The 105,239-nt window shown below is 64.1% G+C and carries 143 protein-coding genes, 2 tRNA genes and 1 other RNA gene (1 of these 146 running past the window's edge); 92 read left to right on the plus strand and 54 right to left on the minus strand.

Annotated features, from left to right (window positions below; genetic code table 11):
- Nucleotides 1-132: 132 nt before the first annotated feature.
- The 5 genes from OUZ49_RS14020 to OUZ49_RS14040 all read right to left on the minus strand — a co-directional run bounded on the left by OUZ49_RS14020 (nt 133) and on the right by OUZ49_RS14040 (nt 2,913).
- Entirely contained in the window at nt 133-675 is a 543-nt protein-coding gene (locus tag OUZ49_RS14020) for a hypothetical protein (protein ID WP_266151102.1), read from the minus strand.
- Between the two features lie 320 nt (nt 676-995).
- The gene (locus tag OUZ49_RS14025) at nt 996-1,340 is read right to left on the minus strand and encodes a hypothetical protein (protein WP_266151103.1); all 345 of its coding nucleotides are present in this window, start codon (nt 1,338-1,340) and stop codon (nt 996-998) included.
- Nucleotides 1,341-1,394: 54 nt separating this feature from the next.
- On the minus strand, nt 1,395-2,420 hold the full coding sequence (locus tag OUZ49_RS14030) for a tyrosine-type recombinase/integrase (RefSeq protein ID WP_266151104.1): 1,026 nt from the start codon (nt 2,418-2,420) through the stop codon (nt 1,395-1,397).
- 2 nt (nt 2,421-2,422) lie between these two features.
- Complete coding sequence (locus tag OUZ49_RS14035; RefSeq protein ID WP_266151105.1) at nt 2,423-2,635, minus strand: DUF4224 domain-containing protein; 213 nt, start codon at nt 2,633-2,635, stop codon at nt 2,423-2,425.
- On the minus strand, nt 2,632-2,913 hold the full coding sequence (locus OUZ49_RS14040) for a hypothetical protein (protein ID WP_266151106.1): 282 nt from the start codon (nt 2,911-2,913) through the stop codon (nt 2,632-2,634). The genes OUZ49_RS14035 and OUZ49_RS14040 overlap by 4 nt, the downstream gene beginning before the upstream one ends.
- Between OUZ49_RS14040 and OUZ49_RS14045 the strand changes: the two genes are divergently transcribed.
- Entirely contained in the window at nt 2,912-3,127 is a 216-nt protein-coding gene (locus tag OUZ49_RS14045) for a hypothetical protein (protein ID WP_266151107.1), read from the plus strand. The two genes, OUZ49_RS14040 and OUZ49_RS14045, sit on opposite strands and share 2 nt — an antisense overlap.
- A gap of 2 nt (nt 3,128-3,129) precedes the next feature.
- Here the strand turns inward: OUZ49_RS14045 and OUZ49_RS14050 are convergent, their stop codons facing one another.
- The 14 genes from OUZ49_RS14050 to OUZ49_RS14115 form a co-directional block, all read right to left on the minus strand.
- The gene (locus OUZ49_RS14050) at nt 3,130-4,773 is read right to left on the minus strand and encodes a DNA cytosine methyltransferase (protein ID WP_266151108.1); all 1,644 of its coding nucleotides are present in this window, start codon (nt 4,771-4,773) and stop codon (nt 3,130-3,132) included.
- The gene (locus tag OUZ49_RS14055; RefSeq protein WP_266151109.1) at nt 4,766-4,987 is read right to left on the minus strand and encodes a hypothetical protein; all 222 of its coding nucleotides are present in this window, start codon (nt 4,985-4,987) and stop codon (nt 4,766-4,768) included. The genes OUZ49_RS14050 and OUZ49_RS14055 overlap by 8 nt, the downstream gene beginning before the upstream one ends.
- Nucleotides 4,980-5,369, minus strand: coding sequence for a zinc-finger-containing protein (locus OUZ49_RS14060; RefSeq protein WP_266151428.1), 390 nt, complete (start codon nt 5,367-5,369; stop codon nt 4,980-4,982). The genes OUZ49_RS14055 and OUZ49_RS14060 overlap by 8 nt, the downstream gene beginning before the upstream one ends.
- A gap of 5 nt (nt 5,370-5,374) precedes the next feature.
- Nucleotides 5,375-6,034, minus strand: a complete 660-nt coding sequence (locus tag OUZ49_RS14065) for a lambda exonuclease family protein (protein ID WP_266151110.1) — start codon at nt 6,032-6,034, stop codon at nt 5,375-5,377.
- Complete coding sequence (locus OUZ49_RS14070) at nt 6,034-6,888, minus strand: ATP-binding protein (RefSeq protein WP_266151111.1); 855 nt, start codon at nt 6,886-6,888, stop codon at nt 6,034-6,036. Before OUZ49_RS14070 ends, OUZ49_RS14065 begins: the two co-directional genes overlap by 1 nt.
- A 65-nt stretch (nt 6,889-6,953) precedes the next feature.
- On the minus strand, nt 6,954-7,382 hold the full coding sequence (locus tag OUZ49_RS14075; protein WP_266151112.1) for an Lcl C-terminal domain-containing protein: 429 nt from the start codon (nt 7,380-7,382) through the stop codon (nt 6,954-6,956).
- A gap of 152 nt (nt 7,383-7,534) precedes the next feature.
- Nucleotides 7,535-7,738, minus strand: coding sequence for a hypothetical protein (locus OUZ49_RS14080; RefSeq protein WP_266151113.1), 204 nt, complete (start codon nt 7,736-7,738; stop codon nt 7,535-7,537).
- The gene (locus OUZ49_RS14085; RefSeq protein WP_266151114.1) at nt 7,735-8,049 is read right to left on the minus strand and encodes a hypothetical protein; all 315 of its coding nucleotides are present in this window, start codon (nt 8,047-8,049) and stop codon (nt 7,735-7,737) included. The genes OUZ49_RS14080 and OUZ49_RS14085 overlap by 4 nt, the downstream gene beginning before the upstream one ends.
- On the minus strand, nt 8,046-8,222 hold the full coding sequence (locus OUZ49_RS14090) for a hypothetical protein (RefSeq protein WP_266151115.1): 177 nt from the start codon (nt 8,220-8,222) through the stop codon (nt 8,046-8,048). Before OUZ49_RS14090 ends, OUZ49_RS14085 begins: the two co-directional genes overlap by 4 nt.
- Nucleotides 8,219-8,368, minus strand: a complete 150-nt coding sequence (locus tag OUZ49_RS14095; protein ID WP_266151116.1) for a hypothetical protein — start codon at nt 8,366-8,368, stop codon at nt 8,219-8,221. Before OUZ49_RS14095 ends, OUZ49_RS14090 begins: the two co-directional genes overlap by 4 nt.
- A complete protein-coding gene (locus tag OUZ49_RS14100; RefSeq protein WP_266151117.1) occupies nt 8,365-8,772 on the minus strand; it encodes a hypothetical protein in 408 nt (135 codons plus the stop codon). The genes OUZ49_RS14095 and OUZ49_RS14100 overlap by 4 nt, the downstream gene beginning before the upstream one ends.
- A complete protein-coding gene (locus OUZ49_RS14105) occupies nt 8,772-9,035 on the minus strand; it encodes a hypothetical protein (protein WP_266151119.1) in 264 nt (87 codons plus the stop codon). The genes OUZ49_RS14100 and OUZ49_RS14105 overlap by 1 nt, the downstream gene beginning before the upstream one ends.
- 101 nt (nt 9,036-9,136) lie before the next feature.
- Nucleotides 9,137-9,505, minus strand: a complete 369-nt coding sequence (locus OUZ49_RS14110; protein WP_266151120.1) for a hypothetical protein — start codon at nt 9,503-9,505, stop codon at nt 9,137-9,139.
- 373 nt (nt 9,506-9,878) lie between these two features.
- Nucleotides 9,879-10,406, minus strand: a complete 528-nt coding sequence (locus OUZ49_RS14115; protein ID WP_266151121.1) for a helix-turn-helix domain-containing protein — start codon at nt 10,404-10,406, stop codon at nt 9,879-9,881.
- A 73-nt stretch (nt 10,407-10,479) separates the two neighbouring features.
- On the opposite strand from OUZ49_RS14115, the gene OUZ49_RS14120 reads away from it, so the two are divergent.
- The 42 genes from OUZ49_RS14120 (at nt 10,480) to OUZ49_RS14325 (ending at nt 33,151) form a co-directional block, all read left to right on the plus strand.
- The gene (locus tag OUZ49_RS14120; protein WP_266151122.1) at nt 10,480-10,719 is read left to right on the plus strand and encodes a helix-turn-helix domain-containing protein; all 240 of its coding nucleotides are present in this window, start codon (nt 10,480-10,482) and stop codon (nt 10,717-10,719) included.
- 67 nt (nt 10,720-10,786) lie between these two features.
- A complete protein-coding gene (locus OUZ49_RS14125; RefSeq protein ID WP_266151123.1) occupies nt 10,787-10,975 on the plus strand; it encodes a hypothetical protein in 189 nt (62 codons plus the stop codon).
- Nucleotides 10,976-11,005: 30 nt separating this feature from the next.
- On the plus strand, nt 11,006-11,197 hold the full coding sequence (locus OUZ49_RS14130; RefSeq protein WP_266151124.1) for a hypothetical protein: 192 nt from the start codon (nt 11,006-11,008) through the stop codon (nt 11,195-11,197).
- A complete protein-coding gene (locus OUZ49_RS14135) occupies nt 11,197-11,682 on the plus strand; it encodes a hypothetical protein (RefSeq protein WP_266151125.1) in 486 nt (161 codons plus the stop codon). Before OUZ49_RS14130 ends, OUZ49_RS14135 begins: the two co-directional genes overlap by 1 nt.
- On the plus strand, nt 11,679-11,846 hold the full coding sequence (locus OUZ49_RS14140) for a hypothetical protein (RefSeq protein ID WP_266151126.1): 168 nt from the start codon (nt 11,679-11,681) through the stop codon (nt 11,844-11,846). The genes OUZ49_RS14135 and OUZ49_RS14140 overlap by 4 nt, the downstream gene beginning before the upstream one ends.
- Nucleotides 11,846-12,550, plus strand: coding sequence for a hypothetical protein (locus tag OUZ49_RS14145; protein WP_266151127.1), 705 nt, complete (start codon nt 11,846-11,848; stop codon nt 12,548-12,550). The genes OUZ49_RS14140 and OUZ49_RS14145 overlap by 1 nt, the downstream gene beginning before the upstream one ends.
- A complete protein-coding gene (locus OUZ49_RS14150) occupies nt 12,547-13,839 on the plus strand; it encodes a replicative DNA helicase (RefSeq protein WP_266151128.1) in 1,293 nt (430 codons plus the stop codon). The genes OUZ49_RS14145 and OUZ49_RS14150 overlap by 4 nt, the downstream gene beginning before the upstream one ends.
- Nucleotides 13,840-13,841: 2 nt before the next feature.
- The gene (locus OUZ49_RS14155; protein WP_266151129.1) at nt 13,842-14,069 is read left to right on the plus strand and encodes a hypothetical protein; all 228 of its coding nucleotides are present in this window, start codon (nt 13,842-13,844) and stop codon (nt 14,067-14,069) included.
- Complete coding sequence (locus OUZ49_RS14160) at nt 14,066-14,266, plus strand: hypothetical protein (RefSeq protein ID WP_266151130.1); 201 nt, start codon at nt 14,066-14,068, stop codon at nt 14,264-14,266. Before OUZ49_RS14155 ends, OUZ49_RS14160 begins: the two co-directional genes overlap by 4 nt.
- Nucleotides 14,263-14,565 carry a hypothetical protein gene (locus OUZ49_RS14165; RefSeq protein ID WP_266151131.1) on the plus strand — a complete coding sequence of 101 codons (303 nt, stop codon included), beginning with the start codon at nt 14,263-14,265 and terminating at the stop codon, nt 14,563-14,565. The genes OUZ49_RS14160 and OUZ49_RS14165 overlap by 4 nt, the downstream gene beginning before the upstream one ends.
- 46 nt (nt 14,566-14,611) lie before the next feature.
- Nucleotides 14,612-14,989 (plus strand): hypothetical protein, encoded by a 378-nt coding sequence (locus tag OUZ49_RS14170; RefSeq protein WP_266151132.1) that lies wholly within the window; start codon nt 14,612-14,614, stop codon nt 14,987-14,989.
- Nucleotides 14,986-15,393: a recombination protein NinB gene (locus OUZ49_RS14175; protein ID WP_266151133.1), complete on the plus strand. Its 408-nt coding sequence runs from the start codon at nt 14,986-14,988 to the stop codon at nt 15,391-15,393. The genes OUZ49_RS14170 and OUZ49_RS14175 overlap by 4 nt, the downstream gene beginning before the upstream one ends.
- Before the next feature lie 250 nt (nt 15,394-15,643).
- A complete protein-coding gene (locus OUZ49_RS14180) occupies nt 15,644-16,018 on the plus strand; it encodes a nuclease domain-containing protein (protein ID WP_266151134.1) in 375 nt (124 codons plus the stop codon).
- The gene (locus tag OUZ49_RS14185; RefSeq protein WP_266151135.1) at nt 16,015-16,200 is read left to right on the plus strand and encodes a hypothetical protein; all 186 of its coding nucleotides are present in this window, start codon (nt 16,015-16,017) and stop codon (nt 16,198-16,200) included. The genes OUZ49_RS14180 and OUZ49_RS14185 overlap by 4 nt, the downstream gene beginning before the upstream one ends.
- 144 nt (nt 16,201-16,344) lie before the next feature.
- Entirely contained in the window at nt 16,345-16,581 is a 237-nt protein-coding gene (locus tag OUZ49_RS14190) for a hypothetical protein (protein ID WP_266151136.1), read from the plus strand.
- On the plus strand, nt 16,568-17,233 hold the full coding sequence (locus OUZ49_RS14195; RefSeq protein WP_266151137.1) for a hypothetical protein: 666 nt from the start codon (nt 16,568-16,570) through the stop codon (nt 17,231-17,233). The genes OUZ49_RS14190 and OUZ49_RS14195 overlap by 14 nt, the downstream gene beginning before the upstream one ends.
- A 259-nt stretch (nt 17,234-17,492) precedes the next feature.
- Nucleotides 17,493-17,750, plus strand: coding sequence for a hypothetical protein (locus tag OUZ49_RS14200; protein ID WP_266151138.1), 258 nt, complete (start codon nt 17,493-17,495; stop codon nt 17,748-17,750).
- Between the two features lie 3 nt (nt 17,751-17,753).
- Nucleotides 17,754-18,848, plus strand: a complete 1,095-nt coding sequence (locus tag OUZ49_RS14205) for a hypothetical protein (protein WP_266151139.1) — start codon at nt 17,754-17,756, stop codon at nt 18,846-18,848.
- Nucleotides 18,845-19,084: a hypothetical protein gene (locus tag OUZ49_RS14210; protein WP_266151140.1), complete on the plus strand. Its 240-nt coding sequence runs from the start codon at nt 18,845-18,847 to the stop codon at nt 19,082-19,084. Before OUZ49_RS14205 ends, OUZ49_RS14210 begins: the two co-directional genes overlap by 4 nt.
- Nucleotides 19,071-19,286: a hypothetical protein gene (locus OUZ49_RS14215; RefSeq protein ID WP_266151141.1), complete on the plus strand. Its 216-nt coding sequence runs from the start codon at nt 19,071-19,073 to the stop codon at nt 19,284-19,286. Before OUZ49_RS14210 ends, OUZ49_RS14215 begins: the two co-directional genes overlap by 14 nt.
- A 3-nt stretch (nt 19,287-19,289) precedes the next feature.
- Nucleotides 19,290-19,772, plus strand: coding sequence for a glycoside hydrolase family 108 protein (locus OUZ49_RS14220; RefSeq protein ID WP_266151142.1), 483 nt, complete (start codon nt 19,290-19,292; stop codon nt 19,770-19,772).
- Nucleotides 19,769-20,035, plus strand: a complete 267-nt coding sequence (locus OUZ49_RS14225; RefSeq protein WP_266151143.1) for a hypothetical protein — start codon at nt 19,769-19,771, stop codon at nt 20,033-20,035. The genes OUZ49_RS14220 and OUZ49_RS14225 overlap by 4 nt, the downstream gene beginning before the upstream one ends.
- 39 nt (nt 20,036-20,074) lie before the next feature.
- Nucleotides 20,075-20,551 carry a hypothetical protein gene (locus OUZ49_RS14230; protein ID WP_266151144.1) on the plus strand — a complete coding sequence of 159 codons (477 nt, stop codon included), beginning with the start codon at nt 20,075-20,077 and terminating at the stop codon, nt 20,549-20,551.
- An 80-nt stretch (nt 20,552-20,631) separates the two neighbouring features.
- Nucleotides 20,632-21,129, plus strand: coding sequence for a lipase family protein (locus tag OUZ49_RS14235; protein ID WP_266151145.1), 498 nt, complete (start codon nt 20,632-20,634; stop codon nt 21,127-21,129).
- A 90-nt stretch (nt 21,130-21,219) separates the two neighbouring features.
- Nucleotides 21,220-21,699 (plus strand): hypothetical protein, encoded by a 480-nt coding sequence (locus OUZ49_RS14240; RefSeq protein ID WP_266151146.1) that lies wholly within the window; start codon nt 21,220-21,222, stop codon nt 21,697-21,699.
- A gap of 58 nt (nt 21,700-21,757) precedes the next feature.
- The gene (locus tag OUZ49_RS14245; RefSeq protein WP_266151147.1) at nt 21,758-22,174 is read left to right on the plus strand and encodes a terminase small subunit; all 417 of its coding nucleotides are present in this window, start codon (nt 21,758-21,760) and stop codon (nt 22,172-22,174) included.
- Nucleotides 22,143-23,468, plus strand: coding sequence for a terminase large subunit domain-containing protein (locus tag OUZ49_RS14250; RefSeq protein ID WP_266151148.1), 1,326 nt, complete (start codon nt 22,143-22,145; stop codon nt 23,466-23,468). Before OUZ49_RS14245 ends, OUZ49_RS14250 begins: the two co-directional genes overlap by 32 nt.
- A gap of 3 nt (nt 23,469-23,471) precedes the next feature.
- Complete coding sequence (locus OUZ49_RS14255; RefSeq protein WP_266151149.1) at nt 23,472-24,920, plus strand: phage portal protein; 1,449 nt, start codon at nt 23,472-23,474, stop codon at nt 24,918-24,920.
- Nucleotides 24,921-24,974: 54 nt separating this feature from the next.
- Nucleotides 24,975-25,544 (plus strand): phage scaffolding protein, encoded by a 570-nt coding sequence (locus tag OUZ49_RS14260; protein WP_266151150.1) that lies wholly within the window; start codon nt 24,975-24,977, stop codon nt 25,542-25,544.
- Between the two features lie 75 nt (nt 25,545-25,619).
- Nucleotides 25,620-26,948, plus strand: coding sequence for a hypothetical protein (locus OUZ49_RS14265; RefSeq protein ID WP_266151151.1), 1,329 nt, complete (start codon nt 25,620-25,622; stop codon nt 26,946-26,948).
- A 39-nt stretch (nt 26,949-26,987) separates the two neighbouring features.
- Complete coding sequence (locus OUZ49_RS14270; RefSeq protein WP_266151152.1) at nt 26,988-27,209, plus strand: hypothetical protein; 222 nt, start codon at nt 26,988-26,990, stop codon at nt 27,207-27,209.
- Between the two features lie 10 nt (nt 27,210-27,219).
- Entirely contained in the window at nt 27,220-27,459 is a 240-nt protein-coding gene (locus tag OUZ49_RS14275; RefSeq protein WP_266151153.1) for a hypothetical protein, read from the plus strand.
- 1 nt (nt 27,460) lies between these two features.
- Nucleotides 27,461-27,637 carry a hypothetical protein gene (locus OUZ49_RS14280; protein WP_266151154.1) on the plus strand — a complete coding sequence of 59 codons (177 nt, stop codon included), beginning with the start codon at nt 27,461-27,463 and terminating at the stop codon, nt 27,635-27,637.
- Nucleotides 27,634-27,942, plus strand: coding sequence for a hypothetical protein (locus tag OUZ49_RS14285; RefSeq protein WP_266151155.1), 309 nt, complete (start codon nt 27,634-27,636; stop codon nt 27,940-27,942). The genes OUZ49_RS14280 and OUZ49_RS14285 overlap by 4 nt, the downstream gene beginning before the upstream one ends.
- Nucleotides 27,943-27,949: 7 nt before the next feature.
- A complete protein-coding gene (locus OUZ49_RS14290) occupies nt 27,950-28,327 on the plus strand; it encodes a hypothetical protein (RefSeq protein ID WP_266151156.1) in 378 nt (125 codons plus the stop codon).
- Nucleotide 28,328: 1 nt separating this feature from the next.
- Complete coding sequence (locus tag OUZ49_RS14295) at nt 28,329-28,970, plus strand: hypothetical protein (RefSeq protein ID WP_266151157.1); 642 nt, start codon at nt 28,329-28,331, stop codon at nt 28,968-28,970.
- Nucleotides 28,970-29,824: a hypothetical protein gene (locus OUZ49_RS14300; RefSeq protein WP_266151158.1), complete on the plus strand. Its 855-nt coding sequence runs from the start codon at nt 28,970-28,972 to the stop codon at nt 29,822-29,824. Before OUZ49_RS14295 ends, OUZ49_RS14300 begins: the two co-directional genes overlap by 1 nt.
- Nucleotides 29,825-29,831: 7 nt before the next feature.
- Nucleotides 29,832-30,023 (plus strand): hypothetical protein, encoded by a 192-nt coding sequence (locus OUZ49_RS14305; protein ID WP_266151159.1) that lies wholly within the window; start codon nt 29,832-29,834, stop codon nt 30,021-30,023.
- A gap of 64 nt (nt 30,024-30,087) precedes the next feature.
- Complete coding sequence (locus OUZ49_RS14310) at nt 30,088-31,617, plus strand: hypothetical protein (protein ID WP_266151161.1); 1,530 nt, start codon at nt 30,088-30,090, stop codon at nt 31,615-31,617.
- A 67-nt stretch (nt 31,618-31,684) separates the two neighbouring features.
- Nucleotides 31,685-32,119, plus strand: coding sequence for a hypothetical protein (locus tag OUZ49_RS14315; protein WP_266151162.1), 435 nt, complete (start codon nt 31,685-31,687; stop codon nt 32,117-32,119).
- A complete protein-coding gene (locus OUZ49_RS14320) occupies nt 32,119-32,487 on the plus strand; it encodes a hypothetical protein (protein WP_266151163.1) in 369 nt (122 codons plus the stop codon). The genes OUZ49_RS14315 and OUZ49_RS14320 overlap by 1 nt, the downstream gene beginning before the upstream one ends.
- A 166-nt stretch (nt 32,488-32,653) precedes the next feature.
- Complete coding sequence (locus OUZ49_RS14325; RefSeq protein WP_266151164.1) at nt 32,654-33,151, plus strand: phage virion morphogenesis protein; 498 nt, start codon at nt 32,654-32,656, stop codon at nt 33,149-33,151.
- On the opposite strand, the gene OUZ49_RS14330 is transcribed toward OUZ49_RS14325, so the two are convergent.
- Together OUZ49_RS14330 and OUZ49_RS14335 are read right to left on the minus strand one after the other, a co-directional pair.
- Nucleotides 33,127-33,498: a hypothetical protein gene (locus OUZ49_RS14330; RefSeq protein WP_266151165.1), complete on the minus strand. Its 372-nt coding sequence runs from the start codon at nt 33,496-33,498 to the stop codon at nt 33,127-33,129. The genes OUZ49_RS14325 and OUZ49_RS14330 overlap by 25 nt on opposite strands.
- A gap of 11 nt (nt 33,499-33,509) precedes the next feature.
- Entirely contained in the window at nt 33,510-33,749 is a 240-nt protein-coding gene (locus OUZ49_RS14335) for a hypothetical protein (RefSeq protein WP_266151166.1), read from the minus strand.
- A gap of 82 nt (nt 33,750-33,831) precedes the next feature.
- On the opposite strand from OUZ49_RS14335, the gene OUZ49_RS14340 reads away from it, so the two are divergent.
- From OUZ49_RS14340 to OUZ49_RS14380, 9 genes are all read left to right on the plus strand, one after another.
- The gene (locus OUZ49_RS14340; protein WP_266151167.1) at nt 33,832-35,655 is read left to right on the plus strand and encodes a phage tail tape measure protein; all 1,824 of its coding nucleotides are present in this window, start codon (nt 33,832-33,834) and stop codon (nt 35,653-35,655) included.
- On the plus strand, nt 35,655-36,611 hold the full coding sequence (locus OUZ49_RS14345; protein WP_266151168.1) for a LysM peptidoglycan-binding domain-containing protein: 957 nt from the start codon (nt 35,655-35,657) through the stop codon (nt 36,609-36,611). Before OUZ49_RS14340 ends, OUZ49_RS14345 begins: the two co-directional genes overlap by 1 nt.
- A 31-nt stretch (nt 36,612-36,642) precedes the next feature.
- The gene (locus OUZ49_RS14350) at nt 36,643-37,710 is read left to right on the plus strand and encodes a phage late control D family protein (protein WP_266151169.1); all 1,068 of its coding nucleotides are present in this window, start codon (nt 36,643-36,645) and stop codon (nt 37,708-37,710) included.
- On the plus strand, nt 37,707-38,312 hold the full coding sequence (locus OUZ49_RS14355) for a phage baseplate assembly protein V (RefSeq protein ID WP_266151170.1): 606 nt from the start codon (nt 37,707-37,709) through the stop codon (nt 38,310-38,312). Before OUZ49_RS14350 ends, OUZ49_RS14355 begins: the two co-directional genes overlap by 4 nt.
- A gap of 9 nt (nt 38,313-38,321) precedes the next feature.
- Nucleotides 38,322-38,696 carry a hypothetical protein gene (locus OUZ49_RS14360; protein WP_266151171.1) on the plus strand — a complete coding sequence of 125 codons (375 nt, stop codon included), beginning with the start codon at nt 38,322-38,324 and terminating at the stop codon, nt 38,694-38,696.
- Nucleotides 38,697-38,713: 17 nt separating this feature from the next.
- Nucleotides 38,714-39,832: a baseplate J/gp47 family protein gene (locus OUZ49_RS14365; RefSeq protein ID WP_266151172.1), complete on the plus strand. Its 1,119-nt coding sequence runs from the start codon at nt 38,714-38,716 to the stop codon at nt 39,830-39,832.
- Nucleotides 39,829-40,506, plus strand: a complete 678-nt coding sequence (locus tag OUZ49_RS14370) for a hypothetical protein (RefSeq protein WP_266151174.1) — start codon at nt 39,829-39,831, stop codon at nt 40,504-40,506. Before OUZ49_RS14365 ends, OUZ49_RS14370 begins: the two co-directional genes overlap by 4 nt.
- A 70-nt stretch (nt 40,507-40,576) precedes the next feature.
- On the plus strand, nt 40,577-41,890 hold the full coding sequence (locus tag OUZ49_RS14375) for a glycine-rich domain-containing protein (RefSeq protein WP_266151175.1): 1,314 nt from the start codon (nt 40,577-40,579) through the stop codon (nt 41,888-41,890).
- Nucleotides 41,887-42,321, plus strand: a complete 435-nt coding sequence (locus OUZ49_RS14380; RefSeq protein ID WP_323134936.1) for a tail fiber assembly protein — start codon at nt 41,887-41,889, stop codon at nt 42,319-42,321. Before OUZ49_RS14375 ends, OUZ49_RS14380 begins: the two co-directional genes overlap by 4 nt.
- On the opposite strand, the gene OUZ49_RS14385 is transcribed toward OUZ49_RS14380, so the two are convergent.
- The 23 genes from OUZ49_RS14385 to OUZ49_RS14490 form a co-directional block, all read right to left on the minus strand.
- Nucleotides 42,269-43,288 (minus strand): acyltransferase family protein, encoded by a 1,020-nt coding sequence (locus OUZ49_RS14385; RefSeq protein WP_266151177.1) that lies wholly within the window; start codon nt 43,286-43,288, stop codon nt 42,269-42,271. The genes OUZ49_RS14380 and OUZ49_RS14385 overlap by 53 nt on opposite strands.
- A gap of 495 nt (nt 43,289-43,783) precedes the next feature.
- Entirely contained in the window at nt 43,784-44,020 is a 237-nt protein-coding gene (locus OUZ49_RS20975) for a helix-turn-helix transcriptional regulator (protein ID WP_380003916.1), read from the minus strand.
- 224 nt (nt 44,021-44,244) lie between these two features.
- A tRNA-Leu gene (locus OUZ49_RS14390) sits at nt 44,245-44,330 on the minus strand.
- A gap of 25 nt (nt 44,331-44,355) precedes the next feature.
- Nucleotides 44,356-44,937, minus strand: a complete 582-nt coding sequence (locus tag OUZ49_RS14395; RefSeq protein ID WP_266151178.1) for a cysteine dioxygenase family protein — start codon at nt 44,935-44,937, stop codon at nt 44,356-44,358.
- A 67-nt stretch (nt 44,938-45,004) separates the two neighbouring features.
- On the minus strand, nt 45,005-46,108 hold the full coding sequence (gene metX / locus OUZ49_RS14400; RefSeq protein WP_266151179.1) for a homoserine O-acetyltransferase MetX: 1,104 nt from the start codon (nt 46,106-46,108) through the stop codon (nt 45,005-45,007).
- On the minus strand, nt 46,105-47,160 hold the full coding sequence (locus tag OUZ49_RS14405; RefSeq protein ID WP_266151181.1) for a tetratricopeptide repeat protein: 1,056 nt from the start codon (nt 47,158-47,160) through the stop codon (nt 46,105-46,107). Before OUZ49_RS14405 ends, metX begins: the two co-directional genes overlap by 4 nt.
- Nucleotides 47,157-47,615 carry a cytochrome c-type biogenesis protein gene (locus OUZ49_RS14410; RefSeq protein ID WP_266151182.1) on the minus strand — a complete coding sequence of 153 codons (459 nt, stop codon included), beginning with the start codon at nt 47,613-47,615 and terminating at the stop codon, nt 47,157-47,159. The genes OUZ49_RS14405 and OUZ49_RS14410 overlap by 4 nt, the downstream gene beginning before the upstream one ends.
- Complete coding sequence (locus tag OUZ49_RS14415) at nt 47,612-48,157, minus strand: DsbE family thiol:disulfide interchange protein (RefSeq protein ID WP_266151183.1); 546 nt, start codon at nt 48,155-48,157, stop codon at nt 47,612-47,614. Before OUZ49_RS14415 ends, OUZ49_RS14410 begins: the two co-directional genes overlap by 4 nt.
- Nucleotides 48,154-50,127, minus strand: coding sequence for a heme lyase CcmF/NrfE family subunit (locus OUZ49_RS14420; RefSeq protein WP_266151184.1), 1,974 nt, complete (start codon nt 50,125-50,127; stop codon nt 48,154-48,156). The genes OUZ49_RS14415 and OUZ49_RS14420 overlap by 4 nt, the downstream gene beginning before the upstream one ends.
- The gene (gene ccmE / locus OUZ49_RS14425) at nt 50,124-50,591 is read right to left on the minus strand and encodes a cytochrome c maturation protein CcmE (protein WP_266151185.1); all 468 of its coding nucleotides are present in this window, start codon (nt 50,589-50,591) and stop codon (nt 50,124-50,126) included. The genes OUZ49_RS14420 and ccmE overlap by 4 nt, the downstream gene beginning before the upstream one ends.
- A 22-nt stretch (nt 50,592-50,613) precedes the next feature.
- Entirely contained in the window at nt 50,614-50,814 is a 201-nt protein-coding gene (gene ccmD, locus OUZ49_RS14430) for a heme exporter protein CcmD (RefSeq protein WP_266151186.1), read from the minus strand.
- Complete coding sequence (locus tag OUZ49_RS14435; protein WP_266151187.1) at nt 50,811-51,569, minus strand: heme ABC transporter permease; 759 nt, start codon at nt 51,567-51,569, stop codon at nt 50,811-50,813. Before OUZ49_RS14435 ends, ccmD begins: the two co-directional genes overlap by 4 nt.
- Nucleotides 51,570-51,575: 6 nt before the next feature.
- The gene (ccmB, locus tag OUZ49_RS14440; protein WP_266151188.1) at nt 51,576-52,262 is read right to left on the minus strand and encodes a heme exporter protein CcmB; all 687 of its coding nucleotides are present in this window, start codon (nt 52,260-52,262) and stop codon (nt 51,576-51,578) included.
- A complete protein-coding gene (gene ccmA, locus OUZ49_RS14445; protein WP_266151189.1) occupies nt 52,259-52,897 on the minus strand; it encodes a cytochrome c biogenesis heme-transporting ATPase CcmA in 639 nt (212 codons plus the stop codon). Before ccmA ends, ccmB begins: the two co-directional genes overlap by 4 nt.
- A 117-nt stretch (nt 52,898-53,014) precedes the next feature.
- Nucleotides 53,015-53,440, minus strand: a complete 426-nt coding sequence (locus OUZ49_RS14450; protein WP_266151190.1) for a DUF3293 domain-containing protein — start codon at nt 53,438-53,440, stop codon at nt 53,015-53,017.
- Nucleotides 53,433-54,839: an FAD-dependent oxidoreductase gene (locus OUZ49_RS14455; protein ID WP_266151191.1), complete on the minus strand. Its 1,407-nt coding sequence runs from the start codon at nt 54,837-54,839 to the stop codon at nt 53,433-53,435. Before OUZ49_RS14455 ends, OUZ49_RS14450 begins: the two co-directional genes overlap by 8 nt.
- 181 nt (nt 54,840-55,020) lie before the next feature.
- On the minus strand, nt 55,021-55,782 hold the full coding sequence (gene phbB / locus OUZ49_RS14460) for an acetoacetyl-CoA reductase (RefSeq protein WP_266151192.1): 762 nt from the start codon (nt 55,780-55,782) through the stop codon (nt 55,021-55,023).
- 104 nt (nt 55,783-55,886) lie between these two features.
- A complete protein-coding gene (gene phaR, locus OUZ49_RS14465; protein WP_266151193.1) occupies nt 55,887-56,369 on the minus strand; it encodes a polyhydroxyalkanoate synthesis repressor PhaR in 483 nt (160 codons plus the stop codon).
- Between the two features lie 89 nt (nt 56,370-56,458).
- Complete coding sequence (locus OUZ49_RS14470; RefSeq protein WP_266151194.1) at nt 56,459-58,015, minus strand: DHA2 family efflux MFS transporter permease subunit; 1,557 nt, start codon at nt 58,013-58,015, stop codon at nt 56,459-56,461.
- 18 nt (nt 58,016-58,033) lie between these two features.
- Entirely contained in the window at nt 58,034-59,236 is a 1,203-nt protein-coding gene (locus OUZ49_RS14475; RefSeq protein ID WP_266151195.1) for an HlyD/EmrA/EmrK family protein, read from the minus strand.
- The gene (locus OUZ49_RS14480; protein WP_266151196.1) at nt 59,223-60,734 is read right to left on the minus strand and encodes an efflux transporter outer membrane subunit; all 1,512 of its coding nucleotides are present in this window, start codon (nt 60,732-60,734) and stop codon (nt 59,223-59,225) included. The genes OUZ49_RS14475 and OUZ49_RS14480 overlap by 14 nt, the downstream gene beginning before the upstream one ends.
- Nucleotides 60,731-61,249, minus strand: coding sequence for a MarR family winged helix-turn-helix transcriptional regulator (locus tag OUZ49_RS14485; RefSeq protein ID WP_323134937.1), 519 nt, complete (start codon nt 61,247-61,249; stop codon nt 60,731-60,733). Before OUZ49_RS14485 ends, OUZ49_RS14480 begins: the two co-directional genes overlap by 4 nt.
- Nucleotides 61,250-61,323: 74 nt before the next feature.
- Entirely contained in the window at nt 61,324-62,091 is a 768-nt protein-coding gene (locus OUZ49_RS14490) for a TatD family hydrolase (RefSeq protein WP_266151199.1), read from the minus strand.
- Between the two features lie 139 nt (nt 62,092-62,230).
- Here OUZ49_RS14490 and OUZ49_RS14495 point away from each other — a divergent pair, with 139 nt between their 5' ends.
- Nucleotides 62,231-62,815: a glycine zipper 2TM domain-containing protein gene (locus OUZ49_RS14495; RefSeq protein ID WP_266151200.1), complete on the plus strand. Its 585-nt coding sequence runs from the start codon at nt 62,231-62,233 to the stop codon at nt 62,813-62,815.
- An 11-nt stretch (nt 62,816-62,826) separates the two neighbouring features.
- Complete coding sequence (locus OUZ49_RS20920; RefSeq protein WP_323134938.1) at nt 62,827-63,291, plus strand: outer membrane lipoprotein; 465 nt, start codon at nt 62,827-62,829, stop codon at nt 63,289-63,291.
- Nucleotides 63,292-63,362: 71 nt separating this feature from the next.
- Here the strand turns inward: OUZ49_RS20920 and OUZ49_RS14505 are convergent, their stop codons facing one another.
- Together OUZ49_RS14505 and ygfZ are read right to left on the minus strand one after the other, a co-directional pair.
- The gene (locus tag OUZ49_RS14505; protein ID WP_266151202.1) at nt 63,363-63,797 is read right to left on the minus strand and encodes a cell wall hydrolase; all 435 of its coding nucleotides are present in this window, start codon (nt 63,795-63,797) and stop codon (nt 63,363-63,365) included.
- A 462-nt stretch (nt 63,798-64,259) separates the two neighbouring features.
- The gene (gene ygfZ, locus OUZ49_RS14510) at nt 64,260-65,057 is read right to left on the minus strand and encodes a CAF17-like 4Fe-4S cluster assembly/insertion protein YgfZ (RefSeq protein WP_266151203.1); all 798 of its coding nucleotides are present in this window, start codon (nt 65,055-65,057) and stop codon (nt 64,260-64,262) included.
- A 192-nt stretch (nt 65,058-65,249) separates the two neighbouring features.
- On the opposite strand from ygfZ, the gene OUZ49_RS14515 reads away from it, so the two are divergent.
- From OUZ49_RS14515 to lpxK, 14 genes are all read left to right on the plus strand, one after another.
- Nucleotides 65,250-65,354: a DUF1674 domain-containing protein gene (locus tag OUZ49_RS14515; RefSeq protein ID WP_266151204.1), complete on the plus strand. Its 105-nt coding sequence runs from the start codon at nt 65,250-65,252 to the stop codon at nt 65,352-65,354.
- Between the two features lie 85 nt (nt 65,355-65,439).
- A complete protein-coding gene (gene sdhC, locus OUZ49_RS14520; protein ID WP_266151206.1) occupies nt 65,440-65,835 on the plus strand; it encodes a succinate dehydrogenase, cytochrome b556 subunit in 396 nt (131 codons plus the stop codon).
- On the plus strand, nt 65,832-66,224 hold the full coding sequence (sdhD, locus tag OUZ49_RS14525; RefSeq protein ID WP_266151207.1) for a succinate dehydrogenase, hydrophobic membrane anchor protein: 393 nt from the start codon (nt 65,832-65,834) through the stop codon (nt 66,222-66,224). Before sdhC ends, sdhD begins: the two co-directional genes overlap by 4 nt.
- A 5-nt stretch (nt 66,225-66,229) precedes the next feature.
- Entirely contained in the window at nt 66,230-68,017 is a 1,788-nt protein-coding gene (gene sdhA / locus OUZ49_RS14530; RefSeq protein WP_266151208.1) for a succinate dehydrogenase flavoprotein subunit, read from the plus strand.
- A gap of 104 nt (nt 68,018-68,121) precedes the next feature.
- Nucleotides 68,122-68,904, plus strand: coding sequence for a succinate dehydrogenase iron-sulfur subunit (locus OUZ49_RS14535; RefSeq protein WP_266151209.1), 783 nt, complete (start codon nt 68,122-68,124; stop codon nt 68,902-68,904).
- A gap of 172 nt (nt 68,905-69,076) precedes the next feature.
- Nucleotides 69,077-69,325: an FAD assembly factor SdhE gene (locus tag OUZ49_RS14540; protein ID WP_266151210.1), complete on the plus strand. Its 249-nt coding sequence runs from the start codon at nt 69,077-69,079 to the stop codon at nt 69,323-69,325.
- Nucleotides 69,297-69,734 (plus strand): protein YgfX, encoded by a 438-nt coding sequence (locus OUZ49_RS14545; protein ID WP_266151211.1) that lies wholly within the window; start codon nt 69,297-69,299, stop codon nt 69,732-69,734. Before OUZ49_RS14540 ends, OUZ49_RS14545 begins: the two co-directional genes overlap by 29 nt.
- 112 nt (nt 69,735-69,846) lie before the next feature.
- Entirely contained in the window at nt 69,847-71,091 is a 1,245-nt protein-coding gene (locus OUZ49_RS14550) for a lipoprotein-releasing ABC transporter permease subunit (RefSeq protein ID WP_266151212.1), read from the plus strand.
- Between the two features lie 4 nt (nt 71,092-71,095).
- Complete coding sequence (gene lolD / locus OUZ49_RS14555) at nt 71,096-71,794, plus strand: lipoprotein-releasing ABC transporter ATP-binding protein LolD (RefSeq protein WP_266151213.1); 699 nt, start codon at nt 71,096-71,098, stop codon at nt 71,792-71,794.
- A gap of 109 nt (nt 71,795-71,903) precedes the next feature.
- Nucleotides 71,904-74,204: a DNA internalization-related competence protein ComEC/Rec2 gene (locus OUZ49_RS14560; protein WP_266151214.1), complete on the plus strand. Its 2,301-nt coding sequence runs from the start codon at nt 71,904-71,906 to the stop codon at nt 74,202-74,204.
- 160 nt (nt 74,205-74,364) lie between these two features.
- Nucleotides 74,365-75,027 carry a MotA/TolQ/ExbB proton channel family protein gene (locus tag OUZ49_RS14565; protein WP_266151215.1) on the plus strand — a complete coding sequence of 221 codons (663 nt, stop codon included), beginning with the start codon at nt 74,365-74,367 and terminating at the stop codon, nt 75,025-75,027.
- A gap of 3 nt (nt 75,028-75,030) precedes the next feature.
- Nucleotides 75,031-75,462, plus strand: coding sequence for an ExbD/TolR family protein (locus tag OUZ49_RS14570; protein WP_266151216.1), 432 nt, complete (start codon nt 75,031-75,033; stop codon nt 75,460-75,462).
- On the plus strand, nt 75,459-77,231 hold the full coding sequence (gene msbA / locus OUZ49_RS14575) for a lipid A export permease/ATP-binding protein MsbA (protein WP_266151217.1): 1,773 nt from the start codon (nt 75,459-75,461) through the stop codon (nt 77,229-77,231). The genes OUZ49_RS14570 and msbA overlap by 4 nt, the downstream gene beginning before the upstream one ends.
- 9 nt (nt 77,232-77,240) lie before the next feature.
- Nucleotides 77,241-78,224, plus strand: coding sequence for a tetraacyldisaccharide 4'-kinase (lpxK, locus tag OUZ49_RS14580; RefSeq protein ID WP_266151218.1), 984 nt, complete (start codon nt 77,241-77,243; stop codon nt 78,222-78,224).
- A gap of 65 nt (nt 78,225-78,289) precedes the next feature.
- Here lpxK and OUZ49_RS14585 read toward each other — a convergent pair whose 3' ends face one another.
- A complete protein-coding gene (locus OUZ49_RS14585; RefSeq protein WP_266151220.1) occupies nt 78,290-78,757 on the minus strand; it encodes a glycine zipper 2TM domain-containing protein in 468 nt (155 codons plus the stop codon).
- Between the two features lie 151 nt (nt 78,758-78,908).
- Here OUZ49_RS14585 and OUZ49_RS14590 point away from each other — a divergent pair, with 151 nt between their 5' ends.
- A complete protein-coding gene (locus OUZ49_RS14590; protein WP_266151221.1) occupies nt 78,909-79,307 on the plus strand; it encodes a DUF6165 family protein in 399 nt (132 codons plus the stop codon).
- Between the two features lie 39 nt (nt 79,308-79,346).
- Here OUZ49_RS14590 and OUZ49_RS14595 read toward each other — a convergent pair whose 3' ends face one another.
- Nucleotides 79,347-80,390, minus strand: coding sequence for a glycosyltransferase family 9 protein (locus OUZ49_RS14595; RefSeq protein ID WP_266151222.1), 1,044 nt, complete (start codon nt 80,388-80,390; stop codon nt 79,347-79,349).
- Between the two features lie 55 nt (nt 80,391-80,445).
- On the opposite strand from OUZ49_RS14595, the gene OUZ49_RS14600 reads away from it, so the two are divergent.
- From OUZ49_RS14600 to OUZ49_RS14645, 10 genes are all read left to right on the plus strand, one after another.
- Nucleotides 80,446-81,171, plus strand: a complete 726-nt coding sequence (locus tag OUZ49_RS14600) for a 3-deoxy-D-manno-octulosonic acid kinase (RefSeq protein ID WP_266151223.1) — start codon at nt 80,446-80,448, stop codon at nt 81,169-81,171.
- Nucleotides 81,168-81,926 (plus strand): MBL fold metallo-hydrolase, encoded by a 759-nt coding sequence (locus tag OUZ49_RS14605; RefSeq protein WP_266151224.1) that lies wholly within the window; start codon nt 81,168-81,170, stop codon nt 81,924-81,926. The genes OUZ49_RS14600 and OUZ49_RS14605 overlap by 4 nt, the downstream gene beginning before the upstream one ends.
- A gap of 72 nt (nt 81,927-81,998) precedes the next feature.
- A complete protein-coding gene (locus tag OUZ49_RS14610) occupies nt 81,999-82,502 on the plus strand; it encodes a DinB family protein (protein ID WP_266151225.1) in 504 nt (167 codons plus the stop codon).
- A gap of 95 nt (nt 82,503-82,597) precedes the next feature.
- Nucleotides 82,598-82,690, plus strand: a tRNA-Ser gene (locus OUZ49_RS14615).
- A gap of 61 nt (nt 82,691-82,751) precedes the next feature.
- Nucleotides 82,752-82,848: signal recognition particle sRNA small type (gene ffs / locus OUZ49_RS14620), an RNA gene on the plus strand.
- Nucleotides 82,849-82,947: 99 nt separating this feature from the next.
- Nucleotides 82,948-84,633 (plus strand): DNA polymerase III subunit gamma/tau, encoded by a 1,686-nt coding sequence (gene dnaX / locus OUZ49_RS14625; RefSeq protein ID WP_266151226.1) that lies wholly within the window; start codon nt 82,948-82,950, stop codon nt 84,631-84,633.
- A gap of 21 nt (nt 84,634-84,654) precedes the next feature.
- Nucleotides 84,655-84,978: a YbaB/EbfC family nucleoid-associated protein gene (locus OUZ49_RS14630; RefSeq protein ID WP_266151227.1), complete on the plus strand. Its 324-nt coding sequence runs from the start codon at nt 84,655-84,657 to the stop codon at nt 84,976-84,978.
- 100 nt (nt 84,979-85,078) lie between these two features.
- Nucleotides 85,079-85,672, plus strand: coding sequence for a recombination mediator RecR (recR, locus tag OUZ49_RS14635; protein WP_266151228.1), 594 nt, complete (start codon nt 85,079-85,081; stop codon nt 85,670-85,672).
- Nucleotides 85,673-85,677: 5 nt separating this feature from the next.
- Complete coding sequence (locus tag OUZ49_RS14640) at nt 85,678-86,094, plus strand: GNAT family N-acetyltransferase (RefSeq protein ID WP_266151229.1); 417 nt, start codon at nt 85,678-85,680, stop codon at nt 86,092-86,094.
- Nucleotides 86,095-86,110: 16 nt separating this feature from the next.
- Complete coding sequence (locus OUZ49_RS14645; RefSeq protein ID WP_266151230.1) at nt 86,111-86,455, plus strand: histidine triad nucleotide-binding protein; 345 nt, start codon at nt 86,111-86,113, stop codon at nt 86,453-86,455.
- Nucleotides 86,456-86,513: 58 nt separating this feature from the next.
- Here the strand turns inward: OUZ49_RS14645 and OUZ49_RS14650 are convergent, their stop codons facing one another.
- From OUZ49_RS14650 to OUZ49_RS14665, 4 genes are read right to left on the minus strand one after another with little or no spacing between them, the layout of a single operon-like run.
- Nucleotides 86,514-87,110, minus strand: coding sequence for a Slp family lipoprotein (locus OUZ49_RS14650; protein WP_266151232.1), 597 nt, complete (start codon nt 87,108-87,110; stop codon nt 86,514-86,516).
- 48 nt (nt 87,111-87,158) lie between these two features.
- The gene (locus OUZ49_RS14655) at nt 87,159-89,132 is read right to left on the minus strand and encodes a transglutaminase TgpA family protein (protein WP_323134939.1); all 1,974 of its coding nucleotides are present in this window, start codon (nt 89,130-89,132) and stop codon (nt 87,159-87,161) included.
- Nucleotides 89,129-90,085, minus strand: coding sequence for a DUF58 domain-containing protein (locus tag OUZ49_RS14660; RefSeq protein ID WP_266151233.1), 957 nt, complete (start codon nt 90,083-90,085; stop codon nt 89,129-89,131). The genes OUZ49_RS14655 and OUZ49_RS14660 overlap by 4 nt, the downstream gene beginning before the upstream one ends.
- Nucleotides 90,085-91,026, minus strand: a complete 942-nt coding sequence (locus OUZ49_RS14665; RefSeq protein WP_266151234.1) for an AAA family ATPase — start codon at nt 91,024-91,026, stop codon at nt 90,085-90,087. The genes OUZ49_RS14660 and OUZ49_RS14665 overlap by 1 nt, the downstream gene beginning before the upstream one ends.
- Before the next feature lie 41 nt (nt 91,027-91,067).
- Between OUZ49_RS14665 and OUZ49_RS14670 the strand changes: the two genes are divergently transcribed.
- Nucleotides 91,068-92,663, plus strand: a complete 1,596-nt coding sequence (locus OUZ49_RS14670) for an ArnT family glycosyltransferase (RefSeq protein WP_266151235.1) — start codon at nt 91,068-91,070, stop codon at nt 92,661-92,663.
- Between the two features lie 16 nt (nt 92,664-92,679).
- On the opposite strand, the gene OUZ49_RS14675 is transcribed toward OUZ49_RS14670, so the two are convergent.
- The gene (locus tag OUZ49_RS14675; RefSeq protein ID WP_266151236.1) at nt 92,680-93,264 is read right to left on the minus strand and encodes a Maf family protein; all 585 of its coding nucleotides are present in this window, start codon (nt 93,262-93,264) and stop codon (nt 92,680-92,682) included.
- Complete coding sequence (locus tag OUZ49_RS14680; RefSeq protein WP_266151237.1) at nt 93,261-93,716, minus strand: hypothetical protein; 456 nt, start codon at nt 93,714-93,716, stop codon at nt 93,261-93,263. Before OUZ49_RS14680 ends, OUZ49_RS14675 begins: the two co-directional genes overlap by 4 nt.
- Before the next feature lie 176 nt (nt 93,717-93,892).
- On the opposite strand from OUZ49_RS14680, the gene OUZ49_RS14685 reads away from it, so the two are divergent.
- The 12 genes from OUZ49_RS14685 to holB all read left to right on the plus strand — a co-directional run.
- Nucleotides 93,893-94,375: a YceD family protein gene (locus OUZ49_RS14685; protein ID WP_380003993.1), complete on the plus strand. Its 483-nt coding sequence runs from the start codon at nt 93,893-93,895 to the stop codon at nt 94,373-94,375.
- An 18-nt stretch (nt 94,376-94,393) separates the two neighbouring features.
- Nucleotides 94,394-94,588, plus strand: a complete 195-nt coding sequence (rpmF, locus tag OUZ49_RS14690) for a 50S ribosomal protein L32 (protein ID WP_266151239.1) — start codon at nt 94,394-94,396, stop codon at nt 94,586-94,588.
- Nucleotides 94,589-94,744: 156 nt separating this feature from the next.
- Nucleotides 94,745-95,719, plus strand: a complete 975-nt coding sequence (locus OUZ49_RS14695) for a beta-ketoacyl-ACP synthase III (protein ID WP_266151240.1) — start codon at nt 94,745-94,747, stop codon at nt 95,717-95,719.
- Nucleotides 95,720-96,612: 893 nt separating this feature from the next.
- Nucleotides 96,613-97,560, plus strand: a complete 948-nt coding sequence (gene fabD, locus OUZ49_RS14700; RefSeq protein WP_266151241.1) for an ACP S-malonyltransferase — start codon at nt 96,613-96,615, stop codon at nt 97,558-97,560.
- 108 nt (nt 97,561-97,668) lie between these two features.
- The gene (gene fabG, locus OUZ49_RS14705) at nt 97,669-98,412 is read left to right on the plus strand and encodes a 3-oxoacyl-ACP reductase FabG (RefSeq protein ID WP_266151242.1); all 744 of its coding nucleotides are present in this window, start codon (nt 97,669-97,671) and stop codon (nt 98,410-98,412) included.
- Between the two features lie 331 nt (nt 98,413-98,743).
- Nucleotides 98,744-98,983: an acyl carrier protein gene (acpP, locus tag OUZ49_RS14710; protein WP_114823364.1), complete on the plus strand. Its 240-nt coding sequence runs from the start codon at nt 98,744-98,746 to the stop codon at nt 98,981-98,983.
- A 217-nt stretch (nt 98,984-99,200) separates the two neighbouring features.
- A complete protein-coding gene (gene fabF / locus OUZ49_RS14715) occupies nt 99,201-100,439 on the plus strand; it encodes a beta-ketoacyl-ACP synthase II (RefSeq protein WP_266151244.1) in 1,239 nt (412 codons plus the stop codon).
- Between the two features lie 8 nt (nt 100,440-100,447).
- On the plus strand, nt 100,448-101,797 hold the full coding sequence (locus OUZ49_RS14720) for an aminodeoxychorismate synthase component I (RefSeq protein WP_380003937.1): 1,350 nt from the start codon (nt 100,448-100,450) through the stop codon (nt 101,795-101,797).
- Nucleotides 101,797-102,627: an aminodeoxychorismate lyase gene (gene pabC / locus OUZ49_RS14725; protein WP_266151245.1), complete on the plus strand. Its 831-nt coding sequence runs from the start codon at nt 101,797-101,799 to the stop codon at nt 102,625-102,627. Before OUZ49_RS14720 ends, pabC begins: the two co-directional genes overlap by 1 nt.
- Nucleotides 102,624-103,661, plus strand: coding sequence for an endolytic transglycosylase MltG (mltG, locus tag OUZ49_RS14730; protein WP_266151246.1), 1,038 nt, complete (start codon nt 102,624-102,626; stop codon nt 103,659-103,661). The genes pabC and mltG overlap by 4 nt, the downstream gene beginning before the upstream one ends.
- Nucleotides 103,662-103,672: 11 nt before the next feature.
- Entirely contained in the window at nt 103,673-104,338 is a 666-nt protein-coding gene (tmk, locus tag OUZ49_RS14735; RefSeq protein ID WP_266151247.1) for a dTMP kinase, read from the plus strand.
- Nucleotides 104,335-105,239: the 5' portion of a DNA polymerase III subunit delta' gene (gene holB / locus OUZ49_RS14740; RefSeq protein ID WP_266151248.1), read on the plus strand. 31 nt of this gene lie beyond the right edge of the window; only the first 905 of its 936 coding nucleotides appear in the window; its start codon is at nt 104,335-104,337; the stop codon falls past the right edge of the window. The genes tmk and holB overlap by 4 nt, the downstream gene beginning before the upstream one ends.

Raw genomic sequence — 105,239 nt, forward strand, 5'->3', positions numbered from 1 at the left:
TCAACTCCAATGCGCGTAAGCTTCATGAGTGGACTCCTCTTCGCCAACGACTGGTTCTATCGCTTCCAGTCTGGCACTCGATGCCGAAGACGGAGAGGAGTCCATCTCATTGCTGTGGGTCGGAAGCGGACATTAGTAAATGACTACCCGAGTCTGGAGCCTGCCGACAAGGCACCAGCCGCGCAACACGATGTAACCAGCACCACCATCGATGCCGCTGAAAAGATCCGGGCGAGCCTCGTGGCGGATGCTTATGTCGTATGGATAGATTTCGTCGCCGGGTTTCATGCGGCTACTAATGGCGGACCATTCATGGTCGGCACTGAAGCGCCTGTCCATCTCATCCTTGCCCATGAGGTCGGGAGACAGGCGTATATCCTTGGGTAGAGCAACGCAATGAATGCCAGGATCCATTGACAATCCACTCGATGATCCAGAATCAGTGGCCCAAGGCGCCAATACGGTATCTGCTGAGTCGCCCAATAGTCTGACCTTCCGATGGCGCAGCGTCGCCAGGCTTGCAACAAGCAAGACCAAAGCCGCAGCCACCAGCACACACGACGTTAAGCCTACAGATTTCCAGTTCATTGTCATGAAGGTCTGGCGTCCTGATTTGGCAAGGCAGAACTTGTTAGGTGTCGGCAAATGTCCGCAATGGGTCGGAAACAGACACATCCGCTACTCTAACAACCCCCGATTACGGGCACAAAAAAGCCCCGGGGTTTCCCTCAGGGCTCTCTTGATAGTGACCGGGCGGGTGACCTGATGTTCGCCAGGCCACTTCGACAATCACTCGAATTACAGGGTCTTTCTACCATTGGTACCGGTGATAGGACTCGAACCTACACGACATCGCTGCCAGTGGATTTTGAGTCCAAGAGTCTATCGATTAAATATCAAAGGCTTGCGACAAGCATTGGTCCGCAAATATTCCGCCGATAGCCTCTAGAAACCGTTGGTGCAGTTAGAGGCCGCAGGGATTGCGGACCGGATTATCACTTCGTGACGAAGGGCAACTCGCCGAACATCTGATTCACGCCGAGGAACGGGTAGCTCAACGGATGGTCGCGGCAGTATTTGTCCAGATAGATCTTGATCGTTTCACCGTCTGGCAAAGCTCGCATTGGACGGTTCCGGGACTGTTCGGAATCGTTGCGGGCGCTGAGGTAGCCTTGGGACCAAGAAATGAACATATCCGCATAGGTTTTGTCGGGGCTTAAGCTCACATACTTCCCACAAGACAGCGTTCCAACGCCTACGATCACCAGTTCGTCGCTGCTGAAGGCAGCTGTAGATGCTCCGATCAAGACCAGGCCGATCGCGAGTAGCGCACTTCGCATGTTTATCCCCCCAGGTTCGTCCCTCTCAGGGACCTGTTTATGCCCCAAGTGTAACTACTTGGTCGGGGTGACTTTGGCCCCCCGGCGATTGCGAGTGTACTGCTCCGTCATCACAACTGACGAATGGCCCAGCTGCTTTTGAGCCTCGCGGATGTCGCCAGCTGAGTCCGCCTTGTCCGTTGCCGCCTTCGCTCTCAGGTCGCGCAACTGGAACGCCTCCGGCTCAATCCCCACTGATGTGCACGCTGCGCGGAATGCGCGGCGCAACCGGTCATAGCTCCATGGTTGACCGTCTTCGCCAATGACCAGGCGGGTGGCATGCACCTTGTAACCGCCCTTGCGATCGGCGATTCGATCCAGCAGCGCGGCGAGCTCCCCCACGATTTCAATGCGACGCTTCGCGCCAGTCTTGCTTTGCCGCACATGCAGGAAGCCGCCGCGAATGTCGCGCACGTCCATGGCGAGCGTGTCGGAGACGCGCTGCGCCGTCAGGTAGGCGAGGTCCATGGCGTCGCGCAGCGGCGCGCTGGCGAAGTCCCACACCGCCTGGTAGTCGACGTCTTCGATGTACACGTCGCGCCCGGTCTCCTTGAAGCCCTTAACGCCGGCGCAGGGATTGGGGAGGGCCGTGTAACCCTTCTCGCGCGCCCAGTTCCAGATATGGGACAGCAGCGCCTTGTCGCGGTTCGCGCGCACCTTCGCCTTGTCGCCACGCCAGTCCAAAAACGCCTTGACGTGCTGCGGCTCGATCCTCTCCAGAGCGCACGGCGGATCGTCGAAGTAGGCATTGAGCTGCTTGAGCGACTTCTCGTTGTCATCCTGCGTGCCCGGGCGCTTGGTCGGCATGACCACGGCCCGATAGAGGTCCGCCACATACCGGAACGTGACGATGGCCTTGGGCTTCTCTGTGCCGTCGCGCCGGATCTTCGCCCACTTCGTAATGGCCAGGCCGTAGTCGCTGCCCAGCGCTTCCTCTCGACGCGGTTTTCCGCCGTGGTCGTAGTAATAGAAGGTCTTCTTGCCCTTCACGCGCACCCTCAGATTGGGAACGGCATCAGGGCGGGTCGGTCGGCGTCCCATGGTTAGGCTGCGGCCTTGTTCGACTTCCAGGTGCCACTAGCCTGCGCCTGCTCAGGTTGACCTTCAACCGCGGCGCGGGTAACCACCGGCCAGCCGTGGGCGTCCAGGTAGTGCCGGATCCCGTTGAGGCGCAGGAACGCGACCTGGCCGGCCTTGCGGCTTGTCCGGCACAGCTCGGTCAGCTCGTCGCGGGTAAGGCATAGGGTCGTACTCATACCGTCACTCCCAAGAACTTCAGGTCCAGCGCATCGACGCGGTCCCTGAGCTTGTGGCGCAACTGGTTCACCTCGGTCGCCACTTGGCAGCGCTCAAAGTTCGCCGGGTCGAACCGTTTCATTTCAACGTGCAGCGTCCCGTTCAGATCGCGACGGAACAGCCGGTAGGTGACCGACTCGCCCAGTCCCGGCACGCGGGACCAGGTGAAGCCGGCGACCTTGCGAGGAGGGCGGTGCGCTATCCTGCCGCCACTCATCAGGGTGTGGAGTTCACGCATGGCCAGTTTCTCCGTGACTCGCGGCGCTTGGACAGCGACCATTGAGCTGGATGTTGAAGGGCGGTACACGCAGTGGCATGCCGCCTTGATGACAGTCGATGGCGTTCATTTCGGATGGAAGGGTGAAATGAAGACAACGGAACTTCCGGATGGCGTCATACAGGACGCTGTTGGTCGCCTGGTACATGAGCTGATGGGCGCACTGCCTGCCTAACATCACGCCGCCTCCCTGAGCATTTGCACTTCGTCCAGATTCGCGCGGGCGATTGCCACCAGTGGAGGCGGGCTGACGCTGTTGCCGACCATGCGCACGCTGGCGCTGATGCTGAGCTTCCGGCCATCCGCTGTGCGATCGATGATGTAGTCGGCCGGAAACCCCTGGGCCCGATATAGCTCCTCACGGCGGAGCATGCGCAGGCCGATGTCCACGATCACATACGGTGTGCCCTTGATCGTCACCGTGACCAACGCCAGCCGGTCCTTGGTGGTGACCGTGGTCAGTGGCACATTAAGCTGCGCATGCTGTCCGCCGCAGCTGTGGTAGCGCATAAGGAAGGCTGCAACGCGGAGTGCGCCCGCCTCGTAATTGGGGCTCAGCGTGCATTCGACGACGCGCTGCTGGCTGCCGGTGCCGGTGATCGAACTGACCGGCTCGCAAGCGCTTCGAGCGCGCGCCGGGTTCCCGTTCTCGCCGCCACCGTTGGCCTGTTCGAGAAAAGCCGTGATGACGCCCATCGCGTGCGCGGCGCCGGCAGGGCGTGCAGCACCAGCACCGCTGGTGATCGTTGGCATGGGCTTAGCCGCCGGCGCCCCGTCGCTATCACCGCGGAACTTGACCAGGTGCGTAGCCGCCAGGGCAAAGTGGCCGCCCTTCACGCCGGCGCACTGCGTGCGGAGCGGTTCCTTGCCTGACCAGGTGCGCTGGTTGCTGCCGTTGGCATGCTCGGTGATGAAGAACGGCTCCGCTGCGTCCAGGACGTACCGCTTCACCCCTTTGGCGATGCGCCGGCAGGTGGCCTCGGCCAGCGGGCGCTTGCGCTCGAAGATCGACGGGCAGGGCACGGACCAGTCGATGCAGTCGGCGGCTGTCACGTAGGGCTGCGCACGGTCCGGGCCGTGCGTAGGTTCGGGCCATTGCGGCGCCTCGCCATCGCAGCGCGCCAAGAGGAACAGCCGCTCCCTGCTGGTGCCGGCGCCAAAGTCGCTGGCGACCAGTAGACGGTGATCCACCTGGTAGCCAAGCCCGCGCAGCTCGGCGAGGAAGCTGCGCCAGGTCCGGCCGGCGTGCCGCTTGTCAGGAATCAGAAACTGGTTCGCGACCGGCACGCGCTCACCCTTCGCGGCAACGCTTCCATCGAGCTTCATCACGCGGCCGGTTACCTTGTCGCGCTTGGCGACCAGCGGGCCCCATGACCGGATCTGCTTCACATTCTCCAGGCTGACGATGCGCGGTGCGAGGCCGGCCTTCTTCAGGCTGCCGCACCACTTGAGCACGACCCAGCTGAGCGAGCGCGTCGCGCGGTCACGAGGCTGACCGCCTTTGGCCTGGCTGAAGTGGGTGCAATCGGGGCTTGAGTGGAACCAGCCCGGGCGGCGGCCCGCCACCTCGGTCACCGGGTCCGCCTCCCACACGTCCTCGCGCATATGCTTGGTGAATGGATGGTTCGCCGCGTGCATGCCGATGGCTTGCTCATCGTGATTGATCGCGATGTCGGGATCACGGCCGAGAGCCTGGCGAAGAGCCTCACTCGCGCCGCCGCCGCCAGCGAACAGATCGACGATAATCTCGCCCGGCCGCAATGCTGACGCGAAGGCCTTCCGCGGGAAGTTGAATCCATGCTGCTGGTTGCCATCAGCCATTGCCGTGCTCCTTGATGGCGCGCAGGAGGTCAGAGGTGCGGAATGCGAGGTAGCAGCGCTCGTTCCGGTCGGTGAACGCCACTTCGACGAACCCGTTGCCAGCGTCGGTGACTTCGAGCATGGGCGCCTGGGAATCGCACGCCTCATCTCCGTTGCCTTGGTTCTCGAAGCACAAGAGGCGGCCGGGGAAGTAGTTCTGCACCGGGTTATCCACGGATTGCTCCCATCATTCCGGCGCACAAGTCGCGCGCGCGGTGGCATGTGCGAATGTCGAAGAGGCCCCAGTGGCACAGGGCTGGGGTAAGCCCGAGCTTGGATGCAAGCCACGCGTAGGCCTCGGTGCGATCCATCCCGCCCGACTGCCAGAGGCGTTCAAAGTGTGGCTTGCAAATCTTCCTCGCCTCACGCGTCGCTTCGTCGGCCAGCGTCTTGTACGCGACGCCCCAGAGAGCGCGGTTCTGGTCATCGCTGCGCCGCTTCTTCGCGACCTCGACCGTCACCTTCAGGCGCTTGCCGGGAAGGGCGGCAAGGACGAAGGTGCGCAGGCTCTCGGCGATGCGCTCGCGGTCTGCGGTCTCCGGCGGCAGGATGAACATCTGGCTCAAGCTGCGTCCTCCAGGTACTTACTGACGATCGCGCGTACCTCGTCCTCGAGAGTCACGCAGGCCTCCTCCATCGTTGCGATGTATTGGTCATCGCGAGGCACCCGCTGGATGTAGAGCGCGCGCTTCGGAGGGAAGTAGGGGTGGAAGCTCACGAAGTCCCACCACTGGCGTCCGGTCACCCAGAGGCCTCCCTGGATTTGCTCGACGTGCTCTTCGGGCAGACCCAGTTCCAGCGTCGCCAGATGCACTTCCTGATCCTTGGGACACTTGATCTCGCCGCCGCCATCGGCGCCAACCAGGAAGTCAGCCGAAGCACCGATAAAGTCGTGCACGGGGTGGAGAAGGAATCCAACGTCGCGAACCAGCACGCCGGTCTCTGTCTCGTAGGCGTTCTTCGCTACTGGCTCCCACTGCTTGCCCCACTCGAGCGCGTCGGCGCGCACCTGGTTCTTCGCGCGGCCGGTGATGCGTTCCGCGGCGAGCTGGTGGATGTAGTCGATGCGGGCCTTTAGCGGCTTGACCTCTTTCTCCTGTCCCTTCCTCTTGCCCGACAGGTAGACGCCGCCGGGCGAGAACGCCAGGACGTCGCCGATGCGGGATGCGGTAATGCGCCCCGCACGCTGCGCGAACCAATCCTCGGTGCGCTGGAGATCCATCAGGCCGCCTCGCGGAAGAGTTCATCCTTCCGATCGTTCTTGTCCTGTTCCAAGGCCTCGCGCGTATCGCGGTCCATCTGGCCCCAGACCTCGATGAGCTTCTCGAGCGACGGCGCGGTCTTGATCTGCGCGCGCCACTCCGCGAACTGGTCAACCTTCGGCGCCGGCTCGTCGCCCGCCTCCAGCCACTCCAGAAGCTGCTCGCCGGTGCGCTCGGTGATGACGAAGTGCTGGCCGTCGAACATGCCGGTGCGGTCCTTGCTGGCCGAGGCAACGTGCGAATCGACAGCCAGATCAAGCACGCAAGTGAACTCGTACTCCATGCCCTGGCGCTGGATGGGTGCGAGGCCGATGCGCTTCGGCGCCTTCTTGCCGCGCTCGTCCTCGACAACCTCGTAGGCCGTCTTTGTCCGAATGGTCCCGATGACATGCACGGACGCACCAAGAATCGCGTTGATGATCCGCTCGTGCTGCGGCGTGACATCCTTCCACGCCATATAGCCGTTACCACTACGGCTGGCCTTGCTGGCGTTGTCGTGGATGTCGAGGATGCCACCCTCGCCAGCCCACGCATGGGACAGCGAGTCGATGATCACGACCGAATAGCCCTCGTCCTCTGCCGCCTTGATCGCCTGGATGTACTTCTGCGGCGTGAAGGGCGGCTCGAGCTGCAGGGTGTCGTACACGAAGCGGTCGGCGTACAGGTCACCGGAGCCGCGCTCGGTGTCGATCAGGGCAATCTTGCCGCCCAGGCCGGAAGCCAGCTCGAGCGCGGAGAAGGTCTTGCCGGAACCGGAGGGGCCGATCAGCGCCAGGCGCAGCTTTGCCTTTTTGCGCGTCGCTTTCTGGAACATGCTCATGGAATCCTCTTGCCGGAGTCCGCCGGCACGGTGTTAGGAATGGATGGCCAAGAAGCCGATTACTGACCGGCCGGCGACACCGAACGACACGCCCGCACGCGGGCGAGGTCGTTCTGGCCGTTGCAGAAGGCGCCGCCGCCGCCGAAGTAGACGTACCACGCGTAGTCCGAAGGCGACGACGCATCGAGAGTGCTGGTCCAACACCAGTCATTCTTGGCGGACGGGAACGCGTCCGTATCGATTGCCGGGTCGAACTTCGTGCGATCAGCCAGGAGGAACAGCTCCTCGACGGTCGGCGCGCGCCAGTCGTTGAAGCCGGCGAGTTCCAGCGAGGCGCAGGCTTCCTGCGCGTCGGCGAAGGTGTGGCGCTCGCCGACATAATCAGCCGACCAGATCAGGCCCAGCTTCGTGTCGAGCACAGCGACGTGGTCAGTTGCTTCAGCAGCCAGCTGCGCGCCATCGGCGCCGATCTTCGTGAAACGTGACATGTGGATCTCCTTGGGAGGTGTAAGTTGGCGGCAGGCTGTGAAGTCAACCGGATCACCCCGTGCCCACGGGTGCCTGCCGCCGTGAAATCAAATGAGAAGTAGCAGCGCTGCGCCGTCGATCAGCAGCACGGGCCAGAAGGCGCGGAGGAGGGTCATGCGTGCTGCTCATGAAAAAAGGCGCCGGCCTCGGCGGGACCGCAGGGAGGGGATTGCGAACCCGCTCCGGCCGGCAAACTGTTGAGAAACGACGTGACGCGATACAGCGCGAACGACTTGCGCATCTGCGCGATGGTTCGCTCGATTTCCTGGTCGCGGACGTCGGGCGGGAGGTCGGAGGGCGAGAGGCCGGCGTTCATGCGGCACCGACGCGGGCGAGGGCGGCGTTTGCCGTGTCGACAGCTTCAGTCAGCGCGTCGGACAGGCCTTCCAAGTCAACCGGGTCCGGGCCGCCGACACGCAGCGCACGAGACATGGCGCCGATGTTGTCCAGTGTCTCGATCAGTTCGGCCACGGCGGCGCGGGCTGCGTCGAAATTAGCCAGCGCGCTAGTCACGTCCGCGAGAGAACATGCGCGGGCACGAACGGCGATCTCAAAGGATTTGCTCAACCCATCGCGCGTCACGTCCAGCACGTTGAGCACATCCACCTTCTTCGTCTCGCCACTCATGCCGCCAACTCCTGCTTTTCCTGGTACGTCCGCCGAGCTGCCTCTTTCGCGACAGTCGGGTCCGAGTAGTTGTGCGGGGTGATAAACACGGGAAGGCCGGTCGCGGTGTCGATGACCATGCCGCGATATGCGGTGCCCACGCGCTCGGCCTGATAGGTGACTTCGCGGCTCATGCTGCGCGGCCTCCGGTGGTGACCAGCGCGCGGAACTTGATGCTCCAGCCCGCAGGCGTTTGGTCGACGGGACCGATGTAGGTGATCGTCTGCATCACGCCGTCCACGAGGCGGCAGATGCGGCAGCGAAAGGTGCGCTTCTTCACGGCGTGTACTCCCTAGCTTCTTCTGCGGCTTCGCGGTTGAGGTCGTCCTCGGCGGCTTGGCGCACCAGGACGTCGCGCTGGGTGATCAGCGGCTTCAGGGCCCGGAAGAGGGCCGGCAGTGCCATGGCCTCGTCGGGCGTCAGGTCCAGGCCGGCGAGCGACTTCTCGAACACCGGCCATGCGTTCATGGCCAGCACCGACAGCTCGATCAGCTCCAGACCGCCTTCGCCGAGTCCCTGAGCACGGAGGCCGATGGCCTCGTCCATGAACAGTTCGGATACGCGGCTGGTGTCGGCGTTGATCACCTTGCAGCGCTCGTTGAGCTGCCACTCGGCGCGCTGCTCGCGGGTCGTGCGCGGCAGGGGCTGGGCCGGGGCAATGGCGTGGCGGGCGAGGGCGTTCATTACTCGGTCTCCGACTGGGACTGCAGGACCCATGCAGCGCCCTGGCAAAGGGCGGCGGCTATGGCGATGGCGTGAAGCGGCGACATGTGGAGGTCCTCGAGCCAGGCGTCTCCGTGCTGACCGAGCACAACGCGGCGCTCGTCTGCGGTGACATCGACGCCGGTGTCGGCATTGATCTGGATCGTTTGGGAAACCCATGGACTGCCCACGACACTTGCTCCGGTTGCCTTGAGGTTGAAGCGATTATGGAATGCCATAATCATCCTGTCAATGGAATCCCATAAATATTTTTCAGTTGGTGAGATTCGGGCAATAAAAAAGCCCGCTCGAGGCGGGCTTTGGATCGTCGTGCCTAGGTTGCCGGTTACTGGCTGGAGAACATCCCGGCCTTCGCCTGAGAGGTCGACGAGGTCGACTGCACGTACTTTCCGGCTTTGTCGAAGGTGAGGGAGGCGGTCACGGTGTTCGCGTCGGAGTGGCCGACGAAGGGACCGACAAGCGGGATAAAGCTGGAGCCGCTCGCCTGTGCGTGCGAGAAGGCATAGACGATGATGGTCGAGCCGTCCGGCAGCTTGGTCACTGCGTTCGGTGTGCCGAGCTTGGCCTCGGCCTGGTCGATCGTGGTCACTCCAGGCTGAAACGCGTTGACGACATTCGGATCCACCTTGGTGCCGGCAGAGACGCAGCCGGCGAGAAGGGCGGTTGCGACGAGTACTGCGGACGGCTTGAGCATGTCGGCGGTTCCTTAGGAAGCTTGGCGATATAGGTTGAGGAGGCGGTCCAGATGCATGATGAAGTCAGGCGGCAGAGCTTCGGCTAGAGCATCAGCAATGCGCGTGACGTCTTGGAGCGCGGGTGAATTGGGTGGGGGCGAACTTGCCGTGCGCGCTGGCAGTGCATGCACGACACGATTGCGAGCTGCGCGGATCGCTGCGGGCGCTGCCCACGATGTTCCTCGCGTGCCTTCTTCGACAAGTCGGGCGTTGAAGTAGTCCAGAAACGCGCGCGACGCATCTTGACGCCTGCGCCATTCGCGAGTGGTTATCTCGTTGGATCCGGTCGTTTCGCCGGTAGGTTTCTGCTGCTTTCTTCCGACCAACCGGAGCTTAGGCTTTACGGCCAGCTCGGGATAAGCCTTTCTTACTTCCGCCACCATTCGCCGCCGAATCCCCTCGTTCTCCACCCTCGTCCCCTTTCTGAGCCACGCCAGCCGCTTTAAGCACGAGGCGCGCCATATTGTTCGGCGTCCTCTCCTGAGTCATTTGCATACGAGCTACGTACATCTCTACAAAGCGCTCCGGCTCTTCCTCGATGTTGTAGACAAGGCCGGCTTCCTCGTACGCGGTACGAAGTGCCCAGGCAGTGTCAGCAATCATCTGGGGGTCCAATCTCACGGACTGAGAGACGCTGTCCGGTGCGGGTTCCGAGGCTTCCTTCGCGCCCTTGCCGGTCTCAAGCCAATCGGCGCGTAGGCCCAAGGCTTTAGCGATTACGTGCAGGCGCGTGGTCGAATCCTGGTCGCCGTTCTCAATACCGGCCAACGTGGGGTAGGGGATGCCGGTGGCGCGCGCCAGCTCTGACCGGCTCATGTGCCGGTCGGTTCTGGCTTGTTTGATTCGGGCGCCAATCGTCATGTGCGAATGATTATGGAATCGCATTATGGGATGCCGTTGACAGCGCCCTATGGGATGCCATAGAGTAGTAGCTATGGACACTTGGAAAGACAAAATCGTAGCCCTCGAAGCACGCGGCTGGACCCTTACGGGCATCGGCAACGCGGTCGATCTGTCGCCGTCTTCGATCAGTGACATCAAGCAGGGCCGCTGCAAAAACCCCGGCGGCATGGCTGCAGTGAAGATTCACAACCTGTTCTCCACCGGCGCACTCCCTCCAGGGCGTGAAGTCGCCGCGAATGCTCCCCACAGCAAGCGGAAGAGGGCGGCCTAGCCCGTCCGTTGTCGTCCCCAGCACATCAAGACCCACTGCCATAGCAACGCCTCAAAGGAATAGAGCCATGTACGCCGATCCGACCCATCTGCGAAACAAGGTCATCAAGGTCCGCTTGAACGATGACGAGCGCGACCTTGTTGATGCTCTCGCTCGCGTGAACAAAACGCAGCCCGCCGTCCTGCTGCGCGAACTGGTCCTTCAGGGCCTGTCGTTGTTCGAGCAAGAGAGTAACGACACGCGCCATGTCGCATGAAGGTCCCACACCCGGCCCTAGGGAGGCCCTGTGCGCCATGAACCCGATATCGATCTGACGCCAACTGAGCTGGCGCGCATCGCAAGTTTTGCGGAGCAGCGCGGTGTTTCCGTTGAGGAAGCCGCCACGCAGCTCGCTCAGAAGACCATCACGAAGTTCTTCGTGATCCCCCGGAAGGCTTCAGCAGTGGTGCCCTTGAGGGCCCTGAAGAGGGAAAGCTAGTGAACCTGATCATCGACCACGGCCACTCACTGCCGCCGCTTGAGCCTGATCTCAGCGGCTGGCGCCCCGTGGTCGACCACATCCGCACGCATATCGCGCAGCAGCGCGAAGGGGATTCCTCCGTGAATGCCATCCGCCAAGAATCGTTCTGGGATCGCGAGCCGCCGATGCGCCGCATCGAGACGCCGGCTGCGCGCGCCACCGACCCTGACACCTCACACGAGGCAGCCAACGAGGTCACGGCTACCGGTCTGCGTGCCGAGCAGCAGGCCCGGACCCTGGCCGCGGTGCGCGCCTTCCCAGGCCGGACCATGCAGGAGCTGTCGGAGCTGACCGGCCTCGATCGCTACATGCTCGGACGCCGCATCAGCGAGTGTGAAACCTCGGGTGTCGTTTTTCGGGGCCTCAAAAGGCGTTGTTCCGTCACTGGACGCATGGCTGAGCCGTGGTTCGCCGTCTCTGGGCAGGGGAGGGCTGCAGCATGAGCTGGCATCCCGCCTCTTGGCATGACCGTCAGCTTGCGCATGTTCGCGAGTGCATCGCTGAAGCCGACAAGATTCACACTCCCGAGGAGCTGGCAGCTGCACGCGCCTTCCTCGCGGCCACCAACGACGACCAGATGCAGCCTTCGCTGTTCGAGGCTGCGTAATGCCGACCCGCATTCTCCGCGACGGAATCCTCACCAGTGAACGAGTGAACGAACTCGGCGCGCTGGAGGAGGTGTTCTATCGCCGTCTCATGTCCGTGGTCGATGACCATGGGCGGTACTACGGGAATCACTCGCTCATTCGTGCGGCGTGCTTCCCGCTCAAGCTGGACAAGGTATCCGACTCGGACATTGGCAAGTGGCTTCTGGTGACAGAAAAAGCGGGCCTTGTAAGACAGTATCTGGCGACAGACGGAAAACGATACCTCCAGCTGATCGACTTCGGCCAGCGCATCCAGGCGAAGTCGAAATTCCCCGAACCTGATGGTGACTCACTTGATTCCACCGTTATCCACGGTGACTCACCGTGCGATACGGGAAACAACGGTCTAGTCGTAGTCGAAGGCGGAGTCGTAGTCGAAGGCGGGAAAGCGCACACACGCAAACCCCGAGTGACGAAGACTGCTCTCGCCGATGACTTCGGCATCTCCGAACGCGTTCAAGCCTGGGCGAAGGAGAAGGGGCACACCCGTCTACCTGAGCACCTTGAGTCATTCCGCGCGAAGGCAAAAGCCAACGGCTACACCTACGCCGACTGGGATAGCGCCTTCATGGAAGCCATCCGTAACGACTGGGCAAAGCTCGGTAGTTCACAGAAATCCACCGTGAGCAACGGTAATTCCGTCGCCGCTTCGAGGCCCCTATGAGCAAACCGCACGACAGCACCATCCTCGACATCGAGCGCACGCTACTGGCGACGCTCATGCTTCGCCCGGGCGACTGCTTCAGGGTGAACGTCTCGCCCGAGTATTTCGTCAGCGAGCTCCATGCCGACCTGTTCGCCGCCATCCGTTCGCTGAGCTCCGAGGGAAAGCCGGCCGACCCTGTGTCGATCGCCGACCACTTCGAGCAGCAGGGGCGCAGGGAGCTTGGCGCGCTGGCCGTGACCGTCGCCCACGAGGCCCTGCTGACCGCCGTGCCGGACGCCTTCGCGCACCGTGTCACCACAGCATGGCGCCAGCGCCGGGCCCGCGAGATCGGCATGGGCCTGGTGGAATCCACCGACGAGCGCGCCGTCGACCAGGCCATCGCCGCGCTGATGAACCTGCACGCCACCGAGCAGAACCACGAGTGGGATGCGAAGGAGGCGACCCGGGCCGCGTTCCAGGAGCTGACGGTCATCCACGAGAGCGGCGGCAAGCTCCCGGGCGTCACCACGGGCCTGAAGGATCTCGACGACAAGCTGGGCGGCCTGCACAACGGCGACATGATTGTCGTCGGCGCGCGCGCTGCCATGGGCAAGACCGCAATGCTGGGCGGCATGGCGCGCTGCGCTGCCGAGGCTGGTATCCCGGTGGGCGTCATCTCCGGTGAGCAGCCGGTCGAGCAGCTCACCCTGCGCACGTTCTCGGCCCTGTCGAACGTGGACGCCAAGAAGTTCCGCACCGCGCAATTTGACGAGGCCGAATGGACGCGAGTCTACGGCGCCATCGCCAAGGCCGGCGGCCTGCCGATGTGGTTCCTCGATCGCTCGGCGCCGACCCTGGCCGAAGTAGTCCGCGTCGCGCGCCGCTGGAAGCACAAGCACGGCATCAAGGCCCTGTACGTCGACTACCTGCAGCGCATCACTGGCGAAGGTGAGCGCAAGCACGAGCAGGTGGGCTTCGTCGCCCGCGGCCTGAAGAACCTGGCCCGCGACCTGGACATCCCGGTCGTCGTGCTGGCCCAGGTATCCCGCGCCGTCGAGGGCCGCACGAACCAGTCCCCACGCATGGGCGACCTGTCCGACAGCTCCGAGATCGAGAAGGAAGCCGACCAGGTGCTGATGCTCTTCCGCCCTGGCTACTACGACGAGAACGAAGACCAGTCCGTCGCCAAGGTCATCGTCGAGAAGAACCGCCACGGTCCGACCGGTTACGTCGACGTGCGCTGGCACGGCGGAACGATGGTGTTCGGTGACCTGGATCACCGCTACGACGAAGCATTCGGAGGCTAGACATGGCGAACATGAAACCAGACGGAAAGCTGACCAGCGTGCTCAACCTCCTCAAGGAGGGCCCGGGCACCACGCGCGAACTCGCCATCGAGCTTGAAATCCCGTCGCGTTCTGTCGGCGCACTGCTGTGCGACCTCAAGCGCCGGAAGAAGATCACCAGCGAGCCGTTCGTTAGGACCGTGGGCAAGCGTCCGGTCAGCTTGTGGCGCGTCGTGGAGCAGGCCGCATGACCGTCCCCAACACCTACCTACGCCGCAAGATCGTCGACGTCCTCGGCGAGATTGGCCCGGCCACATCCGAAACGGTGGCCCTGAAGGTCAATGGCGAGCATCACTCGGTATTGCCTGCGCTTCGGGCTATGGCCGCTCAAGGCGTGCTGCGCAAGTCCATTCCCCGCAACCAGATTCCGGTTTGGAGGTTGGCGTGATCCTCAAACAACTAGACATTCGCGTCATCGAATGGGGTGACGACAAGGGCAAATACAAGGGAACCGCCAAGTTTGGCGACGACCGCGGCGAAGTTGCCCTCAACCTGTCACCCGATCACATCGATGAGATCTTCAAGGTGTGCGCTGTCGGCATCATCGAGACGGCAAGGCGCGCCGCCAGCGACATGACGTGCGCGATCATCGAGCAGAAAACGACGATTGATCCCCCGTCTCCGGTACAGATCGACAAGTCTGTTGGCGGCCGTCTCAAGCGTCTGCTTAGCGGAGACGCCCAATGACTACCCACATCGCGCGCGCGTCTGAGGGCTGGGTTGGGGGTGAGTTGTGGTGATTGATGACCAGGGTGGAAACGTCACCAAGCTGCCGACAGCAAAGCGGCCCAAGCCTGATGCTGCCTTCGAGATCGTCCACAGCTACAAGTGCCAGCATGGCAAGTTCCTTGTGGACGAGAAGAAGGCCGAGGTCGAGTGTGGCCTTTGTCACGAGAAGCTGAACCCCATATGGGTTCTCCTCGCCTTGGCGCGAGAAGACGCGCGGTTGCGTGACCACTGGTCGCAGATGAAGGCAGAGCTTGCCTTGATGGGTGAGCGCGTCCGGACGAAGTGCGACAACTGCGGAAAGATCACGCGCATCCACAGCAACGTCCGCGCAATGGACCGCGACAGTCTGGCCGCCAAGTTCCGCAACGGTGAAAGCGCATGACCGCCCAGGTGATCAACAGCGCCGACTGGCAGCTGCAGGGTAGGGGGCGCATGACGGATGCGCAGCGGCGGCTGCTCAATGCCGCTTGCGGGGACTTGGCCAAGCACCTGCGATGGCATGGCCGGCGCTGGACGAAAGATTCCTACCGGCATTTCTTCAGCGGCATCGTTCTCGGCGCTGACATGGTGCCCAGCGTCGACATGGGCCACGGTCCCGCCGGCTTCGTGATGATGCACCGCTCCAGCCTGGAGATGAGCATGTCGCAAGCAACCGACGCGATACAGATGGCGTTCTACGTGGGCGACTGTCCCGATCAGCAGGGCCTCAAAAGCGCCCCCGTCCGCTGGTGCGACGTCGTGTGTTTGGCGCGCGGGATCAGTGACAGCGAGAGGTTGGCGGCATGAACCTGGTATCGATCAACAATCGGGTGAGGCTTTTCGTGCATGCAGGACTGTTTCGTGTCGAGCGGCCAGATAACGATCTCTTCCGCTGCTGGCGTGTGCGCCCTAAGGGAAGCCCAACTTCGAAGCGCATGTTTGATCGCTTGCGAGCCGCGCAAGATCCAGACAAGCGGCACCACGCACCGTGCTGCCCAGCCAACCGATGGGCGGGCGCGGAGCTTGTCTTCCAGCACTGCACCTGCGGAGCCCGCGCATGAAGCGCAGCACCCCCATCGCCAGGACCGCCATGAAGCGCAGCTCGCGGCCGAAGATGACGCCGGCTCGGAAGGCTGCGGCTGGCGAGGACTGCACGCTGAATGTCGCGGGCGTGTGCAACTACAACGCCGAGACGGTGATCCTCGCTCACTTCCGCTGGCTCGGTGACTGCGGCGGCAGCATGAAGCCGACCGACCTGCAGGCCGCCTATGGCTGCTCGGAATGCAACCGCTGGACCGACAGCCCGACGCCGGCCGAGCGCAACGCGACATACGAGTCAGACCGGAACTTCTACGCCCTCCGCGCCATGGTTCGCACACAGCTGCGCATGGTGGCCAAGGGAATCATCCAGGTGAAGGGGGTAGCGGCATGAGCGCACCAGACAAGGTCATGTACTGGGGTGGGACGATGATCACTGAGCTTGATCGTGACGGTCTACTCAAGGTGATCGACCACCTCGTTCGAGAGAATGGACAGCTACGTGACGACTGCGCCAGCTACCGGAAGCACGTCGACTGGGAAAGCTTCGTGCGCGATCCGAGGCAGCGCATATGAAAACCACCTGCGCCCTCTGCCGCCACTACCAGCCCGACCCCATCAACCCAGTCGCCGGTCTAGGCCGCTGCATGCACCCAGCTCGCCACGGCTACTTCTACCCGGATCAGCAGCATGCGTGTCGGGATAGGGAGGAGGTGAAGGGTGAGTGACCTCCTGACTGCCCCCGAGCGCGCCACGGAGCGCGACCAGGCTAAGCGCGTTCGCGCGCAGATCTACCGCCTCGGCGGCTGCGGCGCCTGCAAGCACGCCGTCCACGGCTGGGGCAAGTCGGCCTGCAACACCATCGGCCGCACCTTCCCGCGCTGCATGAGCACGCCGGGCATTGGCTTCGAACTCGATCCTGACCAACTCAAGGGGAATACCAATGCATGTCGGTAAATTGATGGCGCGACTGAATCCGAAGAACGTCCGCTTCGATGTCGGCTCCGGCGGCATCCCTGAGTTGACCAGCACCGACATCGCTGCAGCGCTGGCATTCGTGGATCGGGGACTGGGCCGGGAGCTGCTGTGCAAGGTCTGGTGGCCGGACGGCGCGGCGCTCACCGAGCGGCAGCTATTCGACTTCCTTGAGACGATCCAGCGGGACGAATGGAGTCGGCGTGAGTCGGCCATGCTGGACGGTCTGCTGGCTGTGGCGACACGGGGAAGCAGGGGGCAGGGGAGCTACGCCGCGGCACACGAGAACCGCTGGCCGCGCATGGTGCTGGTCGAGCATGGCCTTCCCGTTTTGGCGGATGCCTACGGGCGCGTCCGCAAGGCCGTGGTGGCTGAGGTGTGTAGCACTGGGTTGTGCCCCAAATGCGCAGGCCGCGGCCTCGTCTGCAACAGCATGGGCGTGCACTCGGCCTGCTCGACCTGTGAGGGTAGTGGCCACCACCGCATCAGCGAGCGGGAGCGCGGGGAGGCGTGCGGTATGGCATGGAAAACCTACCGGGAGACGTGGGTTCGCGTCTATGACTGGACCTTCCAGCAATGCATGGACGCGGTGCACCAGGCGACTCGGCAATTCGAGGCAGCAGTGGGTGGGTGATGCCCACCCACTTTCTGCGTAATCTCGCGCCTAGTCATACACGCGACCAACGAAGCCCTGCCATCTGGTGGGGCTTCTTCGTTTTGCGGTGCCGCAGTGAGTAGGCCGCCTCGGCGGTTCTTGACGAAAGCTGCGGAAAGCACGGCATAGAGAGCCCGACGTCGGACTGGCACCCGACCACCGCAAACCATTGAGCCGGCCGCAGCCTCCGCGCTGACGAAGCCCTCGCAAGAGGCGCCGGACCTATCGGGGTATCACCATGCACGGACATTTCCCGCCGTTTACTCGGAAGGATACGGCTGAGCCTGTTGAGCCTGTTGAGCCTGTTGCGGCCGTTTCGAACACCGAGGCACAGCTGCGCACCCTGAAGCACTACCTGTACCACGCTGGCCTGCTGGTCGACGACCTCCTCGCCGCCGAGTGCCACATCCCGCCGCCGAACTGCGACGGATTCGGCAGTCATCACCCGATGCAGGCCGAGGCGCTGCGTCAGGCTGACGAGCTGATTCGGAACTGACGCGTGATCTGTCCGAAATGCGGTGCCGAGGGCGCGAAACGTAACGGCAACGGCCGTGGGTCGTGTATCGCCAATGGCAAGCGGCATACGTTCGAGTGGCCGACCGCATCACTGACCCAGCCTGACAACCTTCCCGAGGGCATCAAGCTGCGTGGCACGTCCACGCTGACCGATCTGCGCACGGGCGAGACGGTGATGCAGTGGGTCAAGACCACGGCCGACGCTGAGGCGCAGCGCCTGGTATTCGAGGCCGCAGTCGCTGCCATGAGCGAGAAGCTGCCGCGCGAGAAGCCGCGCAAGGCTACCGCCAACGTACACGACGAGCTTCTGAACCAGTACACGATCACCGACTACCACCTCGGCATGCTTGCCTGGGGCGAGGAGACGGGCGCGGACTGGGACATCGGCATCGCCGAGCGCATGCTGGTCGACTGGTTCGCTGCGGCAATTGCCCAGGCTCCGGCCGCTGCCATAGCCGTGCTCGCACAGCTTGGTGACTTTCTCCATTGGGATGGCATGGACGCGGTAACGCCGGCCCACAAGCACCTTCTTGACGCTGACACCCGGTTCCAGAAGCTGGTCCGCGTGGCGATCCGAGTGATCCGCCGCGTGATCGGCATGCTGCTGGAAAAGCACGAATCGGTGGTGGTGATCATCGCCGAGGGCAACCACGACCCGGCCAGCTCGATCTGGCTGCGCGAATGGCTGGCCGCGATCTACGAGACCGAACCGCGCGTAACAGTCGACGTCTCGCCGGACCCCTATTACTGCGTGGAGCATGGCGATACGGCCTTGTTCTACCACCACGGACACAAGCGGAAGCTCGGCGACATCGACACGGTGTTCGCCGCCAAGTTCCGCGAGGTGTTCGGTCGTACCAAGCACGCCTACGCCCACATGGGCCACCTGCACCACGTCGACATCAAGGAGACCAACCTGATGATTGTGGAGCAGCACCGCACCCTGGCCGCGCCGGACGCATACGCGAGCCGCGGCGGCTGGATGTCGGGCCGTGACGCCCAGGTGATTACGTACCACAAGCGCCACGGTGAAGTCGGTCGCGTGCGCGTGTCGCCGCAGATGTTGGCAGCGGCATGACGGACGAGACCGAAGACGCACGCGACGCCGAGCCGCTGGTCCTGGGCGACGGCGACTGCATGCTCGCTGACGGTCCGGAGTTCTACGAGCTGACGAAATCCGTGGCCGCCAAGTTCATCGACGGCTGCCTGTATGTACTCGAACGCGACACCCTGAAGTGGGTGGACGTCGAAACAATCATCAAACCAGCCGCCAAGGTGCGTGCAATCAGGGGAAGCACCGATGGAGCAAAGTGATCTGGTCCGGGAATTGACCGTCGCCGGCGCGAAGGCAAGTCCGATCGCCGGTTTCGCGATCGCCCACATTTCCGGATGGGGGCCGCAGGACTGGTCCTACGTGTTCATTGGCATGTATGCCGCCGCCCAGACCGCCTACCTGATCTGGAAGTGGCGCCGCGAGGCCAAGGGCAAGTCTATCCCGAGCCTTCCGAGCGCCTGAGATATGGCCGATTTCGACCACGCCTTCGCTGCCTTGCTGGGCAACGAGGGCGGGTACAGCAATAACCCGGCAGATCCAGGTGGGGAAACGATGTGGGGCGTCACAGCCCGCGTCGCTCGCGCCCACGGGTATGCCGGGCAGATGAAAGACCTGCCGCTGTCGTTCGGCCGCGCGATCGCCAAGGCCGAATACTGGGACGTCATCCACGGCGATGACCTGCCCGAAGAGATCGCGTTCCAAGCCTTTGACGCCGCTTACAACGGCGGCCATCCGGTGCAGTGGCTGCAGCAAGCGGCCAGCGTGACGGTCGATGGCAACTTCGGCCCTGTCACGCTGGCCGCGGTGCTCGCCGCTGACCCGGACAAGATCGTGATGCGCTTCGACGCGTATCGCCTGAAGTACATGAAGGATCTTCCGACGTGGCCGAACTTCTCGCGCGGCTGGGCGGATCGCATCGCAAACAACCTTCTGAGGGCAGCATCATGAAGATGAGTCCGCAGACGCTGGCGTTCCTCCAGCGCGTCCTGACCAAGCTCAACGAGAAGTCCTCGGTCTACGGCTATCTGATGCTGTTCGCCAGCTACCTCGCGGTCCAGCACCGGGGTGATCTGGCGAACATCGCATCGATCGTCTCGGCGACCTCGGGCATCGGCCTGTTCATCCTCAGCGACGCGCAGGTCAGGGCGTGGCTCACCGGTGAGAAGCCGTCCCTGCCGCCGCCCACCGTCCCGGAAGACCAGAAGTCCTAAGCGCGCATGTCGCGCACAACCTCATTCACGGGTAGCCCCATGAAACTCAAACTCATGATCGTGGCTCTGATGGTCGCGTGCGTCGCGCTGTTCGCCGGCTGCGCCACCAATGCGGCCCAACCGTTGAGTCCGGCGCAGGTCGCAGCCGTGGCCTGTCCGCAGCTGAAGCTGGTGGGCACGCAGCTCCAGGCTTTCAACTCAGTACTGATCGGCGACCCCGCCACGCAGGCGCTCGGCACGAAAGCGAATGCAGATCTGGCCGCCATTGCCCCGGCTGTGGATGCGGTGTGTGCCGCCGGCGCCACTGTGACCGCGACGAATCTCCAGGCGCTCGCCCAGCAGGCGCTGCCGGCCCTCGGCGCGATCGTCGGTTCCTTGCCGCTGCCGCCCGCACAAGAGGCCCAGATCCAGGGCGCACTGGTACTGGCTGAAACGGCTGCCGGCCTGGTCGGCGTGGTGGAGTCACAGATCAAGGCCGCGCAGGCAGCCCCGGCGGCGGCTGCCAGTTCTCCGTGAACCCCGTCGATTACGCACTGCTGGCCAAGCGCGCCTACACGGACGCGCCTACGGTAGGGAATCCGGGGAGTGCCTCGCGCATGCATGTGTACGGTGACGTGCACTGCTTCCGCGGTACGGACGGGGTGATGTCGGACATGGCGGATGCCAAGGTGCTGACGACGAACGTGTGGGGTATCGGCTCGGTTCACTCTGGGTTCTACGCTGCACTCGCCGCGATCCTCCCGGCCTGCCTGGCGTTGCCTCGCCCGAAAGCGATTGCTGGGCACAGTCTCGGCGCCGCCATGGCAATTCTGTACGCCGCGGTCCTAGCGCAGCTGGGGTCGATCGTGCCGGTGTTCGCCTTCGAACCGCCGCGGCTTTGCGCCGACGGTGGACTGGAGGCATTACTCCAAGACAAGCAGGTCCCGTTCTTTGCCACGCGCAACGGATGTGACCTAGTGACTCAGGTGCCTCCCGGCATGACATTGCCCGGCCCGCTGACGCTGATCGGCAAGGCAACGGTGCCGTTCGACAACATCGCCGACCACGGCATTGACCGGGTGATCGCGGCACTGGCAGGCGGCCGCCATGTATAGCCTGCTCAGCTGGCTCTATGTGGCGTCCTGGGTCACCGTGGTTGTTTGCGCCTTCGGCCTGATCGGACTTATTGAATGGAGTCGATGGAAATGACCGCGGAACACGTAGAGAGCCGCACGCTGAAGGACTTCGTGGTTGATCCTGACCATGACCAGCGTACTGAGAGCCCTGAGTTCCGCCATACCAAGAAGCGCCTGCACGATGATGGTCACATGCAGTGCTGGGTGTGCGGGTCTCTGGATAAGCTCCAGGTGCACCACCTGTTCTGCGAGTACATGTTTGCCAACGTGGTTGACTACGACAACCTGAAGGCGATGGCAGAAGAGTGGGATGTGTACGGTTACGGTCGCTTGCTCAAGAAGCAGCCCGTGCTCACCCCGGACGACATCCGCAACATGATGGTCCTCTGTCAGACACACCACACCGGGGTCAGTCGTGGTATCCACGACATCACGTTCCCGACCTGGATAAGTCAGAAGATGGCTTTGAAGGGCGCCTGCCCGGTGCCGATGCTAGGCGAGACCTTTGACCAGGCGATGGCTCGGATCAAGAAGCACGAACGCACATAAGACACCCGGCCCCGATGGGTCGATCCAGGAGGGGCGGCCAGGTGCCGACCTGTAACGCATGGGCCTGACGGTAAAGCAGGAAAAGTTCTGCCAGGCATATATCGAGACGGGGAACGCCAGCGAGGCCTACCGTCAGGTGTACAGCGCCAAGGGCAACGCGGCGACTGTTGCTCGCTCTGCCCACGAGGTTCTGGAAAACCCCAAGGTTGCCGCAAGGGTCGCGGAGCTTAAGGAGGACCAGAAGGATCGGCACAACGTCACGGTCGATAGCCTTCTCGGTGAGCTTGAAGAGGCTCGGAAGGTGGGCAAAGAGAAGGGGCAGGCGGCTGCGATGGTCACTGCCACCATGAGTAAAGCAAAGCTGCTCGGCATGGAGGGCAGTTCACCGGATGACGAGACCCCCACTTCGGTGAAGGTTACCGTCCAAGTACAGGACGCGCGCCGTGAGCCAAAGCGAGATCCGGCCACGGCTTAACGTTCCGCAGGCCGATTTCCTGGCGCTGCCGCACAAGTTCAGGGCTTTCGTTGCGGGCTTCGGTTCGGGCAAGACGTTCGTAGGCTGCGCAGGCCAGTGTCAACACTTCTGGGAATTCCCGAAGGTCAACACTGGCTACTTCGCGCCGACGTACGCGATGATCCGGGACATTTTCTACCCGACCATGGATGAGGTCGCCCATGACTGGGGGATGCGCACGGTAGCGCGCGAGGCGAACAAAGAGGTCCACGTCTACGCTGGCCGGCAGTACCGCGGCACGGTGATATGCCGGTCGATGGAAAAGCCCGAGACGATCGTCGGCTTCAAGATCGGACGGGCATTGGTCGACGAGCTCGACGTGCTGAAGAAGGTGAAAGCGCAGGCAGCTTGGCGGAAGATCATCGCCCGCTTGCGTCAGAAGTCGGACGGATTGCTGAATGGCATCGACGTCACCACGACGCCGGAGGGCTTCCAGTTCGTCCACCAGCAATGGGTGAAAGAGGTTCGCGACAAGCCGGCTCTCGCTTCGATGTACGGCATGGTCCAGGCCAGCACGTACGACAACGAGGCGAACCTGCCTGACGACTACATTGGATCGCTGCTCGCCAGCTACCCGCCGCAGCTGATTCAGGCCTATCTCGACGGCCAGTTCGTCAACCTGCTCAGTGGCACGGTGTATCACCAGTACGACCGGAAGTTGAACAACTGTTTCGACGCCATGGCTGACGGCGAAGCCCTACATATCGGCATGGACTTCAACGTCGGCAAGATGGCGGCTATCACCCATGTGCAGCGCGAAAACTCGCCGCGCGCTGTGGATGAGATCATTGGCGCCTACGACACGCCGGACATGATTCGGCAGATCAAAGAGCGGTACTGGCGCCACGACGGCTCGCAGTACCTTAAGACGCGAGAAATCACGATTTACCCAGATGCATCGGGTGGCTCACGCAAGTCGGTCAATGCTTCAGAGACCGATATCGCGCTGCTCAAGGCGGCTGGCTTCAAGGTGTCTGCACCCGAAGCTAACCCGCCGGTGAAAGACCGCATCAACGCCATGAACGCTATGTTCTGTAACGCGATTGGCGAGCGGCGCTACCTGGTCAATGCTTTGCGATGCCCGACCTATGCTGACCATCTGGAGCAGCAGATCTGGGCAGAGAACGGCGAGCCGGACAAGAGTTCGGGCGCCGACCATACGAACGATGCCGGAGGGTATTTCATCCACCGGAAGTACCCGCTGATTAAACCGACCATCGCGCGGACTGTTCCGCTCATCCACATGGCCCGCTGACACATGCTTGAGACACTGCGCAAACAGCTACCGGCAGACAAGGATCTGCCGGCGCGCGCCGCGCGGATCGACCTGCTCATGCGGGTGCTGGATGGAACGATCTATGACGTGCTCCAGTACGAATTCCATCAGGAGCAGAACGGGGCAGGCGAGTACGTGCGGCTGTGCGAGCGCCGGCCCAGCGTACGGACCGGCATCATCCGCACAGTGGTCGACGACAGTGTCTCCCTGCTGTTCAGTGAGGGCCACTTCCCGACCGTCCAGGCGGAGAACGAGAGGGTCGTCGAGGCGCTCAAGGCCGTCACCAAGGACATGCAGCTCAACCTGATCATGGTTGATGCGGCAACCCGCGGGAGTGTCGGCAGCATCTGCATCTGGATCCGCTTTCTATCGAAGCGCGTGTTCGCCACGGTGCTCGACACCGGCATGCTCACGCCGATCTGGAAGAAGGACGAGCCTGATGTGCTCGAGCGGGTCGAGGAGCGCCGAAAGGTCACCGGCAAGCAGTTGACCGCCGCCGGCTACGCCGGCATGGACGACGCAACGACCTATTGGTTCCAGCGGCACTGGGATGCAAGCGCGGAGACGTGGTTCGTTCCGCTGCCGGTTTCCGACGCCGAGGCCCAGCCCGCGGTCGACGAGGGCAAGACGGTAACCCACAACCTCGGCTTCGTGCCGATGGTCTGGATCAAGAATCTTCCTGGCGGCAACGACATCGACGGTCAGGCGACCTTCGACGATGACGCAGTCAATACGGTGATGGAGGCCGACTACCAGCTCTCACAGGCTGGCCGCGGCCTGAAGTACAGCTCGGAACCCACGCTTCTCCTGAAGGAGCCAGCACAGTCCGAGGGCAATTTCGTTCGCTCCGCAACTAACGCGATCGTCGTGGACAAGGATGGCGACGCCAAGTTGCTGGAGATCAACGGCACCGCATCCGAGGCCGTCATCAAGTACGTCGAGAAGCTGCGCGAGCTCGCGATCGAGCATCTGCACGGCAATCGAAGCAATGCTGACAAGCTGAGTGCCGCACAGTCCGGCCGGGCGCTGGAACTGCTGCATCAGCCACTTATCTGGCTGGCTGACCGCCTGCGCGTCACGTATGGCGAGGGCGGACTGCTGAAGCTTTACCGGATGATCGTCGCGGGTAGCCAGAAGTTTCCCCTGACGATCGATGGCGAGAACTTCGGCAAGCTCGACACCTCACCGAAGCTTTCACTGAACTGGCCAGCATGGTTCCCGCCGACTGCGGGAGATCTGCAGACACTTGCCCAGGCCCTGTCGGAGCTGATCGACGGCGGCGTGCTGAGCCGCCAGACCGCAATCAAATCCATCGCCGCGGTCTTCGATATTGAGGACGTGGCAGCTGAGCAGCTACTCATCGACGCCGAGCGCAAGAAGCTCCTGGCTGAATTGCCGACGCCGCAGACAAAAGTTTCAGTCAACGAATAACCGCGTGGGTCGATCCCGCGTGTCCGCCCGCAAGGACATCCCTGGAGATAGCAGATGCTGATCCGCAAATACCGCGGCCGCTTGTTCATGGCCGAAAACGATGGCAATGGCAACGGCGGCGGTGGTGGCAACGCGCCCGCCCCGCATAACCCGCCCGAGCCCGAAACCTTCTCGAAGGAATACGTGCGCGAGCTGCGCAACGAGAACAAGGGTTGGCGCCTGAAGGCTGACGAACAGGCCAAGCGGGCAGACGCCGCAGAGGCCGCATCAAAGAAGGCTGGCGAGGATGCCCAGGCCTCCATCGCCGAGCACACAAGCAAGGCCGACCAGCGAATCATCCGTGCCGAGCTGAAGGCAGTCGCCATCAAGGCCGGCATCGTCGATCTCGACGGCCTGAGGCTGGTCGACCTGAAAGACGTCAAGTTGAATGACGACGGCGAAGTCGAGGGCGCTGATGCGCTGATCGAAGGCCTGAAGAAGGCGAAGCCGTACCTGTTCGGCGCGCCAGCCAGTAGCAGCACGGCCACGCCGCCGAGCAAAGATCCGCTGCCTGCCAAGCCGGCGAAGGATATGACGAAAGAGGAATACGCAGCCGCCAGGAAGAAAGCGACCGGCGGCCGCTAACACATGTACTACCGACCCATCGGGGCCAGACGCCCAGGGGATTGCGCAACTCAATCCACTTGGAGATGACCCCTCATGGGTATCCAGAACTTCCCGGCTGCCCTGCAGCCGATCATCCAGCAAGGCTTCCTGGAGCGCGAGTTCCAGGATCAGATCGAATCCGAGCTTGGCTTCCGCCAGATCGCTCGTCGCGAAGTGTTCCCGAACAAGATCGGTGAAACCGTCACCAAGACCCGCCCGGGTCTGAAGGCGCCGGTCACCACGCCGATCACCCCGTCGAGCAACACGAACCTGGACAACGGCCTCTCGCCGTCGACCTGGACCGTCGAGCAGTACCAGCTGGCGATTGCCATGTACGGCGACACCATCGACCTGAACACGGTCACCAATCGCGTCGGCATCGTGGAACAGTTCCTCCAGAACGCGAAGACGAACGGCATTCAGGCCGCACAGTCGCTCGATCGCCTGGCCCGCAATGCCCTGTTCAACGCGTATCTTGGCGGCAATACCCGCGTGCGCGTCACGCTTGGTGCGACGGGACCCACCATCTCGGTGGACGACGTGCGCGGCTTCCAGCAGGTGTTCGTTAATGGCCAGCTGACGGCCGTGAGCGGCACCAACACCATGGCGGTGCTCGTTAACGGCGACCCGTACACGCTCACTGCGGTGGCCGTGGATGGCTCGAACGTATCGACCGCTCCGGGCGGCGTCTCCGGCACGCTGACCTTCTCGGGCAACGTGACGGTGGCCGATGGCACGGCACTGAACACCGTGACGGCTTACAACGCCGGCGCTGGCGTGGCTCCGTTCATCCTGCGCCCGAACGGCCGCGGCAACACCTCGGCCATTGTCGGCACCGACCTGCTGACCATGGGCAGCGCGCTCGATGGCGTGGCCTACCTGCGCCGCAACGGCGTGCCGACCATCAACGGCATGTACAACTTCTACCTGGACCCGGTGTCGGCCCGTCAGTTCTTCGCGGATCCCGACTTCAAGCAGCTGTTCCAAGGCGCCACTGCGGCGGCCAAGGAATTCCGCATGGGTCGTGTCGTCGAACTGGTCGACATGCGCATCATCCCGACCACCGAGGCCTACGTGCAGAACTTGGGCAGCGTCACCGTGCGCCGTCCGATCCTGTGCGGCGCCGAGGCGCTCGTCGAGGGTGACTTCGAGGGCATCGGTGCGACCGACGTTGCCCCGGCCGACTCGATCATCGACATCGTCGACGGCATCGCCCAGGTGACCCGTGAGCCGCTTGACCGCCTGCAGCAGATCATCGCTCAGTCCTGGTACTGGATCGGCGGATTCACCGCTCCGACCGACCAGACGGTGAACACCAACATCGTGCCGACCGCCTCCGCGAGCTACTACAAGCGCGCGGTGTGCTTCGAGCACGCGGGCTAAGGGGGATAGGGCGGGGGCTCCGGCCTCCGCCCACTACCTATGAGCGATCCCATCGAAGTCGAAGTCGGCGGCGACGTATCCGTCGACACCACGGCGCAATTCGACGCGCAATTCTCCGGTAAGACGGCGACGGCTACTGCGGCCTTCGCCTTCCCATTCAACGGCTCGATTCTCCAGTTTGCGCAGGGCGACTCCTTTGTAGTCACTCCTGACTTGCTGGCTGCGTTGACGTCCGCTGGGGCTCCCTTCTCGCAGCCTTGAGGGTTTCGGCATGTCCGACTACACAGGCGCTCCGACGAGCATCCCGCATGCGGCCGGCCTCGGTCAGCTGCAGGAACTGACGGCCGCGCAGCTCACGACCAAATACGGCGCCGGTAACATCAAGACGCCGACGAAGAACTTCAGCATCAACTACAAAGGCCAGCACTTGGTCGGCTACAAGAACATCCCGATCGTATGCGATGCCCCCTTGCTTGCCGCCCTAGCTGCGGCTGGCGCACCGGTGGTCTGACATGGCGAAACAGAAAGGCGAACAGGCGGCGCTGCCGTCCTCCATCCTGGTCGATGAGTCCATCGGCTGGATGGAGAACGGCATCCTGCGCCAATTCCACGAAGGGCAGCACGTCACCAATGCGGCTGACATCGAGTCCCTGGTCAACCACGGCGCGCAGTATCTGGAGCTGAAATGAGCGATGGCATCTACATCCGACAAGGCAAGAGCCGGTCGCTGAACATCGCTACGGCGACTGTGGTAGCTACGGTGCCCGGTGACTTCTCGCTTGGCCAGTGTCGCCTTGTGCGCGTCCAGGTACTGGTAGCCGGAACCGCCGGTGGCGCGGCCTACGACACGGCGGCCCAGGCCGGCGGGACCGCGGCCAACCAGATCGGCGCATGGCCGAACACCGTCGGCTCGTACTTGATCGACATGCCATGCCTGGCTGGCATCTGCATCGTGCCGGGCGCCGGCCAGACCGTCGCCGTCTCGTACGACTGAGGCCACCATGTTCACCAACGCGCAGAAGGTCGACATTCGCCGCTTCTGCGGCTACCCCGTGTATGGCGGTACTCCATCGTCGTTCCAGTCCTATCGCTTCTTCCAGGAGTACGGAACCCTCGAGTACCGGATGAACAACCTCCTGGCCGAGGAAGAGGCGGTCATCACGGCCACCTATCTGGCCAACCTCTACACGCTGGAGACGGCCATCCCTGCCACCGGTGCCAATCTGGATACCGACCAGGCAGCCGTCTGGACCCACAACAAGAACGAGCAGCGCGACCGCGAGCGACTGTTCGACAGCTGGCGTCGGAAGCTGTGCGGTTTCCTTGGCGTGCCACCCGGCCCGGATCTTGGCCAGCCTGGCCTGCGACTGGTGGTCTGACATGGACGGCAATACGCTCCAGGCCAAAATCTACGGCGGCTATGCCAAGGCCGCTACGCGTATTGGCCTGTCATTCGCCCAATATCGGCCGACCAGCGCAACCAACCCGTTGGCGACCTCACTCGGCTCGCTCCTGGCCAGCTTCAACGCGCAGGACTGGACCTACAAGAAGCCGCAGGGCTACGGCAAAGCTGTCTGGTACTGCGTGGCAGATGGCACGCAGCTCGCGGTAGGCGACTACCTCGTCGGCGCGCCAGGCACGTTCTTCATCGCCTCAATGCAGCCGGCGCTACCGATCCAGGCCGTGCTGTGCAATCGGACGGTCACGCTGTATCGGCCGCAGCAGGAAGCAAGCACCGGCATCGGTGCCTACGGCGGCAACACCGCACAGAACCAAACGGTTCTAGCACAGGGATTCCCCGCTTCGGTGCTGCAAGGCTCGAAGTCTGAGAGCAGTGTCGCCAGGCTTCCCGGCGATCCGCGGCAGGGCTGGTGGAACATGCTTCTGCCACCTCTGCCGGGCGGCGTGCTAATCAATTACGCCGACGTGGTAACTGACGACATCGGGAAGCGCTATCTCGTATCGAGTGCCGAGCAGACAAGCATGGGCTGGCGGATGGCGGTGACGGAGGCTGAGACGTAATGGCTGACGTCATCGACGTGATGAACGCCCTGGTTGCGACCATGGCGCAGGTCATCTATCCGAACGGCACCGCGCAGCCGCCGTCGACGGGGCTTCAGACGGTGATCTATCCCGGGTGGCCGCAAAGTTCACAGCTTGATGCGGACCTGGCCGGCTTCTCGAACGGGAAGGGTGGACGGATCCACGTCACTGTATACGCCTCGGGCAACGAGAAGAACACGACCCGGTATTCGAACGACTGGCAGACGCTGAGCGTGCCTAACCCGACGCTGACGGCCTCCATTGCCGGGCAGACGGTGACCATCGGCGGCACGGTATCGACGCCGCAGAACATGGCTCTGCTGGTCAATGGTGCGGGATATACCTATGCCGTCCAGCCGGCCGATACGCTGACTTCGATCGCCACCGCGCTGGCTGCGCTCGTGCCGGGCGCGAGCAATACGGGACCAGTGATCACCTTCCCGGCGACAGCGCGCATCCAGGCGGCGCGCGTGGGCGGTGTCGGCACGGCATTCCGCGAAGTTCGCCGACAGCAGCGGCTTTTTCAGGTGACCATCTGGGCCGATACGCAGGCGGATCGAGAGACGACCGCGCAGGCAATCGATGTGCCCCTTGCGGCGACCGAGTTTCTGACCATGTCCGATGGCACCGCTGCTCGCATCATCTACCAGTCCTCCCGGCTGGACGACATGACGCAGAAAGCCAACCTCTACCGCCGCGACCTGACGTACTTGGTCGAGTACGCGACGACCCAAACCGCGCAGGCGACGCAGGTCGTGATGACGCAGGAAAACATCCATACCGGCGTGTCGGGTAGCTCCGCCACGACCACGACACAAACCACTTACCAGTGAGATCGCCATGAGCCTTGTCCTGACCGTCGTCAACGCCTTTGGCGACTACCCCCGCGGCGCGCAGATCACCGACGCCGAGAAGGTGGCCGAGGTCCTGGCCTCCGACTTCGCCGCCAATGTCGTGAAAACGAGTGCCACCACCACCGAGGCGCCCGATGCGCCAGCACCGAGCGCTCAGAGCAAGCCCCTCAAGGGCTAAGCCTGCGGCCTCCAACGTCCTTTAGCCCGCCTCGAGCGGGCTTTTTCATTTCTGGAGACACCACATGCCGCAGATCTTTCCCGCCGGCGCGATCAATACGACCGCGCTGATCGTCCCCGATCTCTATGTGCAGATCGTTCCCCCCGCCGTCAGCCAGCTCAATGGCGTGCCGTCCAACGTCCTTGGCGTGGTTGGCACGGCGACCTGGGGCCCGGTCAATGCACCGACCGTCGTCGGCAATATGGCGCAGTACGCGGCGCTGTTTGGCGCCATCCAACCGCGCAAGTACGACATGGGCACGGCGATTGCCGCCGCGGTACTGCAGGGGGCGCAGAACTTCCGCTGTGTGCGCGCCACTGATGGCACGGATACGGCTGCGACCATCGTTGCGCAGTCGACCTGCATCACCTTCACTTCGATCTATACCGGCACGCTGGGCAATAGCCAGACTGTGCAGGTGGCCGCCGGCAGTGCCGCGGGTACGTCCAAGGTCATCGTGGGGATGCCTGGCCAGGCATCGGAAGTGTTCGACAACATCCCGGGCGTAGGCAACGCGCTGTGGGTCAACATGGCCGCAGCGATCAATAACGGCAATACGGCTCTGCGCGGCCCGTCGAAACTGATCGTTGCCACGGCCGGCGCGGGCGTCACAGCTCCCGCCTTGGCTACCTACACGCTAGCCGGCGGTGCGGATGGCGCGACCACGATCACCGGCTCGGTGTTGGTCGGCGTCGACACTGGCACGCGCAAGGGCATGTATAGCCTGCGCGGCACCGGTGCAGCGGTTGCCATGCTGGCTGACTGCGACGACTCGACGACGTGGGCGACCCAGGTCTCCTACGGTCTGTCCGAAGGCACGTACATGATCGCCACGGGTCCAGCTGGCGACAACATCGCCAACGCTGCCACGACCAAGTCCACGGCAGGCATCGATACGTACGCGATGAAGCTACTGTTCGGCGACTGGGTGTACTTCCTGGACACCGTGAACGGCCTGACGCGCCTAATCTCACCGCAGGGCTTCATCGCTGGCCTGCTTTCTAACTTGGCGCCGCAGAACTCGACGCTCAACAAGCCGCTGTACGGCGTCGTCGGCACGCAGCGCAGCTATCAGAACCTGCCGTATTCCAGCGCAGAGCTTCAGCTGCTCGGCGCAGCCGGCATCGATGTCATCGCCAACCCGAGCCCGGGTGGCAGCTACTTCGGTGCACGCTTCGGCCACAACTCCAGTTCTAGCAGCGTGGCGAACGGCGACAACTACACGCGCATGACGAACTACCTTGCCGCTACCTTTGGCGCCGGCATGGGCAAGTTCGTCGGCAAGCTCCAGGGCAGCTCTCCGACCGACCCGACGCGCAGGCAGGTTGCTGGCACCGTGGGTTCGTTCCTCCAGGGCATGGTGGACCAGGCGCAGATCGACAGCTTCACCGTGCAATGCGACCTCAACAACAACTCGCTGGCACGCATCGCTACCGGCTATCTGCAGGCCGACGTCAGCGTGAAGTACCTTGCCGTCGTCGAGAAGTTCCTGCTCAACCTGCAGGGTGGCCAGTCGGTCACCGTCAATAAGGTCTCGTCCACCGGCGTGGCCTGAGTCTCCGCCAATCCCTGACACCTGATGCCCCGCCCTGAGCGGGGCTTTTCATTTTCGGAGAATCCTCATGCCTTTCGGTAATTTCAACACCGGCAAAGACGTAGTCATCGACGTCATTACGCCATCCGGCGTCCTTCAGCTGCCGGCGACCGTGACCAGCTTCGAATCGAAGCCGATCTACAACCGCATCAAGTCCAAGCCTCTCAACGGCATCAACCTTGAGGTAGATATTCCCGAGGGCTGGGAGGGTTCGATCGGCCTTGATCGCCAGAACAGCGCGATCGATGACTTCTTCGCCCAGCAGGAACTGGCGTACTACGCCGGCCAGAACGTCCTGATGGGCACGCTGACCGAGACCATCGCTGAAGCCAGTGGCGCGATCAGCCAGTATCGCTACACCAATGTCTCACTGCGCTTTGATGAGGCTGGCAAAAAGACCGGCGACAATAAGATCACGCAGACGATCGGCTTCTTCGCCTCGCAGCGCGTCAAGGTGTCCTGATGAGCGACGACGTGAAGGTTGAGCTCACCCCGAGCCAGGAGCTTGTCGGCGCAGCCAATGCCGAAGTGACCGTGGCCGACGCCAAGGGCCGGCAGATCCTGCTCAAGAAGCCGGGCACGCTCGCGCAGTTCCGCTTGGTTGAGCTGATGGGTGACTCGGCGAGAAACGTCGTCTACATGAACATGGTGCTTCCGCTGATCTTCGTGGCGAGCATCGATGGCGATCCGGTCGCCAAATCGACCAAGGCGCAGATCGAGGCACTGATTCAGCGTCTCGACGATGAGGGCGTAGAAGCGGTGGCCGAAGGCGTTCAGGCCAACTGGGGCAAGCAAGACCCCGCCGCTGACAAGGCCGCCGTAAAAAACTAGCCACGGCTGCGCCGATCAGAGAATGCCTGTGGCTGGTACGGCACGGGGTTCCCTTCGACGTGGCCTTCGGGCTGGATGACATCAAGCGGACGGCATTTTCGATCATCGTCAGCGAGCAGGGCGGGGCGGTCTTTGACTGGGACCGAATGCAGTTTCAGGAGCCGAAATGAAGCATGAGTTCGGCTCCTTCGGCGAGTTCGCTGGCCACCTTCTGGAGCTTCAAGTCACTGAGGCGCTAGCGCTTCACAAGGCGCTCGACGTGGTCGGGCGCGTTGTCGAGAACACTGCACAGGCTGAAATCGGCTTCTACCAGGAGGCCGTTGGCAGCTTCGAGGCATGGGCCCCGTTGGCGGACAGCACGGAGCAGGAGAAGGCGCGGCTGGGGTTTGAGCCGGACGCGCCACTGCTGCGAACCGGCGAAATGAGGGATTCCATCGGGCATGAGGTCGGCGCGCTCGAGGTCGTCATCGGCAGCACGGCAGACGAGATGGTCTACCAGGAACTGGGAACGGAGACCATCCCGCCGCGCGCAGTGCTCGGGCCGGCGGCCATCCATAACCATGAGCGAATCGAGCGGATTCTCGGTGGCGCAGCGATCGCCGGCCTAATAGGCCGCGACCGAATTCACCAGGCGCTGGGTTATGACTTCGAAACGGGCATCTGAACGGTCACGAATTCCAGCGCGGTCCAGGCGCTGACGCTTGGCGCGTCGACGTTGGGGGCGACTTCGATCCTCCCGTGCTCGACGTGTAGCACGCGCAGGGTGACGTCGTCGGCCATTGGCCAGCACGATCCATCGTCAAACATGGCCTTGAGTTTCGTCTTCTCGCCTGAAACGGAGTGCGTGAAGGCTTCCGTGAGCTGATCGGATGTGCCGCACACGAAGCCCGTTGTCAGCTTGACCAGATCCTCGGCCTTTACTTCCGGCCCTGCGGCAACCGCGGGCACATCGTCGGAGCAGCCGGCCAAAAGCAGGAGGCAGGCTGCGATAGCTGCATGGGAAAGCCGCATATCGGTCCTTGTCAGCGCGGGAAGAAGAGGTAGATACCTAGGGCCAGCAGGCCCAGAACAAAAAAGCCGATCAGCAACGCAAGCACCGAAATCAGCACCAGGCTGATGCGGTTGAGCGGACTCATCACGTTCTCGAACTGCCACGCCGGCGGCCGCGCGCGGCGCGCTACAGACCGCTGCGCCGGGTACTGAGCCCAGCTGTAACGGTCAGCAAACCACTCTTGGATGCGGAAACGCAAAGGTTGCGTCATGTTCGAAGCCTGGAAAATTGGCGTACGCGTCAGTGTCTTAGATTACGCCAGTATTGGGCTTCGCGCGATATCGGGCGCGTTCATGCGTACCGAGGCCGACGCCGCCAAGCTGGAAGGCCGGATCAAATCGATTCATGGCCAGCTCCTGAAGGGCGGGCTGATGGTCGGTGCCGGCGTGGGCATCCTGGCGGCCTTCAAGACCCCACTCGACGAGGCCAAGAAGTTCCAGACCGAGGTGGCAAAGTTCAGCCTGTACGGCATGGGCGACCAGGTCGACGCTCAGGCGGTCAAGTTCGCCAAGGGTATGAACGTCATAGGCACCTCGGCGACGGAAGCCATGCGCTCGCTGACGGAGGCTCAGGGCGTCTTCCGTGAGTCCGGACTGAGCGGCTCTGCCGCGCTCGACGGCGCCAAGCTGGCTGCGCCGGTGTTGGCCAAAATTGCCTTCGCCACGGCCGGCCTGGACGGCGACGCCAAGGAGAAGATGCACACGCAAAGCCTTGCGATGCTGCGCTTCGTGGAAATGCGGGGCGGTCTGAAGGACGCCGCCACCTTCAATGGCATCGCTGATGCCGGCTGGAAGGCCATCCGCAGCTCCGGTGGCAATGTGAACTGGGAGCAGTTGCGCCAGTTCATGGCCCGCGGCGGTGTGGCGGCGCAAGGCCTGACCGATCAGGCGCTGTTCGGCAAGCTCGAGCCAGTCATCGGTGAGCTGAAGGGTAGCGGCGCCGGCACGGCCTGGATGACCTCATACAACCGCCTGATCGGCGGCGTGCGCGTGCCGAACCAGGTGGCGCATCTGCTCGCTGACAACGGTATCTGGGACAAATCAAAGATCGAGTGGAACTCGCAGGGCGGGATCAAGCGCTTCAACGGCAAACCGCTGCGCGACATAAAGACGCTGTCCAGCGACCCGGTCGAGTTCTACGAAAAGAACATCCTTCCGATGTACGCCAAGCTGGGCATCAAGTCGCAGGAGGACAAGGGGCGCGAGAACCTCCTAATCTTCGGTCGCACCGGCGGCGCCATGTTCAGCCTGATCGATCGCCAGCTGGCCACGATCCACCGCTCAGTTGACGCTCAGAGCAAGGCCTTGGGCATTGACGCGTCGGTGAAACAGGTGGGCGGCACGCTCGGCGGGAAGGAGATCGACTTCCACGCCAAGTTCAACAACCTGCTACTGCAGACCGGCGATGTGATCCTGCCCATGGCCGTTCGCGCGCTGGAGATCCTCAACCCGATGCTGCAGCGCATGGCTAACTGGATGCAGGCGCATCCACGCATGTTTGGCCTGGTCATCCAGGGTCTTATCGGACTGGCCGGGGCGCTGATCGGCTTCGGCGCGCTCAACATTATCGCCGGTGGCTTCCGTGGGCTTGGCTTGGCGCTGAAGGGCATTGGCGGGCTGACTCAGCTCGCAACCGGCCTCACGAGCGTGGCTGGGGGACTCAAGGCCCTCGGCGTCGCTGCTGCCGCATTCGCCGCTGCCTACGCTGGCTGGAAGATCGGCACCGTCATCAGCGACAAGATGGACGGCACCAAATTCGGCGATAAGTTCAGCCACTACAACACCAAGTACCTCGGCGCTGCGTTGGATCTCGTCGGGATCAAGAACGACTACTCCCTGGCAGCCAAGTACGACGGCTATGACCAGAAGTACAACGGTGCAGCTCCACTTCCGGGGCAGGCGGGGTATGTGAAGCCGGGCGCCACGAGGAGCCCGTTCATCGCCTCACCAACCCAGCAGACCGTCCAGGTGAATTCAACGATCACCCTGGACGGCAAGGCCATCGCCAAATCGACCACCATGCATCAGGCCCGCGCCGCCGCCGCTCCACAGACCGGCATGTCCGGCCTCGATTCCTCGCAGGGTCCGCTGCCGATCGGCGCGACAGGTAGCTGGTAATGGCGCTCGTCCAAGTCACCCTCGGCGACATCACGTTTGCCGGCACGGAAGTCCCTGATCGGATCTCTTTCGGCGGCGATCAGGCGCTGACCATCCACAAGCTGATCGGCGGACAGCGTGTCATCGACGCGATGGGGCAGGACGACATGCCCATAGAGTGGTCGGGCCTGTTTCTTGGCCCGACTGCCATGGATCGCGCGCTGTACCTCGACACGCAGCGGACGCTAGGCCAGCAGTTGACGCTGACCTGGGACCGTCTGCGCTATCTTGTCGTAATTCGTCACTTCGAGGCCTGTTACGACTTCGCTACGCGCATCTCGTATCGCATCTGTTGCGAGGTCGCGGAAAATCAGGTCCAGCCGGTTACGACCGTGGCGCCAGCCTCGATCGACGACCAAATGGACGGCGACATGAACGCAGCCAACGGCTATGGGTCGCTGATCGGTGACGGGCCGCTGTCCGCGGCGCTGGGGACGCTTGGTACGGCGATCAGTGCCGTATCGACCTTCGCCAACGCCTCACAGGCAACGATCAACAGCGTACTGCAGCCGATCGCCGCAGTGCAGAGTAGGGCGCAAACGCTGCTCAGCTCCGCAATCAATACGACGCAGAACGTCGCCACAGTCGGTGGGGTACTTCCAAATTCGCCGATTGCCCAGTCGGTTGCCTCTCTCAATAGCCAGGCAGTCGCGTTCTCAAGCCAGCCAGCGATCTCCGGACTGCAGAGCGTTATGGGCCGGATGACGGCCAATCTCGGCAGCGTGTCGGGTAACTCCACGACGGTGACCGTGGCCGGCGGCAACCTCTACTCGATAGCCTCACAGCAGTACGGCGACCCGACTTCATGGACCGCCATCGCCAAGGCCAACGGCCTGACCGACCCTGTGCTGAGCGGCGTCCAGAGCGTCGTGGTGCCGAAGCAGCCGGATACGGCCGGAGGCATCCTTGGTCAGTAGCACAGACAACACCGTTCGCCAGCCGCGCGGCATGGTGAAGATCAACGGGACGCCGGTGCAGGGCTGGCTGGACTGGGAGATCGAAAGCAACTCATACCGCGAGGCTGACACCTTTCGCGTGACGTTTGTCCTTTCCGGCCTGGTCGCTCCGTTCGACGAGGCGTGGTTCGTTTCTCAGACTACGATCGGCGTCGAGATCCTCGCAGGCTTCCCAGCGGACCCGGCGAACTACGGTGCGTCCGAACTCGACAGCCTGATCATCGGCAACGTCGACGAGGTGAGTTATGACCCGGCGCAGCGCACGCTGGAGCTGTCGGGGAGGGATCTCACCTCGCTGCTGATCGATGCCAAGACGGCGGAGAAATGGCAGAACCAGACGGCCAGCGAGATTGCTACGACTCTGGCCAAGCGTCACGGGTTGACGCCGGTGGTGACGGCTACGACGGACACCATTGGACGGTTCTATCAGATCGACCATGTGTCGACGACTTGCGTTGAGACCGAGTGGGACTTCCTCTGCTGGATCGCCCAGCAGACGCAGTTCGTCGTTTATGTGAAGGGCAACGAGCTCCACTTCGGGCCGCAGCCTGACCCGGCGAGCGCTCCGCAATACCCGATCACGTGGACGCCCGCCGACGATTCGCAGCCGTTCACCTCGAACACCAAGCAGCTGAGCTTCACGCGCACCCTCACGGTCGGCAACACGATCAGCGTCACGGTGCGCTCTTGGAACGCCAAGCAGCGCGCCGGTTTCAATGCTACCTACCCGCAAGGGCACGCCAAAGGCATCCGCCCAGGCACCGCGACCCAGCCCTCCCAGGCATACTCCTACCAGATCCCGAACCTGACCCAGGACCAAGCAACCAAGCGGGCGCGGGCGATCTACAACGAGCTGATCAAGAACGAGATGCGGATGCGCGCCGAACTTCCGGGCGACAACGAGTTGAGCACGCTTCATGTGATTCCGGTGAGCGGTACAGGGACATCGTTCGATCAGAACTATTTCCCCGAGGCGATCACCCGTCGCATGGACTTCCACGCGGGTTACACAATGGAGGCGCGGTGCCGTAATCACTCGTCTGATGTGGTGCCGGCATGAGCATGGCTCACCTTAAGAATTCGATGCGCGCACAGGCTAACCTGGCCAATCAGTCGCGCACATTTTCACGGCTCGGCGAGGTCAGTGCCTACGATCCGAACACTTACAGCGTCAAGGTAACGTTTCAGCCAGACGGCAACGAGACCGGGTGGATTCCCCTCGGAACGCTCCAGGTCGGCAGCGGCTTCGGCATCTATGCGGCGCCGAACATCGGCGACCAGATCGAGGTGCGATTCCAGGAGGGCGACCGCGATACGGGCGTCGCCGGCCCGGTGGTATTCGACAACCAAAGCCCCCCGGCAAAAGTACCAGCGGGCGAGATCTGGGTACTCCACAAGAGCGGCGCGTTCTTCAAGCTTACCAATGACGGAAAGGCAGCGTTCAACGACGGCAAGGGCGGATCCGTCACACTCAATGGCGATGGCACTGTCACATCGACCGGAGCGTGGACGCATCAAGGTTCCATGCACGTAACGCAGACTCTGCAGGTCGACCAACAGGCGACTCTTGCGGCTGTTTCGTCGAACGGCCACGACGTGGGCAATACGCACAAGCACACCGGCGTCAGCACCGGAAGCGGCGTCTCCGGACAGCCACAGTAAGGAATGACCATGGCGTTGATCAACGACATCTCCCATTTATGGGGGAACGATATCGGCGTGTCCGCCGTAGGCGACCTCGGCCTGGCATCCGACACCCTTCGCGGCCAGCAGCGCGTTTTGAGGCGGCTGTTGACCAACCCGGGCGACAACATCTTTCACCCGACTTATGGGGCAGGTTTGGCGCGATTCGTCGGCAGCACGGCGACCGCGGAGGAGATCAAGGCCTTGATCCGCGGGCAGATGCTTCTCGAGGAAGCGGTCGCCAAGAGTCCCGCCCCGGTCATCGAAGTGCACCGAATCACGAATGGGATCGCGGTCCAGGTCAATTACAACGATGCGCCAACCGGGCAGCCGGTCGTGTTGTCGTTCAACGTCAGCCAGTGAGCAAATAAATGCCCAGCATGTCCTCTAAGAGCTTCACCCAGATCGTCTCCGATATGGTGACGGCGGTGCAGGGTAAGGCGACGGCGCTGATCGACTTTGCCATTGGCTCGGTCTTGCGCAGCGTCATCGAAGCTGTCGCCTCGGTGGTGGTCTGGCTCGAAAGTCTGATTCTTGTCCTGCTGCAGACCACTCGGCTCGCCACCTCGAGTGGAAGCGATGTGGACAGCTTTGTGGCTGACTTCGGGCTCACTCGGCTGCCCGCCCAGGCTGCGACGGGACAGGTCACCTTTGCTCGCTTCACATCCACCCTGCAGGCGGTTATTCCGGTCGGCACGCTGGTGCAGACGGGCGATGGAACCCAGCAGTTCACGGTGATCGCCGACGCGAGCCAGACCGCCTATAACGCAGCACTCAATGCCTACGTCATCGCCGCCGGGGCAAGTAGCGCCACCGCAACGGTGCAGGCGGTGACCGTGGGATCCGGCGGAAATGTCGCTGCCTCGACGATTACCGTCATCGCCCAGGCGCTCACCTACGTCGACACGGTGACGAATGCGCTCGGCTTCACGAACGGCGCAAATGCCGAGACCGACGCGGCGCTGCGCACCCGCTTTGTCGCGTATATCGCTAGCTTGTCAAAGGCCACGAAGGCGGCGATCAACAATGCAGTCCTCAGCCTGAAGACTGGTGCAGCGTGCGCGCTCACCGAGAACTACGCCTACAACGGCACCTATCAGCCAGGCTACTTCTACGCTGTCGTGGACGATGGAACCGGCACCCCCAATTCGACCTTTTTGTCGTCGGCGTCCAACGCGATCGACGCGGTCCGACCCTTCACATCGTCCTTCGGTGTGTTTGCGCCGGTCGTCGAAACAGCTTCGGTAGCCATGACGGCATCCATTGCAGCCGGCTATGACCCGGTGGCTACGAAGGCTGTCGTGCAGTCGGCAGTGCTGGCATATCTCGGGATGCTGACGCTCGGGCAGTCGCTCCCCTATAGCCGCCTTCTCCAGGTCGCCTATGACGCCTCGCCGGGCGTGCTGAACATCACTGGCCTGACGCTCAATGGCGGCACCGCCGATCTCGCAGCTACGGCGCAGCAGCGCATCCTGGCCGGCACGGTGACCGTATCGTGACCGGTGACCAGTCCGATGTCTTCAGCCGCCTGAAGGGCATGCTGCCCTCCAGGTGGTTCGGTACGCCGACGGACCCCGTTCCGCTGGTCGACGCCGTTTTGACAGGCTTGTCGACTTCGCTAGCCTTTATTTATTCGCTGTATCTCTACGCGAAGCAGCAGACGCGGATTAGCACGGCAACCGATGGCTGGCTTGACATGATAGCCGCTGACTTCTTCGGGCCGGCTGGACTTTCGCGTAAGACCGGCCAGTCAGATGCCTCCTATCGCAACGCCATCAAGGTTACGCTGCTGCGAGAGAAGGCCACCCGAAACGCGATCATCAAAACGCTCGTTTCGCTCACGGGTCGGACGCCAACGATCATCGAGCCGCAGCGCCCAGCAGATACGGGGGCCTATGGCGCGCCCAATAGCGGCTATGGAGTAGCAGGGTCCTATGGCTCCCTATCTTTGCCCTATCAGGCATTCGTCATCGCTTACCGACCGCACAGCAGCACAGGGATCGCCAGTGTCGCCGGCTACGGCATTTCGACGGGCGGCTACGGACAAGCATCGCAGGCTGAGTACGCGTCAATGTCGATGGTGACGGGCGGCGTCGCCGACAGCGATATCTACGCTGCTGTCGCCGCAGTTAAGCCAGAAGGCACAACGATCTGGACCACCATCTCCAACTGACCAAACACCGAAAAACAACCATCTACGAAGCCCGCCCTGTGCGGGCTTTTTTATTGCCTAGGAGAACCCCTTGGACCGATTGATTAACTACTCCGGCCAGATCCCGCTTGAGACGGATCTGCTCAACACGAACCGGAGCACAATGATCGCTCTGGGCAAGCTCGCCGGCGCCATCTTTGGTACTGGCAACATCATTGTGAACGGTCTTGGCGTCGTGCCGACCGGCCCAGCGAGCCTCAACGTAAACGTTAATGCCGGCGAGATCTATTCGCTGCAGAACGTCGACAACGCGGCATTCAGTTCGCTGCCGGCGGACACGACAGATACCGTTGTGAAGCAGGGCATTCAGTTGCAGCCCGCTGCGCTGGCTTGCCCCGCGCCTACGACGGCTGGTTTCTCGATCAACTACTTGATCGAGGCCACCTTCGCCGAAGTTGACAGCGTTCCGGTAGTTCTCCCGTACTACAACGCGAGCAACCCGACGCAGGCTTTCAGCGGGCCTAACAATACCGGCGTCGCGCAGAACACCAAGCGCGCTGGCACTGTTTCGCTTCAGGCAAAGGCAGGCGTCGCCGCCACTACGGGTACGCAAACCACGCCAGCGGTCGACGTAGGTTATGTTGCCCTGGCTGTGGTGACCGTTGCCAATGGCCAGGCGACGATCACTGCCGGCAACATCGTGGCAGCGACCAATGGGCAGATCTTGTCCTCCCCAGTTTCAGCCGGCCGCCTGCTAAACATTCAGAAGTTCACGACCGCTGGAACTTATACCTACACGCCGACGCCGGGCACGAATAAGGTTCGCGTAACTGTCGTTGGAGCGGGCGGTGGTGGCGGCGCATGCGCGACAAACTCGGCGAGCCAGTGCTCGGCCGGATCCGGCGGCAGTGGCGGCGGCATGGCAATGAGCCTGCTGACGAGTGGATTCAGCGGCGTGACAATTACCGTTGGCGCAGGTGGTCCCGGTGGTGCTGCCGGCGTCAATGCGGGCTCGCCGGGCGGGTCGAGTTCCTTCGGCGCACTTCTGTCGGCTACGGGCGGCGGAAACGGGACGTCAAACCAAGGAACCACGGCGACCATTACCGGATGCAATGCGCCTGGAAGTGGGTCGTCTGGCAATCTCCTCAACGTGGCAGGTGGTGCCGGATCAGCCTCGACCTCGTCCACCAATTCTTTCATCATTGGCGGAAATGGTGGCGGATCCTATCTTGGTGGCGCGACTCTTTGTGGGTCGGCGGGTGGTGGCGCCATCAGCAATCCTGGCGTGAACGCAACAGGCAGCCCCGGCGTAGGCGGAAGCGGAGCTGCTGGTGCCATTTCCTCGACAGGAAAAGCGGGCGGCAATGGCGCCGATGGAGCGGTCCTCATTGAGGAATTCGCATGAGTATCTATGCGCGCGTGCAGGGAGGCTTTGTTATGGAGATCATCGCCCCGGCGTTCGACTCAGACGGAGTTGAGGTGCAGATTTCAGATCGCTTCACGCCAGATATCGTTGCGATGTTGGCTGATGTAACAAAGGAAAATCCGGCACCTTTGCCTGGCTATGCCGCGGCCGAGGCAAATGGCTCATGGACGTTTGGTGTGTATGTACCGCCAGCACCAACGGCCACGGAGATTGTTGAACAGAATACCGCGACCATGGATTCGCTTTTATCGCAGGCAGCCTTATCGATAGCCCCACTGCAGGACTCAATGGACCTCGGGATTGCAACTTCTGCTGAAACGTCGTTGCTTACTGCCTGGAAGCAATATCGCGTCGCTGTTAATCGGGTCGATCTGACGGCGTGGCCTGCAGCGTGGCCAGTGCACCCGTGACGTCTGGACTGGGTTTGTAACGAATCGACCGACGAAGGGAGATGACTGGCTTCTCGACCAGCGTGAAGGTGATGTAGGACATCACAATGGAAACCGCAATGATCGCGGCGGCGCTCGCTGGCCTCGATATGTCAGATCCAGAGGCCTTGAAGATCGTGACAATCACCGTGTGGTTTAGGAACACGCCATAGCTGAGATTTCCAAGAAGCGCATCGATCGATCCAGATTTTCGCCTCGACAGGGCGAGAACCGCGGGAAGCCCGACGATCATGCCGAGGAGGACCTCACGATTCCACGGAGCTTTCGCGGCATCAATCCGGAGTAAGCCTAGGAGGAGGGCGCTCATGCCGAGCCAGATGGCAAGTAGCGCTATTGCGCGGCGCGTGGATGCCTGCTCATAGATCAGGCTCCCCGTTAGGAAAATGAACAGCACGCCTGGCAGCAAGCGGTAGCCCCAGATGTCCGTATTGATGACGGATAGGTAGGCCAAGAGGAAGACGACCACCGAAATCGCGAATGCTATCGACCTGCACTTGTAGATCAGCAGGAAGGGAATGATGGCGTAGAAGGTGCATTCCAGGCCAAGGGTCCATGCCGGGGGGACGATGAGGCAGTCGGACAGGCCAAACTGATAGAAGGCCAATGGAAGCATCAGAGCATTCATTGCAACTTTGAATGCTGTTATGCCCTGGGTGTAACTGGTGACAGGGCCAAGCCATAGGTCAACGGCTAGCGTCAACGCAAGGTAGAACAGATATTGAGGGAACAGTCTCATTACGCGGTCGGCATAGAACAGTCGAACGCGATCAAGTGATGCGAAGTTTCTGGAGATCAGGGCGGTCATAACGAAGCCGCTCAAAAGCAGAAACGACACCACAGCGACGACGCCCAAGTTCAAGCCGTAGGCCGTGATCCCGAGATGGGATAGAAGGACTAGTCCTGCCAAGAAAAGCCTGTAGGCTCCCACTCGCGACCCCTTTTGTATGGCGCTGCCGTATTCTGAGTGCGGATTCTACAGCTCCATCCCTTCGCGGCATGTGGGGCCCCATTCCCTGAGGCGCCCCATTTCCCCCTCTCCGGCGCGACCTATAGTGCCATCGCCTTATCCGATGGCACGGCCAACGTCCCGCAGCCGCCGCAGGCCTGACACTCGCGATCCCGCGCACAGGTGCACTTCGTCTGCACCCATAGGCTTCGATGGGTGAACTCGGCCTGCCCGCAGTGGTAGCAGCGGATGCCGACCTGGTCCATCGTGCAGCAAGGTTTGCGGCAGGCCGGGCAGATGCCCGGGGCGCCCATGAGGAAAGGATCTACGCGTCTGCCCATGGGGATAGGGTAGGCCGGCGTTGTCTCAGCGGCGTAGACTGGCCGCCATGACGACGCGCGCCGACCTCCAGAAGAAACTGGACCTGCTCGACTCGAGCATGGAGACCCTCAAGGCCGAGAACCCGGACGAGGGTGACTAGTTCGCAGCAGGGGCAATTTTGCGCGCCCGGATGAACGCCATCACCTCGGTGTAGTCCCAGACAGTCACCCCAGGGCTCAGTTTGATCGCAGCCGGGGTCTTCCCGGCGGCAGCCCAGGCCCACCAGGTCGAGACAGAGATGCCCAGCATCGGGGCAATTTCACTAACGCGGACGTAGCGCGTGGTCGAATCGGATGTCACAGGTCCGTCCTCCATTGGTTTGGACGGGACCATATTGCGTTCTAGGGCAGCCTCAAATAAATGCTCGAAGTGGACCTCTTTTGGGGCTCTTCGCGCATCAAATCATTTCGAGGTCGCTGTTCAGCTCCAGATCGGTCCAGTCGGGCATGAAAAAGCCGCCTCGCGGCGGCCTTCATTTTCGTCAATATCTACAGGAATTGCGGACCAAATCCTTTTTTGCGGACCAGATTTGGAACCTCAAAAACCTCGTAAACCATTGGTACCGGTGATAGGACTCGAACCTACACGACATCGCTGCCAGTGGATTTTGAGTCCACCGCGTCTACCATTCCGCCACACCGGCACAACGAACGCTAATTATGCCCAGTTCAGTGGACCGGGTCGAGCCCCAATTTGCGGTCGGTGCGCTGGTAGTGCTCTTTGTCGTCCAGCGGCTGGAAGGTCGCGCAGTGCGTCATCTGGCCCGAGTAGATGTGCAGGCTGACCGCAACGGCGTCGTCGCTGGGGTTGCGGATGGTGTGGTACTCGTGCGGTGGAATCAGGCTGCCGGCGGAGCCGGGGCCGGCCTGGATCGAGCCGACCGGCTGGAAGCGATAGAGGCCGTCCTCGTCTTCCAGGCGCTCGTACTGCACCACTTCCAGCGCGCCGCTCCAGACGCCTTCCACGCACCACATGCCGCAGTGGTCGTGGATGGGCGTACCCTGGCCCGGGCCCCAGGTCATGGCGACCACGCAATAGCCATGGTCCTCGCTGCGGTACAGCTCGCGGCGCGCGTAGCGGCCTTCGGCGGTTTCGAACACGCAGTTGGGCAAGCGCACTTCCTGGCCGCGGATGAGCTTGCACAGGCTGTTGCGCAGGCTGTCGGTGACCTCGCGGGTGCTGTCGTGGGCGACAGCGGCGTCGATGGCATCGATCAGTTGGCGGGAGCCGGGGAAATCGAGGGTGAGCATGATGTTCTCGGGTTGCGGTGCTACCCGGCCATCTTAGCAGCGCGGGGCGGCGACCGCTGTGGGGCGTTCAGAGTCTGGCGAGGAAACCGCCAATGGCGCGGCTGTAATTGGGGATGTCGACGAGGAAGGCGTCATGGCCCTGCGGCGAATTCAGCGCCACGAATTCCACCGCAGCACCGGCCGCGCGAAGGCCCTCGGCGATCTGTTCCTGCTGTTCCAACGGGAACAGGATGTCGGTGCTGACGCCGATCACCATGGCCTGTTCGATGCGGATGCGCTTGAGGCCTTCCATCACGCTGCCGTCACCGTATTCGGCGATGTCGAACCAATCGCTGGCGCGCGAGAGGTAGAGGTAGCTGTTGGGGTCGAACGTGCGCACGAAGCGTTGGGCATGTCCTTCGAGATACGACTCCACCTCGAATTCCAGGCCGAACGGATTGTCGTCGCGTTGTTCCGCATCGAGGCGGATGCGGGCGAAGCGGCCGTTCCATTCCATCGCCGAGCGATAGGTGATGACGCCCAGCTTGCGCGCAATGCTCATGCCGTCTTCGGGATAGCTGTCGGCGCCGTAGTGACCGCGGTTCCAGTGCGGATCGAGCCGGATCGCCTCGCGTTGAAGCGAGCGAATGGCGATGGCAAACGGCTGCGCCTGCGGCGCGGTATCCACGCTGATATGGGCGCGCACGCTACCCGGGTGCAGCACCATATAGGCCAGCGCGCTCATGCCGCCCATCGAGCAGCCGATCAGGCAGGCCAGTTGCGCGATGCCGAGGCCGCTGACGGCCGCGTGCGCGGCATGGGCGACGTCTTCCAGCGACAGTTCCGGAAAGTCGAGGCGATAGGGTTCGCCGGTGGCCGGGTTAATTGATGCGGCGCAGGTCGAACCCTTGTCGCTGCCCAGCGAGTTCACGCAGATCACGAACCAGCGTGCGGTGTCGATGGCCTTGCCGGGGCCGATCATCGCCTCCCACCAGCCGGCCGAGGGATCGTCGGCGTTGGACGCCGCGTGGGCGCTGGGCGACAGGCCGGTGAGGATCAGCACGGCGTTGTCGCGTGCGGGACTCAGCTCGCCCCAGGTTTCGTAGGCAACGCGGGCGCCGTGGAGCTCGCCGCCTCGCTTCATCGCAAAGGGCGAGGGCAGGGCGCAGTACCGGCGGGCGTCGCGATTCATCTATGAACCTTGTCGATGCTGATCTTGATGGGAGTGTGGATGTTGACGTCGACGACACCGGCATCGCCTTCCAGATCGCCCGCCTGGGCGATGCCCTGGCCGCTCCTGCTGATGCGTGCGCCGACGAACACGCGCGGCACGGAGGATAGTTTGAGTTGGGGTGTCATGCCCATCGCGTCAGTCAACGTGACGGTGGCAGGCAGGGCGGTGGCATCGAGGCGCGCCACCGCCAGCGGCATCGGCGGGCCTTGTTCGGCGCGCGCGTAGACGAACAGCGTATCGCCGGGCGCCAGCTGGCTCTTCAGCGCCGGGGCGAGGGCGACTTGCACCTGCAAGGCGGGGCCCTGAGCCTCGCCGGTGGCGGCGGGTGCTTCGGGAGCGAGCTTGCCACCGTCGCGCACGCGGGCGTCGGCCACGGCGATCTGTTCGCTGACGGCCTTGGCGACGGTGGAGTCTGGATCCAGCATCGGCTGCAGCTGGCGCCAGGTGGCGGCGGCTTCGCTGTAGTGATCATGCTGGAACTGGCTGATGCCGAGCAGCCACAGGCCACGCTGGCTTTGTGGGTCCAGCTTGACGGCGCGCTCCAGCAACTCGAGCGAGCGGCCTTCGATGCGATGGTCCTGGCGAGCCAGCGAATCGGCTTCGGCCCAGCCCACCATGGCCACGCTGTTGTTCGGGTCCAGACGCAGCGCCTGATCATAGGCGTCACGGGCATCGGCCGGGCGCCGCATGGCGCCATAGGTCTGCGCCAGCAGCATCCAGCCCTGCTGGTCATCAGGCTTCTGCGCGAGGTGCGCCTTCAGTTCGCTGACGGCCTGGTCGATGCTCATGCCGGCATCGGGGCGTTGCACGCCATCCAGCGCGACCGGCGTGCCGACCAGTCGGTACAGCCCGACGGCTGCCAGCGGCAGCACGAGGGCCACCATCAGGGCGAGCACAAAGATGCTGCGGGGGCGGCCTTGCTGGCGACCGTGACGTATCAACGGCAGCAGCAACAAGGCCAGCGCCACGGCGATCATCGCCGTAGCGATCAGAAAGAAAGCGAGTTTCACCAGTCGTCCCCTTCGTCGGTCGACTTGTCATCCATGCTGGCGACCGGCGCCACGCGACTGCGACGGCGTACCGTCACCACGACCACCACTGCGCCCGCCAGCAAGATGGCGAGCGGACCGAACCACAGCAACAGCGTGCTGGATTGCACCGGCGGGTCGTACAACACGAAGTCCGAATAACGGTCGACCAGGTATTGCTTGATCTCGTCGTCGCTCTTGCCCGACTGCATCAGCTCGAACACTTCATGACGCAGGTCGCGGGCGAGGTCGGCGTTGGAGTCGGCCAAGTTCTCGTTCTGGCAGACCAGGCAACGCAGCTCGCGCGTGAGGTTCTGGAAGCGCACTTCCTCGGCGTGATTCTTGAACGGCAGCGGGTCGATGGCCTGTCCCAATGCAATGCCGGTGAAAAACAGCAGCGCCAGCAGGAGCGCGCCTAGTGCGCGATGTCCCTTCATGGCGAAGCTTCCTTGGCCAACGCCGCAATAGCCGGCTTGAGTTCCGTCTTGATCACGTCCGGCGTCAACGGCCCGATGTGCTTGTAGCGAATGATGCCCTTGCCATCAACCAGGAAACTCTCCGGCGCACCGTATACGCCAAAGTCGATGGCGGTGCGACCTTCCTGGTCAACGATGACCATGTCGTACGGATTGCCGTGTTCGGCCAGCCAGGCCTTGGCGTCGTTCGCGGCGTCTTTGTAGTTGTAGCCGATCAGCGGTACGCCGATGGACTTGCCGTCCGCCATCAGCACCGGATGCTCGTCACCGCAGGCGATGCACCAGCTGGCGAAGACGTTGATCAGATAGGGCTTGCCCAGCAGCGAATCGCGGCTGACGGTCTGCGCCGGCTCATCGAGCTTGGGTAGCACAAAAGCAGGCGCCGGCTTGTTGATCAGCGGCGACGGCACTTCACGCTGATCGTGCTGCGTGTTCCACCAGATGCCGAAGCCGAACAGCGCCACCAGCAGCACGAAACCGAAGAACGGCAGCAGGCGACTCATGCGCGCGACTCCTGCAGCGCGCCTGCCGGCACTTCCGCCGTTTCCGCTACACGTTTGGCACGGAAGCGACGATCGGCGGCGGCGAAGAACCCGCCCAGCATCATCAGTAGGCCACCGGCCCAGATCCAGCGCACGAACGGCTTGTCGTAAAGACGCAAGGCCCAGGCGCCTTCCGGCTGGCTGCGATCCATCGGTTCGCCCAGGGCGACGTACAGGTCGCGGGTCACGCCAGGATCGATGGCCGACTCGGTCTGCACCTGGCCACGCGTATAGGTGCGCTTCTGCGGATGCATCACGGCGATTTGCTTGCCGTTGCGCATCACCGTGACCGTGCCCTGGTCGCCTTGCCAGTTCGGACCGGTGGTTTCCTGCACGCCGTCAAAGCGGAAGTCGTAGCCGCCGATGGATTCGGTCTGTCCCGGCGACAGGCGCACGTCGCGCTCGATGCTCAATGCATTGGTGAGCAGGACGCCGGCGAGGAAGACGCCCACGCCAAAGTGCGCCAGCAGCATGCCCGCCATCTCGGCGGGGTAGCGGCGGCCCGCCGGCATCTCGCGCCAGCGCTTGATCACAAAGAGCAGGGTGCCGAAGCCGCACCACACGGCGGCTGCGGTGCCGGCGATCACCTTGCTGGTGCCGTCGGTCAACACGCCCGCGACGATGGCGCAGGCCACCGCGGCCAGCCCGGCACGCAGCATCACGCCCTTGAGCAGCCAGGTATCGCCCTTGCCCCAGCGCAGATACGGACCGAACGGCAGCAGCGCCACCACCGGCAACATCAGCAGGGTGAACAGGAAGCCGAAGTACGGCGGGCCCACCGAGATCTTGCCCAGGTTCAGCGCGTCGCCAATCAAGGGGAACAGCGTGCCCAGCAGCACCATGGCCGCGGCCACCGTGAGCATCAGGTTGCCAATGAGGATCGCGGTTTCGCGCGAGACCACGCTGAAGGGTTTGCCACCCGCCACCTTGGGTGCGCGCAACGCATACAGCAGCAGGGAGCCGCCGACCACGATGGCGAGGAAGCACAGGATGAACAAGCCGCGCTTCGGATCGGAGGCAAACGCATGCACCGAGGTGAGCACGCCCGAGCGCACCAGGAAGGTGCCCAGCAGGGACAGCGAGAACGCGAAGATCGACAGCAGGATGGTCCATGCGCGCAAGCCACCGCGCTTTTCCGTCACCGCCTGCGCATGGATCAGCGCGGCACCGACCAGCCACGGCATGAAGCTGGCGTTCTCGACCGGATCCCAGAACCACCAGCCGCCCCAGCCCAGCTCGGCATACGCCCACCAGCTGCCGGCGACGATGCCGGCCGACAGGAAGGCCCAGGCCACATTGGTCCACGGGCGCGCCCAGCGCACCCAGGCCTGCTCAAGTTCACCGCCCAACAAGGCGGCGATGGAGAACGCGAACGCCACCGAGAAGCCGACATAGCCCATGTACAGCACGGGCGGATGGAAGGTCATGCCCGGGTCTTGCAGCACTGGATTCAGATCGCCGCCATCGGCGGGCATCGGCAGCAGGCGCTCGAACGGATTGGAGGTGAAGATGATGAAGGCGAGGAAGCCGACCGCCACCAGGCCAAGCACACCCAGCACGCGCGCCACGAACACCTCGGGCAGGTGCCGGCTCAGCGCGGCAAGCGCCAAGGTCCATACGTTGAGGATGAAGATCCACAGCAGCAGCGAACCTTCATGCGCGCCCCACACGGCCGCAATGCGGTAATACCAGGGCAGGGCAAGGTTGGAATTGTCGGCGACATAGCGCACCGAGAAATCGAATTGCATGAAGGCCCACACCAGCAGGCCAAACGCCAGCGCGACGAACACCGCCTGACCAGCAGCAGCAGGGCGGGCGACGGCCATCAGCGCACGGTTGTTGCGCCAGGCGCCAATCAGCGGCAGGAGGCCCTGCGCAAAGGCCAGCAGCAGGGCCAGGATCAGCGCGAGTTGACCGAGTTCGGGCGTCATTGCGGCTTGTCCTGCCCGGCGGCTTCATCCACCTGCTTGCCCGCGTGCGCCTTGGCCATGGCGTCCTTCAGCTCTTTCGGCATGTAGGTCTCGTCATGCTTGGCCAGCACTTCGGTGGCGATAAAGCGGGCGTTGTCCATATGACCGGTGGCGATCACCGACTGATTGTCGCGGAACAGGTCCGGCAGGATGCCGGTGTACTCCACCGGCATCGAACCGCTGGCGTCGATGACGGTGAAGGTGACCTTCAACGAATCGTTGCTGCGCTGGATCGAGCCGGCCTTGACCATGCCGCCGAGACGGAAGTTCTTGTAGCTGGTGGCCTGGCCCGTCTGCACCTGGCTCGGCGTGAACAGGTAGTTCATGTTCTGCTGCAGGGCGAACACGATCAAGCCGATCGCCACGGCGGCGGCCGCGATAACCGAAAGGACAATGGTGAGCCGACGTTTGCGAGTGGGGTTCATGAATGACTCTTGCGGTGATCGCTCAAGGCGATGACGGAGCACGTTGGGCGCGCGCGCTCTGGCGCGCCATGCGGGCGCGCAGCTCGCGCAGGTCGCGGCGCCGGCGCAGGACGGGGCTGAGGTAGTCGGCGATCAGCACGAAGAAGAACACCGCATAGGCCGGCCACACGTAGGCGGCATAGCCACCCATGGCGATAAAGCTGTCCCAGGAAAACGCGCTCATCGCTGGCTCTCCTGCGCTGCTATCTGGCGCACCCAGTCCTTGCCGCTTTCCATCGACAACAGGTCGGTGCGCACGCGGCCGAACAGGCTGGCGATGTAATAAAACTTGGTGGCGACCATCATGGTCAGCAGCGGCCACAACATCTCGCTGCTCATCTTGGATGGGCCCAGGATGCGCACGGTGGAACCCTGGTGCAGGGTGTTCCACCAGTTCACCGAGAAATGCACGATCGGCACGTTGATGATGCCAATGATGGCGAGGAAGGCCGCGGCGCGTGCGCCCTGGCGACGATCCTCGAACGAGTGGTACAGGCCGATCACGCCCAGGTACAGGAAGAGCAGCACCAGCTCGGAGGTGAGCCGCGCGTCCCAGGTCCACCAGGTGCCCCACATCGGCTTGCCCCACAGCGAACCGGTGACCAGGGTGATGAAGGTGAAGGCCGCGCCGATCGGCGCCGATTCCATCGCCACCACTTCAGCCAGCTTGATGCGCCAGACCAGCGAGATGAAGGAGGCGACCGCCATCACGCCGTAGATGAACAGGCCCATCCAGGCGCAGGGCACATGGATGAAGATGATGCGGTAGGCGTCGCCCTGCTGGTAATCGGCCGGCGCCAGCACCAGGCCGCCATACAGCGCCACCGCACCCAGCAGCAGCGCCAACACCAGGGCCCACGGGCGCAGCGTGCCGGCGAAGCGGTAGAAGTTCGGGGGCGAGCTGAGCTTGTGTACCCAGAGCGGGATCCAGTTGGCCATAGCGTCTCAGGCGTCCAAGGCAATTCGTAGGGCGGCGGCGCAGGCCAGCGGCGCCAGCACCAGGGCCATGGCCAGTGCGGCCCCCAGCCAGGCGATGGGCGCGAGCCACGGCAGTCCCTGTTGTGCCGCGGCGACGGCGCCAGCGGCAAAGATCACCACTGGCACGCAAAGCGGCAGCAGCATCAAGGCCAGCAGCATACCAGAGCGACGGCTCCCGGCCGTCAGCGCCACCAGCACCGCACCCAGCAGGCTGAGCAGCGGCGTGGCGAGCAGCAGCGCGTAGATCAGCACCGGCATCACCGCCGCCGGCAGGTGCAGCATCCCGGCGAGCAGCGGCGCAATGATGATCAGCGGCAAGGCGGTGGTGATCCAGTGGGCGAGGATCTTCATGCCCATCATCAGGGCCAGCGGTTGCGGCGACAGCATCAGCTGCTCCAGCGAACCGTCCTCGATATCGCTGCGGAACATCGCGTCCAGCGCCAGCAACATGGCCAGCAGCATGGTCACCAGCACGGCTCCGCCCGCGATACGTTGCAGCAGGGCGTCTTCCGGGCCCAGCGCAAACGGAAACAAGGTGGTGACGATCAAGGCGTAAAGCACCGGCATGGCGATATCGCCACGGCGGCGCCAGGCCAGGGTGAGGTCGCGACGCAGCACGGCGGCGCAGGCGGGGGCAAGCGGAGCGTGACTCATGCGTGCATGCGCACCCGTTTCGGTTCCCCGTGCAGGAAGCTCACGGCGCCGTGACTGGTAACCAGCACCGCGCCGCCGCTGGACGAGTGTTCGGCGAGCAGGCGATTGACCAGGTCGATGCCGGTCCGGTCCAGGTTGGCGTAGGGCTCATCCAGCAGCCACAGCGTGGCAGGCAACAGCAGCAGGCGGGCCAGCGCCGCGCGTTTCTTCTGTCCGGCGGAGAGGCGGCGGACCGGTTCGTCTTCGTAGCCGGCCAGACCGACGTCCGCCAGGGCGCCGTCGACATGGCGACCGCAGCGCGTGCCGTAAAGACCCGCCGCCACCTGGAGGTTCTCGCGTGCGCTGAGATCCGACTTCAGCCCCAGGTGATGGCCCAGAAACACGGTGTCGCCCAGGTGTTCCTCGCGTCGCCAGGGGCGCCCACGCCAGTGCAGTTCACCGTCATCGACGTGCAGCAGGCCAGCCAGGATGCGCAGCAAAGTGGTCTTGCCACTGCCGTTGTCGCCTTCGATCAAGGCGACCTCACCCGCGCGCACGCTGAAATCCAGCGGGCCGAACACGGGTTCGTCCTGGCGATAGTAGGAGAGCGCCCGTGCTTCCAGCAGGATAGGGGCGGCGTCGGGCGTGGCTGTCATCGCGCGATTGTCCGCAATGGCCGGCAAGCTTGTCCATGTGGCGCAGTGCCGCCAGTGAAATTCATCCGGCTCGTTGCCGCTTCGCGCCATCTGAGACGGCTTGGCTAGGTAGGCTGCTCAGGGTCCATCCGGAAGGGCTATCAGCCTCAGCTGCGCTGCGGCATGACCCTGGCCGTGAACATAGGCGTTCTGCCCGAAGCGCTGGGCCAGTCGATCCAGCAGGTCAGGATCGGGCCCGATGACGAACAGGCTGGGCTCTTTCCAGCCGTCGCCGCCAACGCCGATGGCGGCATGCACGGCGATCGTTGCGGCGTGCTCCTGCACGGCGCCCAGCAGTTTTCGTTGTGCGCAGCGGTTGTCCGGCCGTGCCCGTTGTTGCGAACGAGGATTCCAGGCGGTGATAAAGCCCCAGTGGAGATCTCCCACCCAATCCGGCAGGGGATCGGGCAGGGGAAGATCGATGCGGATGGTGGCCCGGCCGCCGCCTGGCAGGCGCACGCGATACGCGGTGGCCCGGTAGGCGGCGAGCAGGGCCTCATCCATGCCGCAGGTCGGGCAGCGGCGGCAAGGTGGCTCGGAGGGCGGCAACCGCCGCGTCCAGGTCGACCGACGTTGCCTGGGTCGAGTCACGCAGCAATTGCTCCAGCAGCTGATCCTGGGCGCGGCCACGCTCGAACGCGTAGGCGTAGGGCAGGTGGGTGAACGTAACCATGCGATAGCGCGCCATGAAATGCTGCGGTGCGCGCTCGGCCAGCAAGGCGCCCAGCTCGCGCTTGGCCAGATAGTGGGGATCGGCGACCGAGTCGCGCATCTCAACGTAGTTTTCCAGCGCCATCGCCGCGATGGCGTCGGCGTTGGGCTGGCGGATGCGCTGGAACTCCGCGAATGCGTCGGCGGTGTCGTTCGGCGATGCGGCCAGCAGCGAGGCCAGCACCACGGTGTCTTCGAAGCCACAGTTCATGCCCTGGCCGTGGAACGGCACGATGGCATGCGCCGCGTCGCCGACCAGGAGGGCGCGTCCATCCAGATGCCAGCGCTGCAGATACAGCGTGGACAGCGTGCCGACCGGATGACCCTCGTAGTCCGCGGCGAAATCGGGAATCAGGGGCAGCAGGTCGGGGAAGTCTTCCTCGAAGAACGCATGCGCCGCCTGCGTATCCGGCAAGGTCGCGAAACTTGGGTGGGCGCCCTGGGCCGGCAGGAACAGGGTCACCGTGAAGCTGCCCTCAGTATTCGGCAGGGCAATGCACATATAGCCGCCGCGCGGCCAGATATGCAGGGCATGCGGTTCCAGTGCGAACTGGTCATGGCCGCCGCTACGGCCGACCAGGTCCGCCGCCAGCACGCCGGCGGAGGGGATCTCCAGTTCCTTGTAGGCATGGCCCAGCGCATCCACCCGCTCGCCCAAGGGGGTGTGGGCATTCATCGCCGCGCGCAGCGCCGAGCCGGCGCCATCCGCGCCGATGATCACGGGCGCGTCGAGGTCCCGCTCCACCCCTCGCTCGTCGGCCAGGCGGATGCGGCGCGCATCGAAATCGGCGTTCACCAGCGACTGGCCAAAATGGAAGCGCACGCCCGCCGCTTCCGCCGCGTCCAGCAGCAACATGTTCAAGGCGCCGCGGGAGACCGACCAGATCACCTCGCTATCGTCCACGCCATAACGCTGCAGGCCGGAACGGCCATCGCGGGTATGCACCATGCGACCGCGCATCATCACGGCACGTTGCAGCACGTCCTGCGCCAGCCCGGCTTCGCGCAGTGCCTGCAAACCACGTTCGGCCAGGGCCAGGTTGATCGAACGGCCGCCGACGAAACCGGCTATGCGGGGGTCGGGGCGTTTCTCGAACACCTCCACCGCAAACCCTCGCCCAGCCAATTGCTGGGCCAGCAAGGCGCCGACCAGGCCGCCGCCAATTAGGGTGATCGTTTGCTGCTGCGCCATGCTGCGTTCCGTCGGGGCAATCGCGGCACTGTTCCCCAAGCTGCGGCGGACTGCAAGGCTCGGGGTGGGGGATAGGAGTGGGTAGTGGGGGCGCGAAGACCGGATGTTGCGGCTTGCGATCAGGAACTAGGCATGGCGCGCGATTTTTGCGTCCCCGCTACCCATCCCCCATCCCCGCCCCTCAGAAGCTCATGAAGTAGCCGCCATTCACCGGCAGGTTCGCGCCGGTGATATAGCCGGCATCGTCCGCGGTGAGAAAGGACACGGCTCGCGCGATATCGGCGGGCGAACCCAGGCGGCCGACCGGAATGTCCGAGATGATCTGGTCGCGGATGTCGGGCGCTACGGCGGCTACCAGGGCGGTGTCGCAATAGCCGGGCGAAACGGTGTTCACCGTGATGCCCTTGCGCGCCGTCTCGCGTGCCAGGGCCATGCCGAAGCCATGCACGCCAGCCTTGGCGGCGGAGTAATTGGTCTGGCCGAACTGGCCGGTCTGGCCGTTGACCGAGCTGAGGTTGACGATGCGGCCAAAGCCCCTCGTGCTCATGTTCTCGACCACATGGCGGCAGGTATTGAAGACGCCGTCCAGGTTGACCCGCATCAGTTCGTGCCACTGCAGCGGCGTCATCTTGCGCAGGCTGGTATCGCGGGTAATGCCGGCGGCGTTGACCAGGATGTCGACGCTGCCGTGGCGGGCTTCGACGCGGCCGATCAATTCGCCGCAGCTGTCGAACTGGCTGACATCGCCGGGCTCGAATACCACCGCGCCATTCAGGTCGGCCAGCTCGTGGCGAAAAGCGTCCAGCCGTTCCGCGCGTCCGGGCAGATCCACGGCGATGACCTGACGGCCTGCCTGGGCCAGTTGACGACAGATCTCGGTACCGAGACCGCCGATGCCGCCGGTCACGATGGCAACGCGTGGGGTACGCACGGAAGGATTCATGGCAGGAACTCGTACACGGTCATGCCGCAGGGCAGCACGTGTTGTGCTGCAGCGGTTGATAGGCGGGGAGGTGGCTGGCGCCCTTGGGCACCAGCCACAAGGAATTAGCCGGACTTCTTGCTGCCGCCTGGCGGCTTGGCCTGGGTGGCCGCATCCAGCAGGCCGCGCTGCATGTTGCGCCAGGCGTCCATATTGCGTTCGGTCAGCTCGTTCAGCATCGACCAGGGCGTCTGCCCGAGCAGGCTGTTGAGCTGGGTACGGAACTGCTGCTGCTGGTCCAGGAACACCTGGAGGCTGCGCTCCAGATACGGTCCCATGAAGCCCTGCAAGGAGTCGCCGTAGAAGCGGATGATCTGGCTAAGCAGTTGGGGCGACAGCATCGGCTGCCCCTTTTCCTCGTGCTCAGAGATGATCTGCAGCAACACGGAGCGGGTCAGGTCCTCCCCGCTCTTGGCGTCGCGGACCTCGAAGGTTTCGCAGTCCAGCACCAGCTGACGGACCTCTTCCAGCGTGATGTAGCTGGAGATCTCCGTGTCATAGAGCCGACGGTTCGGATACTTCTTGATGATGCGGATCGTTTGTGCCATGCGGCACAAACTAGCAGAAGGTATTGCGCCGCACCAGTCGCCCATGACTTCGGCCATGTTGCAACCAGTTGTGCAGCAATCCTTATGGATCAGTGGCCTGCTGCCGGACCACCTGCGCTGCCGAACGGCGGCCGGGCGAACCACAGCACCGGGATCAGCAGTACGAACAGGATGGCGCAGAGCCAGAAAATGTCGTTCACCGCCAGGGTCAGGGCCTCCTTGTTGACCAACTGGTCGGTGATGCCCAGCGCCTGGGTCTGGCTGAATCCGCCCTGGGTCAGCGTCTGCAAGACCTGGCCGGCCGGTTGGCTGGCGGGGGTCACGTTTTCGGTCAGCGTGGCGTGGTGCCAGATGCCCCGGTGCTGCCACAGGGTGACCGAGACGGCGGTGGAAACGCTGGACCCCAGGGTGCGGAAGAAATTGGCCAAGCCGGTGGCGCTGGCGATTTCCTCGGCCGGCAGTCCCGCCAGGTAGATCTGGTTGAGCGGGATGAAGAAGCAGGGGATGGCGATGCCCATCACGAAGCGCGGCAGGATCAGCGAGTTGAACGAGGCCGAGCTGTCGAAGGTGGAAAACCAATAGGAGGTGCCGGCAAACACGATGAAGGCGAACGTGACCACGGCACGCAGCTCCAGCCGGTGCAGGTTGCGTCCAAGCAAGGGTGCGAGCAGGAAGGCCAGGATGCCGACCGGTGCCGTGGCCAGGCCCGCCCAGGTGGCCGTGTAGCCCAGGGTGGTCTGCAGCCACAGCGGGAACACCACGTTGATGCCGAAGAACGCGAACATGCCCAGCGATTGCGCGGAAACGCCCACGGTGAAATTGCGCCGTCGGAACAGGCCCAGGTCGACCACGGGATGCTTGGCGTTCAACTCCCACGCGACCAGGAAGGTGAGGCACACCAGGGCGATGAGGCCGAGCGTGGTGATCATCGGCGAGGAGAACCAGTCGTTGTCATTGCCGTTGTCCAGCATGAACTGCAGGGAGCCCACGCCAGCCACCAGCAGCACCAGGCCAATCACGTCGATCGGTGACTTGAAGACTCTGGTCTCACGCTTGCGCAGCAGCGACCAGGTGATCGCTGCTGCGAGCAAGCCCACCGGCACGTTGATGTAGAAAATCCACGGCCACGAGAAATTGTCGGTCAACCAGCCGCCGAGGATGGGGCCGAAGATCGGCGCCACCACCACGGTCATCGCCCACAAGGCCAGCGCGATGCCTTGTTTCGCCTTGGGATAGCTGGACAGCAGCAGGGTCAGCGACAACGCCACCATCGGACCGGAGCCGGCGCCCTGCATCAGGCGACCGATCACCAGCATCGGCATGGAGGTGGCCAGGCCGCACAGCATCGAGAACACCACGAACAGCATCACCGAGAAGACGAAGGTCTTCACCTCACCGAAGCGCCGCGCGATCCAGCCGGTAAGCGGCTGCATGATGGCGCTGGCCAGCGAATACGAGCTGATCGTCCAGGTGCCCTCGCTCGCACTGACGCCGAGGCTGCCGGCGATATGCGGCACGGCGACGTTGACGATGGTCATGTCCAGCACTTCCATGAAGGTGCTGAATGCGACGGCGATGGTCAGCAGGACCAGCGCGCTGCCGTGCAGTGGCGGTAGCGGCTGCGTGTCGTTGGGGGTGGAGGCCATGGCGGTTGGGGTCGCTTGTCAGTTCGCGCTGCGCTGGCCCAGGTTGGCCTGGATGATCTTCTCGGCCTCCGCATCGGCCTTGCTGGCCATCTGCTCGTAGACGTCGGTCTGTGCGACGGGCTTGCCGTTGTTGACGGGCGCCATTACCGGACCGGAATCATCGGTGATGTCGACCGTGACTTCGGTGGACAGGCCCACGCGCAACGGATGCTTGTCGAGCTCCTTGTCGTCGAGCGCAATGCGCACCGGCACGCGCTGCACGACCTTGATCCAGTTGCCAGTGGCGTTCTGCGCCGGCAGCAGCGAGAACACGCTGCCGGTGCCGGCGCCGAGGCCGATCACCTTGCCGTGGTAGGTGACGCCGCTACCGTACAGGTCGGACACGATCGTGGTCGGCTGGCCGACGCGGATGTGGCGCAACTGGTTTTCCTTGAAGTTCGCATCCACCCACAGGTCGTGTAGCGGCAACACCGTCATCAGCTGCTGGCCGGGCTGCACGCTATGGCCTAGCTGCACGCTGCGCTGCGCGACATAACCGGTGACGGGGGCCAGGATGGCGTTGCGCTGTGACGCCACCCAGGCCGCGCGGAAGTTCGCGCGTGCCTGTTCCACTGCCGGGTTGTTGGTGATCTCGGTGCCTTCGATGGAGGCGTGCGCTGCGGCGGCCTGTGCTTCCGCCGAGTTCAAGGCAGCCTGGGCCTGGTCGACGGCATCACGCAGATGCTGCACGTTCTCAGGCGCTTCCGCCTGTTCGGCAATCAACGGCAGGCGACGCTTCAGATCGGCCTGGGCCTTCTTCAAATCGACGCGAGCATTCGCCACCTGCGCATCGGCGCTGGACGCAGACTCGGTCTGCTGGCGCACCTGGCGCACGGCTTGCGCGAGCGCACTGCTGACCTGGTGCAGGCGCACGTCGGCATCGGTGCTGTCGAGTTTGACCAGTATCTGGCCGGCTTCAACGCGCTGAGTGTCGTCGGCGAGAATCGCCACGACCGTGCCGGAAACCTGGGCGGAAATCGCCACCTGGTTGCCGCCCACATAGGCGTTGTCGGTTTTTTCGCGGGTGGAGAACACGAAGATCCACAGCAGCACCCACGCCGCTCCCGCGGCAATGAACACGGAGGCGACGATCAACAGCGTGCGCCGACGCTTGGCCGGATCTTTCGCGGCCATGCCGCTGTCGTTGTCCTGCTGGTGGGCAGCGGATTCAGTGGCGCTCATGCGAGGCGTCTCCGGCAAAGTTCGAGGTGGAGTCAGAGGGGGAAGATGGGGTGGAGGCCTGCTTTGGCGACTCCGCGCGATAGCCGCCGCCCAGCGCCTTGATCAGCGCGAGATCGGTGGACAGCGCCTGTGCGTGCAGGTTGATGGCGTTGTCGCGTTGTTGCAGCAGCTGCGCTTCGGCGCCCAGCGACTCGCGGATATCGCGCACGCCCTGGCGGGCGCGTGCCTTGGCGCTGGCCAGCAGTCGTTCGTTGGCGTCCACTTCGGCTTGCTGTTCGTGACGTCGTCCGGCCAGCTGCTGGGCCGTGAGGCTTTGCGTCGAGACGTCGCGCGCGGCCGTAAGGACGGTGCTGTTGTATTGCGCGACGGCCGCGTCGAGCTGGGCCTTGCTCACGCCGTAATTGGCCTTGAGCAGTCCGCCGGTGAAGATTGGCAGATGCACGGCCGGCGTCAGCCCGAAAACACGGCTGCCGGAGCTGAAGAACTTGTCCATGTCGATACTGGAAAGTCCTGCCATCGCACTGATGCTGATGTCGGGGAAGAATTCGGCACGCGCGACATCGGTCTGGCGCAGCGCGGATTCCACCTGCCAGCGGCTGGCGGCGATATCCGGGCGGCGGGCGATCAGATCCACGCCCACGTCGTCGGGCAAGCCACTATCGATGTCGGGGAGCGCTCTCGGCTGCAATGGCGGCAGCTCGGCGGGCGCGACGCCCAGCAGGCTGGCCAGCGCGGCCAGGCGGACCTTGGCCGAGCCTTCGAGGGTCACCAGCATCTCGCGTGCCGCGGCGAGCTGGGCCCGTGCCGATTGGGCGGTATCGGGCAGGTCGACGCCCTGGCGTACGCGGAGTTCGGCAAGGTGGGTCAGCTGTTCCTGGGTGCGCACGGCCTGGCGCGCGATATCGATGCGCGCCTCGTCGGCCAGCCAGCCAAAATAGGTGTCCGCCACCATGTTCTGGATGGTGAGCGCGGCTGCGCTGTGCTGAGCCTCGGCGGCATGCGCCTGGTCAGTGGCCGCTTCGATGGCGGCGCGCTTCTTGCCCCACAGGTCGAAGTCGTATTGCGCCTGCACGCCGAGATCGGCCTGGTTGTACCAGGTGAAGCCGAGGAACTTGGGCGGAATCAGGCCGGTTTCGCTCAGGCGCTGGCGTTCGAACTGGCCGCTGCCGCTCACGCTGAGGCCGGCTTGCGCTGCCGTGGCGCGAGTCGACTGCAGGGCCGAGTCCACCCGCGAGCGCGCCTGGGCGAGGTCAGGCGAGCCTTTCATGGCCGTGGCGATCAGTGTGTCGAGCTGCGGGTCGTTGTATTGGCGCCACCATTCCGCGTCGGGCCAGCCGGCGCGCATGGTGGCATCGAGCCCCGCGAGCGGCACGTCATCGCGGATGGCTGGATGGCTCAGCTTGGAGGGAATCGAACAGCCCGCCACAGCGAGGGCGATGGCACCGGCCAGTGCCGCCCGATAGCCGAGTCCGTGGCGAATCGCGGAGTGTGCAGTCATGGACGAGGGTCCGGATGGGTAAGCGAATCGATATTGAGGGCGACCTGGCGCAGCAGGCGATCCAACGTGCGCTTGTCACTCGCGCTCAGCGAAGCGAATGCGCCGAGCACTTGGGGATAAAGCGGAGGGAGGATCTTGCGCACCAGGCGCTTTCCCGCCGGCGTGATGCTCAGCACCACGCGACGACGATCCTCGACACTGGATGCGCGGGTCACCAGGCCGGCCTTCACCAGTACATTCGCGATGCGCGTCATGTTGGTGGCGCCCTGTTGGGCGTACTCGCACAGCTCGCTGGGGCTGGCGCTGCCGGACGGGCTGCTGTGGATCATCATCAGCGTGCGGAAGTCGCTGTCGTTCAAGCCATAAGGCTTGAGGTTGCGCTCCAGCTCTTCCAGCAGGGTGCCACCCACCAGCAGCAACAGCCGCGTGAGCTTCACCTCCTGCAAGGGGATGTCCGGAAGGATTTCGCCCGCGCGGGCGATTCCGGCATCCATGTGCTCGAGGCACTCGTTCATCCGCTTCATTTCATCAGAGGATATTTAGCCAGTGAAGTATTAGGCTAGCACTGTACCGGCGGGTTCAACAAGTCTCAGTCGAGCTTGAACAGGCGCCGTGCGTTCGCGGTGGTGGCAGTGGCCACGGCAGCCTCGTCTTCTCCTCGAAGCTGCGCGACGACACGCAGTATGTCGGCAAGCCGCATCGGCTCATTGCGCTGGCCTCGATGCATGGCATCCGGTTGATCGGGTGCATCGGTCTCGAGCAACAAGCGTTCAATCGGCATCGTGCCGACGATGTGGCGAAGTCGTTGTGCCCGGTCATAGGTGACAGGGCCGCCGATGCCGATGTGAAAGCCGAGCTCCCACAATCGTTCGGCCTGCTGCAGGCTGCCCGAGAAGCTATGCACGACGCCACGCAGGCCGCCGATGCGCTTGATCGTGGAGGTGACTTCATCCATGGCGCGCCGTGCATGGACGATCACCGGCAGGTCGAAATCGCGGGCAATGCGGAGCTGGCGAAGAAAGTACTCGCGCTGCCGCACGGGATCGAGATCGGTCAGGAAAAAGTCGAGCCCGATCTCGCCCACCGCGATGGCGTGATGGTCCTGCAATTGGGTGACGAGTTCGTCGAGGTGCTCCGGACGATGCTGGTCAAGGAACATCGGGTGCAGGCCATAGGCCGGGTGAGCCTGGGCATGCCTGGCGCAGATCGAGGCGATGCGCGGCCACGAGGCCTGGTCGACCGCCGGCACCACGATATGCCGGATGCCTGCTTCGCCAGCCCTCGCGAACATCTGCTCGCGGTCGGCGTCGAAACTCCCGTCATCGATATGGGCGTGGCTGTCAGTGAGTTCGAGCATAGATTGCAAGGTCCTGTCCCGGGAAAATGGCCGATTTCGATCTAAGCGAATATTCAGTGAATGAGAGGTTCAATGGGTGCACGTTCGGATCGAATCTGGCGGAAGCGGGGTGCTCCGCCGATCCAGACAGGAGAGCATTATGAACAGGTTGGTCGTTACAGCGTTGAATCTCGGAATCGGCGCCGTACTGGTTTTTGGTCTATCGGCGTGTAATCGCGACGCCAATGCCGATGGTGGCGTGGATGCTACGACGCAGCAGGCGCCGGCCCAGGATGCTCCCGCTTACGCCCGTGTGGTGAGCGTGACGCCGGTCCATCAGGCGGCGAGTGCTCCACGACAGGAGTGTCATGACGAAGTCGTCACGCAAAAGGCACCCGTCAAGGACACCCATCAGATTGCCGGTACCGCCATCGGTGCTGTCGTGGGTGGCCTGCTCGGCAATCAGGTGGGCGGTGGCAAGGGGCGTACGCTGGCGACGGTGGCCGGTGCCGCCGGCGGCGGCTACGCCGGTCATGAAATCCAGAAGAATCACCAGGAAAACAACACCGTCTCGAGCACGCAAAAGCACTGCACCACGGTGAACGACAACACAGGTGACCGCGTCGTGGCGTACGACGTGAGTTACGAGTACAAGGGCGTGACCCGCACGGTGCGAATGGATCATGACCCGGGCGACAGGTTGCAGGTACAGGAAGGGGTGGTGTCCGTTTCCGACGCTCACTGAGGATTCACGCCATGCAGACACGTCGTAGACAGTTTGCAGTTGCTGGGCTCGTTTCTGTTGCTGCCATCGTTTCCGGATGCACGCCGCCGCCGCAGCGTCCGCCGGTGGCCTTCAACAGCTACCCGGCCTCCAGCGAGCACTGCGAATTGTGCGGCGTGGTGAATGACGTGCGGCAGGTGGCCGTGCCGAAGGGCGTATCGCCTGGGGGCATGGTGATTGGTGCCATCGCTGGTGGCCTGCTAGGCAGCACCATCGGCGGTGGCAGTGGTCGTACGGCTGCCACCGTCGTGGGTGCGGTCGCCGGCGGCGCTGTTGGCAACGAGGTCGGCAAGAACACCGGAAGTCCCGACATGCAATGGCAGGTCACGATTCGTCTCGATGATGGCCGTGATGCGACGGTGACGCAGGCAAGCGATCCGCAGGTCAGGCCTGGTGATTACGTGCAGATTCGTGGCAATCAGGTTTTCAGGATGTGACCTTATAAGCGTCTAGACGTCCATAACAAAAAAGGCCCTCAATGAGGGCCTTTTTTTATTATTTTTCGAGATCAGTTGACGGCGTAGAAGGCGTGTTCGCCGATCGTCTTTACGATGCGTCGCGTTGACCATGTTGGCGCGACTGCGAGCGTGGCGAAATGATCTGCTTGCGGCACATACACCGTGCGCTCACCCTTCGGCAGGCTCCAGTTGCTGATCGAGTCGCCGGCAATCTTCCATGCCTTGGTCCAAGAGTTCAGGTCGGTGACTTCGAAACTGCTTGCGGTTGTGGTCAATGCGAATTGATTTGGCGAGGTGACTACCTTGCAGACGCTGCCGCCCCATGTGCCGCGGTCCCGGCGGCGAAGTGCAACTTCCGCCACCGCGTACTGGCCAATGGTCGACTCACTGCGTGCCTCGAGATACACCGTCGTGGCCAGGCAGGTCTGGTCCGCAAGGGGTTGGGGTAGCACGGACGCTAGCCACAACAGCATGGAAAGTTTCATTAGATCTGCCTCCAACGTGCTGTACGCGTGAGTTCGATGCTGCTGAGCTCATGCGCCGTTGCGGTGGACGGGCGGGCAGGCCGTTCCACCTGGATTAAACGCACCGAACCGAAACTTGTGGTCGGGCGGTTTGCCACGGGATTGTGGCCAGTCGAGCGGCTGATCCGGTGCCACTCTCAACATGTTGTGCTGCAAAGGCATTGCTCGGGTACTAACGACCTCGGTGCCTGCAACTTCGTCCGCGCTATAGGGCGGCATGTACTCCGACATCGCTGTCGGGTCGCGCTGATCCGGACCCTTCCGGTTCGTCGCGTATATGGACGCCCATGGGCTGGGGGCGTCGTTCAATTGGTCGGCGGAGACTAGTAGCGCATTACGAGTATGGCAAGTGCCTGGCCGTTCAGATTCACGTCGCGCTCACATTGGTGTGATGCCTTCGTGAGTCCTTGCGCAAGATCATCGTCACGCAGGCCAGCTGTCTGTCACTCGCATCGACACGTCTCCGTCTACGCGGTGCAATGCACCGTTGTCGAACTGTGAAACGATGTCATCGCCGATGACGGCAAGTGCTTCGATGCTCTGCGCGTCGGCTGCAACATCGAGTAATTGGGCAACCTCCTTGCCCTCATGGCGCAGCACGGTGCCTGCTTGCAAGGGTTGCGACAATACGACGCAATGCATATGCCGCTTATGACCTCCGCGATAATGCAGTCGCGCAACGATCTCCTGTCCCGGATAGCAACCCTTCTCGAACGCCACTGCCTGCAATCGCTCAAGCGATAGCGCGGGTGCGAGGCATTGATCGAGCGTGTTGTCCGGAAGCCATGGCCATCCCGCACGAATCTGCGGAAGTCGCCATGCATCGTCTGCACTCGCGCCCACCACGAGGCTGTGCTCACCGCAACCGAAAATGGTCGCGTCGCCTTCACGACGCAAAGCGTAAGTGTCCAGTGCCGGGCCGGTGCCGAGTGTGCGCGGCTCGTGAGCGGTCAACTTGAGCTTGGAGCGGAACACGAAACGCTGAAGCGACTGCGCCATCGGCGCAGCTTCGCCGCCGCGCAGCAGCAGGAGCAGGGTGTCGTCAGCAAGCCTGGCCAGATGGAACAGCGCGCGAACGCGCCCTTGTGCATCCAGCCACGCACTGAATTGCCATTGCCCGATGGCGAGCGACTGGACGTCGCTACTGAATTGGGCCTGGGCGAAGGCCCTGGCGTCGGGGCCTTCGATCAGCAGGGTTTGCGCAGAGTAGTGTGTTGGCATATGGCGGCTGAGGTGAGGGCGGGGCAGGGGTGACACAAGTGCGACGGGCTTACCTGTCAGACGATCGCCCGGCCGTCAAGGTTGTGCTGCATTTACGCAAGTATTACGCTTTCACAGCTTTCACATACCATGTCCGATACGTCCTCCCAACCAGAGTCCAAGCCCGCGTCCGTTCCTTCGGAGCACGCAACCGTGCCTACTGTTCCGGCGACGGACAAGACGTCGGTGGAGCGGCCGGCACCGGATCCCACGCGCTACGGCGATTGGGAAAAGAACGGGCGCTGTATCGACTTCTGACTCGTCGGGCCGGCTCATGCGCTGGCATCGATGGATCGGGGAAGGGCGGTAACGGGCATCAGCGATTCCACTCAGGATAGCCGCCATGGCAGACACGCAACGACCGCTCTCTCCCCATATGGGCATATATAAGTGGCAGGTGCAGATGGTGACATCCATCCTGCATCGCGGCACCGGTATTGCCCTGGCCGTAGGCACCTTGCTGGTGCTTTGGGGGGTGTTCTCCCTGGCGCAGGGCGAGGACAGCTACAACCAGTTCAAGATCTGCATCGGTAGTCCCATCGGCCTCGTGCTGATGTTCGGATGGACCTTGGCGCTGTTCTACCATCTGTGCAACGGCATTCGTCACCTGGTCCAGGACGGCGGCGCCGGTTATGCGATTCCCCAGTTCGTCCGCTCCAGCTGGTTGTCGATCATCGTGAGCATCCTGCTCACCGTCATCGTCTGGGCTTATGTGCTGACCGCCGGAGGTGCCGCATGAACACGGCGAAGGATTTCCGTCATCCGCTGAAGCGCGCCCGTGGCCTGGGTTCGGCGCAGTCCGGCGTCAGCCACTGGTGGACGCAGCGTGTCACCGCCGCCGCCCTGGTGTTCCTGAGCCTGTGGTTCGTGGTGACCGTGCTGAGCGTGTTGCACGCCGACTACGCCACCGCCCGCGCCATCGTGGCCAAGCCCTGGAATGCCTTGCTGCTGGTGGCCTTCGTGCTGACCGTGTGCTGGCACGCCGTGCTCGGCCTGCAGATCGTGATCGAGGATTACGTGCACACCCGCTGGAAGGAGGTCTCCCTCCTGGTGCTGGTCAAGTTCATTGCCGTATTGGGCACATTGGCGACGCTGATGGCCGTGCTGCGCGTGGCGCTGGGAGCCTGAGTTCGATGGAAAGCTACAAGATCCAACAACATAAGTATGACGTGATCGTCGTCGGCGCCGGCGGCGCGGGCCTGCGCGCCACCTTCGGCCTGGCCGAGAAGGGCCTCAAGGCCGCCTGCATCACCAAGGTGTTCCCGACGCGCTCGCACACCGTGGCGGCGCAGGGCGGCATCTCGGCGGCGCTCGGCAACATGGGCGAAGACGATTGGCGCTTCCACTTCTACGACACGATCAAGGGTTCGGACTGGTTGGGCGACCAGGACGCGATCGAGTACATGTGCCGCGAGGCGATTCCGGCGATCATCGAGCTGGAACACTACGGCGTGCCGTTCTCGCGTACCGAGGAAGGCAAGATCTACCAGCGCCCGTTCGGCGGCATGACCACGCACTACGGCAAGGGCACCGCGCAGCGCACCTGCGCCGCGGCCGACCGTACCGGCCACGCCATCCTGCACACGCTGTACCAGCAGGCGCTGGCGCATGACGCCACGTTCTTCATCGAATACTTCGCCATCGACCTGATCTTCGACGAAGAGGGCGTGTGCCGCGGCGTGCTCGCGCTGGACATGAACGAAGGCACCTTGCACTTCTTCCGTGGCCACTCGGTGGTGCTGGCGACCGGTGGTTACGGTCGCGCCTACTTCAGCGCCACCTCGGCGCATACCTGCACCGGCGACGGTGGTGGGATGGTGCTGCGCGCGGGCCTGGCGCTGCAGGACATGGAGTTCGTACAGTTCCATCCGACCGGCATCTACGGTTCGGGCTGCCTGATCACCGAAGGCGTGCGTGGCGAAGGTGGCTACCTCACCAACTCCAACGGCGAGCGCTTCATGGAGCGCTATGCGCCGAACGCGAAGGATCTGGCCTCGCGTGACGTGGTCAGCCGCGCGATGACGATGGAGATCCGCGAAGGTCGCGGCGTCGGCGAGCACAAGGACCACATCTACATCAACCTGATGCACCTGGGCGCGAACGTGATCCACGAGCGCCTGCCGGGCATTGCCGAGTCGGCGCGCATCTTCGCTGGCGTGGATGTGACCAAGGAGCCGATCCCGGTCATCCCGACCGTGCACTACAACATGGGTGGCATTCCCACCAATTATCACGGCGAAGTGGTGCAGAAGAAGGGCGACAACGTCGACGCCATCGTGCCGGGCCTGTTCGCCATCGGCGAAGCGGCTTGCGTGTCGGTGCATGGCGCCAACCGCCTGGGCTCCAACTCGCTGCTCGACCTGGTGGTGTTCGGTCGCGCCGTGTCGCATCGCTGCGCCGAGCTGATCAAGCCGGATACGCCGCACAAGGATCTGCCGGCTAACGTGCTGGACAAGGCGCTGGCCCGCTTCGACGGCCTGCGCAACGCCAAGGGCAGCCAGCCGACCGCGAAGATCCGCGCGGAAATGCAGCGCACGATGCAGTCCGACGCGGCCGTGTTCCGCACCGGCGATTCGTTGAAGGAAGGCTGCGAGAAGATTTCCAAGGTCCGCGATTCGTTCAAGGACGTCGGCGTCAGCGATCGTTCCATGGTGTGGAACTCCGACCTGATCGAGACGCTGGAACTCGCGAACCTGCTGGATCAGGCGGTGGCGACCATGTACTCGGCGGCACAGCGTCACGAGAGCCGTGGCGCGCATGCCCGCGAGGATTTCCCGGATCGCGACGACGAGAACTGGCAGAAGCACACCCTGGTGGCGGTGGACGAGGCCGGCAACGCCAGCTTCGATTTCCGCCCGGTGCACATGTACACCATGACCGATGAGGTCGAGGTGGTGCCGCCGAAGAAGCGCGTTTACTAACCGGGTTCGAACTCCTTCGGGAGTTCGGCTCGAGGTTCTTTCATCGTTGTACCGGCGCTCGCAAGACGAGCTGTTACGGCAAGCACGAGATTAGTGAGGCAAACGTGGCAGAGTTTTCGCTACCCAAGAATTCCAAGGTCCAGCCCGGCAAGCACTACCCGGCCAAGGACGCCAAGAAGCCGCGTACGTTCCGCATTTACCGCTGGACGCCGGACGACGGCCAGAACCCGCGCATCGACACCTACGAGGTCGACCTGGCGGCGTGCGGCCCGATGGTTCTGGACGCGCTGCTGAAGATCAAGAACGAGATCGACTCGACGCTGACGCTGCGCCGTTCATGCCGCGAAGGCATCTGCGGTTCGTGCGCGATGAACATCGACGGCACCAATACGCTGGCCTGCACCAAGGCCATCGAGGATTGCGCCTCCGGTGACGTGAAGATCTACCCGCTGCCGCATATGCCGGTGGTCAAGGACCTGGTGCCCGACCTGACGCATTTCTATGCCCAGTTCGCCTCGATCAAGCCCTGGCTGCGCACGCAGAGCCCGGCGCCGGCCGACAAGGAGCGCCTGCAGTCGCCGGAAGACCGCAAGAAGCTCGACGGTCTCTACGAGTGCATCCTGTGCGCTTGCTGCTCGACCAGCTGCCCGAGCTACTGGTGGAACGGCGACCGTTATCTCGGTCCGGCCATCCTGCTGCAGGCCTATCGCTGGATCGTCGACAGCCGCGACGAGGACACCGGTGCACGCCTGGACGACCTGGAAGATCCGTTCAAGCTGTATCGCTGCCACACCATCATGAACTGCGCGCGCACCTGCCCGAAGGGTTTGAACCCGGCGAAGGCGATCGCGGAGATCAAGAAGCTGATTGTCGAGCGTAGGACTTGACCTTGATTCCCTCTCCCCTCCGGGGAGAGGGTAGGGTGAGGGGCGGGTGCTCGCGGAAGTCTTGCCTAATTGAAGATTTCCTTAGTTGGACTGAGGCAAGATTGCCCCCTCACCTCAATCCTCTCCCCAAAGGGGAGAGGAAGTAGCTAGGAGACGCTTCGCGCTGTTCTTTATGGAAGAAGCCCGCATCAAACGCCTCCGCTGGCGCACCCGCCGCGGCACCCGCGAGCTCGACGCGCTGTTCGGCGGCTGGCTGGACGAGCGTTTTGCCGACGCCGACGAGGCGCAGCGCCAGGCTTTCGAGGCCTTGCTGGACGTGCAGGACCCGGACCTGTGGGATTGGGTGATGGGCCACGCCAAGGCATCCCGCGCGGACTGGCAGGCCATCATCGATGACATCCGCGCCCGCCATCGGCTTTGAGTATTCGCCTTCGCGTTGGCTGGGCCGCGCGCTGGGTCTGATGTCGGTGCTTGCTGCCGTGGCGATCCTGCTGGCGGCGCTTCCGTTCTGGCTGAGGTTTCCGCTGGCGTTGCTGCCGTTACTGGCCGCCGCCCATGCAGGCTTGCGCTTCAGGCAATCGTCGGTGCGGGCCGCGGGCTGGCGTCGCGACGGCAGCTGGAGCTTGCGCTTGGCGTCTGGCGAGGACGTGCCGGCCACGTTGGCGTCGTTTCGTGCCACCGGCGAGCTCATCTGGCTGCGCCTGCGCACGCAGGGGCGGGGCAACGTCGTCCTGCTGTTGGCGCCCGACAACGCGGACGCCGATATCCGGCGGCGGCTACGCATGCGCCTGGCCTTGCCGGTCCAGGATGAGGCCGCCAAACCGGCATGAGACCCAAGGCACTCTCGCAGATGAACGCGGTCCTACGGTTTGCCCGGTTATCAGGCGATAATCGGCGCCACATGGGCGGCTAGCCCTTTCGAATCCCACAAGCGACCTGCCCATGTTTCGACCGTTAGAGCTTTTTATCGGCCTGCGTTACACCCGAGCCAAGCGTCGCAACCAGTTCATCTCCTTCATCTCCACCGTTTCCATCGTGTGCATCGCCATCAGCGTGACCGCGCTGATCACGGTGATGTCGGTGATGAACGGCTTCGACAACGAGCTGCGCACGCGCATCCTGGGCGCCATTTCCCATGCCACGGTGTCGGGCCTGCCCGGCGAGAGCGTGCAGAACTGGCCGCGTGCGGTGCAGATTACCGATGCCAACAAGCACGTCCTGGGCGCTGCTCCCTACGTGGAGATGCAGGCCTTCCTGCAGGCACGCCGGCCGAGTGGCGCGCTGGTGCGCGGCATCGAGCCCTCGGAAGAACCGAAGGTATCGGACATCGGTATCCATATGGTGGAAGGCCGTCTGACCGACCTCACGCCAAGCAGCTGGAATATCGTGCTCGGTCGCGAGCTGGCGATGACGCTCGGCGCCTCCGTGGGCGACAAGATCACCATGGCCGTGCCCGAGCTCCGCGCCACGCCGATGGGCAGCGTGCCGCGGGTGCGTGGCTTCAAGGTCGTCGGCATCTTCGAGCTGGGCATGCAGGAGTTCGATGCCAATCTCGCGCTCATCAACATGAGCGATGCCGAGAGGCTCAACAGCATGACCGGCCCCACCGGCATCCGCCTGCGCCTGGATGACATGTTCAATGCGGGCCTGGTCGCGCATCAGCTGGCCGACCAGCTGGGCCAGGTCTACCGGGTCGACACCTGGATGGATAGCCACGCGAATTTCTTCTCTGCCATTTCGATGGAGAAGAAGGTGATGTTCATCATCTTGTCGCTGATCATCCTGGTCGCGGTGATCAACCTCATCTCGATGCTGATGATGCTGGTGACCGACAAGCAGGCCGATATCGCGATCCTGCGCACGCTCGGCTCGACGCCGCGCAGCATCATGGGCATGTTCATGGTGCAGGGCGTGCTGGTCGGCGTGGTCGGCATCGGCTTCGGCGTGGGCCTTGGCTCGCTGCTGTCGTGGAAGCTGCCGGTGATCGTGAAATGGATCGAGAACGTCACCGGGGTGACGTTCCTGTCGCCGGACGTGTATTACATCAGCGAACTGCCCAGCAAGCTGCTCGCCAGCGACGTGGGCTGGGTGGCCTTGATCACCTTCCTGTTCTCCTTGCTTGCCACCCTCTATCCCGCGTGGCGCGCCTCGCGTACCCAGCCGGCACAGGCGCTGCGTTATGAATAAGCCCATGACATCTACCAACGACATCGTGCTGCGTGCCAGCAACATCGCCAAGGTCTACGAAGAAGGCGACCTGAAGACCGACGTGCTTGCCGATGTCAGCTTCACGCTGAAGCGCGGCGAGACGCTGGCCATCGTCGGCGCCTCGGGCTCGGGCAAGAGCACGCTGCTGCACATCATTGGCGGCCTCGACACCTTGACCCGCGGCGACGTGGAGGTGGAAGGGCAGAACCTTTCCCGTCTTTCCGATGCCGATCGTGGTCGCGTGCGCAATCGCTCGATGGGTTTCATCTACCAGTTCCATCACCTGCTGCCCGAGTTCACCGCGCTGGAGAATGTGTGCATGCCGCTGCTGATCCGCGGCGTGGCCATCACCGAGGCGGAGCGCCAGGCGACGGCCTTGCTGGAACGCGTGGGCCTGGGCAAGCGCTTGCAGCATAAGCCGGGCGAACTGTCGGGTGGCGAGCGCCAGCGTTGCGCGGTGGCGCGTGCACTGGTGACGCGGCCCGCTTGCGTGCTGGGCGACGAGCCCACCGGCAATCTCGACGAAGGCAATGCGGCGCAGGTCTACGACCTGATGCTGGAGCTCAATCGCGAGATCGGCACCAGCTTCATCCTGGTGACCCACGACAATCGCCTGGCGGCGCGCATGGACCGTACGCTGGAACTGCACAACGGCGTGCTGATAGAGAAGATTCACGCCTGAGCGCGGGCGTTCTTCAGCCACCAGCTTGAGCCAAGGCCTACATGCAGGCTGCCGCTGAGCAGGTACGTGGGCACTAAGCTGTCGCCGTCCTCAGGGAAGGAGGTGGCTGATGCTGCACCGGGACGGCGCGATCGTGCCGGGCATGCTGCTGCTGATGGGCGTGCTGGTCGTGCAGTGGCTGCCGGCGCTGCCTTCGCGCATCGCGTGCGTGGTGTTGGCGGTTCTTGCGCTGGGTCTGGCGTGGCGCGTTCCGCGTCTGCGTTGGCTCGCCTGGGCGCTGTTTGGCGTTGCCTGGGCGTGTTGGCGCGGTGGCCTGGCGATGGAGTCGCGACTTCCTCGCGACTGGGAAGGTCGCGACCTGCAGGTTGTCGGCACGATCAGCGACCTACCCGTACGCCGCGACGATGCCACGGGTTTTGTCCTGGCGGTGGCCCGTGCCGAGCTGGATGGCATGCCGGTCACCTGGCGTGGACGCGTGCGGGTGAACTGGTACAACGACGCGCCACCCATCGCGCCCTGCGGTCGTTGGCGGTTGACCTTGCGCGTGAAGCGGCCGCGCGGCCTGATCAATCCCGGCGGCAGCGATAGCGAGCGCACGGCCCTGGAGCGCGGCATCGTGGCCACCGCTTATGTGCGCGACGATCCTTCCAATGCAGCGCTCGCTGCGGCAGGTTTTTGCATTGACGGCGTGCGCGATGCGATCAGTCGCCGCATTGCCGCGCGCGTTGCCGATACGCACGACGCTGCGCTGTTGCAGGTGTTCGCGGTGGGCGATACCCGCGGCTTGAATCAGCAGGACTGGGAGGTCGCGCGGGCCAATGGCATTCCACACCTGATTTCGATTTCCGGTTTCCACGTGGGCGTGGCGGCGTTGTTCGGCATCTGGTTGGCGCGGCTGCTCTACTGGGCGTTGCCGGCCTGGAGCTTGTGGGTGCCGCGACCGCAGGCCCAGGCGGCCAGCGCGCTGCTCGCTGCCGGCATGTACAGCGCGCTGGCCGGCTTTGGCCTGCCGACGGTGCGAACGCTGTTGATGATCGGTGTGGTGGCGCTTGCTCGTTGCCTGCGGCGCCAACCGACCGGACTGCAATCGCTGGCCCTGGCCCTGGTGGTCGTCCTGCTGTTCGACCCGCTGAGCGTGTTGGCCGCGGGCTTCTGGCTGTCCTTTGTCGGCGTGGCGTTCCTCATGCTTTGCCTGACCACGCGTGGTCGTGGCCTGCGCGGCTTCCTGCATGAATTGTCAGCGGGCCAACTGGTCATGACGCTGTCGCTGCTGCCACTCACCATGTGGTTCTTCGGCGAGGCCTCGCTGGTGGGCGCCTTGTCCAATCTGATCGCGGTGCCGTTCGTCAGTTTCGTGATCGTGCCTTGCGCCTTGCTCGGCATGCTGCTGCTCGGGCTGTGCCCACCACTCGCTACGCCCATGCTGTGGCTGGCCAGCCAGCTGGCACACGTCCAATGGTGGTTGCTGGAACAGATGGCGACCTGGCCGGGCGCCCACTGGTATCTGCCCGAGGTTCGCCTGTGGGCGTTGCTGCTGGCGACGGTGGGGGCGCTTTGGTTGTTCACGCCGCGCGGCGTGCCGCTGCGTTGGCTGGGTGGGCTGTTGTTTCTGCCCTTGCTGTTGCCGCCGCGCGCCTCGCTGGGCGACGGAGCGTTCCAGTTATGGGTATTGGATGTGGGGCAGGGCTTGGCCGTCTTGGTGCGCACCCAGCACCATGCCCTGGTGTATGACGCCGGCGCGCGCTACCCATCGGATTTTGATCTTGGCGAGGCCGTAGTGCTGCGCTCCATGCGCGCGTTGGGTGTCGACAGCCTGGATCTGCTGGTGGCTAGCCATGCCGACAATGATCACGCGGGCGGGGTGCCGGTCGTGGCGATGGCGTTTCCCGCGGCCCAGCGTGTTTCCGGCGAACCGGAACGCCTGTCTTTGCCGATGGCGCCATGCGTGGCCGGACAAATATGGGCCTGGGACGGCGTGACCGTGCGCGTGCTGCCGTCAGCGGCGCCATCGGGGGCGAGCAACGACCGTTCCTGCGTACTGCTGGTCGAGGGGCGTGGTGGCCGGGCCTTGCTCACCGGCGACATCTCCGCGCGCATCGAACCCACGGTGGCCGGCGACTTGGCGCCAGGTCCGCCCTTGGTGCTGTCGGTGCCGCATCACGGCAGCCGTAGCTCGTCCAGTGCCGCCTTCCTCCAGGCGACCCAGCCGACGCTGGCGCTGATTTCCGCCGGCTGGCGCAACCGTTTCCGGCATCCGCATCCACTGGTCATTCAGCGCTACGAGGACGCTGGCATTCCCTGGCTGAACACGGCTACCGCCGGTGCCATCCAGGTCGATTTCCCCGCCGATGCGCCGCCCCGGCTGACATCCCGGTGGCGCCAGCGCCAGCCGCGCTATTGGCGCGAATAGGCCGCGACAGCGCGCCCGCGGGAGAATATGAACGGCTGGCCCGGCCCCCGATTCCGCACCCCAATCCAGCTTTTTGCACAACTGCCACCGGTGCCGCGGAACGGCCGGATGGGACTGTTATGATGCGCCCTTCCTACCGATCGAGTGGCGCGGAGTCGTTGTGCTGGAAATCCTGATGGCTGGTGGCTGGGCGATGTTGCCCATCCTGATCTGTTCGGCGGTCGCCCTGGCGATCGTGCTGGAGCGTTGCTGGACGCTGCGTCGTCGCTCGGTGCTGCCGCCCGGTTTGGGCGACGAAGTACGCAACTGGGCGCGTTCGGGCCAGTTGGACCCGAATCACCTGACGGCCCTGGCCAACGGTTCGCCGCTGGGTGAGCTGCTCGCCTCGGCCTTGGCTGTGCGCAATCGCCCGCGCGAGCTGATCAAGGAGCGCATCGAGGATACCGGCCGCCACGTCGTGCATCGCATGGAGCGTTATCTCAACACGCTCGGCACGATTGCCTTGATCGGCCCGCTGCTCGGCCTGCTGGGCACGGTGATCGGCCTGATCCGCATGTTCATGGACGTGATGAAGGGCGGGGTGGGCGATCCCATGAAGATGGCGGGCGGCATCGGCGAGGCGCTGATCTGCACGGCCACCGGCCTGGTCGTGGCGATCCCGGCTTACGTGCTGCATCGCTATTTCCGTTCCAAGGTGGCCGGCTACTGCGTGGAGATGGAGCGGCAGGCCACCGAGCTGCTCGATGAGCTGACCATCGTCCAGCAGCCGGCGCCGCGTACGCGCGCCGCAGCGCGTGCCACGACCGAGTCGAGCGCGGGCTGACGCATGCGTATTGGCAACGATCGCCGGCAGGACGATTTCGAGATCAATGTAATCTCGCTGATCGACGTGCTGCTAACCCTGCTGATGTTTTTCGTGCTGACCACCACCTTCATCCAGCACTCGCGGATGCAGGTGACGCTGCCCAAGGCCAGTGCCGAGGAACGCGACATGCAGGCCCCCGCGCTCACCGTCGTGGTGGACCGCGACGGCCATTTCTATGTGGGCAGCGATGAAGTGCTCGGCGAAGGCGTCGAACCGCTCAAACAGGCCATCGCCAACGTCGCCGGCGACGATCGCGAGCGTCAGGTGACCATCCGCGCCGACGCCATGACGGCACATCAGAACGTCGTCATGGCCATGGATGCGCTGGGCCAGTTGGGCTTTAGCAAACTATCCATTGCCACGACGCCGACGCAGGAGCAGGGCAAGCCGTGAGCAAGAAGAACAAAGGGGTTTGGGATGCCGAGGCGTGGCAGACCTACCGGCGACTGATTGGTTACACCAGCCCCTATAAGCTGATCGTCGTCCTGACCGTGCTGGGCATGGCCGTGGATGTCGGTTGCCTGGCGCTGTTCACCAAGCTGATCCAGCCCATGCTGGACGACATGTTTACGCACAAGTCGGCCTATCTGATCTTCTGGATGCCGATCTGGATCCTTTCGATCTTCGTCGTACGTGCGTTCGGCACGTTTGCCTCGGACTATGGCATCGCCTATGTCGGGCGCAACGTCGTGCAGGTGATCCGACAACAGGTTTTCGCGGCCTATCTGCGTCTGCCCGCTCCGTTCTTCTCCGAAGAAGCGTCGGGGCATCAGATAGCGCGGATCACCTATACCTCGGAGCAGGTCGCCTCGGCGACCACCGATTCGCTCAAGGTCATGGTGACCGAAAGCCTCATGGTGGTGAGCATGCTGGGCGTGATGCTCTTTCAGAGCATTTACCTCACGCTTGCACTCTTCGTGCTGGCGCCAACCGTGCTGCTGATCGCCACCGTGGTGAGCCGGCGTTATCGTCGGATCAGCGGGCGTATCCAGGACATGATGGGAACGGTGACGGGCGCGGTCGAAGAAGCCGTCAACGCGCATCGCGAAGTGCGCATCTACGGTGGCCAGGATTCCGAGCGCGAGCGATTCGATGAGGTGGCCGAGCGCACGCGGACCCTCAATCTCAAAGTGTCGATGACCAGTTCGCTGTCCAGTTCCACCGTCCAGACCATGGGCGGGGCGGCGATTGCGGCGCTGGTGCTGTTGGCGACGCGTCCAGGCGTGCTGGGCCACATGTCGCCGGGTATCTTCTTCTCCGTGCTGACGGCCATGGGCGCGATGATGCCATCGCTCAAGCGCCTGACCGGTGTGCAGGGCAGTGTCCAGCGCGGCCTGATCGCAGCGAAGGATCTGTTCGGCATCCTCGACAGGCCACCGGAGATCGATAGCGGCACGCTGCCCATCTCGCGTTGCGTCGGCGATATCACGTTCAGCGGCGTGCACCTCAGCTATCGCGATTCGACCGAAGAAGCCCTGCGTGGCGTCAATCTGCACTGTCGTCCCGGCACGGTGACGGCGCTGGTCGGGCGTTCGGGCAGCGGCAAGAGCAGCCTGGCAAGCCTGCTGCCTCGTTTCTACGAACCCACGGCTGGCCAAGTGCTGCTCGATGGTCACGCCCTCGACGACTACCTGCTCGCCGACCTGCGCCAGCAGATCGCCTGGGTGGGCCAGAATGTGGTGATGTTCGACGACACCGTGGCCAACAACATCGCCTACGGTGAACTGGCCGGTGCCAGCGAGCAGGACATCGTCGCTGCCGCCGAAGTGGCCAATGCGATGGAGTTCATCAGCCGCATGCCACAGGGCCTGCAAAGCCGCGTCGGAGAGCGCGGTGGCATGTTGTCCGGCGGCCAGCGGCAACGCATCGCGATCGCCCGGGCCATCCTCAAGAACGCACCCATCCTGGTGCTCGACGAGGCGACCAGCGCGCTGGATACGGAATCTGAGCGGCTGATCCAGCAGGCACTGCAGCGACTGATGAAAGACCGCACGACCCTGGTGATCGCGCATCGCCTTTCCACCATCGAGCATGCTGACCAGATCGCCGTGATGGACCAGGGTCGTATCGTCGAGCGCGGCACCCATGCTGAACTACTGGAATTGGGCGGCCAGTACGCGGCGCTCCATCGAATGCAGTTCCACAACCCGGGCAGTGACTGAGGCGCGGCCATGACACTGGCCGAACGTCTTGAATCGGCTTGGTATGGTCCCGGGCGCGCACCGTGGTGGACAGCACCGCTTGCCGTGCTCTACGGCGTGGCGATGCGTTGGCGCCGGGTCCTGTATCGGCTTGGCCTGCTGAAACAGGTGCGTTTGCCGGTGCCCGTGGTGGTCATCGGTAACCTTAGCGTCGGCGGCACCGGCAAGACGCCGGTGACGATCGCCGTGGCTGAAGTCTTGCGCCGACGTGGCTATACGCCAGGCGTCGTCAGTCGCGGTTATGGCGGTTCGCAGGTCGAGCCCATGCTGCTCGACGCTGCACCCGATCCTGCCCGGGTGGGCGACGAGCCTTGCCTGATCCGCGCCAGCGACGTCGCCGTGGCCGTAGGGCGCGACCGTCCGGCCGCCGCCAGGCTATTGCTCGATGCCGGCTGTGATGTCGTGATCGCCGACGACGGCCTGCAGCACTATGCGCTGGCGCGGGACGTGGAGATCTGCGTGATCGACGGCGTGCGCCGTTTCGGCAATGGGCGGCTGCTGCCCGCCGGCCCGCTGCGCGAACCGCTATCGCGCCTGCAGCAGGTGGACTTCCGCATCAGCAACGGCGGAGTTCTGGCGCCCGGTGATGTGCCGATGCAGTTGCAAGGTGGGCTGGTGCGGGCGTTGGCTGACGACCACGTCAAGCCGTTGTCCGACTTCGCCGGGCAAACCGTGCACGCGGTCGCGGCCATCGGCCACCCGCAACGCTTCTTTGCCAGCCTGCGCACGCAAGGCATCACCGTCGTGGAGCATGCCTTTCCTGATCACCACGCCTTCATGGCGGCCGACCTGGCGTTCGCCGACGGTCGGGCGGTGCTGATGACCGAGAAGGATGCGGTAAAGTGCCGCGGCTTTGCCCAGGCGCACTGGTGGGCGGTGCCGGTGCGGGCTGTCTTGCCACCGGTGTTCTACGATGATCTGGTGGCTCGACTGGCGGCATTGCGCCCGCACTGAATGCCCCGTTTCGGGTACAAAAAAAGCCGGCCCTGGGGCCGGCTTCTTGTTTCACAGCGGAGCGCTTACTGGATGCGCGTGATATTGCCGTTCGGGTCGATCTGCACGATATCGCCCGGACGGATCGCGCTGGCGTCCGGCACGGTGACATTGGCGATGCTGCCGTTGCCCATGCGGACGTGCACGGTGAAGCTCTGGTGGCCGCCGCCGCTATTGGCGCCGATGCGGTTGCCGGCATAGCCGCCGCCGACCGCGCCGGCCACTGTCGCCAGGGTGTTGCCCTTGCCCTTGCCGACCTGGTTGCCCAGCACGCCACCGGCGATGCCGCCGATGATGGTGCCGGCCATGCTGTGGTCACTGCCCTGGCTTACGTTCTGGTCGATCGAGTCGACGGTGCCGCACTGGTCGCAACGCACGTAGATGCCGTCGTTGCGGACCAGGACGTTGCCGCGGGACTGCTGTGCACCGGCGGCAAGCGGGCTGAGGGCAAGCAGGGCGGCCAGGGGCAGCATGAGAAAGCGTTGCGTAAGCATGGGACCTCTCGGGTTGGGATCGGGTACCGCACCAGTCTAATGCGACAGGCTGAACGATAGGACAAGACAACGCTTATGATGTGCGATCTGTCAGCCAGGCATCGTGATTGATTTGTCACGCGGCCCTGCCCATACCCGTCGGAGTTCTTCCATGAGCCTTATCCAAGTCCCCGTTTCCTATGGCGAGCTGATCGACAAGATCACCATTCTGGAAATCAAGTCGCAGCAAATCACCGACCCAGCCAAGCTGGCCAACGTGCGCAACGAACTCGACCTGCTCAACGCGACCTGGTCCAGTGCCGCCGCCTCCCACACCGACATCGCGGACGAGCGTGCCCGCCTGCTGGCGGTCAACGAGCTGTTGTGGGATATCGAGGACCGCATCCGTCTCAAGGAAAAGGCCCAGGCGTTCGACGCCGAATTCATCGAACTGGCCCGTGCGGTGTACTTCCGCAACGACGAGCGCGCAGCGGTAAAGCGCGAGATCAACCTGAAGCTTGGCTCACAGCTGGTCGAAGAAAAATCCTACAAGGATTATCGCGCGCCGTAAGCGCGGCTGTGCCACGCGGCGGCCATCGCCGCGTGGCGATCAAGCCAGGCCAAGGTGACGGGCGCAGGCTTCGAAACGATCGATGGCGTCATCGACGCTGATCAGGTCCATCACGCCAGGCTTTTCGATCTTGCTGCCCCAGGGAATCTCGCTGGCCGGCTTGCCGAAGTACTTGCGCGAGGCTTCGTCGTATTTGTCCACGCACCAGCGGCGATCTGAATAGGGCCCGGAGCGATCCGGGTTGCTGGCGGCATGCAGGCCCAGGACTTTGCAGCCGACCGTGTTGGCCATGTGCATCGGCCCCGAATCCGGCGTCAGCAGCATCGGTGCACGCGCAAGCATTGCCAGCAACTGCTTGAGCGTGTCCTTGCCGGTCAGGTCCAGCGGTGCGTGCCGACAGCTGGCGAGCACGGCATCGGCCATGCTGCGTTCGAGCGGGGATGGGCCGCCCACCAGCACCACGCGCCAGCCTCGCGCGCTGGCGTGATCCATCACGGCGGCATAGCGTTCCGGCTGCCAATTGCGCAGCACGTGACTCGAAGTGGGGCTGACCAGCAGGGTCGGCGTGTCGCCGGGTAGCTGTTCGGCCGCCCAGGCATGTGCCTCCTCGGGTACGGGAATGTCCCACCGCACGTCGGTCTGCTTGAGTCCCAGCGGCTCGCAGAAACTGCCGATGGCGTCGAGCACATGCTCGCCCGTGCGCGCGGGAATGCGCTCGTTGATGACCAGGCCATGGCCGTCCTTGGCGCGCGCGTGGTCATAGCCAACGCGCTGGCGCGCCTTGATAAACAGGCTGAGCAGGTTGGAGCGCAGCGCGACCTGCATTTGCAGCAGGGCGTCGAAGCGCTGGCCTCGCAGCGCCTCACCCACGGCACGCATGCCGGCGAGGCCGGCGTTCTTGTCAAAGGTCACGAAGGTCACACCAGGCACATCGCCGACCAGGCGACGCTCCAGCTTGCCGATGATCCAGGTCAGCTCCATCTGTGGCCATGCCTTTTGCAGGGTTCGCACCAGCGGCACCACATGGGTGACATCGCCGATGGCGGAAGTGCGCAGCAGGCAGATCGAGGAGGGTGCGGGCATGGGCTAGAATCGCTGGACTCGGTACAGGGTAGGCGTCGATAACGCAGGGGGGGCGATGCAGGAACGAATCCGCGAGGACTCCACCGGGGCGATTCTGTTCGACGCGGCGGTGTCGCCACAAGTCGATGCCGACTGGTTCGTGCCTGAAGCCTGGCGTGAACGCGGTGCGCTGCGCCAGCAGGCGGGTGGTCGCGGTGGCGTCGCCATTATCGATACCCCGGCCGGCGAATGCGTGTTGCGGCACTACCGGCGTGGCGGCCTGGTGGCCAGCTGGATGGGCGACCGCTACCTGTGGACCGGCGCCGATCGCACGCGCAGCTTCAGCGAATTTCGGTTGCTTGGCCTGATCGCGTCGCTCGGCCTGCCTGGGCCGCAAGCCGTCGCCTGCCGCTACCAGCGGAGCGGACTGTTTTATACGGCAGACCTGATTACCCGCCGCATCGCGCACGCACTGACCTTGGCGGAGTGTCTGGCAGCCGGCCGCCTCGACAGTGAGATGGCTGAACTGGTGGGCGCGCTGGTGGCGCGTTTTCATCGCGCCGGCATCTGCCATGCCGACCTCAACGCACACAATGTGCTGGTGACGTCGGACGAGCTGTACCTGATCGACTTCGATCGCGGCCGCCAGCGCACCCCTGCCGAAGCGTGGCAGCAGGCCAACCTGCTGCGCCTGCGTCGTTCACTGGTGAAGCTGGGGGCGGCTGCGCAAGACCAGGCCGCCTTCGAGGAGCAATTGTGGAAGCCCCTGGTCTACCGCTACGAGCGTACCCTGAGCGCATGAACTGGAATCTGCACTTTCTTGGTGTTGGCGCGGCGCACGCCGTGGAGCTGGGCTCGTCGGCGGTCGTGCTCGAGCGCGATGGCACCCCCATGCTGCTGGTCGATTGCGGCCCCGACACGCTGGATCGCTACCAGGCAGCCTACGGCGAACCGCCACGCGCGGTGTTCATCACGCATACCCATATGGACCACGTGGGTGGCATGGAGCGGCTGTTCTTCCGCCTGTGGTTTGACGAACAGTGGCGCGGGCGCACCAAGCTGTTCGTGCATGCCGGCCTGATGAGCTGGTTACAGGCGCGCGTGGCGGACTATCCCAACGTGCTGGCCGAGGGCGGCGTGAATTTCTGGGAGGCGTTCCGGTTGGTGCCGTGCACGCGCGGTTTCTGGCTCGATGGCCACTGGTTCGATGTGTTTGCCACCCGCCACCATATGGCGGGCACCTCGTATGGCGTGGCCCTGGCAGGCAGCTTTGCCTATACCGGCGATACGCGTCCGATTCCAGAAGTGCTGGCGCGGGTGGCCGCGGGTAACGAGGTGATCGCGCACGATTGCGGCCTGGTGGGCAACCCGTCGCATACCGGCATCGACGATATCGAGCGCGAATACGACGCGGCCCAGCGCCAGCGGATGCGGCTTTATCACTACGGCAGCGAGGCCGATGGTGCGGCACTCGTGGCTCGTGGCTATGCCATTGCGCGAACGGGTGGGCGTATCGCCCTGCCGGAACCGGCTCCTGTCAGGCCTGATGCTGGCTGATGTGGCGCGAACCACATCCTGAATGACGGGCAAGATCCCTAACCACCATGATTCCAAGGGGTATCCACGGCCATGACAGCCCGCCATCTGGACAAACTGCTGCGCTACCGCGCCTGGGCCGACCAGCTGATCTACGACGCCGTGGCCGCACTGCCGGACGGCGCCGCGGAGGCAGCCCGCGCCACCATCTTCGGCAATATGTTGCGCACGTTAAGCCACACCTATGTGGTCGACGATATTTTCCAGGCGCACCTGCAGGGTCGCGCGCACGGCTATACCAGTCGCAACACGGACGAGCCGCTGGCGCTGGCTGAGCTGTGGTTGCGCCAGCAAGCGATGAACGACTGGTACCTCGCTTACGCCGCGGCGCTTTCGCCCGAGCAGGCGGCCGAACCGGTGTCCTTCCAGTTCATCGGTGGCGGGGAAGGGTGCATGAGCCGCGAGGAGATAATCCTGCACGTGGTCAACCACGCCACCTATCACCGCGGCTTCGTCGCGGACATGTTCTATCAGGTGCCGGCCAGGCCGCCGGCCACCGACCTGCCGGTGTTCCTGCGCGACGTTCCCCAGCCCTAGACCGGCGGGGGCTCTCTTGTACGAATGGTCCGCTGCCGTTATCCTTTCGCCTCTTTGCCGGGCGAGTTGCCTGGTAAAAGAGGTTTCACCACCGCGGAGAGGTGTCCGAGTGGTTGAAGGAGCACGCCTGGAAAGTGTGTATACGGCTTATCCCCGTATCGCGGGTTCGAATCCCGCCCTCTCCGCCAGTGAGTGAAACCGAGCGCCGCCCCCTGGGCTGACGCAAAATGTACGTCTCTATGGTGGCCCTGTCGGTCCCCCCGCGACGATAGTTCGTAAATTCCGCCAGGCCCGGAAGGGAGCAACGGTAGCGAATGATTCGGGTGCCGGGGTGTGGCTGGCAGGGCCGCCGCCTTTCCAGGCCCCTGGCAGCCGTCGCGACGGATGTTACTGACTTGCCGCGAGCGACTTGGCACAATCGACGCTCGCCCCAAGGTAGTAACGCATGTCCTATCAGGTCCTCGCGCGCAAATGGCGTCCCCGCAAGTTCGCCGAACTGGTCGGGCAGGAGCATGTGGTGCGCGCGCTCACCAATGCGCTCGACACCGGCCGCATGCACCATGCCTATCTGTTCACCGGCACCCGCGGCGTGGGCAAGACCACGATTGCGCGCATTTTCGCGAAATCGCTGAACTGCGAGCGCGGTGAGTCAGCCGATCCCTGCGGCGAGTGCGCGGTGTGCACGGCGGTCGACGCGGGTCGCTTTGTGGACCTGCTGGAAATCGACGCCGCCAGCAACACCGGCGTGGACGATGTGCGCGAGGTGATCGAGAACGCGCAGTACGCTCCGGCCCGGGGGCGCTTCAAGGTGTACCTGGTCGACGAGGTGCACATGCTCTCCAAGCCGGCCTTCAATGCGTTGCTGAAGACGCTGGAAGAACCGCCGCCGCATGTGAAGTTCCTGCTGGCGACCACCGATCCGCAGAAACTGCCGGTGACGGTGCTGTCGCGCTGCCTCAAGTTCAATCTCAAGCGACTGCTGCCCGAGCAGATCTCGGGCCAGATGCGCCACATCCTGGGCGCTGAAAATATTCCCTACGAAGACGCCGCCATCGCCGAGCTGGCGCGTGGCGCGGATGGTTCGTTGCGCGACGGCCTGTCGCTGCTGGACCAGGCCATCGCCTATGGCGGCGGCTCGCTGCGCGTGGACGATGTGCGGGCGATGCTCGGCAGCGTGGCGCGCGGCCAGGTGCTTGGGCTGCTCGACGCGCTGGCGGCCGGCAACGGTGACGCCTTGCTGGCCGAGTGCACGCGCATTGCCTCGTACTCGCCGGACTTCGGTGGTGTGCTCGATGACCTGGCCAGCGTGCTGCATCGCATCCAGCTGATCCAGCTGGTACCCGGCTATCGGCCGGATGAGGATGGCAGCGATGACAGCGCCCTGATGGCGTTGGCGCAGCAGTTGGCGCCCGAAGACGTGCAGCTTTACTACCAGATCGCCACGGCTGGACGCCGCGATCTTGCCCTGGCGCCGGATGCGCGCACCGGTTTTGAAATGGCCATGCTGCGCATGCTGGCATTCCGGCCCACCGATGGCGGCAGCGCAATCGTTGCCGAACGTCCGTCCGCTCCTGCGTCGCGCCCGCCAGCACCACCGTCGCGTGCAGCATCGCCCGTGGTCAACGAGCGCATGCATGTCGCCAGCGTGGCCGAGGCGAAGCCGTCCCAGGCCACGCCAGCGCCCGCCACGGCGCCGGCACCGGTGGCAGCGGCGCCACGGGAAGCGCTGGCGCTCGACGCGAATGGCCTGCCTCACTGGGATGCCTTGATCGAACGCGCGAACCTGCGCGGCCCGCTGGGCCAGCTGGCGCAGAACGCGGCCCTGCGTGGGCGCGAAGGCAGCACCTTGCTGCTGGCCTTGCAGCCAGCGCATATGCATCTTGCCGTGGAGCCGATGGTGGGGCAGATGGAGGAGCGCATCAGCCAGACGCTGGGCGAACGTATCCGCCTGCGCTTCATGGAGGAACGCGGCGTGACGACCGAAACGCCGGCGGCACGCGCCGCCAATGCACGCGAAGCCGCGCAGTCGGCGGCCGAGCAGGCCATCGAAGAGGATCCCCTGGTGCAATCGCTCAAGCGCGAATTCGGTGCGCGCGTGGTGCCCCAGTCGATCAAGCCTTTTGAGAACTGACAGAGACAAGCGGAGTACGCCATGAGAGGACAGATCGGCCAGCTAATGCAGCAGGCCCAGCGCATGCAGGACGAAATGAAGCGTGCGCAGGAAGAAATCGCCAAGCTGGAAGTCACCGGCAGTGCGGGTGGCGGCCTGGTGAGCGTGCTGATGACCGGCACGCACGAAGTACGCCGCGTGCAGATCGATCGCAAGCTGTTTGCCGATGATCCGGAGATGGCCGAGGACCTCGTCGCCGCGGCGGTCAACGATGCGGTGAACAAGGTCGCGGAAGTCAGCAAGAACAAGCTTGGCGGCGTCACCGCGGGCATGAATCTGCCGGCCGGCTTCAAGATGCCGTTCTGAGTTGCTGTTGTAGGAGCGCACCCTGTGCGCGACAAGCCTACGTAGCGGTAAGCCCGTGATCGCGCACAGGGTGCGCTCCTACAACCATTAGCGCCCATCCATGAGCAAGCTCCTCACTGACCTGATCGAAGCGCTGCGCTGCCTGCCCGGCGTGGGTGGCAAGAGCGCGCAGCGGATGGCCTTCCATCTGCTGGAGCGCGACCGCGAGCGTGGCTTGCGCCTGGCCCAGGCACTGGAGCAGGCCATGCGCGAGATCGGCAACTGCTCGCGCTGCCGCAACTTCAGTGAAACGGCGGTCTGCTCGCTATGCGCCAGTACCAGCCGCGACCGCCAGGTGCTGTGCGTGGTGGAGTCGCCTACCGAGCTGGCGGCGATCGAGCAGGCAACGGGTTATCGCGGGCAATACTTCGTGCTGCTCGGCAGGCTGTCGCCGCTCGATGGCCTCGGCCCGGAAGAGCTGGGTTTGGACCTGCTCTCGGAGCGACTGGGCGAGGGCGAAATCGAGGAGCTGATCATCGCCACCAATCCCACCGTGGAAGGCGAGGCGACGGCGCATTACCTCGCGCAACTGGCGCGCGCGGCCAACGTGCGGCCTTCGCGGCTAGCCCACGGCGTGCCGCTGGGCGGCGAGCTGGAATACGTCGATCGCGGCACCCTGGCGCATGCGTTCGGCAGCCGCCAATCGCTGGATTGATGACGATGACCTTGGTGCCGCAACTCTCGCTCGAGATTCCCGGTGCCGATGAATACCGCGCCTTGCGCAGCGCCGCGGGTTTGAGCGCGATGACGCCAGAAGCCGCCGCGGTGGGGCTGCCGGCGAGCTGGTGCTCGGTGTGTGTGCGTCACCAAGGCGAGTTGATCGGCATGGGCCGCGTCGTCGGTGATGGCGGGCTGTTCCTGTTCCTGTTCGTGGTCGACATCGCGGTGGCGCCGGCCTGGCAGGGTCAGGGCTGGGGGCGGCGCATCATGCAGGCCTTGATGGATCAGGTGCATGCGCGGGCGCCGGCGCGCGCCATGATCGGGCTGATCGCCGATGGCACGGCTTCCCGGCTTTACGAGCAATTCGGATTCAAACTCGTGGCGCCAGCGGCGCACGGTATGCTGCTGCGTCTGTAAACAGGAGGATTCTGCGATGGGCGATACCATTTTCGGCAAGATCATCCGGCGCGAAATACCCGCCGATATCGTCTACGAGGACGACGACGTGCTCGCCTTCCGCGACCTCAATCCGCAGGCGCCGGTACACGTGTTGTTTGTGCCGAGGAAGGCGATCGCCACGCTCGACGCGGCAAGCGCGGAAGACGCGGAACTGCTGGGCAAGCTCCTGCTGGCCGCTGCCAGCTATGCCCGCCAGGAAGGCCTGGCGGAAAAGGGCTACCGCACGGTGGTCAACTGCAACGAGCACGGCGGGCAGACCGTCTTCCATTTGCACGTGCACCTGCTTGGCGGCCGTCCCATGCATTGGCCGCCGGGCTGAGTCCAGGTCAGCCTTTAAGAAAACGCCGGCACGTGGCCGGCGTTTTCATTGCTGTGGATCAGCCGTGCGCCGGCGGCACCCGGCGTGGCACGACGATCACGCGGGTCGGGTAGTACCCGCCCCAGCCGTAGCCGCCCCAGCCCCACGGGCCACCCCAGTAGGGGCCCCAGCCCGGACCCCAGAACGGGTCGTAGTAGCCCCCATACGGGTAGACCACGCGATTGGGCCACAGATAAACCACGTTCGCTTCGACGCGCGGATAGGGATAGCCATATTCGCCGACCTTCTCCGAAACGGTCCCATGCAAGGTGCCGGTAACGGTGATATCGCGGCCTGCGGTAAACACTTCCGGATCGTAGAAGCCGGCGCGGCAGGCGACGAAGCGGCCCTGGGTAGCGCTGTTGCTGGACTCGTCGTGCGGGCGCGCCTGGCTGTCCAGGGGGCGCGACAGTATGTAGAAGCAGGTTTCCTGCGGGCCCGGCTCGGTCTTGATGATCTGGCCGCCCCAACGTACTTCGCCGCCGGGGGCGGCGCCCTGCTGGACTGACACGGAGGACACGTCGGTGTACGTGCCTTGCAGCGGTTGCGGCACCGTTGCGCAGGCGGCCAATGTCGCTACTGCGGTCGCGAGGATCAACGGCTTGAACATGGACATGACACTATCTCCATCGTCTAGCGGATGTAAGGCATCCGCGGCTCTATATCATTTGACCATGCGACGCGGTCGAAAGTACTGCACGGCGCGTCGAAAGTTCTTTACCAGGTGCGCGGGCGGTTCGTCATGGGCGTAGCGCAGTTCCAGATACGTCCTCATCAGTCGGTCCAGTTCCACGCGCTGGGCAGGCAAGGCCCGCGCAGCGCGACTGAAAAAATGCTGTGGTCCTTCACTGTGGCGACGCACCACATCGACGCCGGCCAACCTCCGTTCCAGCGACTGCATCGCCGCACGCAGCGGATCGGTCGGTGGGCGCGTCCACAGTGCCCACGCCAGCCCGATGGCTGCGAACAGCGTGCCGCCGATGGCCAGCAACAGTCCCAGCGTACCTGGGTCGGTGTCGCGTAGACCGAAGGGTGTCAGCAGTCCGTGCTGCCTCAGCGCGTCAAAGCCGATAACGCCCTGGTTCCACCAGCGGTTGACGATGTCCCAGTGATTGCGCAGGTCAAGCCACCAGCCGCCTGGCGACCACGCCGCGGCGGCGCTCGACGCGGCAGCCGCGCCCAGGTTGATGCGTTCCGGCCGCACGGCCGCGGTGGGATCCACACGCGTCCAGCCGCGACCCGGCAACCAGACTTCACCCCAGGCATGGGCATCGGACTGGCGCACCAGCAGGTAGTTGCCCAGCGCGTTCCAATAGCCTCCCTGATAGCCAGTGACTACGCGTGCCGGAATACCCGCCGCACGCATCAGCACCGTAAAGGCCGATGCGTAGTGCTGGCAAAAACCCTCATGGGTGGAGAACAGGAAATCATCGACCGAGTCACGACCGAGCGGTGCCGGTGCCAGCGTGTAGCTGAAGCCGCCGTCATGGAACAGGCTCAGCGCGGCTTTGATCACGGCCGCATCGTTGGCTCCGTATTGCGCGCGCCAGCGACCGGCCAGGGCGAGTGCGCGCGGATTGAAGTCCGCTGGCAGTTGCAGGCCGCGACGACGTTCCGCCTCATCAAGTTGGGCCTGCAGGCGATAGCTGAGTGCCGAGCGCAACGAGTAGGTGAGTGCCTCGTTGACCGGTCGATCCGCCAGCACCTCCCGGTCCGGGCCAAGTTGAGCCCGTGCCGGCGCCTCGATGGGGACATCCAGCGCGGGCAGCACACGCTGGCCGCTCGGCTCGAGGTTGATGGTGTAGTCGACGGTCTTGTCGTGCTCGACCTCGGCCGTTGGCTGGTCCTCGCCATCGAATTGGCTCCAGCGGCGTCCGTCGAAGTTCGACATGACGTAGGCGCGAAAATAACGCTGGCTGGTCTGCGGCGGCCGCCCCGTGAAACTGACACGCATGGCCGGTCGATCGTCGGTCAGCAGGTCGAAGAAGTCGCCAGGCGCCATGTCATCGCTTAGGCCGGAACGTGCCTGTGGCGGATTGGGAGCGCCCCATAATGGCGAGCTGAGTCGTGGCAGCAGGAGGAAAGCCAGCAAGGCCAGCGGCAGTGATACGCCAAGCAAACCCAGTGCCGGCAACAGCTCGCGCGGCAGGGAGGTCGAGCCGTGGGCGGGTTCGAGGGCGCGCAGCGTGGCAAGAGCCGGCAACAAACCCAGCGCCACCAGGAGGGTTGCCAGCATGCCTTGATCGAACAGTAGCGCCGTCATCAGCGCAAAGCAGGCGAATGCTGCGCCGACGCGCGCGTCACGGGTCGCCTCGGTTTCCAGCAGCTTGAGCACCAGCAGGCCTACAGCTAGCGCCGCGCCGGGTTCGCGTCCGAACAAGCTGCCGTAGTGCACGATCACGGCCGCGGAAAGCAGCGCTATCAAGGGCAGCTTGAGATACCACGGCGCGCGGCCGCCATGCCGTCTGCGCTGCCACCAGCGCAGCCCAAGCACGAGGACGAGGGCACCGCTGAACCACACCGGCAGATGCGGCGTATGCGCAGCCAGTACGACGAGGACGGTGAGACAAAGCAGGTCGAAGGCGCGCGCACCAAGCGGCAGCCGTGGTTTGCGGTGAAACAGCGATAACTTGATCACGGCATGCGCGCCAGCGCGTTCATGCAGCGCGCGTAGTGATTGTGACCGCTGCCCAGGGGAATCTCCTCGTCGGGCAGCCACAGGCTGCTGGTGCGTCCGAGCGCGTCTGCCTCGCCGAGCCAACGGGCGAGTCGCGAGATGCGCGCCTCGGGCGAAAGCTGCGGAAGATGACGCCAATCCAGTCGCCATTCCTGCCGCGCTTCGGGTTGCTCGAAATCCTTCACCAGCAAGTTGGAGTGTCGCGCACTGACTTTCCACGCAATGTGCCGTTGTGGGTCGCCGGCGCGGTAGTCGCGCAACGCCGCGACGTCTTCGCCATGGTGCAGGCGTTGGCGTTGGCCGTCCTCGCCTGGCAGTACCGGCGGCGGGCCACCGGTTTCCGGCTGCGGCCACACCAGCACGGCCTGGTCCGGGTGAATCCAGCTCCAGGCGTGGAACAGGCCGAGCGGCCAGTTGCTCCACAGCTTGATGCGCGGCAGGCGCTGCCAGCCGCGTTGCGAGGTGGGCACGCTCAGCGTCACCAGGGTTTGTTCGCGCGGGGCCAGCGAGAACGCTTCCGTATGGCCGTCCAGATCCGCGTGGACCGAGGCGTGCGCGCGTTCGCCTCCCTCGAACACGAGTCGCAGCGCAAGCGGCTCGCCAGCAATGGCATGCCCCTGCTGGATGCTGATGAGGCGCAATCCGTTGAGGCTGCGAAAGGCCACCAGCATGCTGGCAGAACTGGCGGCACCCAGCAGGCAGGTAAGCAAGAGCGCCGCATTGTTGGCGTAGTTGAGTGCGCCGATAAGCATGATGAAGAGCAGCGCCGTGAAACCCGCGCCGAAAGCGGTGGGCACGATGTAGATACGCCGGCGATGCAGTGAGATCGGAAGGCTTTCAGGTCGCTTGTAGCGCGTCAGCGCGGGCAATCGTCGCTCCGCCCCGGCCTGAAAGCGACGCAGTGCCGCCAGCATCAGCCCACCGCGACGTTGGCGAGCAGGTCGCGGGCGAGGTGTTCGCCGCTGGCACCGCGGGCGGCGACCATGCGATGTGCGGCCAGGGGTACGAACAGGGCTTGTACGTCCTCGGGCAAGACATGCGTACGATCACTCAGCATGGCCCAGGTCCGCGCGGCACTCAGCAGGGCCAGGCCCGCGCGCGGTGAGAGACCGACGCGGATGTCCGTGTGCCGGCGGCTTGCAGCCAGCAAGCCCTGCAGGTAGTCCAGAAGTGCGCTGCTCGCGGTGACCGCACGGGCGCGACGCGACAGTTCGGCGAGGCTTGCCCCGTCGAGCTGGGGGGAGAGCTGGGCGAGCAGGTCGCGGCGATCGCTGCCGGTCAGCAGCGCGCGTTCGGCCGCGGCGTCGGGATAGTCCAGCGACACTCGCAGCATGAAGCGGTCCAGCTGCGAGTCGGGCAGGGGGAAGGTGCCTGCCAGGTCCATGGGATTCTGCGTGGCCACCACAAAGAACGGCTGCGGCAAGGCATGCGTTTGGCCGTCTACGGTGACCTGGCCTTCGGCCATCGCTTCCAGCAGGGCGCTTTGCGTCTTGGGCGTGGCGCGATTGATTTCATCGGCCAGTAACAGGCCGGTGAAGATCGGTCCCGGGTGAAAACGGAAATGGCCGGTCTCGCGCTCGTAGACGCTGACGCCGATAATGTCCGAGGGGAGCAGGTCGCTGGTGAACTGCACGCGTTGGAAATCGAGCGCAAAGCTGGCCGCCAGCGCGTGGGCCAGGGTGGTCTTGCCAACGCCGGGCACGTCTTCCAGCAGCAGGTGGCCGCCTGCGATCAGACAGGTAAAGGCGAGCTTTACCTGGCGCGGCTTGCCCAACAGCACGCGATTGACCTGGGCCATCGCTGCGTCCAGGCGCGTACGCAAGGTCTCATCGTGCAGGGGAGTGATGGCAGACATGGGTTTCCGGCAGCTGAAGAGAATGGCGCAGGGCGGTACCCATGCGTGACGGCAGCAGTGTAGCCGTCGACCTCGCACGCTGGCGAGGCGCTTTCGTCATAGGCTTTTTGGCGTTGTTCCTCATCAAGCTCATGCTTGCCGTGACCTTGTCGCCATTTGGTGACGAAGCGTTTTATTGGCAGGAAAGCCGTCACCTCGCCTGGGGCTATAGTGACCTGCCGCCGCTCACGGCCTGGCTGATCCGGTTCGGTGAAGCGGTGGCTGGGCACGGCCTGCTCGGCATGCGCTGGCCGTTCCTGCTGATCGGTAGCGCCTTGCCGTGGTTGGTGTGGGCTTTTGCGCGGTACGTATTTGACGAGCGCGCGGGCTGGCAGGCTGGCTTGCTATGCCTGGCGCTGCCCTTGGCTGGCAGCTTGGGAGTGCTGGCGCTGCCCGATGTGCCATTGACCGTCGCGACCATGCTGGCGCTGCTCGCCTTGGTCCGCGCGATGGACGACGATCGACTGCACGACTGGTGGTTGCTTGGCGTCGCGTTGGCCATCGCTTGGCTCACGCACTACCGGGCGGCGATGCCGATGCTGGCGGGCCTGCTCTTTTGCGTGCTGACTGCGCGTGGTCGCCGCCAGTGGCGTCGCGGTGGCTTCTGGTTGGCGCTGGGAGTGGCGGCACTGGGCCTCTTGCCACTGCTCATATCCAACTGGCAACAACACGGCGCCGGTCTTGCCTTCCAACTGCTGGAGCGCCATCCGTGGACCTTTCATGCGGATGCCCTGGTGCAGCCGTTGGAGCAGGCCATTGCCTGCACGCCACTGCTCTATGCGCTGTTGCTGTGGGCGGTGTGGCAGTGCTGGAAGCGTAACCGCCAGGAGGGCGCGCCTTGGGATGTCATCGCCACGGTATCGCTGAGCTTCATCGTGCTCTACTTCGTGCTTGGCCTGTTTGCGGATGACCGGCGTTTCCGAGCGCATTGGCCTTTGGCGGGATACCTGCCACTGCTGGCGGCGCTACCGGTACTGCTTCGCCATGAGGTGCTCGCGCGACGGCGCTCATGGCTGGTCGTGACATTCGGCTTGGCCGTGCTCGGGCAGCTCGGCGGGCTGTTTTATCTGGGCTTGGCCGCCAGCCCGGAAGGGGCCCGGGTCTTGGCGGGCGTAAAAGCGTTTCCGGCTAGCTTCGTCGGCTGGCGCGAGAGTGGCGACGCGGCAGGCGAGTTGTTGTCACAACACCCGGCCGTGCTGGTGGCCGACCATGCCGGAATGGCGGTAGAAATCGCGTTCCGGCTTGGCGATCGCGTACCGGTCTATACACTCGATAGCCCGCTCAATGTGAAGCACGGCCGGGCACCGCAGCTGGCCATCTGGCAGCGCGATGAAACCGCGTTGAGAAACGCGCATGCTGGCGAGCCGATGCTGCTGGTCGTGGACGAGGCCGCCTTGCTCGTGCACGAACGACCAGCCTGGCTGCGCACGTTGTGCAGCCGCATCGACGAGCCGCGACTCTTGCGGCGGCTGGATCTGTTCGATGGGCGCAGGCGCTTCGCTTTCTATCTCGGCCGCGTGCCGACCGCAGTGCCGGTGCTTGCCCAGAGCGATGATCAGTGTTCGATCTGGCAGTTCGCACACAAGGCCGAGCGTTGAGCATCCTGGCAAGTGCTCAGGGCAGGGGGATGCCCGCCTCACGCAGCAAGCGCGCCAGCGCGATCAAGGGCAGGCCGATCAAGGCGCTGGGGTCTTCGTTGTCGATTCGCTCGAACAAGCTGATGCCCAGGCCCTCGCATTTGAAACTGCCGGCACAGTCGAGCGGCTGCTCGCGTTCGACATAGCGCGCGATTTCCGCCGCATCGAGGCTGCGAAAACGGACGCAGGTGTGATCGATATGGATGCGGTCCTGCCCGTTGCGGGTGTCGTGCAGGCACAGCGCGGTATGGAAATGCACTTCCCGACCGGAGCAGGCAGCGAGCTGTTCGCGGGCACGCTCCACCGTGCCGGGCTTGTCCAGGACCAGACCGTCGCGTTCGGCGACCTGATCCGAACCGATCACCAGCGCATCGTCCAGGTCCGCGGCCGCTGCGCGCGCCTTGGCAATGGCGAGGCGCAGGGCGCGCTCGCGCGGGGTTTCCCCCGCCAGCGGGCTCTCGTCCGTGCCGGGCGCGCGCTGGTCGAAATCGGCATGGATCCGCCGCAGCAGTTCGGCGCGATAACGTGAGGTGGAGCCCAGCACCAGGCGCGGCAGGCTCATGCGTCATGCTCCCGGCGGATGTGTTCGCGCATCGCGCTGTCCAGGTCGTGCTGGGCACGATCCAGTGCCTCGACCAGGGGGCGCAAGCGTTCGCGCGTCTGGTTCATGGAGCTGACGGCCTGGTCCAGCTGTTGCTGGGTGGCGCGGGGCGCCTTGTCGCGAATCCAGATCCGTTGCTGCAACAGCGAGCGCAGGCCGGCGTCGATCGCCTGTCGCGCCTCCTGCTCGCCGTTGGCTGGCTGGTCGGGATTGAGCGACATCACCGCGTGGGCTTGCTGCAAACCAGTCCGGCAAGTCTTGAGATCCACTTCCAGGCGGTCGGCCAGCTCCAACAACCGATGCAGGCTACCGCTGCGCCGGTCGGTGCGGTACCGGTAGAATAGGGCGAGGCCAATGGCGGCCGCCGCGAAGGCCACCAGGGCGGCCAGGCCGAGCGTCAGATAGTCATTCACGGGGACGGTCGGCTCGCTGGAAGAAGTGGCTGAAGTCTGCCGTACCAGCCGCGTTCAGGCAAAATGGCCGGGATTCGGCGTTTTAAGGCGCCTTACCCGTTGACTTCAACTGGTTGTAATCCTAAGATTTCATGTCTATGTCCGTGACACTGCCAGAGTCCGTGGACGCTTGGCGCATGGTCTCGGCGCGGCGTTCCTTCCAGGGAGAACTACCCGTAGCCGCCTTCAAGCGGTTGGGCGAGGTCTTGGCCGGTACGGAAGGAACACTGCATTACGAGCTGGATTTTGGGCGGGACGAGTTTGGTACGGCGTACCTCGATGTCCGCGTTCAAGCGCCTCTCACGCTGACCTGCCAGCGCACCTTGGAGCCTTTCGTGCTGCCGGTGCCGGTAGACAGCCGCCTCGGCCTGATCCGTGCCGAGCGCGAGGAATCGGCCTTGCCGCCGGGTTGCGAGCCCTTGCTCGTGGCCGACGACGGCAAGCTGAACCTGGCGGATGTGATCGAAGACGAATTGTTGTTGGCACTGCCGCTGATCCCGGTGAACCCGGACAGCACGCTGCCCGAAGCAGTAACAGGCCACGAGCCAGAGGAAGACTCCTCCGGTGAAGGGCGTTCCGATAACCCGTTCGCGGTTTTGCGCGAACTCAAGAAACGTTGATTTAGCTGGAGACTCGCCATGGCCGTTGCCAAGAGCCGCAAGACCCCGTCCACCCGCGGCATGCGTCGTTCGCACGACGCGCTGAAAACCGTGCAGCTGGCCACCGATCCGACCAGTGGCGAGGTGCACCTGCGCCATCACGTCACCAAGGATGGCTACTACCGCGGCAAGAAGGTCATCGACACCAACACCTCGGTGACCGAAGAAGATTGATCGTTCCCGCAAGGGACACGGTTTAGCAGGGCGGCGCGGTAACGCGCCGCTTTGCGTTTGGGCGATCACCACGTAACGTTGGCGGCTTGGGGGTGGGTGCCGCGCGCAAGCGCGAGATGGCGGCCCGCCTGGGTCGAACCCTCAGCTGGAAAGCCAATGTCCCAGATCTACGCCCGCATCACGGGCACCGGCAGCGCGCTGCCCGAGCGGGTAGTCAGCAACGCCGAGCTCGAAAAGATCGTCGATACCAGTGACGAGTGGATTCGCACCCGTACCGGCATCCAGCAACGCCACATCGCCGCCGACGGCGAAACCACCGGTGACCTGGCCACCATGGCTGCCCAGCGCGCGCTCGAGGCGGCTGGAGTCAAGGCCTCGGAGCTGGACCTGATCGTGCTGGGCACGACCACGCCGGACCTCATCTTTCCGTCCACCGCGTGCCTGGTGCAACACCGTCTGGGTGCCAACGGCTGCGCCGCGTTCGACCTCAATGCCGCATGCTCGGGCTTCGTCTACGCGCTGGGCGTGGCCGACAAGTTCATTCGTAGCGGCCAGTCCAAGAAGGTGCTGGTCATCGGCGCGGAAACCCTGACCCGCATGGTCGACTGGACTGAACGCGAATCCTGCGTGCTGTTCGGCGATGGCGCCGGCGCCGTCGTGCTCGAAGCCTCCGCGGAGCCGGGCATCTACGCCACCTGCCTGCACGCCGATGGCGGCTTCAAGCACCTGTTGTACAACCCCGTCGGCGTTTCCGTGGGCTTCAAGGACGAGCCGAACCACGGCGTGCGCATCCAGATGGCAGGCCGCGAGGTGTTCAAGGTCGCGGTGAAGACGCTCGATGCGCTGGTCGATGAAACCCTGCAGGCGGCCGGTATGGAAGCCTCCCAGATCGACTGGCTGATTCCACACCAGGCCAACCTGCGCATCATCGAGGCCACCGTCAAGCGCTTGCATATGCCGATGGAGCAGGTGGTGGTGACGGTCGATCAGCACGCCAATACCTCGTCCGGCTCGGTGCCGCTGGCGCTCGACTTTGCCGTGCGCTCGGGCAAGGTGCAGCGTGGGCAGACGCTGTTGCTGGAAGCGTTTGGTGGTGGTTTCACCTGGGCGTCGGCGTTGTTGCGCTACTGAGGCGCGGGGCTTTTATTTCTACTTCATGCCGTCCTTGTGGGCGGCATTGGTTTTTTAGGGTGTTCGTCGTGCCTATGGGGCTTTGGATGCGTTGCCATCCCGGCAGGCGCGGGACAAGCGCGCAGCGTGCAGCATGGCCGCAACTTCCTGCACCGTCATCCCCGCGAACGCGGGGATCCAGCGCCTTTCGCTCTGTCTTGAAGTGACCGCGACCGGGCTCGCCTGCGGCGGGCTTCCGAGCCGCTGCCGCGGCCCGGGTTACTTCTCTTTGCGTGGCCAAAGAGAAGTAACCAAGAGAAAGGCCACCCCGATGGCGCGCCTTCCGGGCTACGCCCTCCAGGTGCGCGGGTGGGTTACGGAGGTTTGTCGACAGGGCATCCTGCCCTGACGACAAACTGGCCGGCATCCGTGCCGGCCACCCTGCGGGCTTTTCCTCCACCCACCCGCCGCGCCATAGGGGACCCGGAGAGCGGTAGAGCAACCCCAAAGCGAAAGCCAAAACCCGAGCCAAAGCGAAAGCCAAGCAAGTGCGATGAGCAGCGCAGCGCGCTGCTCGAGCCTTGGGCTCTGCTTTTGACTTGTGGGGCCCCTCACGGACTTGCCGAGCGTCAGCTCGGCAAGCGCCAAGCGGGGTGCCCTTCTCCTTGGTTACTTTCTCTTGGGCAAGCAAGAGAAAGTGACCCGGCCTCCGGCAGGAGGACGGAAGCCCGCGGCAGGCGAGCCAGGTCGCGGTCACATCACCACAGAGGAAAAGGCGCTGGATCCCTGCTTTCGCAGGGATGACGGTGAGGGGGAGTGGGAGGATAAGTGGCCCCCCTTTCCCCCGATACAGCTGCGTATGTCCGCCATTACTGGCACCATTCCGTTTTTCGTTGCCAGAAATCCGTCGCTCCATGACTCAGACTGCCAATACGCTCGCTTTCGTCTTCCCTGGCCAGGGTTCGCAATCCGTCGGCATGCTGGCCGAATTGGCCGCTGCGCATCCGGAAGCGAAGGCCACGTTCGACGAAGCCTCCCAGGGCGCCGGCGTGGACCTGTGGACCTTGAGCCAGCAGGGCCCGGAAGACGAGCTCAATCGCACCGAGAACACGCAGCCGGCACTGCTGGCCGCGAGCGTGGCGGTGTGGCGCGTATGGCAGAAGCTGGGTGGCGTGCAGCCGGCGCAGCTGTCGGGCCATAGCCTGGGCGAGTACAGCGCGCTGGTGTGCGCGGGCGCGCTCTCGTTGCACGACGCGGCGGCGCTGGTGGCCGAGCGTGGTCGACTGATGCAGGCGGCGGTGCCGCCGGGCGTGGGTGCGATGGCGGCGATCCTGGGTGGCGACGATGCGCAGATTGCCGCGGTGTGCGACGAAGTGGCGCAGGGGCAGGTGGTGTCGCCGGCCAATTTCAATTCGCCGGGGCAGCTGGTCATCGCCGGCAATACCGAGGCGGTGGATCGTGCGCTGGCGAAGCTGGCCGAGCTGGGCGTGAAGAAGGCGATCAAGCTGGCCGTGTCGGTGCCGTCCCATTGCGCGTTGATGCGTGATGCGGCCGATCGCCTCGGTGAGCGCATGGCGGCGCTGCATTGGCAGTTGCCGGTGATACCGGTGGTACAGAATGCCGAGGCGCGCAGCTACGCCACGGTGGAGGAGATCCGGGGTGCGCTGCAGCGTCAGCTCTACCTGCCTGTGCGCTGGACCGAATGCGTGCAGGCGTTGGTGACGGGCGGCGCAACGCGCGTGGCCGAGGCCGGTCCCGGCAAGGTGCTGGCGGGCCTGATCAAGCGCATCGACAAGGGCGTGGAAGCGCGCGCCATTGGCACGCCGGCCGAGATCGAAGCCACCCGTAGCGAGTGGGCTTGAGTCGAGCGCAGCAACCCAGGTGGGCGAGGCACCTTGTGTCTCGCATGATTGATACGGCCGCTCTCGCTTCGACGCATCGACGTTCGGCCATCCAAAAGGAACTGACAGATGAGCAAGACACTGCAAGGTGAAATCGCCCTGGTCACCGGCGCCAGCCGCGGTATCGGCGCAGCGATCGCCGATGAATTGGCGACGCTTGGCGCCACCGTGATCGGCACCGCGACCAGCGAGAGTGGCGCGGCCGCGATCGGCGAACGGCTGGCAGCGCACGGCGGCCATGGTCGCCTGCTCAACGTGACCGACGGCCCGTCGGTCGACGCCTTGATCGACGGCATCAGCAAGGAATTCGGTCCGGTATCGATCCTGGTCAACAACGCCGGCATCACGCGCGATCAGCTGTTGATGCGCATGCGCGACGAGGACTGGCAGGCGATTCTCGATACCAACCTCACCTCGGTGTATCGCACGTCCAAGGCGGTGATGCGCGGCATGATGAAGGCGCGCAAGGGCCGCATCATTTCGATCGCCTCGGTGATCGGCCTGACCGGCAATCCCGGTCAATCCAACTATGCGGCGGCGAAGGCCGGCATCATCGCGTTCTCCAAGTCGCTGGCGCGGGAGATCGGTTCGCGCGGCATTACGGTCAACGTCGTGGCGCCGGGCTTTATCGATACCGATATGACGCGTGCGCTGCCGGAGGAATCCAAGCAGGCGCTGCTGGGACAGATCGCGCTGGGTCGCCTGGGCGAGTCCAGCGACATCGCCAAGGCGGTGGCCTTCCTGGCGTCACCCGCGGCGGCTTACATCACCGGTGAAACCCTGCACGTCAATGGCGGCATGTACATGCCGTAAGACCGATGCGACAAGACGGCGAAGGCCTCTTCGCGGTCGGCGGCAGGGTGCAGGCATCACTGAAATCTAACGTTTGAAACGGCCGGACGGGTCGTCCAGCCCAGGCTGGAACACCGTCCGGAGCGCCGGCACGGGCCGGTTTTACAGGGGGTTGTCGCCAGCGGCTTCGTTTTAGGCGACAATTACCCTTTCGCGCCGGTCCCGTGGCCTGCGTCCCACCATTGCTGACGGATCATGGCGGCCCCTGTGCTTAGCCACTACAATCCGCCGGCCATAGTCGGCCCATGGGTCGGCGTTGATAAGTAACTACTCCTTGGGAGGTATTGGCAACATGAGCACCATCGAAGAGCGCGTCAAGAAAATCGTCATCGAGCAGCTGGGCGTGAAGGAGGATGAAGTCACGGCGAACGCTTCGTTCGTGGACGATCTGGGCGCTGATTCGCTGGACACGGTCGAGCTGGTCATGGCCCTCGAAGAAGAGTTCGAGACCGAGATCCCGGACGAGGAAGCCGAGAAGATCACCACCGTGCAGCAGGCTGTTGACTACATCAAGGCCCACACCAAGGAGTGATCGCTCCGTGACGGCAGGCGCGTTCGCACCATGCGTCCGCCCACCAGCGATACCGGAAGCTGCGCCACATTGGCGCAGTTTTCGTTTCTGCATTTTGCAACGTCCGATCCCGTATGGTGCGCGGACGCGCGCCGCACGGCACGGATGACGTGGCCGCGATAGCGCGAAAGGTTGCCGGCAGCGGCAGCTCCACGGAACCGAAGAGGAAAGATCAGCAATGAGCAAACGACGTGTGGTTGTAACCGGCCTCGGCATCATTTCGCCGGTCGGCAACGATATCGCCACCGCTTGGGACAACATCCTGAAGGGCGTCAGCGGCATCGGTGAGGTTACCCATTTCGACGCCACGGCCTATGCCACGCGCATTGCCGGTCAGGTGCGTGGTTTCGATCCGGCGGAGTGGATCGCTGCGAAAGAAATCAAGAAGATGGATCCGTTCATCCATTACGGCATCGCCGCGGGCACGCAAGCCCTGCGCGATTCCGGCCTGGAAGTGACGGAGGCCAACGCGCCGCGCATCGGCGTGGCCGTGGCCGCCGGCATCGGCGGTCTGCACACCATCGAACACACTTCGATCGAGCTGCACGACAAGGGGCCGCGTCGCGTGTCGCCGTTCTTCGTGCCCAGCTCGATCATCAACATGGTCTCGGGCCATCTGTCGATCATGTACGGCCTGAAGGGCCCGAACATCGCCTGCGTGACCGCTTGCACCACCGGCACGCACAACATCGGTCTTGCCGCGCGCATGATCCAGTACGGCGATGCCGACGTGATGATTGCCGGTGGCGCCGAATTCGCCACTACCGGCACGGCGATGGCGGGCTTCTGCTCGGCCAAGGCCATGTCCACCCGCAACGACGAGCCGACCAAGGCCAGCCGTCCGTGGGACAAGGATCGCGACGGTTTCGTCCTGTCCGACGGCGCCGGCGTGCTGGTGCTGGAAGAATACGAGCATGCCAAGGCGCGCGGCGCGAAGATCTACGCCGAGCTGGTCGGTTTCGGCATGAGCGGCGACGCGTTCCATATCACCGCGCCGAGCGAAGGCGGCGAAGGTGCGGCACGTTGCATGGACAGCGCGCTCAAGGATGCGGGTCTCAATCCGACCGACGTGCAGTACGTCAATGCGCACGGCACCTCGACGCCGCTGGGCGACCTGGGCGAAGTGCTGGCAGCGAAGAAGGTCTTCGGTGACCACGCCTACAAGCTGGCCATGAGCTCGACCAAGTCGGTGACCGGTCACCTGCTCGGCGCAGCCGGTGGCGTGGAGGCGATCTTTACCATCCTGGCCCTGGGCGACCAGGTGCTGCCGCCGACGATCAACCTGGACGAGCCGGGCGAAGGCTGCGATCTTGACTTCGTGCCGCACGTGGCGCGCGAGACGAAGTTGGACGTGGCCATCTCCAACTCGTTTGGCTTTGGCGGTACCAACGGCACGTTGGCGTTCCGCCGCGTTTGAGCGGCGCCTTGAACTTCAAACGTCGCACTCTGCACGGCCGGCGCGATCTACTCGCGCCGGCCGCTGCATTTCCGGAGCGCTATCCCGGCCTGCTGCAAAGCGTGACGCGCGGCACGCCGCAGTCCCGCTACGACATCCTGTTCGCGTATCCGCAGGACAGCCTGACCTTGCACGCGGACGGACGTCTGCTCGATGGGCAGGGCGTGGAACGCGACGGACACTTTCTCGATGCGCTGGACGAGGCATGGCGGCAATCCCGCGTGCGGCGCGATCCCATGGACGATCTGCCCTTCCATGGCGGTTGGCTGCTGTTGCTTGCCTATGAGCTGGTCGGTGAGATCGAGCCGCGCCTGCGGCTGCGCTCGCCCGGGCCGCTACCCATTGCGCTGGCGCTGCGCTGCCCTGCAGCGGTCATCGTCGACCATGAAGCCGAATGCACGATCCTGGTCGCCGAGGCAGGCCACGAGGCCTTGCTCGATGCGATGGCGTCGGATCTCGATGCGACACCCGTCATCGGCGCGATGGCCGTACCCTCCCGCTGCGACGAGGATGACTCGACGCTGTTCCTCGATGGCGTGGCGCGCATCCACGAACATCTCCACGCCGGCGATATCTTCCAGGTCAATCTCTCGCGCGCGTGGCATGCGCACTATGCCGTATCACCGAAGCCCGTCGAGCTGTACCAGGCATTGCGGCAGGCCAATCCCGCGCCATTCGCTGGCTTGTTGCAGCAAGCGGAGTGGGCCGTGGTCAGTTCTTCGCCGGAGCGGCTAGTGGAAGTGCGCGACGGACTGGCGCAGACGCGCCCGATCGCCGGCACGCGGCCGCGCACCCCGGGCGATGACGACCTGGCCCGTATTCGCGAACTCCGCACCCATCCCAAGGAGCGTGCCGAGCATGTGATGCTGATCGACCTCGAACGCAACGACCTGGGCCGCGTGTGCGTGCCGGGTACGGTCGAGGTCAACGAACTGATGGTGGTGGAAAGTTACGCCCACGTGCATCACATCGTGTCCAACGTGCGTGGCCGACTGCGTGACGAGGTGACGCCGGGCGAGGTCATTGCGGCGACGTTTCCGGGTGGCACCATTACCGGTTGTCCCAAGGTGCGTTGCATGGAGATCATCGCCGCGCTGGAAGACGCGCCCCGCGGCGCCTATACCGGTGCCCTCGGCTATCTGGACCGCAACGGCGACCTGGATCTCAACATCCTCATTCGCACCTTCACGCTGGCCGATGCGCAGGTGACCTTGCGAGCCGGCGCCGGCATCGTGGCCGACTCGGTGGCGGACAAGGAGCTGGACGAAACCCGCGCCAAGGCGCGCGGTCTATTGCGGGCGCTGGGAGTGCCGGGCTGATGTCCGCGCCTGCGCGCGTGCTGGTCGACGGTGTTTCCACCCAGACGGTCTCCGCTTTCGATCGCGGGCTGTCCTATGGCGACGGCCTGTTCGAGACCATTCGCTTCGTGCACGGCGTGGCGCCTCTGTGGTCGCGCCATATGCAGCGGCTACAGGCAAGCGGCGAACGATTGCGGCTGCCCGTGTCCGACGCGGCGCTGCTGTTGCGCGAAGCAGTGACGGTTGCGGATGGCCTCGAGCAGGCGGTCGTGCGGATCACCGTGACGCGTGGACAAGGGGAGCGCGGCTATGCGCTGCCGTCGTCGCCGCAGCCCACGCGCATCGTCGCCGCGTTTGCCGCACCGGCGATGGCGGGCGACGCCTATGCCCACGGCATTCGCCTGCGATGGTGTGAAACGCGCCTGGCCCGGCAGCCGCTACTGGCGGGCATGAAGCATCTCAATCGACTGGAGCAGGTGCTGGCGCGTGCCGAATGGAGCGATCCCGCCATCGCCGACGGCCTGTTGTGCGATACCGACGGCAAGGTCATCGCGACCACCATGGCCAATCTGTTCGCGGTCATCGATGGTGCGCTCGTCACGCCTTCGCTGGACCATGCCGGCGTGGCGGGCGTGGCGCGTGCCGAAGTCCTGGCAAGCCAGGCCGCTGTCCGGGTGGGTGATATTTCCCGCAAGGACTTGCTGCATGCCGATGAGGTCTTCCTCAGTTCGAGCGTCCGCGGCATCCTGCCTGTTCAGGCCGTGGACGATACCGTGTATGTTCCCGGCCCGGTCACCCGCGCCTTGCAGCGTCATTGGCGCGGTCTGGGTTTTCCGATGGAGCAGGCATGAGTCGAGACAAGCTGCAGGGGCGCGTGCGTTGGCGCGCACTGGTCGTACTGGTATTGCTGGCCGTGGCTGGCGTGCTGATCTATGGATGGCTGGACTTCCAGCGCTTTGCGCGCACGCCGCTGGCGGTGACGGCGCAGACCCCGAGCATCGACGTCGGTCGTGGCAGCAGTCTCCGCGACGTGGTGGCTGAGTTGCGCGAGGAGCGTGTCACCACGGTCGGCCCGCTCTACTGGCGCGTGCTGGCCGAGCAGCTGCGCGTGGCCGGGCGGCTGCACGCGGGTGAATACGCACTCACCGCGGGCATGACGCCGCGCGACCTGTTGCTCAATATGGCGGCGGGCAGGGTGCTGCAGCGCAATTTCACCATCGTCGATGGCTGGAATTTCCGCGACTTGCGCCAGGCGCTGGCCAAGGCCGAGCGCCTGCGCCAGGACGGTGCCGGGCTGGACGATGCCGCCTTGATGGCCAAGATCGGCGCCGCGGGCGAGATGCCCGAAGGCCGCTTCCTTCCCGAAACCTATGCCTATGTAAAAGGCGACAGCGATCTGGACATCCTGCGCCGCGCGCATGTCGCGATGAGCAAGATGCTCGATGCGCTATGGGCCCAGCGCGACCAGCAAGTGCCGCTGGGTACGCCGTACGACGCCCTGATCCTGGCCTCCATCGTGGAGAAGGAAACCGGCCGCGCGGACGAGCGTCCGCGCATCGCCGGCGTGTTCGTGCGCCGTCTTCAGGATCACATGCTGCTGCAGACCGATCCCACGGTGATCTACGGCATGGGCGAGTCGTATACGGGGAGCATCCACAAGGTGGACCTCACCACGGACACGCCATACAACACCTATACCCGTCCCGGCTTGCCGCCGACGCCGATCGCCATGCCCGGCAAGCCGGCCATTGAAGCCGCGCTGCATCCGGCCGACGGCACCGAGCTGTATTTCGTCGCCAAAGGCGACGGCAGCCATGCCTTCTCCAGTACGCTGGACGAACACAATCGCAATGTCGCCTGCTACCAACTGAAGCGCTGCCCATGACTCCAAGCGGTATGACCCCAGGCGGTATGACTCCAGGCGGTACGACGCCACGCGGCAAGTTCATTTCGCTCGAAGGTGGCGAGGGCGCCGGCAAGAGCACCTTGCTCGCCGGGCTGCACAAGCACCTGCTGGGGCAGGGCGTGGACCTGGTGCAGACGCGTGAGCCTGGTGGCACGCCGCTGGGCGAGGCGGTGCGCGGCATCGTGCTGGATCCGGCGCGCGGTGACATGAGTGCGGAGTCGGAGCTGTTGCTGATGTTCGCGTCGCGCGCGCAGCTGGTGCGCGAATGCATCGAGCCGGCCCTGGCTGCTGGTCGTTGGGTACTGTGCGACCGCTTCACCGATGCCAGCTTCGCCTACCAGGGCGGTGGCCGCGGCATGCCGATGGAGCGCATTGCCGAGCTGGAGCGCTGGGCGACGAACGGACTCAAGCCGGACCTCACCTTGCTGCTCGATCTTCCGGTGGCCGACGGGCGCGCGCGTGCCGCGGGTCGGAGTGCGGCCGATCGCATCGAGGTCGAGGCCGATGCGTTTTTCGAGCGCGTGCGCGCGGCGTATCGCGCGCGCGCCGTGGCCGAGCCAGCGCGCTTTCGCATGATCGATGCCAGCCTGTCGCAGGCGCAGGTGCTGCAGGCCGCGGTGGATGCCACCGCCCATCTGTTTAGAGCGTCCGCATGAACGCGATGCCCTGGCACGCCGAGCACTGGTCGCGCCTGCAGTCGCGCCGCGCGCGCGATGCCATGCCGCATGCCTTGTTGCTGTGCGGGCCGCAAGGCCTGGGCAAGCGCGAATTCATGCATCGGTTTGCGCAGGGCTTGCTGTGCACGCAGGCGCAGGATGGTGAGGCCTGTGGGCATTGCCGCAGTTGCCAGTTGTTCGTCGCCGGCACGCACCCGGATTTTGCCGTACTGAGTTTCGGCTTGCGCAAGGACGGTGTGCAGCGCAGCGAGATCGTGGTCGACCAGATACGCGAGCTGTCGGCGCGCCTGTCCATGTCCAGCCAGTTCGGCGGTTGGCAGATCGTCTGCATCGATCCGGCCGATGCCATGAATGCGGCCGCGGCCAACGCCTTGCTCAAGACGCTGGAAGAGCCCTCGCAACAGACCTTGCTGATGCTGGTGGCCGACGCACCGTGGCGGTTGCCGCAGACCATTCGCAGTCGCTGCCAGCGCATCGAGTTCCATTTGCCATCGCGCGAAGACGCACTCGGCTGGCTGCAGCAGGCTGGCGTCAGTGATGCCGCTGCCGCGCTCGATGCGGCCGGGGGCAATCCCGGCCTTGCGCGCGCGTGGGTCGATGCGGGCGCGCTGGCGCGCAGGCAGGAAGTACGCAAGGACCTGTCCGCGCTTGCGGCGGGGCGCGGCGAGGCGATGGAAGTGGCGCGCCGCTGGCTGGACAGCGAGCCCGAGCAGCGCTTGTGGTTCGCCGCCCAGGCCGTCGCCGACGAGGTACGGTCGCGTGCCGGCACCGCCGCTGGTCCGCTGTCGAGCAGCCTGGATGCCGAGGCGCTGGACCAGTGGTACATGTCGGCCAATCTCACGCGTGAATCCTTGCGTGGGCCGTTGCGCGGTGACCTCCT

Origin of the sequence: Dyella halodurans (assembly GCF_026283925.1) — a bacterium.
GTDB lineage: Bacteria > Pseudomonadota > Gammaproteobacteria > Xanthomonadales > Rhodanobacteraceae > Dyella > Dyella halodurans.

Bases quoted from the DNA above. Each gene is read 5' to 3' on its own strand.
- OUZ49_RS14020 (WP_266151102.1), bottom strand. From the start codon at position 675: ATGTGTCTGTTTCCGACCCATTGCGGACATTTGCCGACACCTAACAAG.
- OUZ49_RS14025 (WP_266151103.1), bottom strand. From the start codon at position 1,340: ATGCGAAGTGCGCTACTCGCGATCGGCCTGGTCTTGATCGGAGCATCT.
- OUZ49_RS14030 (WP_266151104.1), bottom strand. From the start codon at position 2,420: ATGGGACGCCGACCGACCCGCCCTGATGCCGTTCCCAATCTGAGGGTG.
- OUZ49_RS14035 (WP_266151105.1), bottom strand. From the start codon at position 2,635: ATGAGTACGACCCTATGCCTTACCCGCGACGAGCTGACCGAGCTGTGC.
- OUZ49_RS14045 (WP_266151107.1), top strand. From the start codon at position 2,912: ATGGCCAGTTTCTCCGTGACTCGCGGCGCTTGGACAGCGACCATTGAG.
- OUZ49_RS14040 (WP_266151106.1), bottom strand. From the start codon at position 2,913: ATGCGTGAACTCCACACCCTGATGAGTGGCGGCAGGATAGCGCACCGC.
- OUZ49_RS14050 (WP_266151108.1), bottom strand. From the start codon at position 4,773: ATGGCTGATGGCAACCAGCAGCATGGATTCAACTTCCCGCGGAAGGCC.
- OUZ49_RS14060 (WP_266151428.1), bottom strand. From the start codon at position 5,369: ATGTTCATCCTGCCGCCGGAGACCGCAGACCGCGAGCGCATCGCCGAG.
- OUZ49_RS14065 (WP_266151110.1), bottom strand. From the start codon at position 6,034: ATGGATCTCCAGCGCACCGAGGATTGGTTCGCGCAGCGTGCGGGGCGC.
- OUZ49_RS14070 (WP_266151111.1), bottom strand. From the start codon at position 6,888: ATGTTCCAGAAAGCGACGCGCAAAAAGGCAAAGCTGCGCCTGGCGCTG.
- OUZ49_RS14075 (WP_266151112.1), bottom strand. From the start codon at position 7,382: ATGTCACGTTTCACGAAGATCGGCGCCGATGGCGCGCAGCTGGCTGCT.
- OUZ49_RS14080 (WP_266151113.1), bottom strand. From the start codon at position 7,738: ATGAACGCCGGCCTCTCGCCCTCCGACCTCCCGCCCGACGTCCGCGAC.
- OUZ49_RS14085 (WP_266151114.1), bottom strand. From the start codon at position 8,049: ATGAGTGGCGAGACGAAGAAGGTGGATGTGCTCAACGTGCTGGACGTG.
- OUZ49_RS14090 (WP_266151115.1), bottom strand. From the start codon at position 8,222: ATGAGCCGCGAAGTCACCTATCAGGCCGAGCGCGTGGGCACCGCATAT.
- OUZ49_RS14100 (WP_266151117.1), bottom strand. From the start codon at position 8,772: ATGAACGCCCTCGCCCGCCACGCCATTGCCCCGGCCCAGCCCCTGCCG.
- OUZ49_RS14105 (WP_266151119.1), bottom strand. From the start codon at position 9,035: ATGATTATGGCATTCCATAATCGCTTCAACCTCAAGGCAACCGGAGCA.
- OUZ49_RS14110 (WP_266151120.1), bottom strand. From the start codon at position 9,505: ATGCTCAAGCCGTCCGCAGTACTCGTCGCAACCGCCCTTCTCGCCGGC.
- OUZ49_RS14115 (WP_266151121.1), bottom strand. From the start codon at position 10,406: ATGACGATTGGCGCCCGAATCAAACAAGCCAGAACCGACCGGCACATG.
- OUZ49_RS14120 (WP_266151122.1), top strand. From the start codon at position 10,480: ATGGACACTTGGAAAGACAAAATCGTAGCCCTCGAAGCACGCGGCTGG.
- OUZ49_RS14125 (WP_266151123.1), top strand. From the start codon at position 10,787: ATGTACGCCGATCCGACCCATCTGCGAAACAAGGTCATCAAGGTCCGC.
- OUZ49_RS14140 (WP_266151126.1), top strand. From the start codon at position 11,679: ATGAGCTGGCATCCCGCCTCTTGGCATGACCGTCAGCTTGCGCATGTT.
- OUZ49_RS14145 (WP_266151127.1), top strand. From the start codon at position 11,846: ATGCCGACCCGCATTCTCCGCGACGGAATCCTCACCAGTGAACGAGTG.
- OUZ49_RS14150 (WP_266151128.1), top strand. From the start codon at position 12,547: ATGAGCAAACCGCACGACAGCACCATCCTCGACATCGAGCGCACGCTA.
- OUZ49_RS14155 (WP_266151129.1), top strand. From the start codon at position 13,842: ATGGCGAACATGAAACCAGACGGAAAGCTGACCAGCGTGCTCAACCTC.
- OUZ49_RS14160 (WP_266151130.1), top strand. From the start codon at position 14,066: ATGACCGTCCCCAACACCTACCTACGCCGCAAGATCGTCGACGTCCTC.
- OUZ49_RS14175 (WP_266151133.1), top strand. From the start codon at position 14,986: ATGACCGCCCAGGTGATCAACAGCGCCGACTGGCAGCTGCAGGGTAGG.
- OUZ49_RS14180 (WP_266151134.1), top strand. From the start codon at position 15,644: ATGAAGCGCAGCACCCCCATCGCCAGGACCGCCATGAAGCGCAGCTCG.
- OUZ49_RS14185 (WP_266151135.1), top strand. From the start codon at position 16,015: ATGAGCGCACCAGACAAGGTCATGTACTGGGGTGGGACGATGATCACT.
- OUZ49_RS14195 (WP_266151137.1), top strand. From the start codon at position 16,568: ATGCATGTCGGTAAATTGATGGCGCGACTGAATCCGAAGAACGTCCGC.
- OUZ49_RS14200 (WP_266151138.1), top strand. From the start codon at position 17,493: ATGCACGGACATTTCCCGCCGTTTACTCGGAAGGATACGGCTGAGCCT.
- OUZ49_RS14210 (WP_266151140.1), top strand. From the start codon at position 18,845: ATGACGGACGAGACCGAAGACGCACGCGACGCCGAGCCGCTGGTCCTG.
- OUZ49_RS14215 (WP_266151141.1), top strand. From the start codon at position 19,071: ATGGAGCAAAGTGATCTGGTCCGGGAATTGACCGTCGCCGGCGCGAAG.
- OUZ49_RS14220 (WP_266151142.1), top strand. From the start codon at position 19,290: ATGGCCGATTTCGACCACGCCTTCGCTGCCTTGCTGGGCAACGAGGGC.
- OUZ49_RS14225 (WP_266151143.1), top strand. From the start codon at position 19,769: ATGAAGATGAGTCCGCAGACGCTGGCGTTCCTCCAGCGCGTCCTGACC.
- OUZ49_RS14230 (WP_266151144.1), top strand. From the start codon at position 20,075: ATGAAACTCAAACTCATGATCGTGGCTCTGATGGTCGCGTGCGTCGCG.
- OUZ49_RS14235 (WP_266151145.1), top strand. From the start codon at position 20,632: ATGCATGTGTACGGTGACGTGCACTGCTTCCGCGGTACGGACGGGGTG.
- OUZ49_RS14240 (WP_266151146.1), top strand. From the start codon at position 21,220: ATGACCGCGGAACACGTAGAGAGCCGCACGCTGAAGGACTTCGTGGTT.
- OUZ49_RS14245 (WP_266151147.1), top strand. From the start codon at position 21,758: ATGGGCCTGACGGTAAAGCAGGAAAAGTTCTGCCAGGCATATATCGAG.
- OUZ49_RS14255 (WP_266151149.1), top strand. From the start codon at position 23,472: ATGCTTGAGACACTGCGCAAACAGCTACCGGCAGACAAGGATCTGCCG.
- OUZ49_RS14260 (WP_266151150.1), top strand. From the start codon at position 24,975: ATGCTGATCCGCAAATACCGCGGCCGCTTGTTCATGGCCGAAAACGAT.
- OUZ49_RS14265 (WP_266151151.1), top strand. From the start codon at position 25,620: ATGGGTATCCAGAACTTCCCGGCTGCCCTGCAGCCGATCATCCAGCAA.
- OUZ49_RS14270 (WP_266151152.1), top strand. From the start codon at position 26,988: ATGAGCGATCCCATCGAAGTCGAAGTCGGCGGCGACGTATCCGTCGAC.
- OUZ49_RS14275 (WP_266151153.1), top strand. From the start codon at position 27,220: ATGTCCGACTACACAGGCGCTCCGACGAGCATCCCGCATGCGGCCGGC.
- OUZ49_RS14280 (WP_266151154.1), top strand. From the start codon at position 27,461: ATGGCGAAACAGAAAGGCGAACAGGCGGCGCTGCCGTCCTCCATCCTG.
- OUZ49_RS14285 (WP_266151155.1), top strand. From the start codon at position 27,634: ATGAGCGATGGCATCTACATCCGACAAGGCAAGAGCCGGTCGCTGAAC.
- OUZ49_RS14290 (WP_266151156.1), top strand. From the start codon at position 27,950: ATGTTCACCAACGCGCAGAAGGTCGACATTCGCCGCTTCTGCGGCTAC.
- OUZ49_RS14295 (WP_266151157.1), top strand. From the start codon at position 28,329: ATGGACGGCAATACGCTCCAGGCCAAAATCTACGGCGGCTATGCCAAG.
- OUZ49_RS14300 (WP_266151158.1), top strand. From the start codon at position 28,970: ATGGCTGACGTCATCGACGTGATGAACGCCCTGGTTGCGACCATGGCG.
- OUZ49_RS14305 (WP_266151159.1), top strand. From the start codon at position 29,832: ATGAGCCTTGTCCTGACCGTCGTCAACGCCTTTGGCGACTACCCCCGC.
- OUZ49_RS14310 (WP_266151161.1), top strand. From the start codon at position 30,088: ATGCCGCAGATCTTTCCCGCCGGCGCGATCAATACGACCGCGCTGATC.
- OUZ49_RS14315 (WP_266151162.1), top strand. From the start codon at position 31,685: ATGCCTTTCGGTAATTTCAACACCGGCAAAGACGTAGTCATCGACGTC.
- OUZ49_RS14320 (WP_266151163.1), top strand. From the start codon at position 32,119: ATGAGCGACGACGTGAAGGTTGAGCTCACCCCGAGCCAGGAGCTTGTC.
- OUZ49_RS14325 (WP_266151164.1), top strand. From the start codon at position 32,654: ATGAAGCATGAGTTCGGCTCCTTCGGCGAGTTCGCTGGCCACCTTCTG.
- OUZ49_RS14330 (WP_266151165.1), bottom strand. From the start codon at position 33,498: ATGCGGCTTTCCCATGCAGCTATCGCAGCCTGCCTCCTGCTTTTGGCC.
- OUZ49_RS14335 (WP_266151166.1), bottom strand. From the start codon at position 33,749: ATGACGCAACCTTTGCGTTTCCGCATCCAAGAGTGGTTTGCTGACCGT.
- OUZ49_RS14340 (WP_266151167.1), top strand. From the start codon at position 33,832: ATGCGTACCGAGGCCGACGCCGCCAAGCTGGAAGGCCGGATCAAATCG.
- OUZ49_RS14345 (WP_266151168.1), top strand. From the start codon at position 35,655: ATGGCGCTCGTCCAAGTCACCCTCGGCGACATCACGTTTGCCGGCACG.
- OUZ49_RS14350 (WP_266151169.1), top strand. From the start codon at position 36,643: ATGGTGAAGATCAACGGGACGCCGGTGCAGGGCTGGCTGGACTGGGAG.
- OUZ49_RS14355 (WP_266151170.1), top strand. From the start codon at position 37,707: ATGAGCATGGCTCACCTTAAGAATTCGATGCGCGCACAGGCTAACCTG.
- OUZ49_RS14360 (WP_266151171.1), top strand. From the start codon at position 38,322: ATGGCGTTGATCAACGACATCTCCCATTTATGGGGGAACGATATCGGC.
- OUZ49_RS14365 (WP_266151172.1), top strand. From the start codon at position 38,714: ATGTCCTCTAAGAGCTTCACCCAGATCGTCTCCGATATGGTGACGGCG.
- OUZ49_RS14380 (WP_323134936.1), top strand. From the start codon at position 41,887: ATGAGTATCTATGCGCGCGTGCAGGGAGGCTTTGTTATGGAGATCATC.
- OUZ49_RS20975 (WP_380003916.1), bottom strand. From the start codon at position 44,020: ATGGTCCCGTCCAAACCAATGGAGGACGGACCTGTGACATCCGATTCG.
- OUZ49_RS14395 (WP_266151178.1), bottom strand. From the start codon at position 44,937: ATGCTCACCCTCGATTTCCCCGGCTCCCGCCAACTGATCGATGCCATC.
- metX (WP_266151179.1), bottom strand. From the start codon at position 46,108: ATGAATCGCGACGCCCGCCGGTACTGCGCCCTGCCCTCGCCCTTTGCG.
- OUZ49_RS14410 (WP_266151182.1), bottom strand. From the start codon at position 47,615: ATGAAGGGACATCGCGCACTAGGCGCGCTCCTGCTGGCGCTGCTGTTT.
- OUZ49_RS14415 (WP_266151183.1), bottom strand. From the start codon at position 48,157: ATGAGTCGCCTGCTGCCGTTCTTCGGTTTCGTGCTGCTGGTGGCGCTG.
- OUZ49_RS14420 (WP_266151184.1), bottom strand. From the start codon at position 50,127: ATGACGCCCGAACTCGGTCAACTCGCGCTGATCCTGGCCCTGCTGCTG.
- ccmE (WP_266151185.1), bottom strand. From the start codon at position 50,591: ATGAACCCCACTCGCAAACGTCGGCTCACCATTGTCCTTTCGGTTATC.
- ccmD (WP_266151186.1), bottom strand. From the start codon at position 50,814: ATGAGCGCGTTTTCCTGGGACAGCTTTATCGCCATGGGTGGCTATGCC.
- OUZ49_RS14435 (WP_266151187.1), bottom strand. From the start codon at position 51,569: ATGGCCAACTGGATCCCGCTCTGGGTACACAAGCTCAGCTCGCCCCCG.
- ccmB (WP_266151188.1), bottom strand. From the start codon at position 52,262: ATGAGTCACGCTCCGCTTGCCCCCGCCTGCGCCGCCGTGCTGCGTCGC.
- ccmA (WP_266151189.1), bottom strand. From the start codon at position 52,897: ATGACAGCCACGCCCGACGCCGCCCCTATCCTGCTGGAAGCACGGGCG.
- OUZ49_RS14450 (WP_266151190.1), bottom strand. From the start codon at position 53,440: ATGGATGAGGCCCTGCTCGCCGCCTACCGGGCCACCGCGTATCGCGTG.
- OUZ49_RS14455 (WP_266151191.1), bottom strand. From the start codon at position 54,839: ATGGCGCAGCAGCAAACGATCACCCTAATTGGCGGCGGCCTGGTCGGC.
- phbB (WP_266151192.1), bottom strand. From the start codon at position 55,782: ATGAATCCTTCCGTGCGTACCCCACGCGTTGCCATCGTGACCGGCGGC.
- phaR (WP_266151193.1), bottom strand. From the start codon at position 56,369: ATGGCACAAACGATCCGCATCATCAAGAAGTATCCGAACCGTCGGCTC.
- OUZ49_RS14470 (WP_266151194.1), bottom strand. From the start codon at position 58,015: ATGGCCTCCACCCCCAACGACACGCAGCCGCTACCGCCACTGCACGGC.
- OUZ49_RS14475 (WP_266151195.1), bottom strand. From the start codon at position 59,236: ATGAGCGCCACTGAATCCGCTGCCCACCAGCAGGACAACGACAGCGGC.
- OUZ49_RS14480 (WP_266151196.1), bottom strand. From the start codon at position 60,734: ATGACTGCACACTCCGCGATTCGCCACGGACTCGGCTATCGGGCGGCA.
- OUZ49_RS14485 (WP_323134937.1), bottom strand. From the start codon at position 61,249: ATGAACGAGTGCCTCGAGCACATGGATGCCGGAATCGCCCGCGCGGGC.
- OUZ49_RS14490 (WP_266151199.1), bottom strand. From the start codon at position 62,091: ATGCTCGAACTCACTGACAGCCACGCCCATATCGATGACGGGAGTTTC.
- OUZ49_RS14495 (WP_266151200.1), top strand. From the start codon at position 62,231: ATGAACAGGTTGGTCGTTACAGCGTTGAATCTCGGAATCGGCGCCGTA.
- OUZ49_RS20920 (WP_323134938.1), top strand. From the start codon at position 62,827: ATGCAGACACGTCGTAGACAGTTTGCAGTTGCTGGGCTCGTTTCTGTT.
- OUZ49_RS14505 (WP_266151202.1), bottom strand. From the start codon at position 63,797: ATGAAACTTTCCATGCTGTTGTGGCTAGCGTCCGTGCTACCCCAACCC.
- ygfZ (WP_266151203.1), bottom strand. From the start codon at position 65,057: ATGCCAACACACTACTCTGCGCAAACCCTGCTGATCGAAGGCCCCGAC.
- sdhC (WP_266151206.1), top strand. From the start codon at position 65,440: ATGGCAGACACGCAACGACCGCTCTCTCCCCATATGGGCATATATAAG.
- sdhD (WP_266151207.1), top strand. From the start codon at position 65,832: ATGAACACGGCGAAGGATTTCCGTCATCCGCTGAAGCGCGCCCGTGGC.
- sdhA (WP_266151208.1), top strand. From the start codon at position 66,230: ATGGAAAGCTACAAGATCCAACAACATAAGTATGACGTGATCGTCGTC.
- OUZ49_RS14540 (WP_266151210.1), top strand. From the start codon at position 69,077: ATGGAAGAAGCCCGCATCAAACGCCTCCGCTGGCGCACCCGCCGCGGC.
- OUZ49_RS14545 (WP_266151211.1), top strand. From the start codon at position 69,297: ATGACATCCGCGCCCGCCATCGGCTTTGAGTATTCGCCTTCGCGTTGG.
- OUZ49_RS14550 (WP_266151212.1), top strand. From the start codon at position 69,847: ATGTTTCGACCGTTAGAGCTTTTTATCGGCCTGCGTTACACCCGAGCC.
- lolD (WP_266151213.1), top strand. From the start codon at position 71,096: ATGACATCTACCAACGACATCGTGCTGCGTGCCAGCAACATCGCCAAG.
- OUZ49_RS14560 (WP_266151214.1), top strand. From the start codon at position 71,904: ATGCTGCACCGGGACGGCGCGATCGTGCCGGGCATGCTGCTGCTGATG.
- OUZ49_RS14570 (WP_266151216.1), top strand. From the start codon at position 75,031: ATGCGTATTGGCAACGATCGCCGGCAGGACGATTTCGAGATCAATGTA.
- lpxK (WP_266151218.1), top strand. From the start codon at position 77,241: ATGACACTGGCCGAACGTCTTGAATCGGCTTGGTATGGTCCCGGGCGC.
- OUZ49_RS14585 (WP_266151220.1), bottom strand. From the start codon at position 78,757: ATGCTTACGCAACGCTTTCTCATGCTGCCCCTGGCCGCCCTGCTTGCC.
- OUZ49_RS14590 (WP_266151221.1), top strand. From the start codon at position 78,909: ATGAGCCTTATCCAAGTCCCCGTTTCCTATGGCGAGCTGATCGACAAG.
- OUZ49_RS14595 (WP_266151222.1), bottom strand. From the start codon at position 80,390: ATGCCCGCACCCTCCTCGATCTGCCTGCTGCGCACTTCCGCCATCGGC.
- OUZ49_RS14600 (WP_266151223.1), top strand. From the start codon at position 80,446: ATGCAGGAACGAATCCGCGAGGACTCCACCGGGGCGATTCTGTTCGAC.
- OUZ49_RS14605 (WP_266151224.1), top strand. From the start codon at position 81,168: ATGAACTGGAATCTGCACTTTCTTGGTGTTGGCGCGGCGCACGCCGTG.
- OUZ49_RS14610 (WP_266151225.1), top strand. From the start codon at position 81,999: ATGACAGCCCGCCATCTGGACAAACTGCTGCGCTACCGCGCCTGGGCC.
- dnaX (WP_266151226.1), top strand. From the start codon at position 82,948: ATGTCCTATCAGGTCCTCGCGCGCAAATGGCGTCCCCGCAAGTTCGCC.
- OUZ49_RS14630 (WP_266151227.1), top strand. From the start codon at position 84,655: ATGAGAGGACAGATCGGCCAGCTAATGCAGCAGGCCCAGCGCATGCAG.
- recR (WP_266151228.1), top strand. From the start codon at position 85,079: ATGAGCAAGCTCCTCACTGACCTGATCGAAGCGCTGCGCTGCCTGCCC.
- OUZ49_RS14640 (WP_266151229.1), top strand. From the start codon at position 85,678: ATGACCTTGGTGCCGCAACTCTCGCTCGAGATTCCCGGTGCCGATGAA.
- OUZ49_RS14645 (WP_266151230.1), top strand. From the start codon at position 86,111: ATGGGCGATACCATTTTCGGCAAGATCATCCGGCGCGAAATACCCGCC.
- OUZ49_RS14650 (WP_266151232.1), bottom strand. From the start codon at position 87,110: ATGTCCATGTTCAAGCCGTTGATCCTCGCGACCGCAGTAGCGACATTG.
- OUZ49_RS14660 (WP_266151233.1), bottom strand. From the start codon at position 90,085: ATGCTGGCGGCACTGCGTCGCTTTCAGGCCGGGGCGGAGCGACGATTG.
- OUZ49_RS14665 (WP_266151234.1), bottom strand. From the start codon at position 91,026: ATGTCTGCCATCACTCCCCTGCACGATGAGACCTTGCGTACGCGCCTG.
- OUZ49_RS14670 (WP_266151235.1), top strand. From the start codon at position 91,068: ATGCGTGACGGCAGCAGTGTAGCCGTCGACCTCGCACGCTGGCGAGGC.
- OUZ49_RS14675 (WP_266151236.1), bottom strand. From the start codon at position 93,264: ATGAGCCTGCCGCGCCTGGTGCTGGGCTCCACCTCACGTTATCGCGCC.
- OUZ49_RS14685 (WP_380003993.1), top strand. From the start codon at position 93,893: ATGGTCTCGGCGCGGCGTTCCTTCCAGGGAGAACTACCCGTAGCCGCC.
- rpmF (WP_266151239.1), top strand. From the start codon at position 94,394: ATGGCCGTTGCCAAGAGCCGCAAGACCCCGTCCACCCGCGGCATGCGT.
- OUZ49_RS14695 (WP_266151240.1), top strand. From the start codon at position 94,745: ATGTCCCAGATCTACGCCCGCATCACGGGCACCGGCAGCGCGCTGCCC.
- fabD (WP_266151241.1), top strand. From the start codon at position 96,613: ATGACTCAGACTGCCAATACGCTCGCTTTCGTCTTCCCTGGCCAGGGT.
- fabG (WP_266151242.1), top strand. From the start codon at position 97,669: ATGAGCAAGACACTGCAAGGTGAAATCGCCCTGGTCACCGGCGCCAGC.
- acpP (WP_114823364.1), top strand. From the start codon at position 98,744: ATGAGCACCATCGAAGAGCGCGTCAAGAAAATCGTCATCGAGCAGCTG.
- fabF (WP_266151244.1), top strand. From the start codon at position 99,201: ATGAGCAAACGACGTGTGGTTGTAACCGGCCTCGGCATCATTTCGCCG.
- pabC (WP_266151245.1), top strand. From the start codon at position 101,797: ATGTCCGCGCCTGCGCGCGTGCTGGTCGACGGTGTTTCCACCCAGACG.
- mltG (WP_266151246.1), top strand. From the start codon at position 102,624: ATGAGTCGAGACAAGCTGCAGGGGCGCGTGCGTTGGCGCGCACTGGTC.
- tmk (WP_266151247.1), top strand. From the start codon at position 103,673: ATGACCCCAGGCGGTATGACTCCAGGCGGTACGACGCCACGCGGCAAG.